Genomic DNA, 107,933 nt, shown 5'->3' on the forward strand with positions numbered 1-107,933 from the left:
AGCGACCACGAGCGACACCTCGTCACTGCGCAGGTCGACGTCGACGACGACATCCATCGCGTTCCACGTCAGGTTGCCGTGGGTCAGCACGGCTCCCTTCGGCATCCCGGTGGTGCCGGAGGTGTACATGATCAGGCAGGGGTCGTCCAGCGACACGTCCTCGTCGATCGCCGTGTCCTCGCCCGCGTCGACGAAGGCGTTCCATTCGTCCTCACCGGGTTCCGTGCCGACCTGCAGCGTGCGGACGCCGGATGCGGCGCTCGCCTCGCCCGCGTGGGCGGCGCGGCCGGTGTCGTGGACGAGCACCGCTGCCCCGCAGTCGCCGGCCAGGGCCGCGATCTCCCGCCCGGCGAGTCGCATGTTCAGCGGAACGAACACCGCGCCCAGCGTCCCCGCGGCGAAGAACGCCTCGAGGAACGCCGGATGGTTGGCGCCCACGTAGGCCACTCGATCCCCGCGACCCACCCCGAGCTTCCGCAAGCCGTTGGCCGCACGCGTGACGCGAGCGGCGAACTCCCGGTAGGTGAGCGTGCGGTCTCCGTGGACGATCGCGGCGCGCCCGGGGTTTCGCCGCGCGCATCGCCGGGGCCAGGAGCCGATGCCGTTGTTGCGCACAGTGCTTCCTATTCCTTCGCCAGCCCGAACAGCCGGGCCGCGTTGTCCTTGAGAATCCTCGGCCGTACCTCGTCCTTGATGTCCAGCGCGGCGAAATCGGTCAGCCACCGGTCGGGAGTGATCAGCGGATAGTCCGAACCGAACAGCACCTTGTCCTTGAGCAGGCTGTTGGCATACCGGACCAGCTGCGGCGGGAAATACTTCGGCGACCACCCGGACAGGTCGATGTAGACATACGGTTTATGCACGGCCACGGCGAGTGCCTCGTCCTGCCACGGAAACGACGGGTGCGCGAGAATGATCCGCAGCTCGGGGAAATCCACGGCGACGTCGTCGATCAGCATCGGGTTGGAGTGCCGCAGGCGAACCCCCGCGCCGCCGGGGATGCCCGCCCCGATGCCCGTCTGTCCGGTGTGGAACAGCGCCGGCACGCCGAGCTCCTCGATCGCCTCGTACAGCGGGTACGCTTGGCGGTCGTTCGGGTCCATGCCCTGCAGGCTCGGATGGAACTTGAAACCCCGCACCCCGTAGTCGCGGACCAGCTTCCGGGCCATCCTGACCCCCGCCGCCCCCCGCCAGGGGTCGACGCTGGCGAACGGGATGAGCACGTCGGGGTGCTTGGCGCACTCCTCGGCGACGACCTCGTTCGGTACGGGAGGGTGGCCGAGCTGGTGTTCCGCGTCGACCGTGAACACGACCGCGGCCATCTTCCGCTCGCGGTAGTACTGCGCGGTTTCCGCAACGGTCGGAGTCCTCGGACCCTTCGTGCCGAAGTGCTTCCCGGAGGCCTCCCGCAGCTCGCGCGGCAGCGAGGTGTGGCCGTCGGGCGAGATGTTGGCGTGGACGTGGACGTCGATCGCGACGAGATCGTCGAGGTTGATTCCCATGCCTCAGCCCTTGTTCGCGGCCGGCAGGGCGGCGCCGAGAGAGGAAGCCCACACGGTGGCGATGGCGTCGGCGGTCCACCCCTTGTCGGCGTAGGCGACGCGCAGCTCGGTGGGATGCGACCACAGCGTCAGCTTGTCTCCGCCGATGCCGATGGCCTGGCCGGTGATTCCGGCCGCTGCGTCCGAGGCCAGGAAGACGATGAGGCCGCCGACATCCTCGGGTACGCCGAATCCCTTGCCCTTGCGCAGTTCCTCGGGAAACGGCGTGCCGTGCTGCTCCCACGCCTCGATGTGCGGCGCGAAGGTGGGAATGGTCTTGGTCATCTCGGTGGCGGCCACCGGGATGACGGCGTTGACGTCGATTCCGGCCTTGGCACACTCCAGCGCCCAGGTACGGACCATGCCGACGATCCCGGCCTTGGCGCCGGAGTAGTTGGTCTGGCCGAAGTTCCCGCGCTGGCCCGCCGGGGAACCGATGGCGATGATCCGGCCACCGTGGCCGGCCTCCTTCATGTGCCGGACCGCGGCGCGGACACAGGTGAACGTGCCTTTGAGGTGGACGTTGACGACCGCGTCGAAGTCCTCGTCGGTCATCTTCCACAGCACCTTGTCGCGCAGGATGCCCGCATTCGTCACGAGCACGTCGAGCCGGCCGAACGCCTCGACGGCCTCGGCGACGAGCCGGTCGGCGACCTCGCCGGAGCCCACGGCGGCGGCGACCGCGTGGGCCTTTCCGCCCAGCGCGCGGATCTCTCCGGCCGCCTGCTCCGCGGTGGCCTCGTCGACGTCGTTCACCACGACGCTCGCGCCCGCCCGCGCCAGCTCCTTCGCGTAGCTCAGCCCGAGCCCGCGACCCGAGCCCGTGACGATCGCGACCTTTCCTGTCAGGTCCATGACTTCGCTGTCCTCTCTTCCCCGGTGACCGGGTGCACGCGATCAGCCCAGTTGGGTTCTGATCTCATTCGCTGCTTGCAGTACTGCCTGGGTGGCGGTGTCCGGATCGGCGGGTTCGCCGAGGTACACCACGCCCACGCTCAAATCGGGGTGCTGCGGATGCCGGATCGGTGCGGCGGCACCCCAGGTGCCGCTCTCGATCTGCCCATGGCTGACCGCCCAGCCCCGCTTGCGGGCGGCGGCCACCTCCGGCAGCTCCGCGGTCGCGGGCGGACGAGCCGAGAGGATTGCGAAGCCGGACGCGCCCCGGGTCAGCGGGCGCCGCGCGCCCGCCTGGTACGAGACGTGGTAGGTCGCTGTCCTCGGCTCGACCACCAGCAACGCGACGGCGTCGTCGCCCTCGGCGGCCGTCAGGTGAGCGGTCGCCCCCGTCCGGTCGGCAAGGCGCTGCAGAACCTTCTGCGCGATCACCCGGACGACCGGCTGCACCAGGCGGGCCAGCTCGAGCGGTCGCGACCCCAGGCGATAGCGGCCGTCGGGGTTCTGCACCACATAGTTGCGGGAGGCGAGGGTGTTGAGCAGCCGGACCACGTTGGTCCTCGGTGTCCCGAGCAACTCCGTCAGCTGTGCGACGGTGACGCCGTCGGGTGCGGCGGCGACGAGGTCGATGACCTCGAGCCCTCGGTCGAGGGTCTGCGACACGGCGCGGCGATCGTGGTTGTCCGGCTTCCCCGGAGCCGCGTCGTCACCGATGCTGCCGCGAGATGTGCGCTGAGGCTTGTCCATGGCCCCATGATCGCGCCCGCTCACCATGTCGTGCCCACCTGTTCAGATCGCCGCGCCGCTGACCGGGCGGCCGAAGCCGTGTTCCCGCGCCGCGTTGATCATCGACGCGTCGAGCAGGTACGAGCGGGTGGCCTCCGGGTCGGCGGCGATGGCCGCGAGCCGAGCGCGGTCGGCGGCGCGTTCCGCTTCGTCGGCCCGCATGAGGAGCTGGGTGTTGTTGTGGCTCATGCGGCGGACGTGTTCGAGGGCGACGGCCCGGCGCGTGTCGGAGTAGGTCGACAGTTCCGTGTCCACGGCCTCCGGGTCGGTCGGCCTGTCCCCGAGCAGCCTACCCAGCCGGACGGCCAGGTCGAAGGAATCCTGCAGTCCGCTGTTGAGGCCGAATCCGCCCATCGGACTGTTGATGTGTGCCGCATCCCCGACCAGCACCACGCGACCGTCGTACAGCCGCTCGGCGACCCGCTGGTGCACGTTGTAGAGCTGATGGCCGAGGATGCCGAGCTCGGTGCCTGCGGCATCGGCGCCGACGACCCCTTCGATCACGCGGCGCAGATTCTCCGGGCTCGTCACCTGTTCCGGATCGGCGTCCTCGCGCACGGGGACCAACACCCGCCACACGTCCGGAATCCTCAGCAACATCACGAATTCCTCGGGATCGGCGATGTAGTTGACGTGGCAGAGGTCCGGCATGTGCCTGCCGAAGTCGAGGTCGGTGCTGATGAGCAGGAATCGCTGCTGGTAGGTCCAGCCGTCGAAACCGATGCCGAGCAGCTTGCGGGTGGTGCTCTTGGCTCCGTCGGCGCCGACCACGAACGCGGCCTCGATGCGTTCGGTACCGGAGGGGCCGCTGACCGTGATGACCGGGTTCGGCCCGCTCTGGTCGATGGCGATGAGCTCGGTGGAGTAGCGCACCTCGGCTCGCCCGCCTGCGCGGATGTAGTCGAGGGCGAGCTCCACGAACTTGTACTGCTCCAGCTGCAGCCGGAACGGGTAGTCGGTGTCGCCGCTCAGGGTCGAGTAGTCGAACTCGGCGACAAGCCCGAGCCGGCGATCGCGGATCTGGTACCGGTCGGCGACGAGACCCGCCTCCACCATCTTCTCGGTCAGCCCGACCGGCGCCAGTTGTTCCAGCGTCGGCGGGTGGAAGGTCGACGCGCGCCACTCGGTGCTCACGTGGTCGTCGCGGTCGAGCACGAGGGTCTTGATCCCCGCGTGGACGAGACAAGCGGCGAGGCCCATCCCGCACGGGCCGGCACCCACGACCACTACGGGGAGTTCGGTATCGGCAAGCAACCAAGTCTCCAATCTGACCGAATAGCGGTCATCTATGACCGCACTTCGGGGATCATGGTCCAGCGGTCGCCGGTAAGTCAAGCCTTGACCTAGCAGTGAGGCGCCCATACTCTTGCGCCAACTTGCTCGTATGCGGTCACAAGTGACCGAATCATCGACTTCAATCGACCTCAAAGTGGAGGCAGGCACATGCCCGGATCTCGTTTCTGGCTCGCGTTGGGCGCCGCGGGCGTCCTCGTTTCATCCGCGTGTGGCGTGAACCAGGCCCCGGCCGGGGACGGTGGTGCGGACTACCCGAACGGCACCGTCACCCTCACCGTTCCGTTCACCGCAGGCGGTCCCACCGACGCGACCGCCCGCGCTTTGGCCGAGTGCCTGGACCGGGAGCTGGGCACGAACGTCGTGGTCGAGAACAAGCCCGGCGCCGCGGGCACGATCGGCACCAGCGAGCTGGTGCAGGCGAAGCCGGACGGCCAGACCCTCGGCATGGTTTCGACGACGTCGGCGGTGGCGGGGCCGATCCTGCAGGACGGCATCGACTACACGCTCGACGACCTGCAGCCGATCGCCTTGCTGGCCGAGGTTCCGAGCGTCATCGCCGTGGGCCCCGACTCGAAGTACCAGACCGCCGAAGCCCTGCTGGCGGCAGCGAAGGCGAAGCCCGGGTCCGTCACGGTCGCCGTGCCCGGCACGACAACGGTGTTCGGCATCGAGTTGCAGCGGCTCGAACGGGAGTACGGCGTCAAACTGGAGACGGTGCCCTTCGAAGGCGGAGGAGACGCTCGCAATGCGGTGCTGGGCGGCAACGTCGACGCCTTGTGGGACGCGGCGTCGAAGGACCTCCTCGACAACATCAGGCAAGGACAGTTCAAGGCCATCGCCACCGGGCACGGCACGCGGCTCGACTACCTCGACGTGCCGACGCTCGCCGAGCTCGGCTTCCCCAAGCTCGTCGACAGCGACACGCCGTTCAGCCTGGCGGCTCCCGCGGGCACACCGGAGCCGGTCGTGAAGACCCTGGAGGACAAGACCCGGGCCTGCCAGGCCACCGACAAGTACCAGGAGGTCGTGGGCGCGCAGTTCGTCCCCGACGAGTTCGTCGGTTCGGCCGCGCTGACGAAGAAGTTCACCGACCTCGCCGACACCTACCGCGCGCTCAAATGACACAGGCAGACAACGCGTTGCAGGAGGCCGGACCCCCTACGGACGACGCCGGAGCTCCCCGGGCGAGCGGCCGGCGGGGCCGGGCCTTCCGCGCAACCGCCTTCGTCGTGCTCATCGCCCTGTCTCTGGCAGCGGCGGTGGAGTCGTGGAATCTCGGCCTCTGGGCCAGCCGGCGTCCAGGGCCTGGGCTGTGGCCGTTCCTGATCTCGGTCACGATGTTCGGGTGCGCCGCCGGAGCCTGGCTGCGGGAACGGAGGTCGGAGGCGGAAGCTCCGCCCGAGACGTCGTGGCGCCGCGAGCTCGTGGCGTTCGGCAGCGTCGTCGCCTACATCATGGGATTTGCCTATCTCGGCCTGGTGATCCCGACGTTGCTGTTGCTCGTGCTGTGGCTGAAGGCCCTGGCGAACGAGCCGTGGCGGCTGGTGCTGCCACTCTCGGTCGCGGGCACGGCGGTCATCTATGTCGTCTTCGACGTCCTGCTGGGAGTCCCGTTCCCGAACGGCGTTCTGGGCGTAGTGGGGATGTGAACAGTGGACTGGAATGCGCTCCTCGAGGGGTTCAGCGTCGCCCTCTCGCCGATCAACCTGGTGTGGGTGCTCGTCGGCGTCGTGGTCGGCACGGTGATCGGCGTGCTGCCGGGCCTCGGGTCGACGGCGACCATCGCGCTGCTGTTGCCGATCACGTACAACATGGAGCCGGAGTCCGCGATCATCATGCTCGCGGGCATCTACTACGGCTCGATGTACGGCGGGACGATCACGTCGGTGCTGCTCCGGCTACCGGGCGAGGCGGCGAGCGTGGTCACCGCGCTGGACGGCTACGAGATGGCCAAGCGCGGGCAAGCGGGCCCGGCACTGGGGATCTCCGCGGTCGGTTCGTTCGTCGGCGGTGTCGTCTCGGTCATCGGGCTGTTCTTCCTCGCCCCGGTGTGCGCCTCGTTCGCGGTGAAGTTCGGCCCGCCCGAGTTCGCGGTGCTCGCGGCCGCGGGTCTGCTGTTGGCGTGCTATCTGGGCAACACGTCGCTGCTCCGGTCGCTCATCTCGGCCTCGCTCGGCCTGCTGCTCGCGACGGTCGGACGCGATCCGATCAGCGGTACGGGCCGGTTCACCTTCGGCGACGTCAACCTCGGCGGCGGGCTCGACCTCGTCGCCGTCGCGATGGGCCTGTTCGGACTCGGTGAGCTGATTTTCAACGTCACGGAGAAGTACAAGGGCCGCATTCTCACCACGAAGATCGGCAGGGTTCTTCCGACGCGGGACCAGCTACGGCGCTCCCGCGGCCCGATCGCCCGCGGTTCGGTGCTCGGTTTCATCCTCGGTGTGTTGCCGGGTGGGGGCGGCGTCGTGTCCTCGATGGCGTCCTACGCCACGGAGAAACGGCTGAGCCGGAATCGGGAGGAGTTCGGCAAGGGTGCCGTCGAGGGGGTCGCCGGGCCGGAGACGGCCAACAACGCGTCGTCCACATCGGCCTTCGTCCCGCTGCTCACGCTCGGAATCCCGTCCAATGTGGTCATGGCGGTGATCTACGGTGCCTTGCTGCTGCAGGGGATCACGCCGGGACCGTCACTGGTCAACGACCACCCCGGGGTGTTCTGGGGCGTCATCGCCTCGATGGTCGTCGGCAACCTGATCCTGCTGGTGCTCAATTTGCCGATGGTGTCGGTGTTCGTGAAGCTGCTGCGCGTTCGCGCCGGGATGCTCGCGTCGTTCGCCCTCGTGGTGACGTGCATCGGTGCCTACAGCATCAGCAACAGCATCTTCGACATGTACGTGCTGCTGGCGTTCGGTCTGCTGGGCTACATCATGCGCCTGGTCGGCCTCGAGCCGGCTCCGTTGGTGCTGGCCTTCGTGCTCAGCCCCATCCTGGAGGGCGCGGTGCGGCAGTCACTGCTGATCTCCGGCGGCAGCCCGGACATCTTCGTCACCCGGCCGATCGCCGGCACGATGGTGGGGCTGATGCTCGTGTTCGCGGTGGTCGCGATCGTCCGCCGTTACCGGAAAAAGGCGCAGCTCGGTTCGGCCGAGCAGGAGCCGATGACGCGCTGAGGCAACTGCCCGCACTGCCCGCACGGCCACAACGTGAGTTCGCCGTCGTGGCCGTGCGCGTGTCTGCGGTCCGGGTCGCCGTGTCTGCCGCTTGCGTCGCCGTGTCTGCTGTCTGCGTCGTCTAGACCGCGAACACCTGCGCGTCGTCGGCGAAGGCTTTGAACTCCAGTGCGTTGCCGGCCGGGTCGCGCAGGAACATGGTCCACTGCTCACCGGGCTGACCCTCGAACCGCACGTACGGCTCGATCACGAACTCGACGGCTGCCGCGCGCAGCCGGTCGGCGAGTTTGTGGAACTCGGGGATCGTGAGGATCAGCCCGAAGTGCGGCACCGGGACGTCGTGGCCGTCGACGGGGTTGTGGATGCCCTGCGGGCGGGCGGGCGCGAGGTGCGTGACGAACTGGTGTCCGTGCAGGTTCCAGTCGACCCACGTGTCGGAGCTGCGTCCCTGCTCCAGGCCGAGCACCTCGCCGTAGAAGTGGCGAGCGGCCGCCAGGTCGTCGACGGGCATGGCCAGGTGGAACCGGGGGATGGGGGAGTCGAGAACAGTCATGATGTCGTCGGCCGCCTTTCCAGGTCGCGTTCTTGTCTCAATGTTAACATTGCGACAAGAAGGGAGTGTGCGCGTGGGCGGACAGCGAGGTGTGGCCCCGGCCCGGCGGCGAGGTCTGGCCGACGAGGTGGCCGATTCGATCCGGGAAGCCATCTTCAACGGGACGTACGCGCCCGGCGCCTCCCTGCGTGAGGTCGAGTTGTCCCAGGCGCTCGAGGTCAGCCGGGGACCCGTGCGTGAGGCACTGCTGCGGCTGGAGCGTGAGGGTCTCGTCCGAACCGCATGGCATCGCGGCGCCACGGTCACCACCCTGTCCGCGGAGGACATCGCCGAGCTCGACAGCCTGCGTGGAGCGTTGGAGCAGCTCGCCGTCCAGCGTGTGGCCGCCCACGCCTCCGATGAGGACATCGCCGCCATCGACGACGCCGCCCGGCGCATGGAGCGCGCCGAGGACGCGCACGCGATGGTGCACTGTGACATCGCCTTCCACGACGCCGTCTACGCCGCCGCCCGGCACCGCCGGCTGCAGGAGGCGTGGCAGGCGATCCGCTCTCAGGTGCATCTGTTCCTGCTCACGCGGATCGCTGTCAGTTCCGAGCACTACGTCGACCATCTCCCGGGCGAGCACCGCGACCTGGCGGCGGCGCTGCGGGCCCGCGACGCCGACGCGGCTCTCGAGCTGTTCGCTACCCACCGCAGGCATGCCTTCGACATCCTGGCCGGCACCGGGGACGGGGACTGACAACCGTCGCCGTGTCGGCCGTCTGTGTCACTGTGTCTGCGATTCGCGTAGCCGTGTCGGCCGCTCCCGTCGCGGCGGGGACCCGTGACCCGCGACGGGGTGACCGTCGACCCGCCCGCGGCCTACCTTCGGTCGGCGACGCCGGCGTCGGCGCCGATGGGCCGGAGGCCGGTCTGTGCGTCGGGTCGGTGATCCGTGGCCAGTCACCGACGAACGCCTTGTCCACATAGGGCATGAGCAGCCGTCACGGTCGACACCTCGCTCGTGTCCTCGGTCCGAGAGCCCGTCCCCGGACGCCGTCGAGGCTGACGAACCGGGTCACGGTGATGTTCATCGTCCACTCTCGACATAGCGGGCGAGCTGCTCGGCCACGGTCGCCCAGCCGTCGGCGAAGCCGAGCTCGGCGTGCTGGTCGCGGGCCGCGGGGGCGCCGTGCCGCGCGACGATGCGGTAGTCGGTGCCGTCCGCGTGATCCCGCAGCGTGACCTCGGCGGTCATCGGCACGGGCGCGGGGGTCGCCGGACGCCACGCGCTGTCGATGGCGTTGGTGAAGACGATCCGCTCGAAGTCGTCCACCACGACGAAACAGGCGTCCAGGTGCGGGGCGAACGTGACACCGTCGTCGCTCATCCGCGTGACGAACGCGCCGCCGGGCCGGACCTCCAGCCGGTCGACCCGGCAGAGCGTCGGTGCGGGCAGCCACCACTGCGCGAGGGATGCCGGGTCGGTCCACGCGTCCCACACGTCCTTGCGTGGCGCGCGGATGATGCGGTGGATGCTGAGGTCGAGTTCGGGATTCATGGCTTCCTCTTTTCGGTACGACGAGTGACGAAACGCTCGAGCCGGTCGGTGGACTCCTCCCAGAGCCGGCGTTGCTCTGCCAGCCAGTCCTCAACGACGGTGAACCGTTCCCGGTCGAGTTCGCACACGCGTACCCGGCCGGATTTCTCCGTGCGGATGAGCCCGCACGACTCGAGCATGCGGACGTGCTTGAGGAACGACGGGAGTGTCATCGCGGCGTTGCCGGCCAGGTCGCCGACGCTCGCCGGTCCGTGCCCGAGCTGCCGGATCACCGCGCGCCTCGTCGGGTCCGCCAGGGCGAGGAACACGTCGTCCAGTTCCGTTGAACACTGTGCCACAGGGCTAAGTATTCACCTCGGTCAATACTTTGCGCAAGGGCTAAGTGTTGGTCGGGTGCTTATGCTGCCGGCCAGGCAACAGAACGTGCCGCTCTGGGTGCCGATCGTGGTCAGCCTTATCGGCGTTGCCGGGATCGTCGCGGGCGGCCATCTGGTCAATGTCTGGCGGGAGGACCGCCGCTGGCGACGGGAGCAGCACCGGGAGTAAGTGCGATGGCAGCGGCGACGGGACGCCGACGCCTGACGCGGTCCCATGAGAGCCTGCTGGACCGGCGAGACCGGCGAGTCGTCGTCTACGGCGAGTACCTGCTGTCCGTCGACGCCATTCTGGACCTGCTGCGGACAAGGAGGATGCCGGCCACGTCGTCGGAGCCGAGCAGCCTGGCGTGCCCGGTGACAGTGTGGTGGTGTTGCGACCGGTCGAGCCCCGGCGTTCCCCAGCACGCTCTTGCGCCCCAACGCGAGTGACGACCTGATCGCGCGTGCGACAGCGAAGGACCAGGAACGCTTAGGACCGATTGAACACCGAGCCGGCGAACCGGGAACGGGAGATCCGTGACCACTACGACAGGATGACCGAGCAGATGCGGCAGGAGCTCGGCGTCCGGGTCTAGCGGGCGGTGGCCGTCGAGAGTGGACTACGCGGCCTGGTGTGGAGGCTATGCAGCTCACCGGCCGGTATCCGGCGCCTGGTCCTACTGTGGACGCCGCGAGCACGGGCGGCCACCGGTTGCAGGAGCCGCGGCTTCGCGATCACCGCGAACCGACGGCGCTCTCGGCGGGGGCCGGGCCGTGGGTGGCCTGCACCTCACGGGCGCGGGCGAGCTGGGCGACGCCGAAACCGGCGAGCAGCGCGCAGCCGAGCGCGACCGCCACTTCGATCGGCGTGGTGGCGAGATGCTCGCCGAGGAAGATCACGCCGATGGCGGTGGCGCTCGCCGGGTTCACCAGGTTCGTCACCGCCAGCGGCGCGGCGAGCCCGTGCCGGTAGGACCGCTGGGTCTGCAGGGTCGCGGCGATCGCGAACGCGGCGATCGCGACGAGCGCGACGATCATGATCGGCCGCAGCAGCACGCTCGGTCCGTGATCGCCGACCGTCACCACCACGGTCTGGCACAACGCCGAGCAGACGGAATACCCGATCCCGCCCGCGACGGCCTCCCACAGACCCGACGCTCCCTGCCGGTTGCCCACCAGCCCGAGGATCGTGCCGATGGCCACGTTGGCGACGACGAGCCCGGCCAGCTCGCCGGAGGTGAGTGTCTCGGTCTCGCCCGAGGTGGTGATGAGGAGCGCGAGGCCGGCGAGCCCGATCACCGTATTGGTCATGCCCAGCCACTCGAGCCGCGTGACCCGGCGCCGCGCGGTGACGGCCGCGAACGGTACGGCGAGGACCAGGGTGAGCACCCCGAGTGGCTGAATGAGCGACAGCGGCCCGAATCCCAGCGACGTGACGTGCAGCGCCGCGCCGAGACCGTTGAGCCCGAGTGCCACCCAGAACCACGGGACCTGCAGCACCCTGACCATCGTGAGGTTGGCGTAACGAGCCTGGATGAGTGCCGCCGTCGCGTACGCGATGGACACCACCACGCACAGTACGACGGCGATGGTGATATCGGTCATGGCGCGCGGTGGCCTGCTCTCTCGGTCCGCCCGACGGCGCGGGGTGGGGTGCCTGCGTCCTCGTTCGGACGTATTTCGGAGACTATCGGTTCGCCTGCCGCGGCAGGCGGAGGTCGTGCTGTGACCGTGGGCTCAGCGGGCTCCCGTTCGCCGACGTTCCCGGCTCCGGCTCGGACGACGCCGCTGCACTCCCTGTGGGGCTCGTCGTAGGCCTCGCGGGCGGCGAAGGCAGGGCCAAAGCTCGTCGCGTCCCGCGACGCGGTGCCGTAGATGCCGTCCTCACCGTTGCTGATGTCGTTGCCGTCAAGGTCGATGTCACGCTCGGCGGCCAGCTTCTTGAGATCAAGCCGGTCGACTCGTTCAGGGGTCGATGACCGCGGTGTAGACCACGTGCTCGTTGTCGTTGTTCGGTCATTCCAGAAGGTCGCCGCGTACACCCGGCCATGTACACGGTTCACCGTGATGTGGCCGAGGTGAGCCGCCCGGCCAGATCCGTCTTCGAAGAGGTCGGTGTGAAGGGGTAGTAGACGTAGCCGCGATGTTGGTCGACGGCCTTTCTCTGCTCGGGGCTGCTGCCCCATGCATCCCCCGTCGAGGCGCCGAGAACTCCCGCGGCGATGGCGATCGATGCGCTGAAGCACACGACCATCAGGGAGCAGTCTCGAGCGTGTTGAGTTCCTCCATCCCTATCTGGACCGAGGGGTCCAGATAGGGATCAAGGCCGTGAGGACACCGCATACGCGGAGCGGACGAAATGTGGATGGACGATTCAGAGCTCGTTTGCTGACCTCGAAAACCGTTTTCCAGCAAGCATCTCGGACTGGTAAGTGCCTCGCGAGTGGGACCGGCTGCCACGCGAAAGCCCGTGGGACGAACGTCCCAGGCAGCTCGCAGATGTCGACTTTGCCGTCTACCCGGGCTGCCGGATGGAGCCGGGCACTCGCGCCACGGTGATCGCAGGACCGGAGGGCTGCCCGCGGGCAGATCGGCCGGGCACTGGGCCTCGCCACGGGACCGCGCATGGACCACAGCCGGCGGACGACGGCCGGTCATAGCGGAGCACAGCCGGAACCCAGCCGGACAGCACAAGATCGGCCGCTCACCACGTCTGCGCTGGCGAGGGGCCGATTCGGCAAGGTAGAGGGGAGTGCCCCCGGAGCGGCTCGTACTGCATTCACACCGGATTCCGGCTTCGTCCAAGGTGTCGGTGACCTGGTCTTTCGTGTCCGCCTTCCGCTCGACTTGGAGCGCCGGACGCAGGGGAGCGGACGATGAATCACGGCCGCATGTTCGAGTCCCCGGCGGCGGGGCGCTACACAGATGGATGGCGGTCTGACCAGGGAGTTTTGACAGGCCGCTTGGTGATCGAGGGCCGTTTCACGGTCGGCGGGCCAGGTGGTGACGGCCGATGAACACGACCGCAGGTATTGAACCCGGCCGTTCGGAACCTGTGACGCTTGGCGGTATGCAACTGGTTGCGGCTGCTCTATCGGCGGGGCTGGGGTTGGCGGTGGCTGGTTATGGGATCGCAGGCTCGTACGAGACGCTTTCTGATCTTGCGGCTCGCAAGGGACTGCCTTTGCCCGGTCTGGTGCCGCTGGGCATCGATGGTGGTCTCGTTGGCGTGGTGGCGCTTGATCTGGTGCTGTCGTGGACAGGGCAGCCTATCGGCTGGCTGCGCCAGCTCGCCCGGGTGCTTACCGTGGGTACGGTTATCGCCAATGCTGTGGCGGGCTGGCCTGATCCGGTTGCGGTGGGGCTGCATGTGGCGGCGCCGGTGATGCTTTTGGGCATGGTAGAGGCGGCTCGGACTGTTCTTCTGCGGCGGATGGGCAGGGCGGACGGGACCGCCCGGGATCCGATTCCGCTGCTGCGCTGGGTGCTGGCGCCGTGGAGGACGTGGCTGCTCTGGCGCCGCATGGTGTTGTGGCAGGTATCCAGCTATCGGGAGGCAGTCGAGGCCGAATGGGCTGTTCGCCGCGCGATCACTTTGCTCCGGCGCCGGTACGGGCGCCGGTGGAAGCGGGAAGCGCCCCCGGATCTGGTGTGGATGCTGCAGAGCGGGACGGCACCGTTGGAAGCGTGCGCGCGTGTTCACCAACTCGTGGCAGAAGCCGAACGGTCTGACCTGATCGGTGACGGTGGTGGCGAGGGCCAGCTGAGTGATCTGCCGGAAGATGGGCCACAGGAGGAGAGGTCGGACGCGCGTGGCCAGGGAGGCGACGACGCAGCGATCGATGAGCAGTTTGAACGCGCAAGGCAACTGGAGAAGGTCAGACAACTCAATGACGAGCACTGGGTTCGGCATGGGCGACCGGTCTCGGCCGAAACGGTCCGGAAGCGTTTGCGGATCGGTTCCACGAGGGCTCGCGCCTTGGCACGGGTCGTCCGCGCGGCAGATCACACCGCGATCCGCGCCGCCGCCCGCTGACTCCAGGAGTATCTGCGTCCCGGTGTGTCGGGTGGCCACCGGGGCCGGGTGGCCAGGCTGGTGGTCTTTATGAGGATTCGTTTCGAAGCGGTCCCGGCGCTTGAGCAGGGCGCTCCGGATGCAGATGAGGTCGCCGCAGGGGGTGCACAACGTCTTGCAGAAGGCAGCTGCCGACGGCGTGGCCAGATTGCGTGACCGAGGTCAACGAGCGGCTCGCTGAAGTTTTCGTAGATCATGGCGGCCACAGTTCCCAGTTGTCACTGCGGCCGCGGCGTACCTGCGCTGTCGGGTACTTGGCTTGGGCTTCCGCCAGCTTGGCCATGACCTCGCTGATAGGCCCGGGTGGGATGACCGCCAGTGGCTTGGCTGTGGGCTGCCGTTTTCGTTTCGGCTTCGGCCGGGCCGGGGTGAAGATCGTGCGGAGCATGGGTGGGAGCATGGCGCGCCACTGCTCGTAGCCGAAGTCGGGCAGCGCGTGCTTCCCGCCCCACTTGTGCTCGATGTTGTAGGCCGTGGACGCCGGGCATCTCTCCCACCAGCCGGGCAACAGCCGCGCCAGGTGCTCGGCCGTGGAGCCGGGCGGTGGGGGCGGATGGAACAGCCGTAATGACAGGTCGTACTCGTGCCACTTCGCGGGCGCCTCGCATTCCGAGCACATGGAGGCTGGGGCTGGTATGGGCATGGCTAGCAGTGCGCTGAATCGTCGCCGATCGTTCTTTGCCCATTCACAAAGGGCGGGGTGCCGCCAGCAGTCCATGTGCGACCGCAGGTTCATCTCGCGCCGTTCCGAGGGCAAGTAGCCGTGGCGGTCGATGATCTGCTCTGGGTCACCGAGTTGGTGCCGTAGGTCATCTGCCGCTGCTTGGCGGTCGGCGATGCGGCGCTCCGCGTCCTCTCGCTGGTCCGGGCTGGCTGGTGCTGCGAGAACGTGAGTGAAGAACGCGGTGCCGGCCTCCGTTCGCAGCAGGTTCAGGCGCAGGTGTTCGCGGTCCTTGTCGTACGACTGGGCCACAAGATCAGCCCGGCGCTTTCTATCCTCCGCCAGGCGTTTGTCAACTTTGTCGAGTTCGGCTTGCCCGAGGGCCTCGGCTTCCTCCTCGGTGTACTCGCGGTCCGGTGCGCCGTTGTCCCATTCGCGGATGATTTGCCATATCCGGTCATGCTCTTGGTCGCGGCGGCCCTCTTCCCGCCAGTTCCATTGACGCGACACGTCGCTGTACAGTCCGGGCAGATCGGCCAGTGCCTGGAGTAGCTCCGCTCCGGTGGACGTGGCCCTGGGACGGCGCGTCCAGGTGACGCCGTTCGGCGCCGTGACCTGAATCTCGACTTCCCGGTTGTGTTTCTCGGTCATTTCCGGGCTTCCCTCGTCTGTGGCCGGCGAGCGTCGGACTGCGCGCTCGTGCGGCGGTGTTCGTGGGCTTGTCCGGTCGGCAAGGACAGACGGAGGCCACGTCATAGATCAGGGTCCGGTTGGGCGCGTCGAGAGTAAAGCGCCCGGATATGGCGAGGCGTTACTGGCTTCTTAAAAAGATCTTCGACACGGACTGCGTACGAGCGTTCAGCCGAGCGCCTGGCGCAGGGTGAACGTGCGTCCGCCGTCGCGGGATGCGTGGATGCCGGTCTCGGTGGCGACGTATACGTCCGAGCTGCCGTTCGTGGCGAGGGCTTGCGGTGCGCCGGGTACCTGGCCCGCCGTGGACCACGAGGTGCCGCCGTCCTTGCTGGTGTGCACCCTGCCATCCGGATCGATGCCGATGAGGGTGTTCTCGGCCGGCCAGTCGAGGAGTAGCAGGAGGGGAGCTTTCGGCATGGTGGTGAAGGTGCGGCCGCCGTCGGTGCTGCGTGCGGGACCCTCTTCGGTGGTTGCCAGCACGGTGTCCGCGTTCGCGGGGTGGACGGTGAAGTCGGCGAGCGCGAGGCGTGCGCGCCGGTCCCAGTTCTGCCGGTCGGCGGTGACCATGAGCTGCTGGGTCTGGCTGTCGTAGCCGTACACCTGGTTGTGCTTGGCTTCGAGGGCGTGGAAGTCGGCTTCCCCGGCAAGCGACAGGGACTCCCATGTCTGGCCCGCATCGGTGCTCTCGATCAGGCCGAGGTGTGGCGGGAGGTCCTCGTCCGGGTCGGGGTGGCCGCTGCCGAGGAAGTGCCGTGGGCCGACGATGGTGAACCCCATCGTGTCCTGCTGCCGGTCGGCGATCAGCTCAGGTTTGCCCTGGTCGGGAAGCCGGAACACGCCGTAGTGGCTCGCGGCGTAGAGGGTGCCGTCGGCGGGGTCGACGCCGAGGCCGTGCACGTGCCCGAGACTGGGTGCCGCGTCGGCCTCGTTATCCGCCGCCTGCTCGCCGGTTTGACCGCACCCGGCGAGCGCGACAGCGGCGATCACGGCCACTGCGCCAATGCGCATCCTGCTGCGCTGCGTCACCGCGCTGTCACTCTCTCGTGCCTCTGCCTCACGGGCCAGTAGAACTGTATCGGTTAGTAGTTCCCGGCGCTGGTGGGGCTACGCAAAGCAGCGCGTATCGAAACGGTGGCGCCGGAGTTGCCCGGCGCCACCGCTCCTTGCTAGGTGGATCGCTCGGTGGCGTTGAACCCGTTTCGGGCGTGTGACCCGTCGCAGAAGGGCTTCTTCGCCGACATCCCGCAGCGGCACAGCAGCGTCGTCCGCCCTGGGCCCAGCTCATAGCTGTTGTTCTCGTGGTCAACGAGACGGATCGGGCCCTTGATCTGATAGGGGCCGTTGTCCACCGTCTTGACCACGATGGGGTCGGAGCTCGGTTCGGTGCTCATGGCTTACTGGGCGACTTCGTAGCCGGCGTCCGCGATCGCCGCCCGGACGAGCTCGCTGTCGATCGGTGCGTCGCTGATCACCGTGACCTCGCCGGTCGCGATGTCGACATCGACGTCGTTGACACCGGCCACGCCAGTCACCGCGGTGGTCACCTTGTTCATGCATCCCGAGCAGGTCATGCCCTTGACGGTGTAGACGCTCGTGCTCATTGACTTCCCTTCGACGATGGAGAATTCTGAATCTAACACTACGGGGGTAGGGTATCAACACCGAGAGCGCTGCCGTACGCTGGCGGCATGTCTAGCTGAGAAGGACGTTGCCCTGGAACGCCGCGAGGATCGGGCCGGCGAGGACGCCGACTGCGACGGAGGCCGCTGCGGCGATGTAGGTGGTCGTCGCCGCCCATGAGCTGGGGCGTTCGGTGGTGCCGGGGCCGGAGCGCATGGCGGGGGCGATCCAGCGGAGGTAGTAGAACACGCTGGCGACGGTGTTGACGGCGGCGAGGACGACCAGCCAGCCGAGGCCGGCGTCGAAGGCGGCGGTGAACACCGTGAGTTTGCCCGCGAACACGCCGGTCGGCGGGGTTCCGACGAGGCCGAGAAGGCAGACGACGAGGCCCAGCGCCAGCCAGGGCCGGTCGCGGCGCAGGCCGCTGTAGTCGGTGAGGGTGCGGGCCCGGGGCAGCGCGCACACCACCGCGAACGCGCCGAGGTTGGTCACGGCATAGGCGGCGAGGTAGAGCAGCAGGCTGGGGAGCGCGAGTGTGCTGCGCCCGGCGGCGGCGACTGCCATGAGCAGGTAGCCGATCTGGCTGATGGTGGAGTAGGCCAGCAGCCGGCGTACGTCGGTCTGGAAGAACGCGGCGAGGTTGCCCAGGGTCATGGTGGCCGCGGCGAGGACGGCGATCAGTAGCGGCCAGTCGAGCGTGGCCGAGCCGAGCGGAGCGGCGACGAGCCGGTAGAGCGCCACGGCCGCGCCGATCTTCGGGATGGTGGTGACGATCGCGCCGACCGGTGGCCGGGCGCCCTGCGTGACGTCCGGGACCCAGAACTGGGCCGGCACCGCGCCTGCCTTGAACAGCAGGCCGGCGAGCACGGCGATGACGCCGACGGCCACGGCGGCCGTCGGGGCGTCCGGTATTCCCCCGGCGAGCGCGGCGTAGCCGGCTCCGCCGCCGACCCCGGACAGCAGCATGATGCCGAACAGCATGGTGACGCCGAGCAGTGCGCCGAGCAGGTAGAACTTCAGGCTGGCCTCGGTGCCGGGGGAGTCCTTGGCGAACGCGGTCAGCGCGTAGAGGGGAACGCTGGCCAGTAGATAGGCGGCGCCGAGCAGGAGCAGGTCGTTCGTTCCGGCGAGCAGCACGGTGCCGAGCGCGCTGAGCAGCAGCAGGACGACGAACTCGGTTTCCCGGCGATGGCCACGGACGTCCGCGGTCAGACCGAGCACGAGCAGAACGGAGACCAGCACGACGACCCTGGTCGCGTGGGTGGCGATGTCGATGGAGTAGCTGCCTTCGAACACCGCCGTGCTCGGCCCCGCCCAACCGAGCACAGTGGACACGAGCCCGGCGAGGCAGGCGAGCGCGGCGAGGGCGTGGACGGGCCACTGGCGCCGGCGCGGCAGGTAGGAGCCGAGCAGCAGGCCGGACACCGCGGCTCCGGCGAGGAAGATCTCGGGGAGGAGCCGGCCGAGCTCCTCGGTCATCGTTCCTTCCATGTCAGCGGCTCACCAGGTCGCCGAGCGTGCGGGCCGCGGGTTCGATGACGTCGAGCAGGAATCGCGGGAACAGGCCGACCACGACGGCGAGCGCCATCAACGGCGCGATCGAGACGGCCTCGGGGGCGGTGAGGTCGGCGGTGCCGCCCGCGGTGCGCGGCGGGCCGAGGAAGATGCGCTGGTATGCGCGGAGGAACAGGGCCGCGCTGAGCAGGATGCCGAGGAAGGCCAGTGCCGTGGCGACGGGCGCCGCGCCGAGGGAACCCGTGAAGATCTGGAACTCGGCGATGAAGCCGGAGAACCCGGGTAGCCCGAGGGAAGCGAAGGCGGCGATCGCGGTCATTCCCGCGAACCGGGGCGCGTTGGCGGCGAGCCCGCCGTAGGAGCCCATGTCGTAGGTGTGGCCCCGTTCGTAGAGCACGCCGGCGAGCAGGAACAGCGCACCGGTGATCAGGCCGTGGCTCACCATCTGTGTGATGGCCCCGGCGACGGCGAGGTCGTGGGCCTGCGTGTTCGAGGTGGCGATGAGCCCGGCCGCGCCGACGGCGAGGATGATGTATCCCATGTGGTTGACGGAGGTGTAGGCGATCATCCGCTTGAAGTCGCGTTGCGCCAGTGCGACCAGCGCGCCGTACAGCACGCTGAGCACGCCCACGACCACGATCACCCAGGCGTAGCGGCGCCAGGTTTCGGGCAGCAGGGGCATCGCGATGCGCACGAACCCGTAGGTGCCCAGCTTCAGCAGGACACCCGCGAGGATCGCCGAGCCCGCTGCCGGGGCCTCGGTGTGGGCCGGTGGGAGCCAGGTGTGGAACGGCACCGTCGGCGTTTTGATCGCCAGGCCCACGACGAGTGCGAGCAGCACCAGCGTTCCGGCGGCGCCCTTTCCCGCCAAGGGGTTCTGTTCGGCGAGCTGTGTGATGTCGAAGGTGTGGGGCTCGGCGGAGAGGTAGAGCCCGATGAACCCGAGCAGCAGCGCGAGCGAGCCGACGAAGGTGTAGAGGAAGAACTTCAGCGCCGCCCTGGCCGCGCCCTGGTGTCCCCAGCCCGCGATGACGAAGTACATGCCCACGATGGACAGATCGAAGAAGACGAAGAACAGGATGAGGTCCAGGGAGACGAACAGGCCCAGGCACACCGTTTCCAGGAAGAGGAACAGCGCGGCGAACGAGCGGATGCGCTGGGTCTGGCGCAGGGAGTAGATCGCGCAGGCCAGGAACAGCACGGCGGTGACCGCCACCAGCGGCAGGCTCAGTCCGTCGACGCCGAGGTGGTAGCCCGAGCTGACACTGGGGATCCACCGGCGGTTCACCTCATAGGCGTAGCCCGGGGTCGCGGGGTCGTAGGCGAGCCACAGGCCGAGCACGAGAGCCAGCTCCACGGCACTGGCGGTGATCCAGGTCCGACGGACCGCGCTGTCGCCGAGCCGTGGGAAGGCCAGCAACCCGGCGGCGACGGCCACGGGCAGGAACACGATGATGCTGAGCACGCCTACCTCACGTTCGATCCGGTGTTCATCCGAGCACGACCAGCAGGACGACGAGCGCGGCGAGGGCCACGACGGCCTGCGCGTAGTAGTGGTGCAGCTGACCGGTCTGGGGGCGCCGCGCCAGCTGTCCCAGGCGACGGAAGCCGCCGGCCACCGCCCTGACCATGCCGTCCAGGGACCACTCGACGCGGGCGTCGATGACCCGCGCCAGCGAGGAACCGGCGGCGACCGTGGCGCGCACGCCGCCGTCGACGACCCGGTCGTCGAACCGGGCCAGCGCGACGGCTGCGGTTCCGGCCGGTGCCGCGACGAGGCTGCGTGCGGCCGACTCAAGGCCGAGCCATCCCGTCCACGGCCCCCGCGCCGGGACGTCGCCGCGACGGCGAACGACCGCGGCGGCCGCCCCCGCGGTGGCCAGGGCGACCACCGCGGACACCAGCAGCTCCCACCACGCCGCGGCCGCGCCTTCGGTCGTGGAGACGATCCCGGCGAAGGCGTCCCAGACGGCGGGGACGGCGAGCACGCCGAGGGCGGCCGCTCCGGCGGCGAGCGGTGGCAGCGCGCCGCTCTGCCACGCGGTGACCCGGCCGGTGCCGGGCCGCTCGCCGTCCCGTGCCGCGCCGGGGTCCGGAGCTGACCAGACGATCGCCACGGCACGGCCGGCGTAGGCGGCGCTGAGCGCGGCCGCGGCCAGGCCTGCCAGGTACAGCGGGGTGGCTTCGTGGAGCGCCGCGGCGAGCACGTGGTCCTTGGCCGCCCAGATCGACAACGGCGGAAACCCGGCCAGCGTCACCGCACCGGCGGTGAAGGTCACGCCGACGACCGGGTACCGCCTGGCGACACCGCGGAGCGCGGACAGCTGTTTCGTGCCCAGCGCGGTCAGCCACGCCCCTGCGGCGAGGAACAGCAGGCTCTTCGTCAGCGCGTGCGCCACGAGCAGCCCGCTGCCCGCTGCGACCCCGCCCGCGCCCGCGGCCAGCACCATGAACCCGACCTGGGCGCAGGTGGAGGCGGCCAGCAGTTGCTTGAGATCGCTCTGCACCACGGCCACGGCGCCAAGCGCCAGCGCGGTCATGGCCCCGGCCCATGCCACCAGCACCCCGGCCCACGGGGTTGCGCCGAGCAGCGGCTCCAGGCGCAGCAACAGGTAGGCGCCCGCGGCGACCATGGTCGCCGAGTGCAGCAGGGCCGACACGGGGCTGGGGCCGTCCATGGCCCGGGACAGCCAGAAGCTGAACGGCAGCTGGGCCGACTTGCCGAGCGCCGCCAGCACGACACCCGCGGCCACCACGTCGCGCCACCCGTCCGGCAGTCCGGCCAGCTCGTCGAGGGCGAGACCATCCACGCCACCGGCCAGTGCCGCTCCCGCCGCCAGGTAGAGGCCGAGGTCGGCGGCGCGGGTGGTCAGGAACGCCACCGTGCCCGAACCGGCCCGCCGGGACTCGCGCCACCAGAACCCGATGAGCGCGTACGAAGCCGCTCCCATCGCCTCCCACGCCATCAGCAGCGCGACCAGGGTCGTGGCGGTGACCGTCACCAGCATCGCGCCGGCGAAGAGCAACATGAACCCGAAGAACCGCGCCCTCGCCTCGTCGCGGCCGAGCTCCCCCGCGGCGAACACCAGCACCGCGAGGAGCACGACAGAGACGGTGACGACCATGACCGCGGACAGGCCATCGACCCGCAGGCCGAACGAGATACCCTCCACATAGGACGCCGACACCGCCGGCCGCTGGACCGCCACGACGACCGACAGCACCAGGGTCAGCACCGTGGCGGCGACGGCGACCGGCGCGGCGGAGGGATCCGCGCGCCTGCCGCACACCAGCAACAGGCTGCCCGCCACCAGCGGCACCCCGGCCAGCGACCACAGCATCATGGGTCAGTCCTTCAGATCCGCGGCCATGTCGGTCATGTCCACGTCTCTGGCCCGGAATACCGCCGTCGTGACGGCGAACCCGGCCGCCATCTCGATAGCCATCGCGGTGATGGCCAGCACGACGACCACCTGCGCGTCAGGGCGATCGGGCGAGGTGAAGTACCAGAACGCCGCGCCGCCCACGATCACCGCGTTGATGATCAGCTCCAGGCCCATCATGATCATCACGATGGACTGCTGGGAGAGCGCCCCGTAGAGGCCGACGCTGAACAGTGCCGCCGCGAGCAGCAGATAGTCCTGCAGGCTCATCCGCCGATACCTCCCCGCACGGGGTCGTCGGGGCGGTCGCGGTCCAGCCGGTCGCCGTAGCGGTCGTAGCGGCCCCGGTGCGTGGCCAGGACGACGGTGGCGACGATCGTGGCGAACAAGGCGAGTCCGAGCACGATCATCATCAGCATCTTCGGCCCCATCAGCGCCTCACCCAGTTGCGTTGTCGGATCCTGAGGGCGCTGCGCGGACGACGTGGGCCAGTCGATCAGGTAGATCCCGGCCGCGAGCACCGCGAACGTGCCGATCGCGATCGCCAGCGAACCCTTCTGGTTGTGCACCATGGTCATCGGCATCAGACCGGCAGGGTTCATCATGTACATCAACATGAAGACCACCATGATGACCATCTCCATGATCATCATGAGGATGACCAGCACCCCGAGATACGTCAGGTCCGCCAGCAGCACTGTGCCGCCCGCGAAGAGGAAGGACGCCAGCAGCGCGAACGTCGCCCTGGCCATCGAGTCCACGCGGAAAACCGCGATGCCGGTGGTCACCGATCCGGCCGCACACAACCAGAACACGATCTCACGCCACATCGGGCACCTCCCTCAGATGACCACAATGGATACGAACAGCGCTTGCAACAGCGTCGCCGGGATCAGCACCATCCAGGAGATCTCTTCGAACCGCTCCATCCGGATCGTCGGCACCCGGCGGCCCGCCCACACCAGCGCCGCCAGCACGAGGGCGGTCTTCACCAGCGTCCACAGCCAGTCCGGCAGCAGTGGCCCCGAGCCGCCGCCGAGGAACAGCGGCACGGCCATCGCTGCCCCGGAGACCAAGAGGACCCATCGACCCGCGACAAACACGAGCCTGTCCACGCCGGACAACTCGGCCAAGACACCCCCGGCGACGTCACCGCTCACGGCGTGGTTGAACGGGCCGGCGAACGCCATCGCCAGCACCGAGAGCAGGTAGACCACGAACGCCACCGGCATCCACACGACGAACCACAGGTCTTGCTGGGCAGCGACGATATCGGCGACCCGTAGCGAACCGGCACCGAGCGCCGCCGTGGTCAGTACGAACATGTGCGGTAGCTCGTACGCCAGGCCTTGTGCGACGAACCGGTACCCGCCTACCAGGCCGAACGCTGAGTTGGCGCCCCACCCGGCTAGCCACACTGCTGCCCACGCGACGATCTCCATCGCGTTGAACCACACGACCCCGACCGACAGATCTCCGACGGCCCACTGCCCCAGGGGAGTGACCAGCGAGGCGAGTACCGCGGCCACCAGCAGCACGACGGCGGCGGCGCGCCACAGCAGCGTGTCGGCGGCTAGCGTGCGCCGACGCTGCTGCACCAGCAGCCTGGCCGCGGAGCGCAGCGGAGCGAGAGCCGCCGACCGCGGTGCGGCCACCCCGGCGGCCCGGGCGGCGAGGGTGGCGTCGAACGCCGCTGCGCCCACGGCGAACAACCCCAGAATCACCGGCAAAAGCAGCGCTCCCCAGGCGGTCGTCTCAACCATGATGAGCCTCGCGCCCGGTGAGCACGGCGGTGTCGAGATCCAGGCTCGCGACGATCAGCCGCGCCGTGGCCAGCTCGCAGCCCGCTAGCACTCGGGGGAGGAGATCGACGGCCCACGGCGTGCCGTCGGCCGCATCCGGGGATGCGGCCGACGCCCTGGGGTCGGCCACCGAGCCGACCCAACGGTAGAGACGGGTCAGCGCATCTCCCGAGAGTGCCCTCGGCGTGGACGGCTCGTCCGGTACCTGCCCGACCCCGGTGAGCAGCCACCGCAGCGTCCGGGACCGGCGCACCTGCCCGGCCCACTTCCGCAGGGGCCTGGCGATCTCGGCTCGCGGTGTCCCAGCCAGTACGTGGTCCCGCAGGCGTCGCGCGACAGCGGCGGCATCCGCCCAGCCCGCGACGGCGAGCAGACCTGCGCTCGCGTCGAACCTCCGGGCCGTCGGACCACGATGCCCGGAGCGCGGCCAGAACGAGTCCCGCCGCGCGTCGCCGACGCCAACCAGCTCGACCGCTGCCCGCTGAATGACATCGCCTTGCAGACTCGCCCGCACGACCAGCCCGGGCGGCCAGAGCGGCAGCACCGGGCCGAGCGGCACGGTCAGCTGGTCGAGTTTGAGCCCGTCCCGATCCTTGGCGCGGTCGGCCATCGGCACGTCACCCGGCAGCCGTATGCCGCCCATGTCATGTCCGTGCTGGCCGTGGTGCTCGTGACCGGAGGACATCGTGTCGTGCGAGTGCTGTCCGGCATGGCCGCCGTGCTCCGGTTCCTGCCCGTCAGCGGCGGGCAGCGTCCCGGCCGCCTGCTTGCGCTGGTGGCCGGCGTCGTGGAGGGCACGGACCGCGACATCGAGCTCCCGTCGCGCGTCCTCCGCCGCGGGCACATCCACCCGCGTTCGCGGTGCCGGGATGAGACCCCATATCCGTTCGACAAAGGGTTCGAGCGCGTGCCCGGAGGCACCCGCGACGACGAGCATGTTCGCCTCGGCCGGACTGAGCGCCGTGGCCCATCCGCGTTCCCTCACATGGCGTTCGACGGCGAGCCGTGCCTCGGTGCCGCCGGGCACGGTGACGACGAGAGCCCGGGGCGGGGTATGGCGCAGCAGCCATGTGCTCAGGTCCACCGCAGCGCCCCTTCCCGCCAGGCATACGTCACACCGGCGAAGAGAATTCCCAGAAAAAGGAACATCTCCACCACCGCGGTCATGCCTTCCTCGGCCACGACGAGCGTCCACGGGTACATGAACACCATCTCCATGTCGAACGCCAGGAAGATCATCGTCAGCGTGTACCAGCGGACGTGATACCGCGACACGGCATGCTCGGCCGGCCCGTGCCCGGACAGGAACGGCCGCGCGTCGCCCAGCGTTCTTCCCAGCCGGACGAGGAAGGCGACACCGTAGAGGCCTGCGATGACGGCGACTACCAGCACGCCCAGGAGAAAGGCATTGCCGACGTTCACCGCGACTTGCACCTCCTGTGCTCGGCTGATCGAGGAACCCCGCTGTCTACTACCCGTGATCGAAGATCGTATGCGTGGCGTGGCGGCCCTGCCACTCGTGTAGTATGCCACTACGAGGTATGGGTAACGCTAACATGGCTGCCTGCCGGCGCGCGCGTTGGCAGCGCCGGCAGCAGTCGATCGTGGTGATGTGGCCACACAACCTGCCGGAGTCACGCCCGTTGCGATCCCACCGCATAGACGCCGAGGCGTTGTGCCGGCTGTTTGACGGGCATCGGCATCGACGACATCAACATCTTCAACGCCCGGCTCAAGGAATGGCAGGACTACAGCTACCACCGCCCGCACGGTGGCTCGACGGCCAGACACACTATGAGACACCTCGCCAGCAGATCCGGGCTGAGGCACCAAGTGCAGGCGATCATCGTCAGCCGCACACCGGGTTCCATCCCGGCGCAACGCTGACGAGCCTCCGCACGCCTCAGTTCACCGCGATCACGGCGAACGGGCCGACGTCGCGGCGCTCGAACCGCGGCGAGTCGAACAGTTTGGGATCGAACTTGACCGGCCTCCCGGCCACCGGGATCTTCTTCGGGAAGGTGTCGTAGCGGATGGTGTAGGTGAGCGTGCCGTCGTCGGCGCGGCGCAGCACGAGCATCGTGGGCGCCTCGAACGGCCCGTCGTGCATCTGTTCCAGCAGGCTCGCCGGGCTGGTGGCGTGGCCCCACGTCTCGATCTCCGCTGAGCGGTCGTCGTAGCGCGCGAGCGGGTTGGCGTAGTGCGGGGTCATCTGGAAGCCCCAGTACGGCCGGAACGACATCAGCTCGATGTTGTCGGAGAGCACGATCTCGTCGGTGGGCTTACCGCCGCCGAGGTCGTCGATCGCGGTGATCAGCCTGCCCGTCCAGGCGCCTTCCTGCGCAGGGTCGCGGTCGCCGGACGGGGTGAACCCGGTCGGATAGTAGTCGGTCTCCGCGCGCTGGATGACCTTCGCGAGAGACGACCGGATGCCGTCCTGCACGAGCGTCACCGAACCGAGCACCGCGAACACCACGGACAGCGCGAGCACGGGACGCTGCCAGTGCGCCCGCCGCGCCCGCAGGTAGCGCAGCAGTTCGAGGGAACCGAAGATACCGGCGACGGCGAGCACGAGCTTGATCGTCGCGAGGAACCGGAACGACAGCAGGGTCGTGTTCATGGCCAGCGCGAGCGTGGACAGCCCGAACCACACGTACACCAGCGCGGTGCAGGTCAGCAGCACGAACGCGATGCGGTCCCTGCGCACCCGCAGCACGGCCCAGACCAGGCCGATCAGGCACAGCACGCCCAGTGCGTTGTCCGGAACGAACGGCATCGGGAAGTAGGCGCTGCCCGAGGGCAGGAACCGCGGGACGGCGTTGTCCTTGCCGAGGCCGCCGTTCAGGATGAATGGCGCCCACACGATCGCCGCCAGCACCGCCGAGATCGCGCCGACGAGCACGAGCCGTAGCAGCAGCCTGCGCACGACGGTGCCCGCGCGCTCCCCCTCCCTGACCGCCAGCACCCCCGCCATGGCGGCGAACAGCACCACGAGCAGCGCGCTGAAGCCCAGGTGCAGCGTGTAGGTGACGGCACACACGCCGAGGTACAGCCCGATCAGCACGAGCGGCCACACCGGGCCCCGGCTCCTGCGGCACAGCACGGTCCACGCGAGGATCGCGATCGGCGGCAGCCAGGCCGTCGTCGGCCACGCGTAAGGCTCCTCGACGCCGGACGAGACCACCCCGACGAGCAGCGTGACCATGGCCGCGAGCAGCGCGAGCCTGCGGCGCACCACGAGGCTCCACAGCACGAACGCGATCGTCGCGGAAAGCGCCGCCCACATGATCGAGTACGGCTTGTAGGTCTCCCAGCCCTGCAAGCCCACGAGGTTCGCGAAGCGCCCGCCGAGCCAGAACCAGCCGCCAGGGTAGTAGGCGGCGATGCCGTGGTAGTTGATGTCGGACAGGGCGGCCGTCGAGGCCATCCGCTCCATGTACTGGAGGCGGAAGGTGTTGTCGAGGGACACGCCGCCCAGGAAGAACCGCGTTGTGTGCAGCGGGATCGCCAGCACGAGCGTGGCGAGCCCTGACAGCAGCGCCCAGGACCCCGCCAGCGTCACCCACAGCGGCCACCTGCTGGCGATGCCGAGTCCCAGCAGGCCGAACGTCACGACGGCGATCACCGCGGTGACGAGCGCCATCATCGCCACCGGAACGTTGGTGCCCGGCAGCAGCGTCGGCATCCGGTTCACGCCGAGCTGGAGGACAAGGCTCAGCACGACGGCGAAGACGCCAGCGATCAGCAGTTCGGCCAACAGGCGGCCGGGCCCGAGCAACGGTGGCAGCGACCGGCCGTGGCGCGGCCCTTGTTCGTCGGTGCTCTCGAAGGGTTGGGCCACGGGAAGGGATTTCGTCATGGCTCCGCAGGGAGTGTCAGAGGGATTAGGAGAACACGAGCGTGATCACCCAAGGGGCGCCGAGGACCTGGAGCACGCGGTCCCGTAGCGCGATCTCCCCGCCGGCTCGCCCTCGTTCCCACTGACGGCGCCGCCCAGCCTGGAGGCCAGCATCGGCGGCACGAGTGCGGGCACGAGGTTGTGACCCGTCAATCTGGAGTAGGGCAGCGCACTGCAAGCGCCATCAACATCGACTCCATGTCTTCCTCCAATGGTGGGCCCGGTCACTTCTACTATCTCTATTCGTAGATGTTAGCACTGTTCGACGTAGCGCCCTTCAGCTGCCATACACCAGGAGGGTATTGGGGGTCCGGTGGGATCAGTCGGGTTTGTTGCACCGCGAGTTGCCGGACACGGCTACCGTGGCTGGGACGGACGCCAGGCGGCCGCGGCGTTCGCCGCTGGCTTGCAGCAAGGGCAGCAGGGTCCGGCAACACGATCGCACCGCAGCCTCGGCAGATACCAGCCAACGGCCGACCCGGGCGTCTCGGCGCGCTCTCCACAGTTCTGTCATGCCGCAGCCCTCTGACAGAGTTCTCGGCGCAGCATGGGCAGTCGCTGGGGCCAGTTCACGGCCACCGCGCCGGTGAGCACGCCGCCGGCGCGATAGCCCACACAGAAACCGCGTGGACCGGCCTCCGGTTCGGACTCGACACCCTTTGGCAACCCGATGACCTGCACCCGGTGCTCGTACACATCGGTCCAGAACACCGGCGGAACGTCGGCCGGAAGGTTCTGGCCCATCAAGGCCGCGGCCGCGCGGTGCGCGTCCGTCGTCGCCCCCGCCCAGTGCTCCCAGCGCACCGCTTCGCCGTCCGCCCACCGGGTCGGTGTCCGCGCGAGGTCGCCGACAGCCACCACGTTCGGCAAGGCCGTGCCGCCCGTGGTCACCGCGCGCTGTGCCGCGTCGGTCAGGACGCCGTCGGTGATGTCCAACCCGGAGCCGTCGAGCCATTCGGTGTTGGGCCTCGCGCCCAGCCCGGTCACCACGGCGTCCGCGATCAGCTTGTCGCCGGTGCCGAGGAGAACGTGCAGGCGTGCCTCTGCCTTCTCGATGGCGACCACCGGGTCACCGAGACGGAGCTCGATGCCGTGCGCGCGATGCTGCTCCCACAGCCACCGCGCGACGTGCGGCCCGAGCGCCGTAGCCAGCGGGCTCGGACTGACGTCGACGACCGTCACGTGCCACTGTCGCGACCGGGCGGCGACGGCGACCTCCGATCCGACAAAACCTGCTCCGACGATCACCACACGCCCTGGCGTTCCGTGCAGCACGGATCGCAGCCACTCCGCGTCCTCGGCTGTGCGCAGCGCCATGCCACGGATCGGGCCCGGCAGGTGCCGCGCCCGGACACCCGTGGCGAGGACGACGGCGTCGAACGCGACCCGCCGATCGTCGTCGAGCTCCACGTACCCGCCCGTCACATCCAAGCCGGTCGCCGTGACACCGAGTTGCCAGCGCACGTCTGCCGTGGTGGGCAACGGGGCGCCCACGCCGTCCGGGTTGCGGAGTGCCTCCTTGGACAGCGGCGGGCGGGCATAGGTATAGCGGGCTTCCGCGCTGACGCCGAGCAGGTCGCCGCTGAACCCACGGCTGCGAAGTGCCTCCGCGGTCCGCAAGCCCGCGAAACCACCGCCGACGATCACAGTCCGCTCGCTCGCGCGAATCATGCCTGGCCATCCTCGAGGGCCTGGATGGCTCGCACGGGGCACTCCTGGGCGGCGCGGACCACGTTGTCCCGCTCGGCGTCGTCAGGCTCGGCGACGAACTGTGTGTAACCGTTGTCGTCGATCCAGAAGATCTCCGGAGCGGTCAACGCGCACAGGCCGTGTCCCTCGCACTTGTCGAAGTCGATGGTGACTCGCATCGCTAATCCTCTCATTGACTGCCTTACCCCCCTACGGTATACATGGCGATGTCGGCGGGTCCAGACGCTCCACCTTTGAATACGGGTAAGGGGTAAAGTGGGCTCATCGACGCAGGTAAGGAGATAACAATGCGGGGATACACCGGTGACAAGGATGGCTACCTCAAGCGGCTGCGCCGTATCGAGGGGCAGATCCGGGGCTTGCAGCGGATGGTCGAGAGCGATGAGTACTGCATCGACATCCTGACGCAGATCGCAGCGGCGACCAAGGCGCTGCAGGCGGTGTCCCTGGGGCTGATGGACGAACACCTCAAGCACTGTGTGGCCGAGGCGATCGCCGAGGGCGGCGAGGCAGCGGACGCGAAGGTGCGCGAGGCCAGCGACGCCATCGCCCGGCTCGTCCGTTCTTGACGCAGGAAGGGAAGACAGATGGCTCAGCAGACCTACACCGTGACCGGCATGACGTGCGAGCACTGCGTGCGTTCGGTGAGCGAGGAGGTCGGCGCCATTGACGGGGTGACCGACGTGGCCGTCGACCTGCCCACGGGCGAGGTCGTCGTGACCAGCGACAAGGAGCTGGGCATGGACGACGTGCGCGCCGCCGTCGAAGAGGCCGGATACCAGCTGACCGCCTGACGCGGGCAGCGCAGCAGACAGGGCAGACAGGATTGTCATGAACACTGCAGGGAAGCTCTCCGCCTACGGTGTCGCCCTCGCCCTCGTCGCCGGTGGCGCGTGGGCGATCGGCACCGCTGTCGGTCCCCTCACCAGCGAAGCTGGTACGCACGGCACGGAGGACGCCGGGCACGGGGACAGCAACAGCGGCACCGTCGCGGAGAGCGCGCAACCCGACCAGCCCGGCGGGCTGGCGTCGTCCAGGGGCGGCTATACCCTCACGCCCACCAGCACGACGCTGACCCCCGGGGAGACCGAAGAATTCTCCTTCCGCATCCTCGGAGCTGACGGCGAGCCGGTGACCCGGTTCGACGTCGAGCGGTCCAAGCGCATGCACTTGATCGTCGTCCGCCGCGACGGCGCCGGTTACCAGCACGTGCACCCCGAGATGGGTGCCGGCGGCAGGTGGAGGGTCCCGCTCGTCCTCGAACGGCCGGGCAGTTACCGGGCGTTCGCAGACTTCGACCCGGGCGGCGGCGAGCCGACGACCCTCGGCGTCGACCTGGCCGTACCGGGCGAATTCCTGCCGGCCACCTACGAGCCGTCGCGGGTGTCAACCGTGGACGGCTACCAGGTGCGCCTCGACGGCGACCTGGTGCCCGGCCAGACCTCAGAGCTGACCCTCACGGTCGGCAAGGACGGCCGCGCGGTCACCGACCTGCAGCCCTACCTCGGTGCCTACGGGCATGTGGTCGCGCTGCGCCAGGGAGATCTGGCCTACCTGCACGTGCACCCCGATGGAGCACCGGGTGACGGCAGGACGCGGCCAGGACCTGAGGTCACGTTCTTCGTCGAGGTCCCTTCGGCCGGTACCTACCGGCTGTTCCTGGATTTCCAGCACGAGGGCAAGGTCCGCACCGCCGAGTTCACCGCCGCGGCCGAAGGAGCAGCACGATGACGTCCGACGTGAGGGAATCGCGGCCCGCGGCCGGGCGGGAGATCGAGCTGGCGATCAGCGGCATGACGTGCGCCTCCTGCGCGATGCGGATCGAGCGGAAGCTGAACAAGCTCGACGGGGTCACGGCCACGGTCAACTACGCCACCGAGAAGGCCAAGGTCACCTACGGCGACGGGGTAGAGCCGGAGCAGCTTGTCAACCAGGTGGAGGCCGCGGGCTACTCCGCCGTCCTGCCACGGCCGGCGACGGCCACAGCAGAGGCGGAGGCGGACTCCGGCGAGGAGGACTCCACGCGTCCTCTGCGGCAGCGGCTGATCGGGTCGCTCGTGCTGTCGGTGCCGGTGGTCCTGCTGGCGATGGTCCCGGCGCTGCAGTTCACCTACTGGCAGTGGATCTCGCTCACCCTCGCCGCGCCGGTCGTCGTGTGGGCGGGCTGGCCGTTCCACAGGGCGGCGTGGGCCAATCTGCGTCACGGTGCGGCGACGATGGACACCCTCATCTCGATGGGCACGCTCGCGGCGTTCTTGTGGTCGCTGTACGCGCTGCTGTTCGGCAGCGCGGGCGAGCCGGGTATGACTCATCCGTTCGAGCTGACCATCCAGCGCATGAGCGGCGACGCCAACATCTACCTCGAAGTGGCCGCCGCGGTGACCACGTTCATCCTGGCCGGGCGGTATTTCGAGGCCCGCTCGAAGCGGCGCGCGGGCGCGGCGCTTCGAGCGCTGCTGGAGCTGGGCGCCAAGGACGTCGCGGTGCTGCGGGGCGGCAGCGAGGAGCGCATCCCCACCGGCCAACTGGCGGTCGGTGACCGGTTCGTCGTCCGGCCGGGGGAGAAGATCGCCACCGACGGGGTCATCGAGGAGGGCAGCTCGGCGGTCGACGCGAGCATGCTCACCGGCGAGTCCGTGCCGGTCGAGGTCGCCCCCGGCGACAGCGTCGTCGGGGCCACCGTGAACTCGGGCGGCCGCCTGGTCGTGCGCGCTACCCGGATCGGGTCGGACACGCAGCTGGCGCAAATGGCGAAACTGGTCGAGCAGGCGCAGACGGGCAAGGCGGCCGTGCAGCGGCTGGCCGACCGGATCTCGGCGGTGTTTGTGCCGATCGTGATCGCGCTGGCCGTGGGCACGCTGGCGTTCTGGCTGGGCGCGGGTGGCGCGGTGTCCGCGGCCTTCACGGCGGCCGTGGCGGTGCTGATCATCGCCTGCCCGTGCGCGCTGGGCTTGGCCACACCCACGGCGCTGCTGGTGGGCACCGGCAGGGGAGCGCAGCTGGGCATCCTGATCAAGGGGCCTGAGGTGCTGGAGTCTACCCGCCGCATCGACACGATCGTGCTGGACAAGACCGGCACCGTCACGACCGGCAAGATGGCGCTGGTCGACGTGCACGTCGCCGACGGCGTCGGTCAGGAGGAGGCGCTGCGGCTGGCCGGTGCCCTGGAGAACGCCTCCGAGCACCCGATCGCGCAGGCGATCGCCCGCGGTGCCGAGGAGCGCGTGGGCTCGCTGCCTGCCGTCGACGACTTCACCAACATCGAGGGCCTCGGCGTGCAGGGCGTCGTCGACGGCCGGGCCGTGCTCGTCGGGCGCACGGCCCTGCTCGAGGAATGGAGCCAGCACCTGCCGCCTGCGCTCGCGGAGGCCAAGGCCGCCGCGGAGAGGCAAGGCAAGACCGCCGTGGCCGTCGGGTGGGACGGGCGGGCCCGCGCCGTACTGGTGGTGGCCGACACGGTGAAATCCACCTCGGCGGAGGCCATCGGGCAGCTGCGCGGGCTCGGGCTCACGCCGGTGTTGCTGACCGGGGACAACGAGGCCGTCGCCAAGGCGGTCGCCGCCGAGGTGGGCATCGAGCAGGTGATCGCCGAGGTGCTGCCCAAGGACAAAGTGGACGTCGTCAAGCGCCTGCAGGGCGAGGGCAAGGTCGTGGCCATGGTCGGCGACGGCATCAACGACGCCGCCGCGCTCGCGCAGGCCGACCTCGGCCTTGCGATGGGCACCGGTACCGACGTCGCCATCGAGGCCAGCGACCTCACACTGGTGCGTGGCGATCTCCGGGTGGCCGCGGACGCCATCAGGCTGGCCCGCCGCACCCTGGGCACCATCAAGGGCAACCTGTTCTGGGCCTTCGCCTACAACGTGGCCGCCCTGCCCCTGGCCGCCGCCGGCCTGCTCAACCCGATGATCGCCGGCGCGGCCATGGCGTTCAGCTCGGTGTTCGTCGTCAGCAACAGCCTCCGCCTCCGGAGGTTCCGCAGCACGACGACAGACGCCACGTCTCCCGAGCGCGACAGCAACGGTGCCGTCGCCGTGAAGGAGCCTGTGGCAGCGCGGTGAGTTCCCGGCAGATGTGCCCGCCGGCCGACCGCCGGCGGGCACATCCGCATTCGCACCGGGGTCGTACAGCGACCGCGAACACATCTACGATAGTCCTTAGTAGGAAATCGGCTGCCAGGAAAATACCCCTACGGTGAAGATGTTGAACAGCCTGTTGTCCGAGTAGGTCTGCGCACGTACGGATACGTCGCCAACATAGCCGGGGTGGAAACCGTGGCAGACCGAATGGACTTCCGCCAGGCAGTCATCGTCTGGGCTCTCGTCATCGCACTGGCGGCGCTTAGCGCGACAGCCACTGGGAACAGCGGGCGGTCGACGTCTTCGCTGGTCACCGGTCGTGAGTGTTTAGCAGGGTTAGAACCCGGCTCTTCACTCACGACCTCATCGCGACGGTTGTCGCAGCGCGTGTGCAACCAGGCCAATGTGCTTGTAACGCCGACACGGCGTGGCCCGACTACCTACTATCACACATAGTGCTATTCACTATAGTAGGTCCTGACGGAGGTAGATGTGCCACGCTCTGGTGTCAGACGCTCCGACCGAGCGGCGCTCTCGCCCCGTGCGCAGGCCGTTGCCGCCCAGTACTGCGATGCCGCCGACGCCGCAGGTTATGCGGCCGCATACGACGGATGGGGACCTTCTGCCCGCTACTTCCAGTCCCGGCTCCACGCCGTACAGGAGGTGCTCCGCGCCTGCCCGGGCGGCGACCTCCTCGACGCGGGCTGTGGCCCGGGCATGTTCGTTCGCCAGGTGTTGGGTACCCGCCCCGGCGACTTCCGCATCACCGCGTGTGACCAGTCGCAGGCCATGGTGGACGCTGCTGCTGCCACCATCAAGGACGCGGGCGATGCCGAGCTCGCCGTGGCGCGCATCGAGGACCTGCCGTTTCCCGATGGGAGATTCGACGTCGCCCTCGCCATGGGAGTACTGGAGTACACGGACGCGTCTTGCGCGCTGCGCGAGCTGGCCCGCGTCGTTCGCCCTGGCGGTCTCGTCATCGTGACGATGCTCAACCCGCTGAGCCCGTACCGGCTTTTCGAATGGGTGGTCTACTGGCCGATGGTCCGCTTGCTCGGCCGAGTGGAGCGGCTACTGGGTGTTCCGATGGGCCGTCGGCACGGAGCGCGGCGGTCCGGAATCCGTGCGATTCCACAGGCTCGGTTGCGTCGGCTGATGCACGACGCGGGGCTGTGGACTCAGGAGGTGGTCAATTACGACCTCACGCCACTGCTGCCCCCGCTTGACAAGGTTCTGCGGCGGTGGACCCGGCAGTGGCGAGACCGGCCCGAAAAGACGGTCAGCCGCGGAGCTCGCGGGTGGATGGGGACCGCCTACCTCGTGGCCGCTCGACGGGCTCCTGGCTGACCAGGTCCCCTATCCTTCAGTCGCGGCACCGTCGGCACACTCACCAGCCCTGACCTTCGGTGGCAAGCGCCTCATCGATAGTCCTCACGATGTTCAACCGCATATCGAGCTCAGCCGCTTCGATGGGTCTGCAGACCGCACGGCTGGGCGCGACGACGTGCAGGGAACAGCCACGACTCTCACACTGCTCGTGGAGGCGCACCAGCAAGTTCAGCCCGGCCGCGCCGAAGAAAGTCACGTGGGTGAGATCAACGACGACCGGCCCACCGGCATGTGAACAATCGATGCCGAGCCGGTGGTCAAGCTCGTCGATATTGTGCGAGTCCACTTCACCCGTTACCCGCTCGACAGTCACAGTGCCAACCTGCGTGTCATGCAGGTGGAGTGTCTCGACGCCCACGCATTCTCTCCTCTTGGCGGTCGCGCACCCACGGCTGAAAGACGAACGGTGTACCGAGCGAGAGAACCGAACACAATACCAACTATTGTTGATCGTAGTCAACAGCGCTTTTCGTGATCAGGCCCGTTGTGCCCAGCGTGAGGCCTGCATGACCACTCGACCAACGGGCGTGGATACACGGCTGCTTTCAACGCGCCTTGATGGCAATAGGGAGGGTAGTAGCGGTGGCCGTGCTGAGTGCCGCGATTGTCAGTGTGCCCACGGACGTAATCGACACGCATTACTGTAAAACCTGTGCGGCGACCGCTTCCGGGGTTGCGGCCACGCCGAGGACAACGCCGTGGCCACGGTTCGCCACCCCACGCAGTGCTTGCGCTGCAACGCCCGACCGGACAACCCCGCACGAGCATCCCGGCGGATCGCCGCGTACAGCTCAACCTTCGACGTAGACGGCATCGGTGCTCCCTCAGCCTGAGCACACCGATCCTCCCACCGCAACCACCACGTGACGTCACTATTCGCCGACATCCACCCGGCGACCACCGACGTGCTGTCGCCATTGACGAACAATCGACGTCGCTTCACACCGTCACAGCCACTGGAGTATGTACCATCCTCGGGGACGACGAAGCCGACGGAACACGAAAGATGCACGAAGCTACGACGAGCCGAGCATGCTTCGCCTTCCGGCACTGTTCACGCGGCACCTGCTCAGCTCTGCTCGTCGTCGCAACAGCCATCCTGGTCGTTCACCTGCTGGGCGCGCACGCTGGTAAGCGCGCAGCCCGTGCTGCGGGCATGTCGGCACCGCCGTCCACACAGGCCGTAGCCGCCGCGATGCCGGGTCACCATGCAGACGATGCGCCGTGCGCGCTGGATGACGGCATCTCTGAAGCCGCGATGCCGCACAGCCAGCACTCCCTGAAGCATGGGTCGTGCGGCTACCTCTGCTCACGTCAGGGTGGCCATGGCGTTGCGTCGCATCTCGTGGGGTCATCGGGTGTCGCCCCGCGTGCTCGCCCCGCGTCGATCACCGCTGCCACCGCCTGTCCGGTCGGGGAGCGCGCGCCGCCCGATCCCGTACGGGAGCTCCAGGTCATCCGGATCTGATCCACCGCATCGGCTCGCGCCAACGCGAGCCGACGACGCATGTCCGCGCATGACCTCTCCGGACGGGTACAACGCTCGTGCGGAGTTCGAGCACAAGGGAAATTCAGCTATGCAACTCAAGACCGACACCCGGCTGGCAACGATCATCGCCGCTCTCGCCTCGGTCGGAGCCGGCTCGATCCACCTCGCCGTCACCCCCGATCACTGGCGGGAGTGGGCGCCGTCCGGGCTGTTCTTCATCGGCATCGCACTCTTCCAGCTCCTCTGGGCCGGCCTCGTCCTGCGGTTCCCGCGCTCCGCCTGGATCACCGTGGGGATCGCGGCGAACCTCGCCTCGATGATGCTGTGGGGGGCCAGTCGCCTGTGGGGTATCCCCATGGGGCCGAACGCCGGAGTCCCGGAGGAGGTCGGCATCCCCGGGGTGCTGACGACTCTGTTGGAGGCCGTGGTCGTCGGCAGCGCCACGTGGTCTCTGCGTGCTCGGAAACGGGCGACGGTGTTTTCCACCAGGAGCTACCGCTTGGCGCTCGGCGGAGCCGCCGTCTTCGTCGTGGCGCTGATGGCGCCCGGCGTTGTCACCGGACTCGATCACGAGCATGATGGCCCAGAGCATGGAGGCGCCGGCCACGAGCACGACTCCACCACGACGCCGCCGAACGAGCCCGCTCCCGCGACCCCGACGCCGAATGCACCGCCGTCGACCACGTCTCATGGATCTCCAGGGCACTCCCACGGATCGTGAGGCCCGACCTGGCCAGCGGCGGGAGAGCTATGCCGGCTTGAGAAGCCGACCGGGCTGATCCGGCGGGGTGAAGGCGGCGAGCAGCGTCGCACTGATCACCCCGTCGGCATCCCTCGCGCGCACGGCGCGGACGCGGTCCACGCGCGACAGGAAGTGCCCGTAGAACGTGAGGCTGGTCAGGCAAGCGGCTGGCGCAGAGTGAAGGTCCGCCCGCCATCGTCGGATGCGTGAATGCCGGTCTCGGTGGCGACGTAGATCTCGGAGGGGCCGTTCGTGGCGAGAGCCTGCGGCGCGCCGGAGACTCGGCCGCGTGCGGTCCATGACTGCCCGCCGTTGTCGCTGGTGTGAACCGCGCCGTTCGGATCGACGCCGACCAGGGTGTTCTCAGCTGGCCAGTCGAGCAGCAGCAGGACGGGAGCGCCAGGCATGGCCGTGAATGTTCGTCCGCCGTCGGTGCTTCGCGCTGGCCCGTCCTGTGTCGTGGCCAGCAGCACGTTCGCGTCCGCAGGATGAACAGTGAAGTCGGCGAGGGCGAGGCTTGCGCGTCGATCCCAGTCTCGCCGGTTGGCGGTGACCATCAGCCGCTGAGTCTGGCTGTCGTAGCCGTACACCAAGTCGTGCTTGGCCTCGAGGGCGTGGAAGTCGGCTTCACCCTCGAGGGAGAGGGAGCGCCACGTTTGCCCTGCGTCGGTGCTCTCGATGAGGCCGAGGTGGTCGGGCAGGTTCTCGTTCGGGCCGGGGTGGCCGCTGCCGAGGAAATGCCGTGGGCCGACGATCGTGAAGCCCATCGTGTCCTGCTGCCGATCCGCGACCCGCTCCGGTCCGCCATTCTCGGGAAGGCGGAATACGCCGTGGTGGGTCGCGGCATACAGCGTGCCGTCGGCGGGATCGACGCCGAGGCCGTGCACGTGCGCCAGCCCGGGTTCCGCGTCGGTTTGCGTGTCGGCGGCCGGCTGCTCGGCTTGCCCGCAGGCCGCGAGGGTGGCAGCGCCGATCACCACGAGAATGGCGCTGCGGAGCGTCTGGCGCGTCCTGACTCGGCGTGACCCCCTGCCGGCCCTTCGACTCACAGCCGCTGCTCCTCTCTCGTGGTATGCCGATCGCGCTGGCAACGATATGTGATAGTAGTTTTCCCTCGGTGAGCGGGTGCACGGCCGCGAGTACGCGTGGCTGGATGATCAATGGGGGCAGTGGGCGGGATGGCGATCGAGAGCGGCAGCGCCGGTGCCAAGCCGACCGGCTCGGCCGAGCATGAGGATGCTGGCGACGGTGGGCAGGCGGGCGTGCCAACCGCTGCGTCGGAGCCGACGCAGCGGTCACCTCACGAATCCGGTCCCAAGTGGTGGCGACGGAAAGGTGTACTGGCGGCTCTGGCAACGGTAGGCGTTCTCAGTGCGCTCTATGGCCTCGACCTGCTGCTCTCCCAAGGTGAGATGCCTCGCGGCGTGGCCGTGTCAGGCGTGGACATCGGAGGGCTGAATCGCGCTGAGGCTGAACAGCGCCTGCGTGAGGTGATCGAGCCTCGGCTGCGCCGGCCCCTGCCCGTCGCCGTGGGTGAAGTGCGCTCAACCATCGATCCGGGGTCCGCGAAGATCGTCGCGGACTGGGCAGCAACGCTGAACCGTGCCGGTGACCAGCCGCTCAACCCATGGACACGGCTTGCGTCGCTGTTCACGACGCGTTCGTTCGATGTTGTTGTCTCCGGCGACGAGCGGCGCATCGCCGCGGAGCTGGAGGTGGTGCGCCGCCAGGTGGAGCGCGAGCCGGTCGAGGGATCGATTCGGTTCGAGGGGACGACTCCGGTGCCGGTCGACCCGGTGGCTGGGAAGCGGCTCGACATCAGGCAGGCCACCGAGGCTGTGCTGCGTGGCTGGGCCTTCCGCCGGGAGGTCAGCCTTGAGGTCGAGGCGGTTCCGGTGAAGGCGACCGCTGCTGGGGTGCGGGCCGCGCTGGAGCGGCTTGCTCGGCCGGCCGTGTCCGGACCGATCACCGTGAAGGGCGAGGTCGCGACGGCCACGGTGGATCCGGCGACGATCGCCGAGGCACTTACCTTCAATGCTGTTGCCGACGGGGGCCTGGCGCCCGACCTCGATCCGGTCGTCTTGCGGGAAGCCGTGGGGCATGATCTGGCCGGGACGGAACGGTCAAGCCGGGACGCGCGGATGACGTTCCCCCGTGGGGCACCGACAGTCGAGCCCGGGATCGCGGGGCGTCGGATCGACTGGGGCGCGACGGCCGCCGAGTTGCTGCCCGTGTTGACCCGACCGGCTAACCGTGTCGTCGTCGTACGTTATGAGGACGTGCCGCCGCGGCTGACCGCCGAGCAGGTGAACCAGTTGGGGATCACCGAGGTCATCGGCGAGTTCACCACGGAGGGATTTGCGACCGACTCGGGGGTCAACATCCGAAGGGTCGCGGAGGAAGTGAACGGCGCCATCGTCGGCCCGGGTGAGACGTTCAGCCTCAACGGCTACACCGGTCCTCGAGGCGAAGAGCAAGGGTATGTCGAAGCCGGAGTCATCGAGGACGGCGTTCCCGCGCGAGCGGTCGGCGGCGGTATCTCGCAGTTCGCGACGACCTTGTACAACGCCGCGTACTTCGCGGCAATGACCGATGTCGAGCACAAGGAGCACAGCTTTTACATCAGCCGCTACCCAGCCGCGCGGGAGGCCACGGTCTTCCAGAATCCGGACGGCAGCAGCGTGATCGACCTGAAGTTCAGTAACGACAGCGACACCGGTGTCGCCATCCAAACCATCTGGACCCCGTCCTCCATCACCGTGAAGCTCTGGGGTACCAAGCGCTACCGCGTGGAATCGATCAGCGGTCCCCGATACGACTATGCGAGCCCGCCAACTATCACCAAAGGACCTGAGGAGCCATGCACGCCGGTCGCGGGCGTCTCCGGCTTCACCACCTCCGATATCAGGATCATTCGGGACCTGAATGGCAACGAACTGCGCCGCACTACGCGGACGGTTACCTACAACCCCGAACCGAACATCGTGTGCTCATGACAACTAGTGCATGAAGAGACGAGTTGGCCGGTGTTCTGGCGCCTCCCGCGAGTCGGACGCTGCGAATTGGCGTGGCTGCTCGCGCTCGCGGCCCTGGCTGCCTGCTGTTCCGCCGGGTTCGATCAACCGGGGAAGGGTGCGCTGACCTGCGAGACCAACTCTCGTCGACGCCCGTGGCAGACCTCACGTATCTACTATTCGAGATAGTGATAACGTTCGCGCAACGAAGCAGGCCCGCTTAGCAACCCCGACCCCGACCCGGAGAGGCAACGCGTGCCCCGACACCACATGCCCCGGCCAGCCGGCCATGAGCACAACTCGATACGCGTCCCCCCAAGCAGTCGCACCGTCCCCACGCGACGCCCGGTTGCCGCGACCCGCCGCGGGCCCACCCCGAACCTGCGGGCGGTCGCTGTCCTCCTGGGCGTCGCCGCCGGAGCCGGAAGCGCGGCGCTCCAACTCCTGACAGGTCCGCCGCCAACCCAGCACGAACCCCGTATCAACCTTCTCGCCGCCGACCTGGACAGTGACGCCAATACGGGCACAGGAGGTCCCACTGCAAGTCCCGGACCTCTGCTGCTTCCGACACCTAGTCGGTCTGCGCGGGACGAGGTCAGGCAACTGGAGATGGCCGAGCAGGCCAGGAAAGACCGTATCGCGCGAGAGGAGGCGGAACGGCAGCGACGGGCGCGGGAGGCCGCGGAGGAGAAGGCGCGGCATCGCGTCGTCGCGCCCGTCCAGGGCACGATCACCTCTAACTACGGGCCGCGCTGGGGTACCACTCACTACGGTCTGGACATCGCGAACGAGATCGGCACGCCGATCGTCGCGCCCATGCGCGGCGTGGTGCTGGATGCTGGCCCTGCCAGTGGTTTCGGACTGTGGGTGCGCATCCAGCACAAGGACGGCACCATCACCGTCTATGGCCACATCAACTCCTACGCGGTGAGCGTCGGCCAGGAGGTCGAGGCCGGTGAGGTGATCGCCGAGGTCGGCAACACGGGTTACTCGACCGGTCCGCATCTGCACTTCGAGGTCTGGGATCCGTCGGGCCTGAAGGTGAACCCGCTCGCCTGGCTGCAGGAACGCGGCGCCAACATCGGCTAGGTCGTGTCCTGCAATTCATCGTAGCCAGAGGATGATGGCGGCGATGGTGAGTTCTGCCTGGTAGTAGGCGGCGCGTTTGGCGTAGCGGGTGGCTAGGTCGCGGAACTGTTTGAGCCGGTTGAAGCAGCGTTCGACGACGTTGCGCTGCTTGTACAACTCGGCGTCGAAGGCGGGCGGGCGTCCGCCCCGTGAGCCGTGCGCGGCGCGGCGGGCGATTTGGTCGTCGCGTTCGGGGCTGACGAACCGGATCCGGCGTTGTCGCAGGGCGTGGCGGGTCGAGGGGTGCGAATAGGCCTTGTCCGCGATCACCACCTCGGGACGGCGGCGTGGGCGGCCAGGCCCGGTGCGAGCGACACGGATCCCGTCCAGCAGCGGCACCAATTGTGGATTGTCACCAGCCTGCCCCGGGGTGAGCACAACCCGCATGGGCAGCCCGCGTCCCTCGACCACGAGGTGGATCTTGGTGCTCAATCCGCCGCGGGAACGTCCGAGTCCTTCGCCGTCGACCGCGATCGCCTCGATGGCGGGCGTGCAGCCCCCTTTTTCCGGGCTCCCGCAGCATGCTGGTGAGCCCGGACCACCGAGGAATCGACACTGATCACCCACTCCACGTCCCCGACAGCGTCGTCTTTGACGATCACCTCGTCCAGAATCCGCTGCCAGGTACCGTCCTTGGTCCACAACCGCAGCCGCTCATGGGCGGTCTTCCACGGCCCATACCGTTCGGGCAGATCACGCCAGGGCGCGCCGGTCCGAAGCTTCCACAGAATCGCATTGATCACCTGCCGGTGATCCCGCCACCGCCGCCCCGGCCCCGACACCGCCGGCAGCAGCGGCTCAATCCGCGCCCAGGCCCGATCCGTCAACTCACCCCGACCAACCACGGACAAGATCAAACCCCATCCGCAGCTAGATCATTTACAGGACACGCCCTAGTCATACGTCTTCCAATACACCCCGCAAGGGTATCGATCACGGATCGGTCTCAGGCTTTGTCAATATACCCCAGCGGGGTAACTTACTGGGCAATCATCCGAGGAGAGAGGTGGTTGCCATGACGAGCGTCGGCACAACTGATCGTGCGTTGACGGGACTGCCGTCCAGCGCGGTGTGGGCCGTGGTCGGTGGCGGCCTATCAGGCCTGGTGGCGACCTACTGGGATGACGGCTGGCACACCGAGATCGGCAGGGACGATGCGCTGATCCCGCCCCACATCCTGCTGTACGCCTCGATCGGCGTGGTCGGTCTCGTGCTGGCCGGGTGGGTACTCGTGGCGCTGTGGGGTACCCGCTCGCTCCGGGCCACGCTCGCGACCCCGGGGCTCGCGCTCGCGGTGGCGGCTGGTGTGGTCACCGCCGGTGCGGCGCCCGCCGACACGGCATGGCACGCGGCGTTCGGCAGGGACTCCGTGCTGTGGTCGCCGCCCCACTTGTTGTCGGTCATCGGTACGGCGGTGCTGGTGGTCGCGGTGCTGCTCAACGCTGGCCGTACGGGCTCCCGGGTGTCGCGGATCGGGCTCGCGGTGGTGCTGCTCGGCGCGACCGAGATCGTCGTCCTGGAGTACGAGACCGACGTGCCGCAGTTCTCGCAGGCGCTGTACCTCCCGGTGCTGCTCGCTGTCGGCCTGGGCAGCTCCTGGATCATCCGCACGCTCGTGGTGGACCGCGCGGCCGTGACGCCGACCGTGCTCAGTTGCCTGGCGTTGCGGCTCCTGATCCTGGCTCCGTTCGCCATCACGGGCTGGACCACGCCGGATGTCCCGATCGCCTTGCTGGGCCTGCTGGTGCTGGACGCCCCCGCGCGGTGGGGCCGGGCGCGCTGGCCGGCGGCCGGCCTCGCCGTGACCGCGCTGCAGCTGGTGGCGTCGGCGAGCGGCATCAGCTCGGTTCCGGTGCAACCCACGTTGCTGGCGAGCGCGATCGTCGTGCCGGGACTCGCCGCGACCCTGCTCGCGGTGTCACGTCGATCTCTCGACGAACTGGTGCGGTGCTCGGTCTGCTCACGGCCACATCGTTGCTGGCAGTGCCGCACGCCCGCGCGCACGATCCTGGGCAGGGCGCGGAGGTCGCGACCGCGCAGGTCAACGCGGACGGCGACGGGTCCGGCACGATTGCGGTGCGGGTCACCGAGTTCGAGGGCACGCCCGGTCGCGAGTGGACTGCTGGGAGGCTCGTCGCCCGGCGCGCGGGGGAGGTCGTGACCGCTCCGCTGATGGACCGCTCCGGTGTGTTCGCGGGATCGATTGTCTTACCGTCGCGTGGTTTGTGGTTCGTCTACGCCGAACTGCGGACCGGCGACACGGTTGCGGAGACGTGGCTGCCGGTGCGGCAGGACGAAGCGTCCGACATCGTCGCCCGGCGCTCCGTCTACTTGCCCGCTGGCACCGGTGACCGGCGCGCCGGTGAGTATCTCGCGGGCGCGGGGCTCCTCGCCGTCGGTGTAACACTGGTCGGCTGGGCGGTTATCGCGGTCCGGCATCGCCAGGCAGCCGTGCACCAGGTACTATGAGAAATCGTAGATCGCGAACGATGGCATGGAGCGAGGTCTGGTGCGGATGGGACGGCTGCGGATTCCTGCGCCTACCACGACAACAGGCTGGACGCTCGTGTTCCTCGGTGTCGCGGTGGTGGTTGTGAGCTGGGTCCTCGAGTGGATGTCTGCTCGTCACCTGCCCGGTGGGCATGGCCCGTTCTACGCGCTACTCGCGGCTGTCGTGGTGCTCGGTGGCTGTGGCCTGATCACGTCGAGGCCGGCATGACTCAGGCGAGGTTCCTGGACCCGCAAGCCGCCGCCGACGCAGTCCCCGTGCCTACACGGGCCTGGCGATGGCGGCGGGGGCTGCTCGCCGCTGCGCTGAGTGCCGCGATCGTCGGCGTGCCCACCGACGTCATCGACACGGTCTGGTTCACCCGGATGACTCCCGTCCGTTGGTGGGAGTATCCAGCCCTGATCCTGACGGTCGTGTTGACCGGCTTGTGGTTCGCGATTGTCCGCCAGGCGGCCGACGAGCGCGGCCGAACCGGCGTGCTCGGCTCGTCGTTGCTGTCGGCGTTCGCGGTTGGCTGCCCGCTGTGTAACAAGATCGTTCTGGGCTTGCTCGGCGTGTCCGGCGCGTTGGGAGTATGGGCGCCGATCCAGCCCGCCCTGGCAGGTGTCTCCGTGGCCGCGCTCGGCGCGGCTGTGCTGCTGCGCTGGCGTCGGCGGGCCTGTACGCCCGAAGGCTGCGCCCCCACGGCGCCCGCACCGAAGCGACCCCAATAGCGGCGTGCTCACATTGCAGCGGATCCGGCTGTACGGGTAGCCCGCCGCCCTGGCCATCCCAGCGACCTCGGTCGTGAGCAGGCATCTGTCCGCTCACAGCGAGCCCGCCGATACGAGCGGCGAGGTTGACCGCGCGTCCGAAGTAGTCGTGGTCCAGGTGGACGGCTGGGCCGTGCAGCACCGGGAAGTCCGGCTCGACACGACATGCGCCGATGAGCCGCTCAACGCTGTCGAGCGCAGCACGATCGGGGCGCCGACCAGCATCACGGCGTCGGTCACCGGCCACCCCGCATCAGAGCGATCATACTAACTGCGATAGTAACCGAGCGCAATCGTCCGACCGCAGGCCCGGCCTCGGCCGGGCTGTTGCGCTCGCGTTACGCCTCTATATGCCTTCCGTTCACCCATTGACTCATACCCAACGGGGGCATAGTGTTCACTCGCTCGAGTGACGTAGTTAGCCATTGACCACAACTCGCCACTGACCAGGTGCGGGTCCGCGGATGGGGCATCGACACCGTCGTGGACGTGGCGTGAACACGGCGAAGGCCGGCTCGGCGTTGCCGCGGGCCACTTCGTCCAGCGGCTTTCACCGCAGATGGAGGCGTCATGGGAATGTCACGAATCCGGCGGCCATTCAAGGTCGCGTTCTCGCTACTCGCCGTCGTTGTCAGCGGCGCACTCGTGGGCTGCTCTGGCGGGAGCTCCGGCGATGTGCTGCAGCAGGTGCGCGACAACGGCACGTTACGTGTGGCGCTCACGCAGGCGAATCCGCCGTGGAACTTCCTCGACGACGCGGGCAAGCCCGTCGGCTACGACGTCGATGTCGCGCGCGAGGTGGCCCGCCGGATCGGTGTCGACAACGTCGAATTCGTCGCGTCGAACTTCCAGAGCTTCATCGAGGGCGTGCGGGCCGGACGCTTCGACATCGTCATCTCCGGCCAGACGGTGACCGACGAACGGAAACAGCAGGTCGACTTCTCGACTCCCTACCAGGTAAACGGTGTCTCGATCTTCACGGCGTCGTCCAACAACTCGATCAACTCGCTCGAAGACCTGCGAGGAAAGGTCATAGCCGTCTCGGCCGGAACCACGCAGGAGAAGTTCGCCAGCGAGGAAATCCCGGGCGCGCAGGTCAAGACATATCAGAACGCCACGTTGGGCCTGACCGACCTCGGCCGTGGCAACGCGGACGCCATGCTGGTCTCCCGCTTCCAGGGTAGTTACCTGGCCAAGCAGAACGGACTCCACGTCAAACCGGTCGGGAAACTGCTGGAGAGCGAGGTCAACGCCATGTCGTTCCGGAAGGGCTCGACCGAGTTCAAGAAGGAAATCGACAAGGCGATCAGCGACATGATCGACGACGGCACCCTGACCAAGATCTCCCGGAAGTGGCTGGGCGGCCTGGACATGGTGGCAGAGCTCAAGGCGCTGCCGCCGGAACAGAGCTAGGAGCATCCCATGGACATGCTGGCTGACTCGTTCCCCATGCTGCTCAGGGGGCTGGGCATTACTTTGCTGCTCGGTGTCGTGTCCTTTGTGCTGGGTTCTGGTCTCGGTGCGCTCGTTGCCCTGGCGCGTATCTCCGCCTTCCGGGTGCTCAGGGGAGCCGCGATCATGTTCGTCTCGGTGTTCCGTGGGACTCCGCTGCTCATTCAAATAATGATCATCTACTTTGGTTTGCCGCAGCTCGGGGTGCAACTCGAGCCAGTTCCGTCAGCGATCCTGGCGTTGAGCCTGTTCGCCGCGGCCTACCTGAGTGAGAACTTCCGGGGCGGCATTCTCGGAGTAGACAAAGGACAATGGGAGGCTGCCTCATCCATTGGCATGCCGTACTGGCGCACGTTCCGCAGGATCATCTTCCCGCAGGCGATCAGGATCGCCACCCCGGCCGTCGGTGGCCGCTTCATCGCGCTGATGAAGGACACCTCGCTCGCCTCGGTGGTCACCGTCGTGGAGCTCACTCGCGTCGCGGAGAGCATCGGCAATGCGAACTTCCGCTACATGGAAGCGTTCCTGATGATCGGAGCCCTGTACTGGCTCATCAACACGCTGCTCTCGGTCGGGCAGGGGATGCTCGAGCGGCGACTCGGAAAGGCGTACGCATGACAAAGCCACCGATCGAACTCACCGGCATCCGCAAGGCCTTCGGTGCACTGGAGGTCCTGCGCGGCGTCGATCTCTCCGTCGAGCGAGGCGAGGTCGTCGTGCTCATGGGCCCTTCCGGGTCAGGTAAGACGACACTTGTGCGGTGCATGAACCTGCTTGAGGAACCAGACTCCGGGCACGTGCGCATCTGCGACTGCGCCTTCTCCTGCGGCACCCGCAGCGACCGGCGCGGCCGGGCCCGGCTGATGCAGCGCGCCCGGCAGCAGACCGGCATGGTGTTCCAGCAGTTCAACCTCTTCCCCCACATGACCGCACTGGGCAACGTGATCGAGGGACCTCGCCAGGTGCGCAACCTGCCGATGGCGGAAGCCGTCGCGCTCGGCGAGCGGCTACTGGATCGGGTCGGGCTGGTAGACAAGCGCGATGTGCATCCCTCGCGGCTTTCTGGTGGGCAGAAGCAGCGGGTGGCGATCGCTCGCGCGCTGGCCATGGAACCGGAGGTCGTGCTCTTCGACGAACCGACCTCCGCCCTGGACCCGGAGCTACACGCGGAGGTGCTGGAGGTCATCCAGGAGCTCGCCGGAGACGGCATGACGATGGTGATCGTGACCCACGAGACCCACTTCGCCCGGGAGGTCGCCGACCGGATCGTGTTCATGGACGGCGGGGTGGTCGTCGAGGAAGCGACAGCCGAGGCGTTCTTCACCCGCCCGTCGAAGGAGCGGGTGCGCACATTCCTGCGGCTCGTCGATCACTCCGGGGCTTTGGTCGACGCTCCGGCACCGCGCGTGGGGGAGGAGGCAGTATGACGGCGTCGGCGATCGACACCTTCGATGTGGAGACCGCGAGGCGGGAAACACCGGGCTGCGACAACGTCGTGCACTTCAACAACGCGGGCGCCTCCCTGATGCCCACGCCCGTGCTCGACAGCACCATCGCGCACCTGAAGCTGGAGGCTCGGATCGGGGGCTACGAGGCGGCCGCGGAGGCGACCGAGACCATCGAGGCGGTCTACACTGCTGCCGCACGCCTGCTCGGCTGCGCGGCCGGTGAGATCGCCGTGGTGGACAGCGCCACCCGCGCCTGGGATATGGCGTTCTACTCGATTCCGTTCCGGAGCGGCGACCGGATCCTGACCAGCGAGGCCGAGTACGGCAGCAACTTCATCGCCTACCTTCAGCTCGCCGCCCGCCACGACCTCGAGGTCGAGGTGGTCCCCAACGACGAATCCGGACAGATCTCGGTGCCACGGCTGTGCGATCTGATCGACGAGCGGGTGCGGCTGATCTCCTTGACCCACGTGCCGACCAACTGCGGCCTGGTCAACCCCGCCGTCGAGGTCGGCAAGATCGCGCGGGAGGCCGGGGTGCTCTACTTGCTCGACGCCTGCCAGTCGGCGGGGCAGATGCCGCTGGACGTCGCCGAGATCGGCTGCGACCTGCTCTCACTCACGGGACGCAAATACCTGCGCGGCCCGCGGGGCACCGGTCTGCTCTATGTCCGCCACGACCTGCTCGACGAACTCTCGCCACCGATGCTGGACCTGCACGCCGCCACCTGGATCGCCCGCGACGAGTACCGGATGCGGCCGGACGCCCGCCGGTTCGAATCGTGGGAGTACAACTATGCGGCCAAGATCGGTCTCGGAACGGCCATCGACTATGCCCTGGGCTGGGGCCTGGACAGCATCCGCGGGCGGGTGTACGCGTTGGCCGACCAGCTCCGAAGCCGCTTGGCCGAACTACCCGGGGTCACCCTCCGCGATGTTGGCGCAGAGCGCTGCGGGATCGTGGCCTTCACGGTAGACGGGGTCGCGCCGGCCGAGGTCAAGGAACGCCTCGCCGCCCGGGGGATCAACGTGAGCGTGTCGCGCGCCCCGTCGACGAGAGTCGACATGGAAAACCGCGGAATAGACGAACTCGTACGCGCCTCTGTGCACTACTACAACACCGAGCAGGAGATCGAGTCACTCTGCGACGCGCTCGTGAGTGTTTAGCAAGTTCGGGTGCGGGTGTCCCGCAGGGCACTGAGAACCCCGCTCGCCACTCACGACCCTTGCCGACATTTACGAGAAGCCGCTCGACTGGTAAACGCCTGCCAAAGCTACTATGTGAAATAGTAGTGTGTTCTGGCCGTGGCGTCGGAAAGGTTGAGCGGGTGACTGTGCAGGTTGATCCCGAGGGCGCGACTCGATCGGGCCGCCCTTCGCAGCGACCCCGCTCGGTTCGCGTGGTGAGGGCCGCAACGTGGCTTCGGCTGCTTGCAGCGGTTGCTGGCGGTGCTGTGCTCTATGTGGCCTCGCCGCCTCGGCCGCTGTGGTGGCTCGCGCCGGTCGCGTTCACGTTGCTGGTGCTGGCCGTCTACGGCCGCCTGGGGCGGCGCGGTTTCGGCTACGGCGTTGCGTTCGGCGTAGCGTACCTGTTGCCTCTGCTGCGGTGGCTTTATGACTTCCTTGGGGTTGCCTTCGGGGTCTGGCCGTGGTTGGGCTTGGTGGTGCTGGAGGCCTTGTTCTTCGGCTTGATGGGAGTCGGCATGGCGCGGGTCAGCCGGCTGCCGATGGCCCCGGTGTGGATGGCCGCGGTCGTCGTGGCTGCTGAGGCGGTGCGCTCGCGGGTCCCGTACGGCGGATTCCCGTGGGGACGTGTCGCGTTTACCCAGCCCGAGGGTGTCTTCCTGCCGCTGGCGGCGGTGGGTGGAGCGGTTCTGGTGGGCTTCGCTGTCGCGCTTACCGGCTGCGGGCTCGCCGTCCTGGCGCTGCGGATCCGGCAGGCGCCGCGTCGGTGGATCGCACATGCCGTGGTCGCCGTGCTGCCGCTTGTAGCTGGCTGGGTGATGGTGTCGTTGATCGAGACAGATGCGGAAGTGGGGACCGCGACTGTGGCGGTGGTTCAGGGCAACGCGCCGGACGCCGGCATCGCCCTCCTGGGCCAGAGCGCGACCGTGCGAGCCAATCACATCGCTCAGGCTGACCGACTCGTCGACGACGTCCGTGCCGGTCGGGTTCCCGCCCCCGACCTGGTGATCCTGCCCGAATCGTCGAATGTGTTCGAGGCCGGGCGCGACGATCCGGACTTGGACCGCATTGCGCGTGAGCTCGGCGTGCCGGTCGCCGTGGGTGGGACCGCTTACGGCGCGGACGGTCGCGCCAGTAACCGGATGATCCTGTGGAGCCCACAGCGTGGCGCTACCGAGGAGTACGCCAAGCAGCAGTTGGTGCCGTTCTCCGAATTCGTCCCGCTCCGTGCCGTGGCCGCGGCGGTGACTCCGTTCACCGACGATCCGGCGGGCGACATGGTGTCCGGTGACCGACCCGGAGTCTTCGACATGGGATCGGCTCGGGTGGGATTTGCGATCTGTTACGAGGTCGCCTACGACTACGTGCTCACCGAGGCGACCCGGGCGGGGGCGCAGCTGCTGGTCGTGCCCACCAACAACGCGTGGTTCGGGCGCACCGAGATGACCTATCAGCAACTGGCGATGGCGAGGCTGCGGGCGGTGGAGCACGGCCGGGCGGTCGTCGTCGCCTCCACCAGCGGCGTCAGCGCGATCGTGCAACCAGACGGGCGTGTTACCCGCAGCACTGGCCAGTTCACGGCGGAGTCGATGGTCGAGCGGGTCCCGCTGCGGTTGAGCACCACGGTGGCCACCAGGTTCGGCAGTGTCCCTGAGTGGGTTGTCGTGAGCTTCGCGGTTGTGGCCGTGGCAGTGGCGTTCCGGCGGCAGGTGGTCACCAGCCATTCACCGGGCAAGTAACCACGGTGACGGCGAGGAGCAGGACAGCGCTGGTGAGGAACGGCAATACCGTGGCCGCCATTCCCGCCATGCCGCAGGACAGGGCCGTGCGCAGGCCACCGGCGGGCTGAGCGGCATGCTTCAGGCGAGCGAGCCGCAGGTCGACGGCGTCCCGCGCCATCGCCAGCGCGACGTCTGGTGTTCCCGGACCAGCTACGCCCAGCAAGGCCGAGCGGACGGCCGGCGCGCCGCAGGCGCGGACCGCCGAGACGTCTGCGGCCAGCTCCACGAGCTCACGCAGGGCGGTGTTCGCCTGCCGGAACAGCGGCACAAACGGCAACGTCCGACGCAGGATGCCCGCGATCAGGATCAGGAGATGGTGGCGGCCGCGCAGGTGGGCCCGCTCGTGTGCCAGCACCGCGGCGACGCTCTCGGCCGGGAGATGCCGGTGCAGTCCTTCCGTGGCGACCACGACGTCGGGGCGGCCGGCGAGGCTGAACGCCAAGGGGCGATCGTGCGCCAGCCACAGCGTGGTCGGGGAGTTGTCATCGGTGCGGGCGGCCAGGCGGAGCACGGCGAGCCGCTCGCGGCTCGCCCGGCGCGCCTCCCGAAACTCGGTGATGGCGACGACGGCAAACCGTGTGACGAGCCCCGCGAGCAAGGCAACGCTGACAACGCCGATGAGCTCCTCGATCTTGGGCGATGAGCCGTGTTGCAGTGCCGCCCAGCACCGGCTGAGCGCCCAGGTCAGCGGGCTCGCCCCCGCGTGGTCTGGTGCCAGGAGCAGCACGACACCGCTGATCCCGGCGAGCGCCACGCCCGACATGGCCAGCAGCCACGCGACGATCAACGGCCGCGGATCCCGGCGGCGGAGATCCGCACGACCCAGTTGGCGTGGAACGAGCCACCCTGCCGTGAGTGCCCCGAGGAGCAGCGACACCGCCACGATCACTGGCGGCGGACCTTCTTGGCCAGCGCGGTTCGGAGGATTTCCGTTTCCCGGGCTGAGGCCGAGTTGGCGAAGTGCAGAAGCGCGGCTCGCGGGTTGCCGGAGGCGTCCAGTGCCTCACGCAGGGCCCGAACGGCGGCCTCTTCGCGGGTGAACGCCGGGCGGTAGCGGTAGGCCTTGCCGTCCCGATCGCGGTGGGCCCATCCCTTGCGGTGCAGGTTGTCCAGTACGGTCATGACCGTGGTGTAAGCAAGCTTTCTGCCAGAGCTGAGATTCTCGAGAACCTGGCGCACCTTCACCGGTTCGTCCGCGCGCCAGAGCACTTCCATGACCGCGCCTTCGAGATCGCCGAGCCCGAACATGCCACCTCACCGCCAGACTGCCGCCCTACACCTACTGTCGATAGTAGGTGGAGCCTCCTGTCAGGCAAAACTACTAGCTGCTATAGTAGCAGCGAGGTTTCGGGCGATTGGGCCCGTGCCTCACCGTCGGCGGTTTCGCCTTGCCTGTGCCGCCCGGCGGACGGGGTGCGGGGAGACTGAGTCCTTCCGCACCCCACCATCCGCCCACGGGGCAGGCGAAGGAGAGGTTGATGTCGGCGTCCGCAGCTGTGCTGGCGGCCATCCCGAGCCCGCCCCAGGGCGTGTGGCGGATCAACGAGTTCTCCGTCCGAGCCTACGCGCTGTGCATCGTCGCCGGGATCGCGGTCGCGATCTGGTGGGGCAACCGGCGCTTCGTCCAGCGCGGCGGCGAGCCCGGGACAGTCACGGACGTCGCTGTCTTCGCCGTGCCGTTCGGGATTGTCGGAGGCCGGCTGTATCACGTCGCGACCGACTGGTGGCGCTACTTCGGGCCGGACAAGAACCCGTGGGAAGCGCTGAAGATCTGGGAGGGCGGCCTCGGTATCTGGGGCGCGATCGCGCTCGGTGCGGTGGGCGCCTGGATCGGCTGCCGTCGCAGGGGTATCCCGCTGCCGGCGTTCGCCGACGCGGTGGCCCCGGGTATCGTCCTCGCGCAGGCCATCGGCCGCGTCGGCAACTACTTCAACCAGGAGGTCTACGGCACGCCCACATCCGTGCCGTGGGGGCTTGAGATTTATCGCCGCATTGACCCGGCAACGGGGCAGGAGGACCCGATCGGCGGCGTCGCGGTGGGTGACACGCCGATCGCGGTGGTCCATCCGACGTTCCTCTACGAGTTGCTGTGGGGCGTGCTCGTCGCGTTTGTCGTGGTGTGGGCTGATCGACGGTTCCGGCTGGGGCACGGCCGCGTTTTCGCGATCTATGTGGCCGGCTATACCTTCGGCCGGTTTTGGATCGAGCTGTTGCGTGACGACGAGGCGACCCAGGTGTTCGGCCTGCGGATCAACACGATCGTCTCCGCGGTGGTGTTCGCGGGGGCGGTGGCGTACTTCGTGGCGGCGAAACGGCGCGGTCTTCGGGAAGATCTGCAGGCGCTTCGCGCCACGAGTGTGGGACCGGTCAGTCGCCAGGCTGCAGCCGGGTCGACTCCTGAGTGACGAGCCAGCGGCCGTCCGGCTGACGGGCGAGCACGACAAACGTCGTTCGCCGGTCGATAGCCGGCGCCGACCATTGGGCCTCGTAGGCGATTCGCTGTCTTGCCTGGTCCGAGCCGACCACCCGAAGTCGGTCGACGGTGGCGGTGGTTGCCTGACCCGCGGGCGGCGGATCGACGACGACCAGGCCACGCGGGTTGGCCGGGTTGTCCGGAGCGAGGTAGGGCAGTACGCGCCGGTTGGTTCGGCCGCGATCGGTGCCGCGCAGGGAATGCGCGGCCACGAGGTACGCGCGAGCCACCTCAGCCGGACGGCGAAAGTCGAGTCCCAATGGGACGCTGCTGACGGAGTCTCCCGGTCGTTCGGGAGGCGGAGAGGCGGCCGACCGCGCCTCCGGGCCGATCGGCTGCTCGGCCGGTGACGCCGTCGACGATGGGGGCGTCTCTCCTGGCGGCGCATCGGCGTTCGACGCCGCCAGCCAGATCACGCCGAGCGCGCCTGCCAATGCAGCCGCCGTGGCGATCCTCCGCGCATCCCACACCACGGCTATTCCCTGAAACTGACGTGAATATGGTCATAGTGGCCGCCGGTCGGGTCGGCCACGTCGTAGACACCACCGCCGGTGTAGGGCTCACCCCACCCGCCCTGGTCGCCGGTGCTCGGATCCCAGTATCGCCCCTGCCAGATCACGTACTTCACGCGCAGGGCTTCCGCATTGACGCGGAGCCAGGCCGCCATCCGCCAGCCGGCTCTCAACGGTTCGCCGGCCGGGAAGATGCCCGCCCGATCCGGAAAGATGTCGCAGCCCTTGCCTTGGGGGTGGTCGCTGGTCGGATTCCACGGGCGCGGCGCGAAACATCCGGCCGAACGAACCTCCGAGCCGAAAGCCCGTTGCACCTCGCTGATCCCGTTGGCGGTCGCGGCCGTGACACAGCCTGCCGTTGTCGGATCCGGAACCGTGCATCCCGTTGGCCCGCCGGTGTATGCGTTCGCGGACGCGAGCTGGCCGACGTCGATGCCCGGGGGCAGCATCCCCGGCGGGCCGGTTTCGCCTGGTGTCGCCGACCAGTCGCGTTCGTAGCGGCGAATGTTGTCGAGATACCGGCGGACAAGCGACGCGCATCGCGCGTCACAGCCGGCTTCGCCGGCTTGGGGAATCCCGGTGCGGCTGCCGGTGACCCGGCTGCACCCGGCGATGTGGCAGACGCTCACGGCGTCCATCGGGGCGACGGACTTGCCCGTCTCCTTGAGGTGCGGCGTGATCGCCCGCAGGTTGCCGCACAGGAAGTCGATGCCGAGTGTCAAGTGTGTGCTGGGGTCGCTGATATCGGCGGTGGGAGGGGGTGGTGTACTGGTCCACGGCCGGCCGCCCAGGGCAATCCAGTTGGCCTGATTGATCTGCAGCAGTCCTGCCGCGCCGCCGTTGACGTCCTCGCTCCACGCCCGCGGGTCCCAGCCAGACTCGGCCTGAACTTCGGCCAGGACTCTGAGCACGCTCAATTCAGGACATGTCTCGCTGATCCGCGTGGCCACCAGCGGTAGCATGCTCTGCGCCAGTGGCGGCAGTTTGGCCGTCGCCACTCCCGCTCGCGCGGGAGCGGGTTGTTCGCCGGCCGATCGCGCCGCGGTGACCATCGCGACGAAGACGACCGGGACCACCATCACGACGGCGCCGAGCAGGCCAAGCAGCAGCACGACATGCCGCGCACGCATCGACCCTCCCGTACCGTTCGCGGGTGGCGTACCCGGCATATGCAAGCTGCCCGCGGCGACCGTACGGTCGGAGCGCTCCGCCCGGAGGCTCGGCTGCCGCGCCGTGTTCACCCGAATACTAGATGTAGTAGTAGGTGGGTGGCAACCGTCCGGCCGCAGGTACCGGCCGTCCCGCCCGGGACTCCCGAGCTCATCGACGACTCGAGATTTAAGGCGATTCGAGCCCGGTGTTCGTCGGGGCGGCCCAGCGCTGTTCGATGCGTGCGAATCGCCACACGGCCAGGGCGATGAGCCAGGTGACCACGAAGACCGCCACGACGATGTAGCCGACGCTGTCGAGGCCGATCCCGGCGATCCAGGCGAGCGGGCCCGACGTGATGTCGAGCTTGGTCGCGAGCAGTCCCAACAACTCGATCAAGCCGATCACGAGAGCGACACCGACGGAGAGGGCCGTCACCGTGAGGTTGTAGAAGACCTTACGGATCGGCCGGAGGAACGCCCACCGGTAAGCGGCGGACATGAACACGCCGTCGGCGGCGTCGAACAGGCTCATGCCGGCGGCGAACAGCACCGGCAGCGTAAGGATGGCGTACCAGGGCAGGGTGAACGCGGCGGCGCCGGCTGCGAGCACGAGCAATGAGACCTCGGTCGCGGTGTCGAAGCCAAGCCCGAACAACAGTCCGACTGGGTACATGTGCCAGGGTTTGCGGACCACCCGCATGACGCGGCCGAGAATGCGGGCCAGGAAACCGCGCTCGTCCAGCCGCCGTTCCAGCTCGTCCTCGTCGAGCTCCCCCGTGCGCATGCGCCGGAATATCCGGGTGATTCCGATCAACGCGCCCAGGTTGAGCAGCCCGATGAAGATGAGGAAGGTTCCCGAGACGAGGGTGCCGATCAGCCCGGCGACCTGCTGGAGTTGTGACGCGTCGTTGCCGACCTGGCTGGTGAGGCTGCGCATGCCCAGGGCCACGAGCACGCACAACCCGAACACAATGGTCGAATGGCCGAGGGAGAACCAGAACCCCACCGAGCGGGCGCGCGTTCCCTCCCCGACGAGCTTGCGGGTCGTGTTGTCGATCGCCGCGATGTGGTCGGCGTCGAACGCATGGCGCACTCCGAGCAGATATGCCGTCACGCCGAGGCCGATACCGAATGATCCAGCGATGCCGAGGTTGTAGTTGTGGGGCGCGACGACCAGCACCAACAGACCCCAGCCCACGACATGGAGGAACAGGACGAAGGCGGCCATCCCGGCAGCCGAGACCCAGTCACCGCGGTCCCAGCGGCGGGCCAGGGCAGGAACGGCTGGCGCGATGACGTCTCCCATGCGCACGATGATGCACGCTGCCGGTTCGTATGAACAGATGCGCAGGTATCGTTGCCGTCCAGTCTTATCTGGTGAGCCGGTCGAGCAGGAGGGAACCTTCCCGCCGCCCGATCGTCAGCGCGTCGTACCCGTCCAGAAGCCGCGTCCGCAGCACCGCATCGTGCTCTTCGAGCTCCTCAGCAACGAGGAGTCGGCGTCGTTGTTGCCGCCAGCTCCAGCCTTTCGAATTGTACGTGGACGGTTGCGAAACGTGACGGCTTGGGCCTGTCAGGAGCACGACAGCGGTGACTCTCCAACGCGCGCTTGACCGCGTACGCCCTAGGCATGACCATATGAGGGAGTATTCGCGTATTTTCTCGAAAGGAGGCCCAATGCGCGCCAGATTCCTCGGCAAAGATCCGCAATCGCAGATCGGCAACTCTCCTACGCTGTTCGCCACCGACCGCACCGACCGTAAGACCTATATCGCTCAGGGCTGGGTGGTGTCCGACTCGGAGGTCTTAGCCGACGTCGGTCCCATCCCAGAGGGTGAGGCGATCATTGAGATACCGGAGGACGTTCTCAAGTTCTACGAGCGCGACCACCGGGAGGGAGACCGCTGAGCCACTTCATCGAGCCCGGGCCGGAGTTCGCCGAACTCTTCCAGACCTTCGAGCACACCGCGTTCCGCTTGGAGGTTCGTGACCGGTACGACGCACCGTACGAGAACGAGTCGCTGCGCAAGTTCCTCGCTGCGGAGCCGGATGACCTGCCCTGGATGCAGGACTGGTTAGCCATGATCCGCGATGCCACCGCCGCTGGTCGGCGCTTTGCCCGCGTGCGGGTCGTCAGCATGCCGCTCACCGACTACAGTCGCTTCGGCGTGTGGTGCGCGCAGTTCACCAATGGAGCTGGTGAGGACATTCGCTACCTCACCCGCGACCGCGCTCAGGCCGCAGGCTTGCCAGATCACGACTACTGGTTGTTCGACTCCCGCACCTTGGCGCGGATGCACTTCGACGACGGCGACCGCTTCCTTGGCGCAGAGATCATCGAGGACGCGGCCGAGATCGTGCAGCACAACTACTGGCGTGACGCTGCATGGCACGGCGCAGTACGACGGGACGACTTTGCCACGGAACACCACCTCGGGCGTCGGTAACATCCACGAGGCGCGCACCGCCCTCGGCAGCCGACTCCGCGAACTGCGCGCCGCGGCCGGACTGACCGGCCAGCAACTCGCGGAGGCGTTGGGCTGGCCACCGTCGAAGGTGTCCAAGCTCGAGAACGGCCGGCAAACGCCGAGTGACGATGACATCCGCGGCTGGACACGCGTCACCGGCTCAGACCAAACCGACGCACTGCTGGCGTCGCTGCACACCTTGGAAGTGCAGCACGCCGAGTGGCAGCGTGTGCTCCGTACCGGCCTGCGGCCACGGCAGAACCAACTGGCCGAGCTCGACCAGAAGACGCGCTTCTTCCGGGTGTTTGAGGCCACGGTCATCCCCGGGCTGCTGCAAACAGCAGGCTATGCCCAGGCGCGGTTCATGGAGGGCGCCCGGTCGCTCGACGTGCCTAACGATGTCCACGAAGCCGTACAGGGGCGCATCCGGCGGCAGGAGATTCTGTACCGCCCCGACAAGCGTTTCCACTTTGTGCTGACTGAGGCGGCCTTGCGGCTCCGCCTGTGCGCACCCGACATCATGTTGGGGCAGCTTGACCGGCTGGTCTCCTTTGCCTCGCTGCCCAACGTCAAGCTCGGCATCATCGGGTTCGAGACGCAGTACGTGCGGTCGCCGTGGCACGGCTTCTGGCTCTACGATAACGACCGGGTGTTGGTCGAAACTTTCTCGGCCGAGCTGAATCTGGCCCAACCGCAGGAGATCGAGCTGTACGGCAAAGCCTTTGAGCAACTTGCCGCCGTCGCCAGCTACGGCCGGGCAGCGCGGGCGATCATCACGCGCGTCATCGACGACGTGGCGCCAGAAGTGCCAGAAGATGGCTCGTAGTTTCCGCTGACGCCGCTGTTGCCAGCCGCGCAGGAAAGACCGGGAAATCTTCTGGAAAGGCCCACGTCAGCCGCTTACGCTCCCGTGGCGTGAACGCTCACCCCACCAGGCTTCTTGCGCGTCCCGCGCTCAGCTGGACGGCGTTGGATCGCACGCAGTACCGACTGACCTTGCATGGTAGCGCCTGGATACTCCAGGCGACGCCGGAACGGAAGCACCCCTGGCTGTTGGCTGGCGCTGACGGCGTGAAGCAGGAGATCGGCCCGGCTGACGTCAAAGCCGCGCAAGCCATGTCGGAATTCTGGTTAGACGTCGGCGCCATGTGCGCGGCAGTTGAGCCGGACACATCGAGCTATACCGACCTACGTAACACTGCCACGGATCCGCCAGCGCTGGTCATCCGCAACTGGACGCAGGCCTGATCCGCCAAACCGTCCCGCCGCAGGCATGCGGTCGTATGCCGAATGTCCAGCCCAGGCTAGAAAGTCGAGTAGATGAAGCAGCAGCGCAACGGCAAGAAGCCAGATGTCGGGACTAATTCCAGAATCCCGTCCGTCAGGGAGTTTCGAGGCGAGCGCACGCGGACGAGTTGGGTGCTCAAACGGTTGGAGTCGGCTAGCAAGGCCTGCGAGCTGGCTATGTCCCAGGCGCGGGCGATCCTCGATTTCAACGGCCCGGAGGTCATCGAGCTGGCAGCGGATGACAAGCACGAGCTGAGGTCTCGACTCGAAAGCGTGCAGCGATCCGTGCGGGTCGCCCAGCGAGTAGCTCAGGCCCACATGTTCGCGCTGGAGCAGGAGATGCAGCGTTTGGGGTACGAAACCAAGGGTAGGCGGTCATGAGCACGTCCAAACCCGGCGTGGATTACACGCCGCCGCCCGAGCACTCGGACTTGTACACGCCGCTGAGCCGGGAGCAGCTCGACATAATTCAGGCCGTACTCATCAACGAGGACGACGCCTTACATGCCTCGGTGCTCATTGCGGCCGCCAGTTACCCGGAGGTTGTGCATTCTCCAGCCGACAACACCGAGGAAGACCTGACAGGTGTGGCGACGATTCGGGCGCTGCGTCAGCCTGCCCACATTCATCTCGACGCCGCGTTGTGGCGGATCAACCGAGCCGTTAACAGCGAAACGGAGCCGTGCTACCAGCGGCAACTGGCTGGCCATGAGGATGGAACCGCGGCCTTGCGAGCCATCGGCCTCCACCTGCTGGAAGTAGGTTTCGCCGTGGCAGAAGAGGGCGACGTCGACTGCACTGACGTTGAAGCCGCCATCTCGAAGGCTTACGGCTTACCTAGCCACGCGCCGTGCGTCGAGCACGGCGGCCAGCACTGCGAATCATGTGAGGTGCCGTGGCCGTGCACGCATGTTCGGCCAGCACCGTGACCCCAAGCCCGTTGTACGGCCAGAGTGAACCCGGCCTCGTCAGCCGACAGATGCGGCTGTCCGACGCCATCCAGAAGCAGACCAACAGCTTGATCGACCGGATAGATGCCAGTGCCGATGACACCGAAGCCCGGGCGTGGCTGGTTGACCTTGGCCGGGAGCTGGTGGAGCAAGGTTGCGGCCTGCTGGATTATGCAGGCCTGGACGTCTCGGGGGTGTTCGCGGCGGTCGACGGGTTGCTGGAGGCACACTCCAGCGACGGCGCGCAGGAAACACGGCCAGATGAGTGAGACCTGCTGTGCAGGTAGCCACGCAACTGCATGGCGGTCCTTCACCGTCAGGCGTCGATGATCGGGCAGACCCGGACGTCCTGCTCGGGTGAGGCATCAGCCGTTGTCGCGGCTTGTCGCGTCGCGGCGAGACTCGCGCAAGGCCAGCAGTTCGGTGACGGCCTTGTCGATCTCGGCGATGCGGGCATCGAGCATGCCTCGTACCTGTGTGCACGGGGTTGCGCCGACGCGGCGCAGGGCGAGGATGGCGCGGATGTCGTCCAGCGCCAGATCCAGGGCTCGGGCGCGGCGGATGAAGGTGAGGGTATCTACGTCTTCCTGGTTGTACAGGCGGTAGCCCGCAGGGGTGCGGAGGGCGGGCGGCAGCAAGCCGCGGTGCTCGTAGAGCCGCACCGCCTTGCGGGTAAGCCCGGCCGCCTGCGCGGCCTGTCCCACGGTCATCGTCCCGGCCATCCCGCTGCCTTCGGCTTTGACCTTCACCCTGGGGGAACGTTCTAGCGTCTCCAGGATACGCGGTGAGAAGGGACGGAGGCGCTGATCGGGTGAGCCGCAGCGAGGGGTTTCGCCAGGTGTTCTCCCGGCCCCACTTCCGCAGGCTGTGGGTGGCACGCACCGCGTCTGCGTGGGGCGACGCCTTCGCCACCGTGGCACTGAGCCTGCTGGTGCTGGAGCGCACCGGCTCGGGGCTGGGGGTGGCCGGGGTGGTGGCCGCCGAGATCGTGCCGGTGCTGGCGCTGGGCCCGTTCGCCGGGGTGCTGGTCGATCGCCTCTCGCCGGTGCGCGTCATGGTGGCCGCGGACCTGGCTCGAATGTTGCTGGCAGCCCTGTTGCCACTGATATCCGGCTCCGTCCCGGGAATCTACGGTGTGGCGTTCGCGATGTCGGCGGCGTCGGCGTTCTTCAACCCTGCCGCCGGCGCGGTTTTGCCTGCCCAGGTGGAGGAGAAGGAGCTCATCGCGGCGAACTCCGGGATCTGGACCGCCGCCGTCGTCGTCTCGCAGATCGTGCTCGCCCCAGCAGCCGGTGCGGTGGTGACGGTCGTCGGCTACGGCCCGGCGTTCTGGATCAACGCCGCGAGCTTCGCCGCCTCTGCCGCCGTCCTCGTCCGCCTACGCTTGCCGCGCCCGGCGGACAGGACGGCTCGCGCCGGCTGGTGGCACGAGGCCCGCGAGGGAGTCCGCGTGCTGGCCGGTCACCGGGTGCTGCGGGCTCTGGCTGCGGGGCAGGGGCTGGCCGCGCTGTCGGCAGGGGCGACCAGCGCTCTGCTGGTCGTGCTTGTCCGCGAGCGGCTGCAGCTGGGACCGTCTGGGTACGGCATCGCGCTGGCCTGCATCGGGATGGGCGCCGCTGCCGGCCCGCTGCTGCTGACCCGCCTGGTGTCCGATCCGCGCCGCCCCGCCTGGGTCGTCGGCCCCTACCTGCCGCGAGCCGCCGTCGATGCGGTGCTCGCCGCCGTGCGAGTCCCGGCCGTCGCGTTGGGCAGTCTGGTCGGGTACGGCGTGGGGACCTCCACCGGCGCGGTCACCTTCAACTCCCTGTTGCAGGCGGAGACCCGCCCGCGGTACGTGGGCGGGTCTTCGCCGCCTTCGACCTGATCTGGCAACTCGGACGCCTGGCCTCCCTGGCTCTTGGCGGCTGGCTGGCGGATGCAGCGGGCATCGTGGCCGTCTATGCGGCCGGTGCCGTCTTGCTGGTCGCCGCCGCGGTCATTGGCCGTGCTGGACTCACCCGTCATTCCACGTAGGCCGAGGGCTCCGGGACCTGTGTACGCCGGACCTTGTCAGAAATCGACGAATACCTGATGTGCCTGATCTGGTGCACCTGCCGCGACCGACTGTACCACCGGAATACTAGTCTGCTTAGTACGTAGACTCGCGATGACGTGAAACCACTGGAGCGCCGACGTTGTACATCCCGCAGGGCATTCTGTATCTGCCAACTCTCGCGCTGTGGATCACCTTGGTCGGCGCGATGATCAACCGAGAAGGCCCGGTCGTCATCGTCCCGGTCGGCCTAGGCGCCGCTACAGGTGTGGCGATGGCAGTCATGAACCTGCCCTGGTTGCTCGTGCCGGTGGTCGTTCTCTGGGTGGCTGGTCTCGTCGTCATGATTCGAAACCAGCGCACGACTGCGCGCTGAGTTCCTGTCATTGGAAAGCAGGGCATGAGTTCACTTCACCGCGCCGACGCACAGATGGTGATCCATTGGGGTACGGTGTTCTTGAAAACGGTTTCCATTAACGGCTGACCGTGCCTCTACCCTTCGGGAGCACAAGCGATGACTTCTAGCCGCATGCCGCGCCTGTTCGCCTTGCCCGCCGCGACGGCGCTCGTCCTCGGCCTGACCGGTTGTGGCAGTGGTGACGCTGGGCGTGACACAAGTGGTGGTGCCGCGGGCGGCACCGACGCAAAGATCAATGTCGTCGCGTCCACGATCGTCTGGGGCAGCGTGCTGGCCGCAGTCGGCGGCGACCAGGTATCCGTGACGTCGATCATCAAGGACCCGGTGGCCGACCCGCACTCCTACGAGACCACTCCGGCTGATGCCCTTGCCGCGGAGGCGGCCCAGCTCACTCTTGCCAACGGCGGTGGCTACGACGACTTCTTCGGCAAGCTGGCCGACCAGGCGCCCAACGCGCGCAAGCTTGTCGCCTACGACATCGGTGCGACCGGGGACGAAAACGAGCACGTCTGGTACAGTTTCGCCGTCGTCGAGAAGGTGGCCGACGAGATCGCCGCCCAGCTCGGTCAGCTAAAGCCTGGCGCCGCGCAGACCTTCACTGCCAACGCGAACACGTTCAAGGCCAAAGTGGACAAGCTGGAGAGCAAGGCCGCGCAGATCGGCACCGCCCGCTCCGGTCTCAAGGTAATCGCCACCGAGCCGATCGCACACTACCTGCTCAAGACCGCGAAGGTCGCCGACGCGACGCCGTCCGAATTCTCCGAGGCGATCGAGGAGGAGACCGACGTGCCGCCGGCCGCCCTGGCCGAGGTGAAGGACCTGATCTCGGGCGAGCAGGTCACGGCCGTGGTGAACAATGTGCAGACGGTTACCCCGGTGACCAGCCAGGTGGTGGATGACGCCAAGAAGGTGGGCCTGCCCGTGGTTGACGTGACCGAGACGCTGCCGACCGGGGTCACCGACTACATTTCGTGGATGACCGGCGAAGTCGACGCCTTGGCGAACGCCCTGAAGTCTTAAGCCCGCTGTAAAAGTCTCCGGCCCGAGCCTCGCGCTCGGTCCGCGCACCGTGTGGTCCGGGCTCGACCTGCGGAGCGAGCCCGCGATCCACGAACACCGCGTTGATGCCGCCGACCGGCAATTGTTGGTGGCGTACGGCACGGCGGCTGGCACGGTCGCGGCCGGCGACGACGCCCGGATCACCGGCGCCGCGCAGAAGGCGGCCAACGGTTCGGTCCAAGGGCACAGTGATCGTCTCCGGCGGCGGCTCACGCACCTCCTGAGGTCAGCAGGGGCGCGATCAGCTCGCGCAGTGGCGTGATCAGCGCCGGATAGTCGCCGAATTTCGTGGCCCGGTGCAGCAGCCGCGCCGCGACCCACAACAGCGCCCGCCTGCCATCGTCGGTGTCGAGCACCGCGCCGAAGGTCTGCCAGACGCGACGCGCCACCCCTGGGACCAGCAGGCTGTAGCAGTACAGCGAGGCCGCGTCGGTGCCTACTGGACCACGCCCCCAGAACTCCCAATCGAGGATGCCGAGCTGGGGTTCCAGTAGGTTGTTCCAATGCAGGTCGCTGTGGATCGTTTCCCACCGGCCAATGCGCAAGTCCACGCCGAGGGTGTCGCGCACGCGTCGCGTGTCGGTGCCGCGCGCCGCGTAACGCGAGGTTGGTACCTGACGCAGACGGTCAAGCGCGGCGCGCAGGGACTCCCACCAGACCTCTGGGAGGTCCAGCGGGGCGTGGAGCACGTCAGTGGGCGAGCACGGACGCCCAGGTAGGACGGTCATGACGTCTGCGCGGACGCGTCGGTGCTGGTCAGGTACCTCCCAGTCGGTGGTGTCGAGCACGCGCGGCTTCGGTACCCCGTCGATGATGTTGGCGTCGAGGCTGCCGGTCCAGAACTCGCCGCCGTCACCCAGCCACCGGGCTTGCTCCGAACCCACCCGCAACCAGCAAGGACCGCCAGTGCCACGCGCGGCGACCCCGATGGACCGCAAACGCCACCCGAACGTCGGTTGCCCGACGATGGCCAGCCCGAAATGGGCGGCGGCGCGGTCGAGGTTGTTACGCATCCACGCGCGAAACACCTCGTCGGAGCGCTCGACATCGGCGGTCATGAGGTGACATGCCGCAGGTAGAACGCGGGCTCGGCGAGGAAACGCCGCCACTGCGCGGTCAGGTCCAGGTCGTCCCACTTCGCACGCCGCGTCCCGTGGTCGCCGATCTCGATGATGTCGGCACCGGGCGTCGCGGCCAGCAGCGGTGAATGGGTGGCGCAAATGACCTGCGCGCCCGAGTGCCCGAGGTCGTGCATGAGCGCCACGAGCTGGAGACACGACGTGAACGACAGCGCCGCCTCGGGCTCGTCCATGAGATACAGGCCGCCGCCTTGGAACATTTCGGCGAACACGGTCAGGAAACCCTCGCCGTGGCTCATCTCGCTGGTGTCGGCCTCCCAATAACCCTTCATCCCGGATACGGTATTCATGAGCCCAAACGCGGTTTCGGCACGCAGAAAGAACCCCTTCCGCTTGGTCCGTGGGCCTGACCGCATCCGGGCACCATCGGGTGTGGTTTCGAGCTGCAAGACCTCGCCGAGGGGCGTGCGCGGCCGGTCGTTGCCGTACTTGCGACCGGCGCGCCCGCCGTGGGCGTCGAGCTTGAACGCCTCCGCGATGGCTTCCACCAGCGTCGATTTCCCAGAGCCGTTCTCGCCGACCAGCATCGTCACGGGCGCGGTGAACTCGAGCCCATTGTGGGCTAGTTCGGCCACGCACGGCACCGTGTAGGGCCACGACGCGCACGCGGCGGGTCGCAGCCCCTCGGGGATGAACGCGCGTCGGACGAGCATCCGCCTCTTTCTCCTTTGTTTGCTGGTCAGCCGTAGTCCGGTGCGCAGGCCCCGACCGGTCGGCAGTTGCCTGCCGGTCGGCACGCCGGGCTGCACGAGGGTCCACACTGAGGGTCGCACACGTTCGGCACGCACATCGTCGCCAGCCGTTCGGCGAACGCGGCGCGCAGCTCCTCGCCGACGCGCGTCGCTTCCTCGCTGGTCAGCGCGGCGGCGAGACCGGTCTCGCGCACGTTGCCGATCGGAAGCCAGCGCGAGAACACGCACGGCCACACGGTGCCGTCCGCTGCCACGGCAGCCGAGCCGTGACCGCACTGTCCGCACAGTTGATCGACCGTGCCCGGCTGCCCGTGGCCGCCGCGCCCCACGTGCCGGACCCGATCGCGCCCGATCTCCGGCACACCAAGGTCCACCAGCTCGGCTTCCGCCTGGTCCACGCGCTGATCGTCGGCGAGATCGATCAGTCCGGCGCGTAGCGGGATGCCACGGTCCAGCGCCTTCGCGATGTTGGCACGCGTACGCGCGTGCGAGGGACGGCCGGTGATCGTTGCGTGCTCGCCGGGGTCGTCGGAGTAGTAGGAGGTCGCGAGGCTGACGCCGGGGCAGGAGAACACGTGCCACAGGTCGTCGGTGACGTGCACGAGGTTGGTGAACACCTCGACCCGCAGGTCCCGGGCAAGCGCGTGGTGCACCAGCTCGTGCAGCGCCGGGTGCAATGTGGGCTCGCCGCCGATGAACTGCACGGAGGTCACGCCCAGCTCGGCGGCTTGATCGAGCACGTTCCGCCAGTCCTCGGCCGTCATGGTGCCGTGGGTGCCCGACGGGGAGCTGCCCGCGTAGCAGTGGGTGCATTCGAGCTGGCAGCGGCCGGTGATCTCCAACCACAGGAACGTCAGCGGCGGATACTCGCGCATGGCGATCGGAGCCGGCATGTCACCCGTTAGTGTCATGTGGGTGTTCCTTCCCTCGTGATGGCGCCTCGCCGGTCGGCGGACGTGGCCCGGCCGGGAGGAGTGAACCATCCGCTTGCCGGGTTGCTGCGGGACGTGCGTGGCGGCGGCACGCGTCGCGGTATCCGTTTCGGTAGGGCTGGTCGGGTGGACTCCCGTCGCTGCTCGGGTACCGGCGGCGGGGTGTCGCGTGTGGGTTCGCCGGGCCAGGGCCAGCACGCCGGGCAGCGTGTCGCCGCCGGTGTGGGCGCGGCGGGCACGCACGCGGCGCCGCAGTCGGCGAGTCCGAAGGTGCGCCCAGCGCCGTGGAGCCGGTGCGTGTTGTCCGCCGTGACCCGGTGCACGAGGTGCCCAGACCACAAGCCCGGCCACGTGGCGGCGACGTCCAGCTCGGCGTCGTGGCGGGGCTCGTCGGTCACGACAAGGATTGACCCGGCAGCCACAGTTCACCTCGCGCGCGTGCCCGGCGGGGTGAACCACGCTGATCGTCGTCGGGCAGGCTCAGCAGCTCGGCCACCACGGTGGCGACACTGCCGCGGCGGACCCACAGTGGGTGCGCGCCGCGCTGTTGGTACTCGTCGGCGCGGTAGCGCTCGCCGACGGCGGTCCGCCGGTCGTAGGTGCGGTAGGTGTCCACGACCGCGCGACGTGGCCGTAACGCGTAGATCATGGCGATGTCGTCGGTGTCGGTGGTGAGCGCGGCGGCGACGTCAAGCACGTCGAGTGGTGCGCCGTCGTGGCAGACGTAGATGAACCGGTAGCCGGCGCCGATGCTGGCGAACATCGCCACAAGGTGTGGTTGGTCCTCTCGTGAGATCACGTCGGTCAACGCGGCGGGCGTCGCTGTCATGGGTTCCCCTGGTGCTGCGCGTGTTATCTGGGCGGGTGGAACGCGACGCGCCCGACATGCCGTCGGGCGCGCCGCTGCTGGAGCGATTGGGCGGGCAGCGCAACGGGACAGGGGGTTGGTGCGCGGCCCGCCCGATGCGCCCCCTGCCGCTGGCGGGACGCGCCGCTTGCGGGGGCGGCGGTCGTAGAGGGCAGCGCCAGCTCGGGGTTAGGCAGGGGGCAAGCCGGGGTGGTGGTAGCTCGCGTGCCTCACCTCGCTCACTGTTTTGTGCTGGTGCCGGTAAGTCTCGGCCGCACACGAGCATGAGCCAAGACGGGCAGCGCATATGCCTCTATGTGCATATGTGGTGAACGCATATTTGCAGGTCGTGATGCCTTTCCCGTTCGCGTAGACTTTCGCTCAACCGTGAGCGGGAGACCCCACGACATGCAGCAGCACGACCCCTTCGGCCCGCCGGACCTGCCGGACCTGCCGGAGGAGTTTTGGGACCATCCGGAGATCGCGCAGGCCGCGCGCGACCGGCACATCGGCCGGTTGCTGCGCGCCTACCGCACACTCCAGACGCCCAAGATCACGCAGTTGCAGTTAGCCGAATGGCTAGGAATCGACCAGACCAACCTCTCCCGGCATGAACGCGCGAGCCGGCCCACGGTCCGATTGGACAAGCTCGAACAGTGGGCGCGCATTCTCGGCGTCCCTCGACGCCTGCTGTGGTTCGACCTTGCGCCATATGCGGACAACGCAAGCGAACCAGCCGCTACGGCACCTACGCTCGCCGCGACAGCCCCGGCAAGTGGAGAGGACGACGTGCACCGACGACAGTTCCTCCGCGCTATCGGCGCGGCAGCGCTGGGCGCGCCTTTTGTGGGTCGCGCCGCCAGCGAAGCGCCCGACACCATCGCCGAAGTCCGTCACATGACGGCCGCCTTCCGCGCCTCGGACAACCGTTTCGGGGGTAGCCATAGCCGCAGCACACTGGCCGCGTACTTCGATCGTGTGGTTAAGCCGTTGCTGACCACGCGGGCGGACCCGAGACTGCTGGCCGCCGCCGCCGAGATGCAGCACGTGGCCGGGTGGATGGCCTACGACATCGGACAACCCGGAACCGGACGTCAGCACTTGCGCGAGGCGTGGAAGTTGTGCCAGCGAGCCGGGGATGCCGCGCTCGGTGCCGAGATGTTCGCGGGGATGTCGCACCAGGCCGCGTTTTTCGACGATGCGGAGACGGCCGTTGATCTCGCCCTGGCCGCCGGTCAAGCCGCCGCAGGGATCAACCTGCCGGTGCTTACCGCCGAGATCAACATTCTGGAGGCACATGGCCACGCCATGAAGGACGAGAAAACCGACTGCCTCAACGCATTGCGGCAGGGCGAGCGGGCGTTCGAGCGGACACGCGGTGAGACACCGAAGTGGCTGGCCTACTTCGACAGTGCGTACATGGCCGCGAAAACCGCGCACGTGTACCGCGATCTCGGCGTGCCCACCGCGGCGGAGACATACGCGCGGCGATCACTGGAAATGACCGACGGCTACGAACGCGGCCGACTGTTCAACACGGCGCTACTGGCGTCAACGCTGGCCGACCAGCGCCGTGTCGAGGAAGCCTGCGTCGAAGGTGGACGTGCCGTGGCGATGATCCACCAGGTTCGCTCCGTCCGCGCCACCGCGTATCTCTCAGATCTCGCGCGACGGCTCGCGCCGTTCAACACCGGCGACGTGCGTGACCTGTACCAACAGATGCACGACGTTGGGGTGGCCACGCCGCGGATGTAGCGCGCTCACCTCGGCGGGAACGCCAGCACGTGCATGAGGCCGACCTGCGACGACGCACCCACGATCTCACCGGCCGCCATGCGGTCCCGCACGGAGGCCAGGGAAATCCAGTCGATCTTCTCGGCCTCGTTGATATCGGTGGGGTCGCCGACGTACTCGGCCCCGAGCGAGACGAACAACAGGTTCTCGGCGTCGGCGGAGCCCACCATGGGTTGAGTGGACACGAGCGGGCGCACGTCGCGTGGCCGCCAGCCGGTCTCCTCCTCGACTTCCCGCGCGGCCGTCGCGGCGGGTTCCTCGTTGGGGTCAACGTAGCCGCCTGGCAGTTCCCACACCCACCGGTCGAGAATCCAGCGGTGACGCCACATCATGAGCACGTTCTCGCCGGCGTCATCGAGCACGACCATCATGGCCGCCTTGGGCATACGCAGGACGTACTGCTCGAAATGCACCCCATCCGGCAGCTCGACGGAGGCGATCGACAAATGAAGTTTCCGCGTGTCATCGACCAGTCGTTCGCCGTGGATCGTCCAGCGTGTTAGCGCTTCACCCATGTGTGGCACGGTACCGGTTCGCTTCGCGGGTCTTGTGAACGCTGAGCTCACTGTGGGCCAACGGTCCGCGACGCGGGGTGCCATGATCACGAGGGTCGCTTCCAGGGCTTGGACGGTCCGTAGGCCCGCCACGCGCGCGCACCGTCGCCCGGTTGACTTCCTGTCCTCGCTCATCGCCGTGTCATGCCGTTGGCGTGCTTCGGTGTGCTTGGCCCGGCTGCGGTACAAGTGCACGAGCCCGCCGTGGTTGCCGACGACCCCCGGCCGGCAGCGGGAGAGGTTTCGTGATCATCAGCGAACCCACCGGCATGCTGGAGACGAGCCGCTCGGGCGCAGCTATCGCACCGGCGCCCCGCGCTGCTGACGCCGCTGCTCCTGCTGCCGACGCCACCCGTACCGGGTCAGGCCCCGCGGCTTGTACACCGAGAGGATCAGGACGAGGAGCAGCACCACCGAGCCGCCGATCGAATGCAGCAGCGTCCCGGGCAGCTCGCGCGGATCGGCCTCGGACGCCGCGGCCTGCGCAAGGGATCTCACGGTGGAGGTCTCTATCAGCAAGATTGTCGCGGCAAAGACGGTGAGCAGGAGTTTGACCAGGACCCAGTAGTGCCGGAACAGACCCCATGGGGTGCCGAGTGCGTTGACGATCCCGACGAGCACCGAAGCGAGGGCCAGCGGGACGATGACGTAGGTGACCATCACGCCCATGGCGAGATATGCGGCGCGCACCGTCTGCAAGTCTTGGCCGACCGTGGCGGTGATGTCGAGAGCAAGGTAAGGCGCAACTGCGCCGAGCCAGCCGACTGACGTGGTGATATGCGTGGTGAGCACGAACTTGCGCAGGCGGGGCGACATCGTCATCCGTGGCCACCGGATGGCATCTGCACCGCGGTGACGCTGGCTGGCGGTTTGTCGCCTGCGCCGAGGTGGCGACCTGGGCCGTGATCGCCACCGAGACCGGCGAACTTCACGATGACGACCAGCAGGACCAGGATGCCGACAACGATCGCGGACACCTTCACCCAGCGCGGCACTCTGGGCGGCGTACCAGAGGTCGAGGGACGGTCGGATCCGACGTCGGTGTCATCGCCGGTGGCGGGATCAGGCGGCACGCTCGCCATGGAGGCCTCCTTAGCGGATCGGGTTGCGCCAGTTTATCGAGACACTGTGTCGATGGCGAACACGGTGTCACCAGAGCGTCGTCGCGTATACTGTGAGGGTGCCGAGGCTCTGGAATGAGACGATCGAGACGCACCGCCACGCGGTGCGCGAGGCGATCCTGGACACCACCGCAGAACTGGTGAGCGAGCACGGGCTGCTGTCGGTGACGATGTCGCAGATTGCCGAGAAAACCGGCATCGGGCGGGCGACGCTGTACAAGTACTTCCCGGACGTCGAAGCCATCCTGCTCGCCTGGCATGAGCGGCAAATCGCGGGCCACCTCCAGCAGTTGGCCGAACTCCGAGACCAGGACGGTCCTCCTGGTGAGCGGCTGCAAGCCGTGCTGGAGGCCTATGCGCGCATCTCCCACGATCGCTTCTCCCACGACCACGCGGGTCTCGAACTCGCGGCGGTGCTGCACAAGGGCGCTCACGTTGCCCAGGCGGAGCAGCATGTTCATGACTTGTTCAAGGAGTTGCTGACCCAAGTCGCAGAGACAGGTGACCTGCGGGACGACGTTGCGCCCGACGAACTCGCCACGTACTGCCTGCACGCTCTCGGCGCGGCCAGGAGCCTGCACTCCGAGTCGGCGGTCCGCCGGCTCGTTACGGTGACCATCGCCGGGCTACGCCCAGCGAATTGACTGCACGTCGATAACAATCGGTGACCAATCGTTCGGCTGTCTGAGCGGAATCGTGGCGGCTGAATAGGTGGTCAGCGGCGAGGGGCGTCGAGACCCGGGCACCTTCTGGCCACAGTGGTAGCCGTGAGGTGACGGCGTGCATGAGAATCACCCTGTACCTGCTGCGCGAGGGTGTGGCACTGGACAAGACGGTGTTGCGTCGGCGCGACCTGTTCCGGGAGGTACCGCTCCAGCCGCCGGAGACAGCCGATTTGGCGTGGCGGTTGTTCGTCCGGACGCCACCGGAGCGCGAGGCGCGCTGGGTGAACTATGTCCGCCCGATCTTCGCCGATGTGGAAGCTGAGTCCGAGATCCGGATCTCGAGCAAGAGTTCGGGGGCTGTGCTACTGGTGCACGTCCACGAACGCGTTTTCGCGATCACGTTCGGTACCGGCTTCCACGCCCTCGATCTGGGGACGGTCGAGCTCGACTTCGGCCTGCGGGTAGCCGCGAACTGCGTCGATCCGGACAAGATCACGATGGCGGACGCTCGTGGGTTGGGCAAGGGGCGCCGTAACGCCACCAGTCGTCTACCGGTACCCAACGAGGTGTTCGCGCTCGGCTTGCTCACCGACGAGGAGTGGATCCGCAAGTTCGGCGGGGATGTCAAACTCACCGGATTCGCCAAGAGCGCGCGGGGCGCCGACTCACTCCAGCTGAGCATCGACGACTTCGACCTCACCAAGCTCGGGCCGAAGCTGCGCCAGGTTCTCGACCTTTACCAGTCCACCGGTTATCGCGAGCACTTTCCGTTTCTGGATTACTTCCGGCGCGAAACCGACAAAGCACTCATCGAGCACCTGGATCGGCTGGCCGGCGAGGCGGTGTGCTGGCGCGATCGCGATGTCGGTTTCGCGATGCCTGATGAGTTCGACCTGCTGGCCGACGCCTACCGGCTGTCACGGCGCCGAGAGCAAGCCTGGTTGACCGAGCTGCGCACCGAGGACGTCTACGACGCCATTGAGCAAGTCAAAGGATGGAACAAGCCGCTGACATCGGTCAAAGTGGAGCCTTTCGACCGCTCCGAACATGTGGTGGGTGACCGTAAGCCGCTCCGGTCATATGCCGTGGTCAGTGTTCCGTATCAGGTCGGTGACGAGACTCGCCACTACACTTTGACGGCCGGGGCATGGTTTCGGATCGACCAGGAGTACGTCGAGCTCGTCGATCGTTACTTGCGTGACTTTGTGGATCTCTGGCCGGAGGATCAGCGCCTGCCGGCCTGGGACGACTCCTACCTCAAGGCACACGTCGAGGGCCGCTACGGGGAGGAGCGCTACAATCGGTGGGTCGCGCGGGAACGCCGGTATGTCTTGCTGGACCGCGATCTCTACCGAGGCCGTGCTGGCGAGCGGGTCGAAATTTGCGACCTGCTCACGAAGGACAAGCAATTGATCTGCGTCAAGCGCATGGACGGCTCGGACAAGATGAGCCACCTCTTCCAGCAAGGATCCGTTTCTGCCCGCATGCTCATGACCAACCAGACCTACCGCGACAAACTGATGGACAGGCTTCGTCAGCTCGATCCAACTGCCACGTTCGGCGAAGCCTCACAGTGGACGGTGGTCTTCGCCATCGCCACGAGCAAACCCGGCGATCTCAAGGACATCATGTACTTCTTTTCGCGGGCAGCCCTGAAAATGCATGCCGAGGCCATCAAGAGCTGCGGCTTCAAGGTCTCGCTAGCCAAGATCGACAAGCTACCGGGGTAGCGTCGGAGGACGCCGGCGCTGGCCGCGCTGACCCCGTCGTAGCCCGAGGCTGCTCGCTACTCGACATAGGACACGACGGTCATCATCCCGGCCTCGCCGTGATAGATGTTGTGGCAGTGGGTCAGCCACTGGCCGGGGTTGTCGGCGTTGAAGTCGACATCGAGCGCAGTGCCGGGCATGACGATCGCCGTGTCCTTGCGGGCACCGCGCCCGTCCTTCCCGAGTACCTGGAAGGTGTGGCCGTGCAGGTGCATGGGGTGGAACATCTCCGACTTGTTCTCGAACCGCAGGCGTACTCGCTGGCCAGATTGAATCGGTAGGCCGTCGGCCGGGTCGTAGGCGTTGCCGTTGATCGTCCAGTCGTATTTGGCGCCGGGGCCTTCGAGTACGAGGGTGTGGGTGACGTCCGGTGCGTTGTCGCGGAGTGTGACCTGGTCGGTGGCTTTGAGATCGTTCACCGTGAGCACAGGCAGCGTAGAGAGCTGCGAAGCGGCGGCGTCGCCGGCCGCCGGATCGCCGGGGCGACCGCTCTGGATCAGGACCTGCGCGTAGAGGTCACGCCCTTCGGCCAAGGCCAGGACGGGGACGGTGGAGTTCGGAACGGTAATGATCGCGTCGAGCCTTTCGCCCATGCCGAGGAGTGCGACGTCGGCCTGTTGAGACACGACCGGGAAGCCGTCGGTGTGTGTGACAGTCATGGGGACGCCGGGAACGCCAACCCGAAATGCGGTGTCGGCCGCGGCGTTGATCAGGCGCAGCCGGATCCGCTGACCCGGCCTGGCCCGGAAGACGCGCGGGGCGGTGGAGATGCGGCCGTTGGCGAGGACGTACTGGTAGGTGACGTCGCCGGCGTCGCCGCCGAGCAGCTTGGACTGCGGCATCCCGCCCATACCCGGCATGTCGCCGTGGTCCATGCCGGGCATGGAGGAGTCGCCGGGCTCGCCCATCACCATGCCGTTCTTCTTTAACTCGGCCAGCACCGTGTCCGGATCGCGGCCGTCGATGCCGTCCAGCCAGTCGTCGAGCACAATGACCAGTTCGGTGTCGTAGTCGGCGCCGTCGGCCGGGTCCTCGACGATGAGCGGGGCGTACAGGCCGCGGTCAAGCTGCGTGCCGACGTGGGGGTGGAACCAGTAGGTGCCGGCGTCCGGCACCGCGAAGTCGTAGGTGAATGAAGTCCCGGGCTTGATCTCGGACTGGGTGAGCACGGGCACGCCGTCCATGTCGTTGCGCAACGCGAGGCCGTGCCAATGAATGGTTGTCGGCTGGGGCAGCTTGTTCGACAGTTGTGCGTTCAAGACATCGCCACGCCTGACACGGATCTCCTTGCCGGGCAGCTCGCCGCCGTAGGTCCAGGTCTTTACCTGGATGCCGCCGAGATCGATGTCAGTTACCCCGGCTTCGAGCGACACGGACGTCGACCGGCGGCTCGTGGCGCGGCGGTTCCGTTCCGCGGCCGCGATCGACGGTGCCTTCGGCCCGATCCTGGTGGGTGCGGGCGGACTGGCGTTTCTGGATGTGCAGGCGGCCAGGCCGGCGGCGGTCGTCACGCCCGCTCCCAGGATCAAGAAGCCACGGCGGCTGATGCGGCGATGCGGTGCGGTCATGTGTCCCTCGTGCGGATCGGTAGTGGACCGGTTGCGATGATCGTTCCCGAGCGTTACCTAGCACGCTCGGTCGTGCTGCCAGAATCGACCGATGTGGTGAGCGCCTTGGAGGGCGTCGGTGTGGCTTCGGGGTGCGGTAGCGGCTTGCCCGTGAACGTGATGTGCCCCTCGTCCCGGATGCGTTCGACCATGTGCGGGTAGTGCAGCTCGAACGCGGGACGCTCCGAGCGGATGCGGGGCAGTTCGGTGAAGTTGTGCCGCGGCGGCGGGCAGCTCGTGGCCCACTCCAGCGAGTTGCCGTAGCCCCACGGGTCGTCGACGGTGACCCGCTCGCCGTAGCGGTAGCTCTTGAACACGTTCCAGATGAACGGCAGCGTCGAGGCGCCGAGGATGTAGGCGCCGATCGTGGAGATCGTGTTCAGCGTGGTGAACCCATCGCTTTGGAGGTAGTCGGCATAGCGGCGTGGCATGCCCTCAGCACCAAGCCAGTGCTGGACAAGGAACGTCGTATGGAAGCCGATGAACGTCGTCCAGAAGTGCAGCTTGCCCAGCTTCTCGTCCATCATCCGGCCGGTGATCTTGGGGAACCAGAAGTAGATCCCGGCGAACGTGGCGAACACGATCGTGCCGTAGAGCACGTAGTGGAAGTGCGCCACCACGAAGTACGAATCGGACACCTGGAAGTCGATCGCCGGGGCCGCGAGCAGCACACCCGACAGGCCGCCGAAGAGGAAGGTGACGATGAAGCCGATCGAGAACAGCATCGGCGACTCGAAGGTCAGCTGTCCCTTCCACATGGTGCCGATCCAGTTGAAGAACTTCACACCGGTGGGCACGGCGATCAGGAAGGTCATGAACGAGAAGAACGGCAGCAGCACCGCGCCGGTGGCGTACATGTGGTGCGCCCACACGGACACCGAGAGCGCCGCGATGGCGAGCGTGGCCCAGATGAGGCCCTTGTAACCGAACACCGGTTTGCGGCTGAACACGGGGAAGATTTCGGACACGATGCCGAAGAACGGCAGCGCGACGATGTAGACCTCGGGGTGGCCGAAGAACCAGAACAGGTGCTGCCACAGGATCACGCCGCCGTTGGCCGGATCGAACACATGGGCGCCGAGACGGCGGTCGGCGAGCAGGCCGAACAGGGCGGCGGTGAGGATCGGGAACGCGATGAGGATGAGGATGCTCGTGACCAGGATGTTCCAGGTGAAGATGGGCATCCGCCACATGGTCATTCCTGGCGCGCGCAGGCATACGACGGTGGTGATCATGTTGACGGCACCGAGGATCGTGCCGAGGCCGGACACCAGCAGGCCGGTGATCCACAGGTCCGCGCCCACGCCGGGGGAGTAGATCGCGTTCGACAGTGGCGTGTAGGCGAACCAGCCGAAGTCGGCCGCGCCGCCCGGGGTGAGGAACCCACCGACGGCGGTCAGGCCGCCGAAGAGATACAGCCAGTAGCTGAGCGCGTTCAGCCGCGGAAAGGCGACATCCGGTGAGCCGATCTGCAGGGGCAGGATGAAGTTCGCGAATCCGAACAGCACCGGTGTCGCGTAGAGCAGCAGCATGATCGTGCCGTGCATGGTGAACAGCTGGTTGTACTGCTCCTGCGACAAGAACTGAAGCCCGGGGCGAGCCAGCTCGGTGCGGATGAACATGGCCATCGCCCCGCCCACCATGAAGAAGGCGAACGACGTGACCAGGTACATGATGCCGATCTGCTTGTGATCCGTTGTGCGGAACAACCGCAGCAGGTACGAACCCTTCGGCGCCTCACGCACCGGCGACGGGCGCACAGCAACAGGTGCCGGTGTCACAACCATGCTCGAACTCCATCCCTGGCGGCTCAGCCGCACCCAAAACTACTAGAAGTGATAGTAGAGGACTGGTTCGTGTGCCGATCGACACGGGGCTCGTGTAGCACCGCTGCGACTACTATATACTGTAGTAGTTTGTTCGGTGCCAAAGGTTGTGCCGATCACTCGGTCAGATGCACCCTTTTGCTCGCCGTTTCTCCTACGATGCTGTAGTAGTCGGAGGAGATCGGCGGGAGGCGTCGTGGGCACGTTGGAGGGCGAGGTTCTCGAGGTGTTGTGGGCGAGCGCTGGCCCACGGAGCGTGCGCGACGTGCTGGGCCGACTGAACGCGGCGAGGTCCCGACCGCTGGCTTATACGACCGTGATGACCGTTCTCGCGCGACTGGCCGACAAGGGCGCGGTGCGGCGGCATCGAGTTGGCCGGGGGTACGCCTACCAGGCGATCGGGCGCGACCCGGCTTCCCTCGCGGTGCGCCGGGTCCTCGATGAACACGGAGAGGCGGCGGTCGCGCATTTCCTCGCGGAGGCGGAGGCCGATGACGATCTCCGGGAACGGCTGCGCCGGATCATGGAGCGAGGTGCCTGATGCCTGCCCGTGGTGGTGCTTTCTGGGTCCTGATCGGCGTCGGCGCAATTCTGCGAGCCAGCGCAACGATCGGCTCCTGTGCGGTCGCCACGGCTATTGTCCACACCCTGTGGACAGACGGGGCCGGGCGGCTCGTCGCGACGTGGTACCTGGTGCTTCCGGCGTTCGCGCTGGTTGTCCTGAATGGCATAGGGCTGCTCGGCGAGCTCAAGTTGTGCGGCGTCGCGGTGCGGGTGAACCGACGGCTGCGGCGCTCAGCGTTGCCGGCGCCCGCGAGGGTGCGGTCCGTCGGCCAACGGCTGGGTTTGATTACGACGGTGGAGCGTGCCCCGGACGATCACGTGTTCGCGCTGACCTACGGGTTGTGGCGACCGCGCATCGTGCTCAGTGATGGGCTGCTCGCGCGTTGTTCGGACGACGAACTGGCGGCTGTACTGGAACACGAGGCCGAGCACGTGCGGGCACGTGACCCCCTGCGCATCTTGCTCAGCCGTTTCGCCGTTCTCCGATCGCCCTTCATGCCGGCGCTTGCCCACCTCGCACAGCGTGCCCGGTGCGACGCCGAGCTGGCAGCCGATCGGCGCGCCGCATGCCGCGTCGGTCCGGCGGTGCTGGCCCGAGCTCTGCTGGTTGCGAGTGCACCACCGCCTCCGTTGGCCGGCGGCGTGGCGGCGGGATTCGGCGATCGAGACATCTTCGAAGCCAGGGTTCAGCAGTTGGAGGGTGTCCGGCCGGTCTGGGGACGACCGACACGCCGCGCGGTCGCGATCAGCGCAGGGGGAGTGCTGCTCATCAGCTGGTTCGTCGTGGCGGCGTCTCTCACCGCATCCCTTCTCCATCCTTACTGCGGCTAGATACTACAGAAATGTAGTAGATTGACTGTATGACGACTTCTGAGCATCTGGACAGCAAGGCGGCCCAGCGGTTGGCCCGCTACTACGACAGGTTCAACGCCCCAGCCGAGCGCCGCTGGGCCGGCGCCCGGCGAGCCGCGATGGTCGGGCCGCTGACCGGCAGGGTCCTGGAGGTCGGAGCCGGGACAGGGGCCAATCTCGGGCATTACCGCGGCGTTCGCGAAGTCCTCGCCGCAGAGCCATCCGCGGCCATGCGCGAACGCCTGCGCGACGCGGCGGCGAAAGCACAGGTGCCCGTGGAGATCGTGGACGCCACTGCGGAGCGACTGCCGTTCGACGACGCCAGCTTCGACGCCGTCGTGTGTGGTCTGGTGCTGTGCAGCGTCGCCGACCTCGACCAGGCCCTGGCCGAGATCCGACGAGTGCTCAAGCCCACGGGCCGGCTCGTGTTCTTCGAGCATGTCCGTTCCGACGGGCTACTCGGTTGGGTTCAAGACCGGATCGAGCCGGCGTGGACGCGCATCGCCGCGGGCTGCCGACCGAACCGCGACATCGTCGAGGCCATTCGTGCGGCCGACTTCGATCTCCGCGAGCTCGACATCTTCCGCCCGTGGCCGCGAGTTCCGCTCGTCGCCCCGTACGTGCAGGGCGTTGCCACTCCTCCCAACTCGCAGTACGCGAGGGAGAGCAGCTGGATGTTCGGTCAGCCGACACCGCGGAAACCGAGCTGAATCCAAACCTCGGCTGTGGTCATTCCGGCCCCTGGCTCGGCGCCGAGGCAGGGCCGTGTGGGCCGGCAGCGATCGGGACCTCCGCGACTTGCTGACGCGTGTCCGAATTGAACACCAGCGCCATGCCGCGGTCGTGATCGGCGATGACCATCCAGCGTCCGGCCAGGGCCAGGTGGTGAGGCATGCCCGCGATCGACACCTCGGCCCTGACAACCCGTGAGACGGCATCGACCACGGCGACTCGCCGCGTCGGCTGCGTGATCCAGACCAGACCGTTGCAGTCGAACGCCAGGTGATGGGCCTGCTCGCCCACTGTGATGCGCCCCACCGGGGCACCGCTTGGATCGAATACACCGAGCCAGCCATCCCAGCCGGTGACCCACAGACGTCGGTCGCCGGCGAACAGGAGGTCGTGGGGACGAAGCCGCGTTGGCACATAGCGCACGACTAGGTCGTGTCCTGCAATTCATCGTAGCCAGAGGATGATGGCGGCGATGGTGAGTTCTGCCTGGTAGTAGGCGGCGCGTTTGGCGTAGCGGGTGGCTAGGTCGCGGAACTGTTTGAGCCGGTTGAAGCAGCGTTCGACGACGTTGCGCTGCTTGTACAACTCGGCGTCGAAGGCGGGCGGGCGTCCGCCCCGTGAGCCGTGCGCGGCGCGGCGGGCGATTTGGTCGTCGCGTTCGGGGCTGACGAACCGGATCCGGCGTTGTCGCAGGGCGTGGCGGGTCGAGGGGTGCGAATAGGCCTTGTCCGCGATCACCACCTCGGGACGGCGGCGTGGGCGGCCAGGCCCGGTGCGAGCGACACGGATCCCGTCCAGCAGCGGCACCAATTGTGGATTGTCACCAGCCTGCCCCGGGGTGAGCACAACCCGCATGGGCAGCCCGCGTCCCTCGACCACGAGGTGGATCTTGGTGCTCAATCCGCCGCGGGAACGTCCGAGTCCTTCGCCGTCGACCGCGATCGCCTCGATGGCGGGCGTGCAGCCCCCTTTTTCCGGGCTCCCGCAGCATGCTGGTGAGCCCGGACCACCGAGGAATCGACACTGATCACCCACTCCACGTCCCCGACAGCGTCGTCTTTGACGATCACCTCGTCCAGAATCCGCTGCCAGGTACCGTCCTTGGTCCACAACCGCAGCCGCTCATGGGCGGTCTTCCACGGCCCATACCGTTCGGGCAGATCACGCCAGGGCGCGCCGGTCCGAAGCTTCCACAGAATCGCATTGATCACCTGCCGGTGATCCCGCCACCGCCGCCCCGGCCCCGACACCGCCGGCAGCAGCGGCTCAATCCGCGCCCAGGCCCGATCCGTCAACTCACCCCGACCAACCACGGACAAGATCAAACCCCATCCGCAGCTAGATCATTTACAGGACACGCCCTAGTCGAGCCCGCACGTCGACAGCGGCCAGCTCGGCGCTGTCGTCAAGGGTTACCCAGGCGCGAACCTGCCGTCGGACGTGACCGCGACGTCATGCGGGTTGGCAGCCAACCTCACGCTGCCCTGCGCGTTGCCCCGACGATCGACGAGCTGCGGCCGGCCGAGGCCTTCGTTCGTCAGCACGAAGCCTTGCCCGACGGCTTTGACGTCGTGCGGGCGACCGCCGAAGTCGATCTCCGCTGTCCTTTCGCCGTACACGAGCGCGAGCCGCCCGGCGGTGGGCAGCGTCGCGGCCGTCACGCCGGTCCGGCCCACAGTCACGTTATGGGCTGGCGTCGAAGTGGTGACAAACTGCACTGCTCGAGGCTTGGGTTCCAACTCGACCTCGGTCAGCGAACGGCCGTCGTCGCTCGACAACCACACGGTGGGCGCGCTGGCTGTCAGCACGCCGGACGGGGCCGGTGCATCCGGTGCGGGGGTCGCGCGGCTTGGAGTCGCCTGTTCAGTGGGCTGCGGTGAGCTGCCCGAGCACGCGCTTATCATCAGCGCGCTCGCGATCAGGAGAGTGCAACGACGCGACCGCATCGAGGAGAATGCTACGCCGCACCGGCAGGAAATCACCTGTGATCATGCTGTAGCTACTATTGCCGATAGGATGAGTCGTGGGCCCCGTGCCGGTCGTGGCAAGTTGGTGAGCGGGTCAGCCCGCGCGGCGGCGAGCGGCGCGCTGGTCTGGGTTTCCGGCCAGCCGAACTGGCCGGAACTGTTCGCCTCGCATTTTCCGGTCATGTCAGGACTGGTGTGCGGTTGAGCTGCGGTTCCGTGTCCTGAACATGTTCGGACGCTGGTTAGTCATCGTCTGACGCCGCCTCGATCTTGTCGAGTAGACGCATGAGGAGGTCGGCGAGCAGTACGACTTCTGCGGCTTCCGTGGAGTCGGTGTAGTCGACCCGGCGGTGGCTTGCCGGGTTCTTGAACAACCCGATGGCTCCTTTGAAGAGGTCCATGAGCGCGACCGACTCGCCAGGGTCGATGTCTGGTCGCCAAAGTGGTCCCGCCTCCGAGGTGCGGTCGAGATCGTCCTTGGGCGGCAGCCGGAAAGCCGCTTGCATGAGCTTTGTGCCGACGAGGCTGTCAGAGAGTTCGGTCAGGGCGCGCGTTCGTATCTCGACTTCCTTCATCGCCATGAATGCCGCGGCTTCGAAGTCGCCGCGAAGAAACTGCGGTCGGGCTTTCGCTTCGAGTTCTGGGACCAGTTGAAGGTCGAGGCGGTGAACGGCGCGGAGCCATGGGAGGCCGCGTTCGAGTGCTTCGTGTCCTTGGCGGCTGATGACGAAGGAAGCCGGCGACGATTGTTCGGGATTCCAGACGACGAGCCCGCGGTTGAGCAGCCAGGCCCAGGCTTCGGACAGGACTCGGAGAGCTTGCTTGTTCCCGGGGTAGGCGCGTTGGCGTGCCGAGTTGAGCCAGTTCTGCCAGTTCCACTCGTTGCTGTCGCGAGCGTCCTTCAGCACGCGCAGCGCGAGGTCGTCGAGCGGCAATGACATGACGTCATCGGCTTCAAGGACCCAAGGTGTGGGCCTCATAGTGCCTCCGTAGATCAAAGTGCCGTGCTTGATGATCAGTCGCGGCGGGCAGCCTCGGTGTTTCGGCCGGGCGCCTGTTTTCAAGAGCTGCATCTCGAGTTGCGCGACTCGGCCGTCCTGGGCTCGACTGTTGGATTGGGCGCGGATATCCCCTGCAAAGTCGGCAAGACGGCACGGCACCTGAGATCACAGATGGCGGGCGACCATCGCGAACGCGGCAACTGGCGTGCCGACCATGCCGTAGTACACGATGGCGAGTGAGATCGGCCCGCCGGTCCGCGTGCGCCTTCTGCGCGCCCGCGGTGAGGCGAGGGGAACCTGCGCTCGCCTTACCGGGGTCGCCGACCTGGCGGCGACCGCGGTCAGTAGCTGTACGGCGTCGCGTGCCCCATGCCGCACTTCTCGGTGATCTGCGAATCTTCACCGACAGCGGACCGTGTCATCGCATACCGCGCGACGGTGCAACTCCATGGTGCGCCTCACAGTCTGTGCAACCACCTAGCAATACATGGTGACCATCATATGCACACTTTGATTTGACAGAGACACTATGTATCGTAAAATGCCGGCATCGGACCGGCGAGGAGGCATTGCTGTGAGCGAACGTGGTGTCGATCTGATGGCGAAAGCGAGTCGGCAGCTTGAGGAGGTGACCGCGTTCTTCGGCCGGCTGGACGCCGCGGATCTGAGCAGACCCTGCGCCGACGAGGGCGGCGACAGCGCCGGAGAAACGGTCGGCGCGGTGACCGTGCATATGGCTGAGGGCTACCACCATCTCGGTCGGTTTCTGCAGGCCAGCGGTTACGTCCCAGCGGTTCCGGCTGCGGAGAACAGGCACGAGCACGGCCACGGGCTACCCCGACCGATCCGCCGGATTTTCCTAGCCTGCTGGAGCGCCTGGCTGGCGGAAAGGTCCCGATCGGTCCGCTGGCGGACTTGACCGATGAAGACCGCGCGACCTATGTGGACAGCGTGCGCTCCGTGCTGGTTCCGGGCGGCCGCTATTTCATGTTGTGCTTCAGCGACCAGCAGCCAGGCGACCAGGGGCCGCGGCGGGTGAGACACGACGAGATCACGACGTCCTTCGCTCAAGGTTGGCGGATCGACTCGATCGAACCCACGACGCTGGACAGCCCTACCGACCCGGACGGCTCAAGGCATGGCTCGCCGCCCTCACTCGGACCTGAGGCTGTTCGCCTGACGGGCAAGTCCAGAAGGGAGAACGCATGCTGACCGCTGAAGCTCACATCCGGACAGCACACCCCAGCCGATATCTCGTCCAGCTCTGCCGGCACGCCGACAACATCAGCCATAGGCTCCGGCATCTCCACGCCGGGGCGGTGCAGGCGCGCCCTGAGGTGCTGAGCGTCGAATGGTCCGAGACGCGGGGGGTGCTCACGTTGAACTGGGGGCGGTGCACCATGCAGGCTGGCTCGGGCATGCTGGCGCTGCGCGTCGAAGTCCCCAACGAGGAAAACCTGCAACAGGTCCAAGACATCATCGCCGGAAACCTCGAACGGTTCGGCAGGCGCGACCACCTGGCGGTGACCTGGCGACCAGTAGCGCGGGCGTGAATGGCTTGGCCGTGTTTGAAGCCTGCTCTCACCGCACGACCCTGGCTAGCCGCCCGGCGAGCAGCTGATCAGGGCGATTCCCAGCAGCAGGGTGGATCCGGTGAGGAATGGCAGGGTCGCTGCCGTCATGCCCATGATCCCGCAGGAGATCGACCTGCGTAGTTTGCCCGGCGGGAGGGATCCGTGTCGCAGCCGAGCGAGCCGCAGGTCCACGGCCTCCTGGGCCATGGCCAGCGACGTACTCGGCGCGCCGTGGCTGGACACGTTCAGCAGCGCGGTGCGCACCGCGGCGGGCCCGCAGCTGCGCACGGCCTCGGCGTCGGCGGCCAATTCGACCAGCTCGCGGACCGCCCGCGGAGCCTGCCGGAACAGCGGCACGAACGGCAACGCCGCGCGCAAGGCATCCGCGGTGGCGACCAGGAGGTGGTGCCTGCCGGCGAGGTGCGCGTGTTCGTGCGTGAGAACAGCTGTGACCGCGTGGTCGTCCAGGTGCTTGGTGAGGCCCTCGGTCGCCACGACGATGCCGGGACGGCCGGCCATGCTGAACGCGAGCGGGTGGTCGTGCGGGAGCCACAGGGTGTCCGGCGGGCCGGTCTCCGTCCGGGCGGCCAGCCGCAGGACGGAGAGATTCTCCTGACGTTTGCGGGCTCGCTGCCGGGCGCCGCGGATGGAGACGATCACCAGCCGGATCGCGAAGGCGCCCAGCAGCGCTCCGCCGAGCAGGCCGGCGAACTCCTCGACCCGGGGTGGCGAGCCGTGCTGGAGCGCGGCCCAGCACCGATCGATCAGGGCGAGCAGGGGGGCGCTTGCACCGTGGCCCGGCGTCAGTAACAGCAGTACACCGGCCGCGGCAGTGAGCACGACACCGGCCATCGAGATCAGCCACGCCACGATCAGCAGCAGCGGGTCGCGGCGGCGCAGGTCCATCCGCCGTAGGACACCGGGGACAAACCAGCCTGCGGCGAGCGCGCCGGCGAGCAACGCGACGGCGATCGTCATCGGCGCCGGACCCGCTTCTTGCGCAGCGCGCTGCGGAGCAGGTCGGTTTCCTCGTCGGATCCCGATGCGATGAAGTGCATCAGCACCGCCTCGGGGTTACCCGAGGAGTCCAGCACGTCACGCAGGGCCTGCGCGGCGGCTTCCTCGCGGCTGAACGAAGGTTCGTAGTAGTAGGCCTTACCGTGGAGTTCCCGCTTGACCCACTCCTTGCGGTGCAGGTTGTCCAGTACGGTCATCACCGTGGTGTAGGCCAGCTGCCTGCCGGTGTCGAGCTGCTCCAGCACATCGCGGACCTTGATCGGTTCCTCCGCGTCCCAGAGCACGTCCATCACCGCGGCTTCGAGTTCGCCGAGACCGTGCATGGCACCTCCTTACGAAGCAACATCGTACGCGAGGTGCCGCTGTGCGGGGAGCAGGCCAGGGGCTGCTCCCCGCACAGGGCTCACTGCTCAGCTCATTACTGGCCGAGCATCGCCTGCATCTCGCTGATCTCCGCCTCCTGAGCGTCGATGATCTGCTGCGCCAGTGCCTTGGCCTCGGCGTTGCTGCCGTTCTTCAGCTCCGCCTCGGCCATGTCGACGGCACCCTGATGGTGCTTGATCATCATTTCCATCCACAGCCGATCGAAGTCGGCACCCGAGGCCTGCTCGAGCTGCCGCATCTCCTCGTCGCTCATGCCGCCTTCCATGCCCTCCATGCCGGGCATATCCATGCCGGGCATGCTCGACATGGTCGGCGTTGCCGGTGCGCCCCACTCCTTCAGCAGATTGGTCATCTGCTGAATCTCGGGATCCTGCGCGCCCTGGATGCGGGTGGCGAGGTCCTTGACCTTCGGGTCGGTGGCGCTGTCGACGGCCATCTTGGCCATGTCCACCGCCTGCTGGTGGTGCGGGATCATCATCTGCGCGAAGGCGATGTCGGCGTCGTTGTGGCCGGCCTGCTCCGCGCTCGTAGCCGGGGCCGAGGTTCCGCTCTGGCCCATGTCCATGCCCGACATGTCGTCATCGTTGCCGCCGCAGCCGACGACGAGCGCGAGGATCGCCGCGGCGCTCGCGCCGATCAGTGTCTTCTTCATGAATGCTTCAACCTTCTGTCTGTCTGGGGACTGTTCAACGTCAGGACTTCCCTGCGTGCCTTGGGGCAACGCTGGGTGACCATCTAGGTCGTGTCCTGCAATTCATCGTAGCCAGAGGATGATGGCGGCGATGGTGAGTTCTGCCTGGTAGTAGGCGGCGCGTTTGGCGTAGCGGGTGGCTAGGTCGCGGAACTGTTTGAGCCGGTTGAAGCAGCGTTCGACGACGTTGCGCTGCTTGTACAACTCGGCGTCGAAGGCGGGCGGGCGTCCGCCCCGTGAGCCGTGCGCGGCGCGGCGGGCGATTTGGTCGTCGCGTTCGGGGCTGACGAACCGGATCCGGCGTTGTCGCAGGGCGTGGCGGGTCGAGGGGTGCGAATAGGCCTTGTCCGCGATCACCACCTCGGGACGGCGGCGTGGGCGGCCAGGCCCGGTGCGAGCGACACGGATCCCGTCCAGCAGCGGCACCAATTGTGGATTGTCACCAGCCTGCCCCGGGGTGAGCACAACCCGCATGGGCAGCCCGCGTCCCTCGACCACGAGGTGGATCTTGGTGCTCAATCCGCCGCGGGAACGTCCGAGTCCTTCGCCGTCGACCGCGATCGCCTCGATGGCGGGCGTGCAGCCCCCTTTTTCCGGGCTCCCGCAGCATGCTGGTGAGCCCGGACCACCGAGGAATCGACACTGATCACCCACTCCACGTCCCCGACAGCGTCGTCTTTGACGATCACCTCGTCCAGAATCCGCTGCCAGGTACCGTCCTTGGTCCACAACCGCAGCCGCTCATGGGCGGTCTTCCACGGCCCATACCGTTCGGGCAGATCACGCCAGGGCGCGCCGGTCCGAAGCTTCCACAGAATCGCATTGATCACCTGCCGGTGATCCCGCCACCGCCGCCCCGGCCCCGACACCGCCGGCAGCAGCGGCTCAATCCGCGCCCAGGCCCGATCCGTCAACTCACCCCGACCAACCACGGACAAGATCAAACCCCATCCGCAGCTAGATCATTTACAGGACACGCCCTAGATGCGCAGGATGCAGACAGAGGTGAGCAAGGACCGTCCGGCTCGCGGTGGTGATCTGTTCCCGGGGTGTGTGGATGAGCGCGCGCCGATCCGGCGAACATGTGTTCGAGTCCTGAATGTGGCGACGAGCCATGAGGCGAGCAGTACGAGCCCGGTGGCGGCGAGCAGCACCGCGAGGCAGAGGTGCATCAAGTCGTGGCCGGCTCCCGGTGCCGGATCGCCAGCTGAGGGAGCCTCAAGCATTCCACTCACGCTGCTCGGTGCCTCGGACATCGCGGCGGCGGGGGAGTCGTCGGCCATCGCCGCGTGAGCCGTGAGGAAGGGTATGTGATGCATGCCGAGCACAGCGAGGGCAAGCACGCACAGCAAGAGCACCTGCTGTCCTCGACGGGTGCTCGCTCGCATAGCGTTCACGGTAACGACTCCTCCGTAGGCTCCGGGCATCGGGAGCCGATCACCTGTTGCTCAGTGGCCGCAGGTGACACGCTAACCGTGCTGTCGCAGTTCACGTGGCCGAACGAATTGCTGCGAGCCTGCCGGCATTCCGGTACCGCTCCCTCGTTACCTGGTCGTCCGGTGACTGGGTTGCGGCGTTCCAGGTCGCCAGCGTCCCGATTGGTGCCATGCGGCGGTCCTTCTTCTCGGCGATCGTGAACCCGGCTTCGCGAACGAGTGCTGGATCTGGCCGAACAGGTTCGGTCTACGGTCGAACGAGCCCCGCGCGGGATCGGCTTCCTCGTGGGCGTCCTGGTGCAGCTCCATCTCGGTGTCGGCTCGCCTGGTCTACGAGTCGCCACGGGATCGGCTGTAAGGGCAGGTGAGCGGGTCATGGACCGGGTGAGCCAAGCGGAATCCGAACGCGGGAACGAACGCGTGGCTCTTGCGCTGTACTGCTCATCGTGGGAAGGCACTCGTATCGATGGTGACGCCATCGCGGACCGTCAAGACTACACCAAATATACTATCGTTGGTAGTAGATTTGGTGTAGCTGTGGCGTGGTCCACACGGGATCTCGCGGCCTTGTGGCTGGTGCTTCGCCTGCCTACGCTGACTGAGCCGCAGTGCTGGGAAGCCGGTGTGAGTCCGGCACGGTCCTCGCCACTGTGACCGGGATGCGCACGTCCACGACGTTTCGAGTCAGCCACTGGACCTGAGAGTCAGGTCTGGGAAGGCGGGCGTTCGTGAGGACCCGGAAGTCAGGAGACCGACTGCGGTGGTTCTGGTCCGGTTCCACGAGGTATGGAAGGAAGGCGTCGATGGCGACCCCTGTACCTGCTTTACGCTCCGTGCGCACGGTTCCGTTGTGGGCATGGTTGCTGGCATTGTCCTCGCTCCTGGTGCTCTACGTGATTCTGCAGGAGAACGGCATGCTGCTCGGGCAGGCAGCTGAATTCGTCCACGAGTTCGTTCACGATGGACGGCACGCGCTGGGCGTGCCGTGTCACTGAGGAGCGGCGAGATGGCTTCGTATGGCATGAAACAGATCGTTGCGCGTGGTGCGCTCGCCGGACTGCTGGCGGGCGTCGTGGCCGCTCTGGTGTCCGTGCTTATCGTCGAGAGGCCGATGCGGGCGGCGCTCGTTATCGAGGACGCTCGTCCTGCGGCCCCCGGCGCACGTGGCGGGGACTTGTTCAGCCGTCCGACCCAGGTCGTGGGCGGGATGGTGGCCGCAGTGGTCGTGGCGGTCCTGATCGGGATCGTGTTCGCCGTGGTCTACCGGTGGGTCGCTGAGCGTGTCCACCGGCAGAGTGCCTTCGCTCGCAGCCTGCACCTCGCCGCCGTGGGTTTCGCGGCGATCGTGTTGCTGCCGATGGTGAAGTACCCGGGGAACCCGCCCGGCGTCGGCGATCCCGACACCGTCGACCAGCGCACGAATATGTACCTCTCGTTGATCGCTGCGGGGCTCGTGCTGGCGGTACTCGCCCACTGGGCATACCGTGCGCTTGCGAAACGCAACTGGCCTGGCCCTATGCGCGGTGTCGTCGCCGCAGGTGGCGCGATTGTTCTCGCCGGTGTGGCCTTGGCGGTGTGGCCGGCGAACCCGGACCCGATCCCGCCGGATGTCCCAGCGGCGCTGCTCTGGCAATGGCGACTGGCGTCGCTGTTCGAGCTGGCGGCGCTGTGGGCGGCGCTCGGCGTCGGCTTCGGCCTGCTCGTCGACTCCTCTGCGCGTCGCTGGGCAGCGGGACAGCGCGCGGCGGTCGCACCCACCTGACCTGCACCGGTGAAGCCACTCGCGTGACCTTGCCCACCAAACTACTATTCAACCTAGTGGAAGTGAGCAAGGTCACGCGAGTGGAGTCCGGTCATGGCTATCCGACCCGGCCGCATCGCCGTACGACGCGCTTCTGTCCGTTCGGTGCCCAAGGGTTCCCGGCTGCTGTCCTTGCTACGGACTACCGATCACAAGCAGATCGGCATCCTCTACCTCGCCACGTCGTTCGGGTTCTTCCTGGTCGGTGGTGCGCTCGCGCTGCTCATGCGTGGCGAACTCGCTCGGCCGGGCCTGCAGTTCCTGTCGCAGGAGCAGTACAACCAGCTGTTCACCATGCACGGCACGATCATGCTGCTGCTCTACGCGACGCCGAATCTGTTCGCGTTCGCCAACCTGGTGATGCCGTTACAGATCGGGTCGCCGGATATGGCGTTTCCCCGGCTGAATGCCTTGTCGTACTGGCTGTTCCTGTTCGGCGGGCTGATCGTGCTCAGCTCATTGCTCACCCCGGGCGGTGGCGCCGACTTCGGCTGGACGGCCTACACGCCGCTCGCGCGCGCGGAATACTCGCCTGGCATCGGCGGCGACCTGTGGATCTTCGGACTCATTGTGTCCGGGCTCGGCACCATCCTCGGTGCCGTCAACGTGATCACGACGATCGTGTGCCTCCGGTGCCCGGGCATGACGATGTGGCGGATGCCGATTTTCACCTGGAACCTCCTGTTCACGAGTGTGCTGATCTTGGCGGCCTTCCCGATTCTGACCGCGGCATTGTTCGCGCTCGCCGCTGACCGGCGTCTCGGGGCGCACGCGTTCGATCCGGCCAATGGGGGTGTGATTTTGTGGCAGCATCTGTTCTGGTTCTTCGGTCATCCCGAGGTCTACATCGTGGCGCTGCCGTTCTTCGGCATCATCACCGAGATCATCCCGGTGTTCTCCCGCAAGCCGCTGTTCGGCTACCGCCTCATGGTGTTCGCGACGATGGGCATCACGGCGTTGTCCTTCGCGGTGTGGGCGCATCACATGTTCGCCACCGGTGCCGTCCTGCTGCCGTTCTTCTCGTTCCTTACGTTCGCGATCGCGGTGCCGACCGGGATCAAGTTCTTCAACTGGATCGGGACGATGTGGAAGGGCACGCTGACCTTCGAGACACCGATGCTGTTCTCGGTCGGCTTCCTGGTGACCTTCCTGCTCGGTGGCTTGACCGGCGTGCTGCTGGCCGCGCCACCGTTGGATTTCCAGATCACCGACAGCTACTTCGTGGTGGCGCATTTCCATTACGTGCTGTTCGGCACCATCGTGTTCGCCACGTTCGCGGGCGTCTACTTCTGGTTCCCGAAGATCACCGGGCGGATGCTCGACGAGCCGCTGGGCAAGCTGCATTTCTGGCTCACGTTCATCGGCTTCCACCTGACATTCCTGGTGCAGCACTGGCTGGGCGCTGAAGGCATGCCGCGTCGCTACGCCGACTACCTGCCCTCCGACGGGTTCACAATGCTGAACACGATCTCGACCATCGGAGCATTCGTGCTGGGCCTTTCGATGCTGCCGTTCCTGTGGAACGTGGTGCGCAGCTACCGCTACGGCGACGTCGTCGAGGTGGATGACCCGTGGGGCTACGGCAACTCGCTGGAGTGGGCGACGTCCTGCCCGCCGCCCCGGCACAACTTCACCGAGCTACCGCGGATTCGTTCCGAGCGGCCCGCGTTCGAACTGCACTATCCCCACATGATCGAACGGCTGCACGGAGAAGGGCACATCACCTTCACCGGCAAGGTCAAACCGCACGGCACCAATCGGCAGCCGCTGTCGGTGCAGGCCTCGGAGGCGACGAAGGGTGACACCGGCTGACCGGCTCTCATACCACGAACAGGCCCGTGAGATACATGGCGAGCAGACCGGCCGTGATGCCACTGGCGGTGGCCGGAGCGAGTATCTTGCCTGCCTTGTCCCGAAGCGATGGTGCGATTTGGACGACGACCTGGGCGATCGCGCCCACTCCGATCCCGATCAGGAACGCGGAGAGCTCCGCGTTGTTCACCGCGGCCCCGAGGAGCGCTCCGGCGATGGCGGGCGCGCCGGCGAGGATTCCGAGGCCCAGCAGCTGGAGGACCGTGGGCCGTCGTTGTCGGGTCAATGGTGACACGATCGCGAGGCCCTCGGTGGTGTTCTGGATGGTGAAGCCGATGACCAGCGCCGCGCCGAGGGCGAGTTCGCCGACGGCGTAGGCGGCACCGATAGCGAGTCCCTCGCCCAGATTGTGCAGCCCGATCCCGGTCGAGATCAGGAGAGCGAGTCGTAATCCGCCTGGTTCCTGTGCGTGCTGCTGGCGGTCTCTCAGCCGATGATCGACGGCGCTGAGCGAGAGGTAGGCCACGACGGCGCCGAGTACCACGAGCGCCGGGCCGCCGAAGGCGCCGCCATTGCTTTCGGCGAGCTCGACGCCTTCGAGAGTGGCATCAACGGCCAGGAAGACCAGCAAACCGACGGTCACCCCGAGCAGCACCCGCGTGCCCCGTTGGCCGAGGCGCCGCAACGTCGGCAGGAACAACATGCCCAGCACCACGGGGATGATCCCGACGTACGTGCCGAGCAGCGTCATTACGGCGAAGAAGCCGCCGCTCGCGCGTGGCGTGTTCACCGCGGCCGGGATCTCGTGCTCGATCACGACACCGGTCGCGGTGAGCAGCGAGACCAGGTAGGGCTGGCCGTCCTGCCAGGGATAGTCCAGGCGCAGGGTGACAGCCTCCAGGCGCTCGATCGGTTGTTCGCCGCCGGTGAGGTCGACGTAGGCGTCGTTGACGAAGGCCTGGGCGACCTGGACGGGGTCGGGGCCGGTGTTGCGCACGGTGAGCGCGATGACGCCGCGAGTCAGGTCGGTGCGTTCCACGGCGAGCTGCTCGATCGGTGGACCTTGCCGTTCGGGCAGTGTGCGACCGCCGAGCATGGCCAATGCGACGAGGACGATCGCGACGATGGCGAGGGTCGCGATCGTGGGAACCCACGACCGCAGCGTGGCGATTCGCACGTTGCTCATTCGGTGACCTCGAAGAACCCCATCCAGCCGAGTTCGGCGAACTCGCTCTTGTGCGCGTGGAACATGTACTTGCCGGGATGGGGAAACCGCACCTCGCAGATGCCCCGCTGGCCTTGCGCCTGCATGATCGTGTCGGTGTACTCGGCCGGCTCCAGGCTCGTACCGGTCGGGTAGTAGTGGAAGAAGTTGCCGTGCAGGTGGAAGCTGTTGATCGGGTCGTACTCCAGCGTGTTCACCAGGTAGATCCGGACCAACTCACCTCGCGTGACCCGGATGGGCTCGTGCATATAGTGGAACGGGATGCCGTTGACGGCGTAGAGCTGGTTGCCTTCGGCGTCGAAGGTGGTGTTGTAGCCGTGCATCACCATGACCAGCTCGTCGGCGGGCGGACGGCCTGGCTTCGGGTCGACGATGAACGTGCCGTATAGGCCGCGGGCGATGTGTTCGGCCAGCGGCCCGACGTGGCAGTGGTACAGGTGCAGCCCGAACGGCTGGGCGTCAAACTCGTAGACCTCGCTCTGGCCGGGTTCGATGACGCCGGGACCGACCTCGGGAACGCCGTCCATATCCGCCGGGTGGATACCGTGGAAATGCATGGTGTGCGGGTGGGCGGAGCCGTTTGTGAACCTCACCCGCAGCAGATCGCCCTCGGTGCAGCGCAGTGTCGGGCCTGGGACGCGCGAGTTGAACGTCCACGCGGGGAATCGCACGCCTGGGGCGACCTCGATGTCCTCGTCGGCGGCGAAGACCTCCCACTCGCGCAGCACCCGGCCGCCTGGCAGCCGGGACACGCGGCCGTAGTCGAAGTCGCGGAGGATCTCGGTCGGGTTGAAGCCGTTGGCCTGGTGGTCGACGGCGCTGTTCATGCGGAAGGTCGGCCCGTTCACGCCGCCGCCGTGCCCACTGGCAGAACCGTCAGGCCGTGTGGCTTTCGGCTCTGGCGCGACCGCCAACGCGCTCTGGACCCCGGCAGCTGCCCCCGCTGTGCCCGCGAGCATCCCGCCGAGAAGAAACCGCCGCCGCGACGTGGCGCGCATCAGTTACGCCCGCCGTGCGACACCAGCTGCTCCACTGAGCTTCCCTTCGCTCTACAGAACATCAGGATTCGTGACGACTAACTTACTTATGTGCTTTGGCGAAAACAAGAGGTTGTCTGTAGGGGTCTCGCTGTGTAGGAGTCAGTGAAGCTACGCCCGCTCCGTACTTCTACTATGACGGTTAGTATGTCTGGCTGTTGGACTAAAGGCGTGAGTGGAGTTGGGGTAGGCAATGACGAGTGGTCGTAAGGCGAGGGCCAGCCGGAGAGGGTCCACGGTGGTGGCGTACAAGCCGAAGCCGTGGGGCACCATCGCGGCGGCAGTCGCGATTCTCGCGCTGGCTGGGGTCGTGTTCGGTTATGCCATGGTCAAGCTGTCGGCCAAGAACGACCGGGTGGAAGCGCTCGCTGCCTGGACGCCGTCGGAGGACAACCGGGATCCCTCCACAAAGATTGCCGGGGTGGTCACGAAGGACTATCCGAGCCGCGACCACATCAAGGCCACCCAGCGCGTGGCCTACGACCTGAATCCGGCGTTCGGGGGCGCCCATGACGGCGCGTGGGCGGAATGCAGGGGAACGGTGTATTCGACGCCCGTGCGTACCGAGAACCTGGTGCACTCGCTGGAGCACGGCGCCGTGTGGGTTGCCTACAACCCGGACGACGTGTATGGCGACGCCCTGGACCTCCTGAAGCAGCAGGTGTCTGGGCGGCAGTACACACTGCTGTCGCCCCATCCCGGCCTGGAAGAGGCGGTCTCGCTCCAGGCGTGGGGCCGCCAGCTGAAGGTTGGCGGCGTCGGCGACGCCCGCATCGAGCAGTTCATTCAGGCGCTCGCCGGCAATCGCTACACCGCTCCAGAACCGGGGGCCACCTGCCAGGCTGCGCCTGGCCAGTTCGACGTCGACAATCCGCCGGCCTTCGACCCGGCCCCGCCTGGACCCGATGCTGTGCCGGTGAACGGGTGAGCTACCGCCAGCGCAACGTCATCAGTAGCCCCGTGACACCGAATACGAAGGCGACAACGAAGTTCCAGTTGCCGAGCTCGAACATGAACTCGATTTCGTCGCCGGCGATGTAGAACACGGCCATCCAGCCGAGCCCGAGCAGCATCAGGCCGAACATGACCCCCTTGTAGATAGGGTGGGATGGCCCGGCTGCGCGCGGTTTGGCAGGCGTGCGGCGATTCGGCGGCGGGGTGTAGGCGGTCTTCTTGCGGGTCCTCGACTTGGGCATGCTTACTCTCCTCGTGTGTCTCGTGGTGTTGCCGATCCGAGGATGTGAGGGCGACTTTGTGGCGGTGGGCGAGTGAGCCACCGGCCAGCGCCGCGGCGAGCACGTTGGCCACACCGACGGATGACAACGCGATCAGCGCACCGGAGACTGGTTGGCTGATGCCCTCACCAGCTCGCAACACGTAGTTGCTGCCGTACACCAGGATCGCGGTCATGACTAGACCGAAGTGGACCATCGCCACCGACTGCGCCTTCGTGTTCGCGGGAATAGGGAGGGTATCGATGAGCCCGGCGATGCCCGCGATGATCGCGCCGGCCAGCCCGATGCCGATCAACCAGTACGCGCCCCTCGCCAGGAAACCGGGCTCGGCCGCGAACCGGGATGCGATGTCGAACACGAGGCTGGCCACCCAGCAGCCGATCGGCACGGTGACCAGGAGGGGATGCAAGGGGAGCCGTGACCGGGCCGTCATGGGGCTTTCTCCAGCATGCGGTCGATTGTGGCCTGCACCTCGTCCGCGCTACGGAACACCAGGGGGTCGGTGATGCGCTCGACCGAGCCGTCAGGCCGCACGAGGTAGTTGACGGGCAGCACCGGCGGAACCCGCAGGACGCGTAGCACGTTCTCCTCGCCGTCGTAGAGGGAGGGATAGGTCACGCCGAGTTCCGCCATGAATTCGAGGCCGGCCGAGGCCTGCTCCTTCACGTTGACACCGAGGACGGGTATCGAGCCGGGGCGTTCGGCGTAGCCGGCGAGGACGGGCATCTCCTCGCGGCAGGGCACGCACCAGGAGGCCCAGAAGTTCAGCAGCGCCGGCTTCCCCGCTAGCGCCGCGCCGAGGTCGACCATGCCCGGTGTGCCCAGGCACGGGGCGCTGATGCCGGCCAGCGGACCTCGTGGCGCGGGCGCGGCAGGAGAGGGGCTCGGGCAGGGCCGCATGGCTGCGCGCTCCCGCAGTGGGGCGAGCGCGGCGTCTTCCTCCGGTGGCCCGGCTGCGGGTAACGAGGCGAGGGTGTTCAAGTCGACGGGCCCGCCATCCGTGTCCTCGGTGCCGCCTCTCGGCCAGAGCGCGACGATGCCCGCCACGGCCAGGATCACCACAACGATGGTCCATCGTCCGGCACTCGTCATCCGCCACCTCCAAGTCTACTAGTTATGATAGTAGATCTAGATCGGTGGCCAGCCGAGGCGGGCGTAGAAGGCAAGTATGTTGCTCATCAGTGCGGTCCAGCCTCCGGTGAGGACGGCGATTCCCATCGCGACGAGCAGAAGCCCGCCGACGATCTCGATCCGGCGTGCGTGGCGGCGCAGCCAGCCGAAGCCGGTGCCGCCCCGGGTGAGTCCGGAGGCGAGCAGCAAGAACGGCAGGCCGAGGCCGAGCGAGTAGGCGAGCAGGAGCAGTGCGCCGCGGCTGACGGTGGCGGTGCTCGCGGCGGTGGCCAGAATCGAGGCGAGTACGGGTCCCACGCAGGGGGTCCAGCCGAACGCGAACGCCGCGCCCAGCGGCAGAGCGCCGCCCGGGCCGCGGCCGAACCGCGTGAGGTCGAACCGAAGTTGGCGATGCAACAGCGGGATCTTGATCAGGCCGGTCGTCACTAGGCCCATGACGATGATCAATGTCCCGCCGACGATGTTGATCGTGCGCAGGTTGCTCGCGAGCAGGAAACCCAGTGCTGACGAGGTCGCGCCGAGCGTCGTGAACACCGCGGAGAACCCTGCGACGAACAGCAGCGCACCCATCAGTGCCTTCCGGCGCTCCCGCGTGGGTAGCGGCTCGTCGGCGACTGCAGGCCGAGCGAGCCCGGAGACGTAGGACACGTAACCGGGCAACAGCGGCAGTGTGCAGGGCGAGGTGAACGAGACGAGCCCGGCGACCAGCGCCAGCGACACCAGTGCGAAGAGCTCCACGCGCCTCGACCTCCATCTCTGGCGGCGCCCCCCTTGCGGGGCGGTCGGCCTCAACCCGTAATCTACGACCATAGATAGTAATCAGCTTGCGCGTCAGCGCCCGTCCGGAGTCAGGCCATGCCGAGCACAGTGTCCGAAAATGACGGCATCGTGACGTTGGTGGATGTCGCGGTCGACGTCGAGCGCGTCCCTGTGTTGCGCGGACTGGATCTGACGGTCGCGGCGGGGGAGTCCATCGGCGTCGTGGGGGCGAACGGCTCGGGTAAGAGCACGCTGTTGCGGGTGCTGGCGACGTTGCTGCCGCCGGTGGGTGGGCACGGCCGGGTTCTGGGCGCCGAGCTGGGCACGGACGAGTGTTTCGCGGTGCGCCCGGGCATCGCGCTGGTCGGGCACGCGCCGGCCCTGTATCCGCGGCTGACGCTGGGGGAGAACCTGCGCTTTCTGGCCAGGCTGACGGGGCGCCGCGAGCGGGCCGTCGATGAGGCTCTCGAGGCTGTTGGGCTGGCGCGGGCGGCCGACCGGCGGGCCGAGGTGTGCTCGCAGGGGATGCTGCGACGCGCGGAGTTGGCCCGGGTCCTGCTCAGCCAGCCCCGGTTGTTGCTGCTGGACGAGGCACACGCGGGCCTGGACAAGGCGTCGATCAGCCTGGTCGAAGCCGTCGTGGAGCGAGTCCGTGACGGTGCTGGCGCTAGCGTAGTCGTCTCGCACGACCAGCCAAGGCTCCGCGGCGTGGCGGATCGGTTGATCGAGATCAGCAGTGGACAGGCTCTCCCCGTGGGCGAGGAGGTGCCGGCATGACGCATGCGCTGTCTGCGGCACCCGGCCCGGTCCGGCAATGTGTGGAGCTGGCGCGCAAAGACCTGCGGCTGGAGCTGCGCGCGGGTGAGGCGTTGTTGGTCACGGCCCCCTTCGGGGCGGTGGCGTTGCTGCTCGTGCCGCTGGCGGTCGGCAGCGACGTTCCCTTGCTGCGACAGGTCGGGCCAGGCCTGTACTGGGTTGTCGTGCTGCTGTTCGGTGTGCTGGTGACGCTGCGGCAGAGCGCGGTGGACGGCCCGGCTCAGCTCGCGGTGCTGCGGTTGTGCGGCGTGCACCCCGCGGTCCGGCTGGCCGGCCGGGCGGTGGCGAACGCGGTGCTGTTGGTGGTGTTTGAACTGCTGCTCGCGCCGGTCGTTGTGGCACTCTACGATCCGGAGCTCTCGGGCTGGCCCTGGCTGCTCCTCCTGCTTCCGCTCGTCGCCGTCGGCCTGGCAGTGCTCGGCGCCCTGGCCAGCGCGCTCGCTCACGGGCTCGCCGGGCGGACCACTCTCGGGTCGTTGCTCGTGGTCCCTGTGGCGGCGCCACTCGTGCTGGGCGCGACGCAGACGCTGGACGCCGCACGCTATGGCCGCCAGCCGTGGGCATGGTTGCTCCTCGTGCTGACGGTCGACCTGCTGGTCGCGGTGGCGATGGGACTGGCCGCACGGCAATTGGAGGAGTCGGCATGAGCAGGATCTTGTTCGGCCGTCGGCTGACCACTGCGGTCTCCGTGGTGCTGTCGACCGGGCTGGTTGCGGCCATGCTTGCCCCACCCGATCGGGTTCAGGGCAACCTGCAGCGCCTGATGTACATCCACGTCCCGGCGGCATGGCTTGCTTACCTGAGTTTCGCGGTTACGTTGGGCAGCAGCATCGCATGGTTGTGGCGGCGCCAGGCGCGCTACGACCGGGCCGCCGCGGCCAGCGCCGAGGTGGGCGTCTTCTTCACCGGCCTGGCTATCGCGCTCGGGTCCATCTGGGGCAAGCCGACCTGGGGCGTGTGGTGGACGTGGGACCCGCGGGTGGTCACCACCGCGGTGATGTTCTTCGTCTACCTGGGCTATCTCGCGTTGCGGCGCGCCACGCTCGATCCCACTGCGCGTGCTCGCCGCTCAGCGGTGTTCGGGGTGGTGGCGTTCGTGCAGGTGCCGATCGTGCACATGTCGGTGGTGTGGTGGCGGGCGCTGCACCAGCCGCCGACGGTGCTCAAGCCCGGCGATCCGAGTATCGACCACGTGATGCTCGCGACGCTGCTGCTCAACGTGCTGGCCTTCACGCTGCTGTACCTACTCCTGGTACGCGCCCGGATGAGGCTGGCGGTCGTCGAAGAGGAGCTGGAGCAGGCGCCGCTCGGTGAGGGGCAGGAGCTGGCCGGGAGCGCCGTGTTGGCTCCCCGTCTGGAGAGGTCGTGACATCGATGTCCCAATGGTCGTGGGTTCTGCTCGGGTACGGCGTCGCCTTCGTGGCGATCGCCGGGTATGTGGCGACGCTGGTCCGCCGGTGGGTGCGGGCACGGCGCCGGGCGGGGGAACGGCCGTGAAGCGATACCGGCTGCTGGCCTTCTCGGGTGTCGGCGTGGTGGCGATCCTGGCCGGGCTGCTGTTCTTCGGCAACCTCAACGACAACCTCGTGTATTACCTGACACCGCAAGAGGCACTTGACGAGCGAGCAGACTTCCCCGACGGCAGGCGCTTCCAGCTTGGCGGCTTCGTGGAGAAGGACACCGTGGTCCGCACGCCAGAGGGGCTGCGCTTCGTGGTCGCCTCCGGTGCCGAGCCCGGCAGCCCCTCGGTCACGGTGGAACACCACGGTGCACCGGCGCAGCTGTTCCAGGCGGGGATCGGTGTGGTGCTGGAGGGTTCCTGGCAGGGCCGCGAGTTCGTGTCCGACACGATGAAGGTCAAGCACGACGAGAACTACCAGCCACCGGACTCCGGAGGCGATACCCCATGACCGTGCTCACCCCGGCTGCCGGGTGGGTGGGCATCCTGCTCGGCCTTGCCGGTTCGTTCGTGCTTGCGGTGTTCGGTTTCCGCGCGCAGCGCCGACCGGGCGCCGTGCGCCGCAGCCAGCTGCGCTTCGCCGTGGGGTGCATGGTGGGCGGCGCGGTGCTGGCGATGGCCGCGCTGGAAGTCGCGCTGCTCACCGACAACTTCGCGGTGTCCTATGTGGCCGAGACACATTCCCGCGCCACACCACTGTTTTTCGCCATTACCAGCGCGTGGTCGGCGCTGGGCGGCAGTATTGTGCTGTGGGCGCTGGTGCTCGCGGGCTACACGGCGGCGGTGTTGCGGCAGGTGCGTAGCACCGACGACCGGCTCGGCACGGGCGCGCTCGCCGTGCTGGGCGTGGTGAGCATCTTCTTCTTCGGGCTGGTATCCACTGTGGCCAACCCGTTCAAGATCCTGCCCAATCCGCCCGCCGACGGGCCGGGCCCGAACCCGATCTTGGCCGACCACGTCATGGTCGCCTTCCACCCACCGCTGCTGTACCTCGGGTTCGTCGGGTTCACCGTGCCGTTCGCCTTCGCGATGTCCGCGCTGCTGCTGCGCAAGGGCGGGGTGGAGTGGCTGCGGCGGACCCGGCGCGCCAACCTGGTGGCGTGGAGCTTCCTCACCGCCGGCCTCGTGCTTGGCGCGTGGTGGTCGTATGAGGTGCTCGGCTGGGGCGGCTACTGGGCGTGGGACCCGGTGGAGAACGCCGCGCTGATCCCGTGGCTGGTGGCCACCGCCTTCATCCACTCGGCCGTGGTGCAGGTCAAGCGGGGCATGCTGCAGGCGTGGAACTTCGTGCTCGTCATTGCCACGTTCGCGCTGACCATCCTCGGCACGTTCCTCACCCGCTCGGGCGTAGTCGCCTCGGTGCACTCGTTCACCGAATCCGGGGTGGGCCCGGCCTTCCTGGGTTTCCTCGTCCTCGTGCTCGTGGGCGGCTTCACGTTGTTCGCGCTGCGCGGTGAACGTGTGGCCTCCCTGTCCCGCCCGGAGTCGCTGGCCAGCCGCGAGGGCGTGTTCCTGGTCAACAACCTGCTGCTGACGCTGTTCGCGTTCGTCGTACTCAGCGGCACTCTCTACCCGATCGTCGTGGAGGCCTTCACCGGCGACCAGGTCTCGGTGGGCCGGCCGTTCTTCGACCGGATGGCGGTGCCGCTGTCGTTCGCGCTGCTGCTGGCGATGGGCGTGGGTCCGTTCACCCCGTACCGGCACGCCTCGCTGGGCGTCTTGTGGGCCCGGCTGAGGGTCCCGTTGCTCCTGGCGAGCGCCGCCGCGTCCGCCGTGGTGCTGCTGGGTGGCATCTCCTCACCCGGAGTCGTCGCGGTGACTGGCATCGCCGTGGCCGTCGTCGCGGCCGGCGTGCGGCAGCTCATCGTGACCGCGCCGAAGCCACGCCGCAACGGTGTGCCGCGCGTGCTGCGCGGGCAGCGTGCCTACTGGGGCGGGCAGCTCGCCCACCTCGGCGTGGCCGTGGTCGCCGTGGTCATCGCCGTCTCCGGTGCGCTCGCCACGCGAGCAACGGTGACCGTCGACCGTGGACAGTCGGTGGAGTTCGCCGGGTACACGCTCACCTTCGAACGCAGCGAGGAGCACACACAGCCGGACCGGCTGATCCGCGACGCGCACATCGTCTTCCGCGCCGACGGCGAGGTCGCCTGGACCGCGGAACCTCGGCTGAACAGGTTCAACAACCAAACCCAGGCGGTGGGCCAGCCCGCGGTGTGGAGCGGCCCGACCCGGGACATCTACGTCGCCCTCGCGCAACTCGGTGATGATCAGGTGTCGCTCAACCTCTATCGCTACCCGCTGATGGCCTGGCTGTGGGTCGGTGGCGCCCTGGCCGCGGCCGGCGGGTTCTGGGCACTGAGCGGACGGACCCGTCGTACCGCAACCGAGAACACCGCAGAGCCGGTGATGGCGGATGCGTAGGCGCAGACTGTTCCAAGCCGGGCTCGCGCTGGCCATCGTCGCGCTGCTCGCGGTGGCAGTCGTCGGTCTGCTCACCGCTCGCCCCGGGACGCCGGATCGCGCCTATGAGCTCGAGCAGCGGCTGCGCTGTCCGGTGTGTAAGAGCGTGTCGATTGCGGAGTCCCCGTCGGAGACCGCGGAAGCCATGCGCGCCGTGGTGGCAGACCAGGTCGCCGCCGGCCGCAGTGATCAGGAGATCATCGACTACTTCCGCGCCCGCTACGGCGACTGGGTGCTGCTCGACCCGCCCGCGAGCGGATCGACCCTCGCCCTGTGGCTGTTGCCGGTCGCCGCAGTCGTGGTCGGCGGTGCCGTGCTGGTCCTGCTGCGCCGGCGCCCGGCTCAGGATGAGGCGCTCACCAGCGAGGAGCGTGACCAGGTGAGACGGGCCGTGGAGCAAGCGCGATCCCGTGTCGATGATGAGGTCACGCCATGAACACCGTTCGAGAGCTGCTTGAACAGCGGCGTGACCAAGCCCTGCGGGACATCGTCGACCTCGAACGGCAGGTCGCCGACAACGAGATCCCCGAGGAAGCCGCCGAGAAGCTGCGTCGCCGCTACGAGGCGGCCGCCGCGCACGCGATCGACGCCCTGGAAACGGCCCCGTCCATCGAGGAGCAGGAACCTTCGCGCACGCCTCGGCGGTCCCGGGCCCGGATCGTCGCCTACGTCGCCGCGGCTGCCGTGGCGGTGTTCGCCGCCGTGGTGCTTCCCCAGTACGTGGCGACCCGGCCCGACGGCGGGTTCGTCACGGGCAACGAGGTGGCCCAGTCACCGACCGGCAACGCGTCGGCGAGCCCGGCACCGGCGCCGCGCGACCTGTCGACCGTCAGCGAGGCAGAGATGGAAGCGGTGGTGAAGGCCAACCCAACCGTTGTCGGCATGCGACTCGCCCTGGCCAACCGCTACCTGGAGAAAGGCAACTACGACAAGGCCGCCGAGCACTACGGTGTGGCGCTCAAGCAGGACCCGGGCAACCCCGAGGTGCAGGCCGGTGCCGGCTGGCTGCTGTTCAAAATGGGCCAGATCGACGCGGCGCTGCGATTCGTCGACCAGGCACTGGCCATCGCCCCGACCATGCAGGATGCGCTGTGGTTCAAGGCGAACATCCTCCTCGAGGGACGCAAGGACCCGACCGGTGCACTCGCCGTGCTGCGCCCGCTCGCCCAGCGCGGCGACCTCGACGCAGACCTTCGCCGGCAGGTGCGGCAGCTGATCAGGGTCGCCGAACAGGCAGGCGACCAATGACCACCCACGACAATGCCGCGCCAGGTCGTTCTCGCCAGTGGCGGCGTGTGCGCTGGATCGCCCTCGCGGTTGTGGTCGTCGCGGTCGGCGTCGGCGCGATCTTCGGCAGCCGCCTGGGCAAAGACCCCACCCTGGTCGACAGCCCACTCATCGGCAAGCCAGCTCCGACCGCGACCCTGCCGAACCTGGAAGGGAACGGGGCCGTGTCACTGGCCGACTTGCGCGGCCGGATCGTCGTCGTGAACTTCTGGGCCTCCTGGTGCGTGGCCTGCCGAGAAGAGCACCCAGCGCTGGTGTCGGCGGCGAACAACTACCGCGCCGCGGGCGTCGTCTTCGTCGGCGTCAACTACCAGGACCAGCGCGGCGCCGCGATCGGCTTCCTCGACGAAATGGGCCGCGGAGATCCGTCCGCCTACCGCTACGTGACCGACCCCGGCTCCAAGCTGGCCCTGGACTTCGGCGTGTTCGGTGTGCCGGAGACCTTCTTCATCGACCGCGACGGAACCGTCGTCGGAAAGATCGCCGGACCGTCCAGCTACCAGCTGCTCTCCACTTCCCTTGACGAGATCCTCGCCGGCCGCACGCCACGTTCGCGGACGGAGGGCTCCGTCCAACCCGCACCTGGGAGGTGAGGTCAGGTCACCGGTCGTGAGTGAGGAACCGGGTTCTAACCCGGCTAAGCACTCACGATGCTTCGCAGGCGGGGGCGCCTCCGCAGGAACCTACTAGCAGCGATAGTAAGATTCCGCGGTTGGCAGGCATCGCCTGACGTCCGAGAGGAGCTCCCGTGCTGCGTGATGAGGAAGCGGAGACGCAGGTGCTCACCGGCCTCGACTTCACGCCCCATTCGGGCACGCTGCCGATCACGGCACCGAAACCGTCGGCACCACCGGACGGTCCTGTGCGCAAGACCGTGCGTACCTTCGGTGAACTGCTGGTCACCGCGGGCATCGTCGTGCTGCTTTTCGTCGTGTACGAGGTGTACGTGACCGACTGGGTTTCCGCGGGAAAGCAGCGCGAGGCCAGCGCGGAGCTCGACGACCGCTGGTCTAATGGCCGGCATGTCCGCACCGCGCCGATCGATGGCAAGGCGTTCGCGCGGATCTACATTCCGTCCTTCGGCGCGGACTACCAGTTCACGATCCAGGAAGGCGTCGACGCCGCAACCTTGGAGATCGGCCCTGGCCACTACAAGGACACGGCGTTACCTGGCGAGCCAGGCAACTTCGCGGTCGCGGGCCATAGGGTGGGCAAGGGTGCCCCATTCAACGACCTGGACCTGCTGAACTCGTGCGACGCGATCGTCATCGAGACCGCCGAGCGGTTCTTCGTCTACCGCGTGCTGCCGATGAAGGAGGAGATGGGCAGCTGGAAAGACGACAAGGGACGAGAGCCCCAGTGCGCCAAGGTCTCGACGTTGCGTGACCCCTCGGTCGCTGATGGCGGCCCGTACGGCGCGACATTCGGGCGCGTCATCGTCACACCGGACCGGCGTGATGCCGTGGCGCCGGTGCCGTACGAGCCAAGAGCCGCGCTGCCCGCGGCATCGCAGGCATCCCTGCTCACGCTGACAACCTGCCACCCGAAATTCTCCGCCCGCCTGCGGATGATCATCCACGCGGTGCTGACGAACGAGCTCCGGAAGGAACCGGGCGCCGGGTACACGGACCTGCTGCGCAGGATCGGGGAGGCCTGATGTACGCGTGGATTTGGCGGCACCTACCGGGCCCGGTGACCGCGAGGGTGGCGATCGCGACGCTACTCGTCACGGGTGTGATCGCGCTGCTGATGTTGTGGGTCTTCCCGTGGCTGGAGCCGATGTTGCCCTTCAACGAGGTCGCGGTCGACGGCGGCTGACCGTTCGCCTCAACGGCGGGTCAGCCGATGACCGACCCGCACAGGGCAAGGCCCGCTGTGGTGAATAGTCCGGTGAGTACCGGGCCGGCGAGCAGCAGCGCCGCGACGGCCGTCAGCAGCAGGCGGGTGCGCCATCGCCGGACTGCGCCGGGCGGTGCGGCAAGTCGCTCGACCCGTGCCAGCACGCCGACGCCGGTCGCGCCCAACGCCCCAGCTGGCAGGCGGCCGGCATTCGACAACACGAGCAAGGCGCCGAGCACCGTGCGAGCGCCGTGGGAACGCACAGCGACGTCGTCGGCGCACATCTCCAACAGCTGAGCGACCTGCTGCGCCCCGGCGGTGAACAGCTCGATTCTGGGCAGGGTCACGGCCAGTCCCCGGGTGACTGCCACGAGTAGATGGTGCCGGCCGGCCAGGTGCGCCCGCTCGTGAGACAGAACCGCGTTGAGTTGGCGATCATCGAGCGCGCCCAGCGCGGCGCTGGTGACCACGATGGCGTGCGGGCGGCCCGCGACGCAGTACGCGAGGGGCTCCGGCGCGTCGAGGACCAGCACGTCCTGACCAGGCATGCGGTGCCCGACGATGCGTGCCATCCGCGCGTGCTGGTGGGTGAGTGTCCGCGCGCTGAGCAGCGCTCGGGCGAGCTTGCCGGCGAGCACCGCAAGGGCAGCTGCGGCGGCGATGGCGAGACCGAGCAGACCGAACTGGACCAGGAGGCCGTGACGCCCGAGGGCGACATCCCGTAGCGCGGCGAAGCACGAGCTGAGGAGGTGGCCGGGGCGATTCCAGTCGTTCACGAGTTCGACGGCCAGGAACCCAGCGGCGGTGACCCATGACAGCACGACGCTGGCGATCGTGATGAGCCAGACCGCCACGCCAAGACGGGGCGTCACTCCGGCGCGGGTCAGGCGGGCAAGCAGACGTGGCCCGAACACCGCGACGGTGAAGCCGTACAGCACCAGGCAGACCGCGACGCTCATGGCCGTTCCTCGCCGTCGTCTGCGTCCGATGCACCGAATTCACGCACGTGGCCCTCCCTGGCCTGTTGGGTCCGTCTCGGGGTACGCGCCGCGGCGACGAGGCGCGCCATCAACTACGCTACTACGGCGATTAGTAAGTTCAGGATGATACGAAACGGCGTTGTGGAATTTTCGTGAATGACCTCACCGATTTTGTCATCTCCGGCCCGATCCTTCTCGCCGCCCTGGTCGCGGTGGCCGCCGGGGCGGTGTCGTTCGCCTCGCCCTGCTGTGTTCCGTTGGTGCCAGGGTACTTGGCCTATCTGGCGGGCTTGACAGGTGCGGACGCGCCCCCTGTCGATGCGAACGACGCCAGAGCGCGAGCAGGGCGGTGGCGGGTCGCCGGAGCCGCCCTGCTGTTCGTGCTCGGGTTCACCGTCGTCTTCGTTGCCGCCGTGGTCACGGTGCTGGGCGCGGCCGACTTCCTGTTGGGTAACGAAGCGCTGCTGCAGCGCATCGGCGGGGTGATCACGATCGGCATGGGCCTGGTGTTCCTCGGGCTGGTGCCGACGCTGCAGCGCGACGTGCGACTACACCGCCTGCCGCGCGGCGGCGTCGCCAGCGCCCCGGTCATGGGCGCCGTGTACGGCCTCGGCTGGACGCCCTGCTTGGGCCCGACGCTGACCGGTGTCATCGCTCTGGCCAGCGGTACGCAGGTGGGCTCGACCACAGCCAGGGGAATCCTCCTAGTACTGGCCTACTGCCTGGGGCTCGGACTGCCGTTCATTCTGCTCGCGGTCGGCGCGCAATGGGCGGTTCGCACGGCGGGGTGGTTGCGGCGGCATAAGCGAGCGGTCCAGGTCACTGGCGGCGTCATGCTGGTGGCCGTGGGGCTGCTACTGGTGACTGGGCTGTGGGGCGAACTGGTGGCCTGGCTGCGTGGCCCCATCGCAGGGTTCACCACACCGATCTGATGGTGACAGTCCGGTGGTCGGCCTGATCCGGGCAGGTGAGCCGGGGCCGTGTGGCGTCTCAGCGGGAGGGATGCCACACTTACTAATACTAGTCAACTTAGTAGTTTAGGATTTCTTTCTATGTTGTTGCGCAAGGGCGTTGCGGTCATGGTGGCAAGTGGCGCCGCGGTGGTGGCGATGGCCACGCCGGCGGCAGCGGGGAGCAAGGTCGAAGCACAGCGAGGCAGCGACCGGGGCATGGCACGGATATGCGAGATGATGATGCAGGACTTTCACGGCATGGAACGGATGCGCGAGACGATGATGCGCAACCCGGCCATGGCGCGGATGTGCGAGATGATGATGCGGCAGGATCCCGCGATGGCCGAGATGTGCAAGTCGATGATGGGTGACACCACGTCACAGGCATGATGTCGTTGCCGGGAAGGCAGTTCAGCCTTCCCGGCACCACCGGCCTCTTCGGCGCGCTTGTCACCCGAGCACGCTAGTTGGCTTGACTACGTGCCTTGCGGGCGCTTGGTGCGACGTTTGCCCAGAGGTCACTCGGAGGATCTATCCCAGCCGTGTCGAATCGCGATCGGCTCTGACGAATTTCGCCGCCGGCGGGATTGCCGACCGCGTGCCGTGCAGCGGGCACCGTTCGACTTGTGCGCGGGCTACTTACAGTGCGAGCCCACCAGGATTCCGCGGCTAGGGCCGGTTCTGGTACCGGTCTCGGGCACGCAGGCTGTGCACCTCGGCCCGCAGCCGGGCGACTTCGTTTTGCTGGTCGGGGTTCTCGGTGCCGCTGTCTTTCCGGCCACGCATCATGAACCACATCATGAGGCCCATGCCGATCGGGCAGGCGAGCAATGCGAGCAGGTAGAGCGAATCCATGGGGACTCCCGGCGTGATCAGGTAGTTCTGGCTGTGCGGTCAAGGGTCTTGCGCAGCTTGCGCTCGGACAGTCGCCCGTGCGCGAAGGGGCGGCCCTCCAACAGGACGCCAGGGGCGAACAACACCCCGGCTCCGTCGGCCAGCCGTCGGCCTTCGGTGGTACGCAGGTCGACCTCAATGACCTCGAGAGGGTGATCGCGCGCGACGCGTGCGAGCACATCTTTGGCGTGCTCGCACAAGTGACAGTCGGGCTGGGTGAGCAGGGTGACGGTGGTGCTCATGGCTTGCTCCGCCCCGCGGTGAGGTCGGCCAGCAGCGCCTCGGTTGGCAGGAACATCGTGTACTTCGGGGCACCGCCGTAGTCGGCACGCCACCGGATCGTGCCGTCTGGGCCGACCAGGAGGAAGCTGTGCCCGTCGCGGTCCTCGCCCATCATCCCGTACTTGTTCGCCTCGTAAGCACGGGACACGGCGAGGTCCGGGTCGGACAGTACCGGCGTGGTGATGCCCTCGTCCTGGGTCTTGCGGGCGATCAGGTCGACGGGATCGGTCGTGATGGACACGATCGTGTCGACACCGGCGGCCTTGACCTTCTCGGCGTTGCGCTCCAGGTCGGTGATCTGGTCCCAGCACGGCTGGCACATCAGGCCTTCCTGGAAGTACACCAGGACATTCTTGCCCCGATAATCCTCGAGGCTGATGGTTCCGCCCAAGCTCGACGCGAGCTCGAAGCCGGGGGCCCGCTCACCCGGGCCGGGATTGCCGACGGCGAAGGGATACTGGCTGCTGCCTTGCGTCGCCGAGGTCGTGCCGTCTGAGGCACTTGGCTCGGACGACGACTTGTATACGAGGAACAGCGTGACCAGCCCGGCGACGACCAGGAGGACGATGGCCCCGGCTCGGATGGCGTCCCTGCGTCGAGCCGGATCAGGACGCCGGGTGGGCCGCACCGGCGTCCGCGAGGGCGCGCGCCCCCGGCCGCGTCGGGTGTCGGTGCTACGACTCATCGATAGTGACCTCCGTGGTGTGGGGCTTCGGCGACTCGGCTGGAGTGCAGCACGAGGAGGACTCGGATTTCGGCTTCGTTCGGCGGGCGCGGCGCAGCAGCACCACGACGGCGGCGAGCAGGATCGCGGCGAATGCCCATCCCGGTAGCCAGGACAGCCGGTCGGTCACCCAGGATGCGGCGTGCTGGATGTCGGCGGACAGCCGGACCTGCCAGCCGCTGGACGGCATCGTGGTGCCGGTGAAGGCGAGGACGATCGTCAGGGCGCCCATCACGACCAGCAGGCCGCCGGACAGCGCGTAGCCGAGCGGAAGCTCGCGATGCAACGGCCCCCAGCGCAGTCGTACCCGCCGCCCGTCCAACCAGCCGCGGGGTTTCTTCGCGGCGCGGCGGTCCCACAGGAAGGCCAGCAGCATCAACGGGGCGACCATGCCGGCCACGTAGGTTCCGGCGACGGCCAACGCAGCGGGAAACGAGGCGGTGGCGCCCCCGAGTATGACGACGCCGGCGAGCACCGGTGCGCAGCACGAGCTCGCGGCTCCGGAGAAGACCCCGAGCCCGTAGACCGATCCAACGCCCTTACCGGCCGGGGTGCCACCTCCGGGCATCGGCAACCGCGGCCGCCAGCCGAGGAGGACCGCAAGACCACCCAGAATCATGGCGCTGCCACCGATGGTGAACACGAGGGTGTGTTGCCCGACGATCGCGACCGCGAGCGCGCTGGCGCCCAGCCCGATCGGCACGATCACCGTGGCCACGCCCAGTGCGAACACCGCTGTCGCGGCGATCGTGCCTCCCCGTCGGCGGAACACCGAGGACAGGTATGCCGGCAGCATCACCGATACGCAACACGGCGCGAGCAGGGCGACTACACCACCGGTGAAGGCCGCGAGCAGCGTGGTGCCCAACAGGAGTTCCCGCATCGACCGCCCGTTCCCTCATCGCTACTAAGGGGTCCTAACATAATGACCTTGGGTGTGGTTTGATGCCGTGTCTTGTTGGTCTTCGGTGAGAGGTGGGCTGGGTGGGGCAGCGGCGTCCGTGGGAGGTCGACGACGGTCTGTGGGAACGGATCGAGCCGTTGTTGCCGCAGGTGGAGCGTCGGTTTCGACATCCGGGGCGTAAGCGGTTGGACGACCGCAAGGCGTTGTGCGGGATCATGTTCGTGCTCTATACCGCGATTCCGTGGGAGTTCCTGCCGCAGGAGCTGGGCTATGGGTCGGGCATGACGTGCTGGCGCCGGCTGCGGGACTGGACCGAGGCCGGGGTATGGCAGCGGCTGCACGAGGTACTGCTGGCGGAGTT

At 67.8% G+C, this 107,933-nt stretch carries 126 protein-coding genes, 2 pseudogenes and 1 riboswitch (2 of these 129 only partly in view); of the genes and pseudogenes, 64 read left to right on the top strand and 64 right to left on the bottom strand.

Annotation, left to right across the window (positions count from 1 at the left end):
• The 5 genes in view from ACFSZT_RS15065 to ACFSZT_RS15085 are tightly spaced (at most 42 nt apart) and all read right to left on the bottom strand, a layout consistent with a single transcriptional unit that may run on beyond the window.
• Positions 1–615, bottom strand: the start of a protein-coding gene (locus ACFSZT_RS15065; RefSeq protein ID WP_377391771.1) for an acyl-CoA synthetase. 939 nt of this gene lie to the left of the window's left edge; the window shows 615 of its 1,554 coding nt (coding positions 1–615); the start codon lies at positions 613–615; the stop codon falls past the left edge of the window.
• 8 nt (positions 616–623) lie between these two features.
• Positions 624–1,502, bottom strand: a complete 879-nt coding sequence (locus tag ACFSZT_RS15070) for an amidohydrolase family protein (protein WP_377391769.1) — start codon at positions 1,500–1,502, stop codon at positions 624–626.
• A 3-nt stretch (positions 1,503–1,505) separates the two neighbouring features.
• Positions 1,506–2,396 carry an SDR family NAD(P)-dependent oxidoreductase gene (locus ACFSZT_RS15075; RefSeq protein ID WP_377391766.1) on the bottom strand — a complete coding sequence of 297 codons (891 nt, stop codon included), beginning with the start codon at positions 2,394–2,396 and terminating at the stop codon, positions 1,506–1,508.
• A 42-nt stretch (positions 2,397–2,438) separates the two neighbouring features.
• Positions 2,439–3,182, bottom strand: coding sequence for an IclR family transcriptional regulator (locus ACFSZT_RS15080; protein ID WP_377391763.1), 744 nt, complete (start codon positions 3,180–3,182; stop codon positions 2,439–2,441).
• A 42-nt stretch (positions 3,183–3,224) separates the two neighbouring features.
• Complete coding sequence (locus ACFSZT_RS15085) at positions 3,225–4,475, bottom strand: FAD-dependent oxidoreductase (RefSeq protein ID WP_377391760.1); 1,251 nt, start codon at positions 4,473–4,475, stop codon at positions 3,225–3,227.
• A gap of 189 nt (positions 4,476–4,664) precedes the next feature.
• Here ACFSZT_RS15085 and ACFSZT_RS15090 point away from each other — a divergent pair, with 189 nt between their 5' ends.
• Genes ACFSZT_RS15090 through ACFSZT_RS15100 form a run of 3 tightly spaced genes read left to right on the top strand, consistent with a single transcriptional unit; the run spans position 4,665 to position 7,684 of the window.
• The gene (locus ACFSZT_RS15090) at positions 4,665–5,639 is read left to right on the top strand and encodes a tripartite tricarboxylate transporter substrate binding protein (RefSeq protein ID WP_377478276.1); all 975 of its coding nucleotides are present in this window, start codon (positions 4,665–4,667) and stop codon (positions 5,637–5,639) included.
• Positions 5,636–6,166 carry a tripartite tricarboxylate transporter TctB family protein gene (locus ACFSZT_RS15095; RefSeq protein WP_377391754.1) on the top strand — a complete coding sequence of 177 codons (531 nt, stop codon included), beginning with the start codon at positions 5,636–5,638 and terminating at the stop codon, positions 6,164–6,166. The genes ACFSZT_RS15090 and ACFSZT_RS15095 overlap by 4 nt, the downstream gene beginning before the upstream one ends.
• Before the next feature lie 3 nt (positions 6,167–6,169).
• Positions 6,170–7,684, top strand: coding sequence for a tripartite tricarboxylate transporter permease (locus ACFSZT_RS15100; protein ID WP_377391751.1), 1,515 nt, complete (start codon positions 6,170–6,172; stop codon positions 7,682–7,684).
• Positions 7,685–7,805: 121 nt separating this feature from the next.
• Here ACFSZT_RS15100 and ACFSZT_RS15105 read toward each other — a convergent pair whose 3' ends face one another.
• Entirely contained in the window at positions 7,806–8,237 is a 432-nt protein-coding gene (locus ACFSZT_RS15105; protein ID WP_377391748.1) for a VOC family protein, read from the bottom strand.
• Between the two features lie 73 nt (positions 8,238–8,310).
• Between ACFSZT_RS15105 and ACFSZT_RS15110 the strand changes: the two genes are divergently transcribed.
• A complete protein-coding gene (locus tag ACFSZT_RS15110) occupies positions 8,311–8,979 on the top strand; it encodes a GntR family transcriptional regulator (protein ID WP_377391745.1) in 669 nt (222 codons plus the stop codon).
• Between the two features lie 330 nt (positions 8,980–9,309).
• Here the strand turns inward: ACFSZT_RS15110 and ACFSZT_RS15115 are convergent, their stop codons facing one another.
• Both ACFSZT_RS15115 and ACFSZT_RS15120 read right to left on the bottom strand, forming a co-directional pair.
• Positions 9,310–9,780 (bottom strand): SRPBCC domain-containing protein, encoded by a 471-nt coding sequence (locus tag ACFSZT_RS15115; RefSeq protein ID WP_377391742.1) that lies wholly within the window; start codon positions 9,778–9,780, stop codon positions 9,310–9,312.
• Positions 9,777–10,118 (bottom strand): ArsR/SmtB family transcription factor, encoded by a 342-nt coding sequence (locus ACFSZT_RS15120; RefSeq protein ID WP_377391739.1) that lies wholly within the window; start codon positions 10,116–10,118, stop codon positions 9,777–9,779. The genes ACFSZT_RS15115 and ACFSZT_RS15120 overlap by 4 nt, the downstream gene beginning before the upstream one ends.
• 55 nt (positions 10,119–10,173) lie before the next feature.
• Between ACFSZT_RS15120 and ACFSZT_RS15125 the strand changes: the two genes are divergently transcribed.
• Positions 10,174–10,326 carry a hypothetical protein gene (locus ACFSZT_RS15125; protein WP_377391737.1) on the top strand — a complete coding sequence of 51 codons (153 nt, stop codon included), beginning with the start codon at positions 10,174–10,176 and terminating at the stop codon, positions 10,324–10,326.
• A 5-nt stretch (positions 10,327–10,331) separates the two neighbouring features.
• A complete protein-coding gene (locus ACFSZT_RS15130; protein WP_377391735.1) occupies positions 10,332–10,586 on the top strand; it encodes a hypothetical protein in 255 nt (84 codons plus the stop codon).
• A gap of 285 nt (positions 10,587–10,871) precedes the next feature.
• Here ACFSZT_RS15130 and ACFSZT_RS15135 read toward each other — a convergent pair whose 3' ends face one another.
• Positions 10,872–11,741, bottom strand: a complete 870-nt coding sequence (locus ACFSZT_RS15135) for a hypothetical protein (RefSeq protein WP_377391732.1) — start codon at positions 11,739–11,741, stop codon at positions 10,872–10,874.
• Positions 11,738–12,178 carry a hypothetical protein gene (locus ACFSZT_RS15140; RefSeq protein ID WP_377391730.1) on the bottom strand — a complete coding sequence of 147 codons (441 nt, stop codon included), beginning with the start codon at positions 12,176–12,178 and terminating at the stop codon, positions 11,738–11,740. Before ACFSZT_RS15140 ends, ACFSZT_RS15135 begins: the two co-directional genes overlap by 4 nt.
• A 971-nt stretch (positions 12,179–13,149) precedes the next feature.
• Here ACFSZT_RS15140 and ACFSZT_RS15145 point away from each other — a divergent pair.
• A complete protein-coding gene (locus ACFSZT_RS15145) occupies positions 13,150–14,172 on the top strand; it encodes a DUF2637 domain-containing protein (protein ID WP_377391727.1) in 1,023 nt (340 codons plus the stop codon).
• A gap of 232 nt (positions 14,173–14,404) precedes the next feature.
• Here the strand turns inward: ACFSZT_RS15145 and ACFSZT_RS15150 are convergent, their stop codons facing one another.
• The 12 genes from ACFSZT_RS15150 to ACFSZT_RS15205 form a co-directional block, all read right to left on the bottom strand.
• Positions 14,405–15,523: a hypothetical protein gene (locus tag ACFSZT_RS15150; protein ID WP_377391724.1), complete on the bottom strand. Its 1,119-nt coding sequence runs from the start codon at positions 15,521–15,523 to the stop codon at positions 14,405–14,407.
• 207 nt (positions 15,524–15,730) lie between these two features.
• A complete protein-coding gene (locus ACFSZT_RS15155; RefSeq protein ID WP_377391721.1) occupies positions 15,731–16,573 on the bottom strand; it encodes a F510_1955 family glycosylhydrolase in 843 nt (280 codons plus the stop codon).
• 158 nt (positions 16,574–16,731) lie between these two features.
• Complete coding sequence (locus tag ACFSZT_RS15160; RefSeq protein WP_377391718.1) at positions 16,732–16,956, bottom strand: CDGSH iron-sulfur domain-containing protein; 225 nt, start codon at positions 16,954–16,956, stop codon at positions 16,732–16,734.
• A gap of 3 nt (positions 16,957–16,959) precedes the next feature.
• Complete coding sequence (locus ACFSZT_RS15165; RefSeq protein ID WP_377391716.1) at positions 16,960–17,166, bottom strand: heavy-metal-associated domain-containing protein; 207 nt, start codon at positions 17,164–17,166, stop codon at positions 16,960–16,962.
• 91 nt (positions 17,167–17,257) lie between these two features.
• Positions 17,258–18,664, bottom strand: a complete 1,407-nt coding sequence (locus tag ACFSZT_RS15170) for an NADH-quinone oxidoreductase subunit N (protein WP_377391713.1) — start codon at positions 18,662–18,664, stop codon at positions 17,258–17,260.
• Positions 18,665–18,677: 13 nt separating this feature from the next.
• Complete coding sequence (locus ACFSZT_RS15175) at positions 18,678–20,165, bottom strand: complex I subunit 4 family protein (RefSeq protein ID WP_377391710.1); 1,488 nt, start codon at positions 20,163–20,165, stop codon at positions 18,678–18,680.
• A gap of 25 nt (positions 20,166–20,190) precedes the next feature.
• Positions 20,191–22,044: a proton-conducting transporter transmembrane domain-containing protein gene (locus tag ACFSZT_RS15180; RefSeq protein WP_377391707.1), complete on the bottom strand. Its 1,854-nt coding sequence runs from the start codon at positions 22,042–22,044 to the stop codon at positions 20,191–20,193.
• 3 nt (positions 22,045–22,047) lie between these two features.
• The gene (gene nuoK, locus ACFSZT_RS15185) at positions 22,048–22,353 is read right to left on the bottom strand and encodes an NADH-quinone oxidoreductase subunit NuoK (protein ID WP_377391704.1); all 306 of its coding nucleotides are present in this window, start codon (positions 22,351–22,353) and stop codon (positions 22,048–22,050) included.
• Entirely contained in the window at positions 22,350–22,913 is a 564-nt protein-coding gene (locus tag ACFSZT_RS15190) for an NADH-quinone oxidoreductase subunit J (protein WP_377391701.1), read from the bottom strand. The genes nuoK and ACFSZT_RS15190 overlap by 4 nt, the downstream gene beginning before the upstream one ends.
• 12 nt (positions 22,914–22,925) lie before the next feature.
• Positions 22,926–23,846, bottom strand: coding sequence for a complex I subunit 1 family protein (locus ACFSZT_RS15195; RefSeq protein ID WP_377391698.1), 921 nt, complete (start codon positions 23,844–23,846; stop codon positions 22,926–22,928).
• Positions 23,839–24,969: a hypothetical protein gene (locus ACFSZT_RS15200; protein WP_377391696.1), complete on the bottom strand. Its 1,131-nt coding sequence runs from the start codon at positions 24,967–24,969 to the stop codon at positions 23,839–23,841. Before ACFSZT_RS15200 ends, ACFSZT_RS15195 begins: the two co-directional genes overlap by 8 nt.
• Complete coding sequence (locus tag ACFSZT_RS15205) at positions 24,960–25,307, bottom strand: NADH-quinone oxidoreductase subunit A (RefSeq protein WP_377391693.1); 348 nt, start codon at positions 25,305–25,307, stop codon at positions 24,960–24,962. Before ACFSZT_RS15205 ends, ACFSZT_RS15200 begins: the two co-directional genes overlap by 10 nt.
• Positions 25,308–25,571: 264 nt before the next feature.
• Here ACFSZT_RS15205 and ACFSZT_RS15210 point away from each other — a divergent pair, with 264 nt between their 5' ends.
• Positions 25,572–25,772 carry a hypothetical protein gene (locus tag ACFSZT_RS15210; RefSeq protein WP_377391690.1) on the top strand — a complete coding sequence of 67 codons (201 nt, stop codon included), beginning with the start codon at positions 25,572–25,574 and terminating at the stop codon, positions 25,770–25,772.
• Between the two features lie 16 nt (positions 25,773–25,788).
• On the opposite strand, the gene ACFSZT_RS15215 is transcribed toward ACFSZT_RS15210, so the two are convergent.
• The 4 genes and pseudogenes from ACFSZT_RS15215 to ACFSZT_RS15230 all read right to left on the bottom strand — a co-directional run bounded on the left by ACFSZT_RS15215 (position 25,789) and on the right by ACFSZT_RS15230 (position 29,651).
• On the bottom strand, positions 25,789–27,744 hold the full coding sequence (locus tag ACFSZT_RS15215) for an arabinofuranosyltransferase (RefSeq protein WP_377391687.1): 1,956 nt from the start codon (positions 27,742–27,744) through the stop codon (positions 25,789–25,791).
• Between the two features lie 135 nt (positions 27,745–27,879).
• Positions 27,880–27,957 (bottom strand): annotated as a pseudogene (locus ACFSZT_RS15220) (phosphatase PAP2 family protein); the annotation flags it as partial.
• Between the two features lie 336 nt (positions 27,958–28,293).
• A complete protein-coding gene (locus ACFSZT_RS15225) occupies positions 28,294–29,454 on the bottom strand; it encodes an NAD(P)/FAD-dependent oxidoreductase (RefSeq protein WP_377391684.1) in 1,161 nt (386 codons plus the stop codon).
• On the bottom strand, positions 29,451–29,651 hold the full coding sequence (locus ACFSZT_RS15230) for a ferredoxin (RefSeq protein WP_377391681.1): 201 nt from the start codon (positions 29,649–29,651) through the stop codon (positions 29,451–29,453). Before ACFSZT_RS15230 ends, ACFSZT_RS15225 begins: the two co-directional genes overlap by 4 nt.
• A 129-nt stretch (positions 29,652–29,780) precedes the next feature.
• On the opposite strand from ACFSZT_RS15230, the gene ACFSZT_RS15235 reads away from it, so the two are divergent.
• The 5 genes from ACFSZT_RS15235 (at position 29,781) to ACFSZT_RS15255 (ending at position 34,919) form a co-directional block, all read left to right on the top strand.
• Positions 29,781–30,062, top strand: a complete 282-nt coding sequence (locus ACFSZT_RS15235) for a metal-sensitive transcriptional regulator (RefSeq protein WP_377391678.1) — start codon at positions 29,781–29,783, stop codon at positions 30,060–30,062.
• A gap of 18 nt (positions 30,063–30,080) precedes the next feature.
• The gene (locus tag ACFSZT_RS15240; RefSeq protein ID WP_377391675.1) at positions 30,081–30,287 is read left to right on the top strand and encodes a heavy-metal-associated domain-containing protein; all 207 of its coding nucleotides are present in this window, start codon (positions 30,081–30,083) and stop codon (positions 30,285–30,287) included.
• 37 nt (positions 30,288–30,324) lie between these two features.
• Positions 30,325–31,224 (top strand): hypothetical protein, encoded by a 900-nt coding sequence (locus ACFSZT_RS15245; protein WP_377391672.1) that lies wholly within the window; start codon positions 30,325–30,327, stop codon positions 31,222–31,224.
• Positions 31,221–33,554: a heavy metal translocating P-type ATPase gene (locus ACFSZT_RS15250; protein ID WP_377391669.1), complete on the top strand. Its 2,334-nt coding sequence runs from the start codon at positions 31,221–31,223 to the stop codon at positions 33,552–33,554. The genes ACFSZT_RS15245 and ACFSZT_RS15250 overlap by 4 nt, the downstream gene beginning before the upstream one ends.
• 510 nt (positions 33,555–34,064) lie before the next feature.
• The gene (locus tag ACFSZT_RS15255; protein WP_377391666.1) at positions 34,065–34,919 is read left to right on the top strand and encodes a class I SAM-dependent methyltransferase; all 855 of its coding nucleotides are present in this window, start codon (positions 34,065–34,067) and stop codon (positions 34,917–34,919) included.
• Between the two features lie 40 nt (positions 34,920–34,959).
• On the opposite strand, the gene ACFSZT_RS15260 is transcribed toward ACFSZT_RS15255, so the two are convergent.
• Both ACFSZT_RS15260 and ACFSZT_RS15265 read right to left on the bottom strand, forming a co-directional pair.
• A complete protein-coding gene (locus ACFSZT_RS15260; protein WP_377391664.1) occupies positions 34,960–35,319 on the bottom strand; it encodes an STAS domain-containing protein in 360 nt (119 codons plus the stop codon).
• Between the two features lie 711 nt (positions 35,320–36,030).
• Positions 36,031–36,237 (bottom strand): hypothetical protein, encoded by a 207-nt coding sequence (locus ACFSZT_RS15265; protein WP_377391661.1) that lies wholly within the window; start codon positions 36,235–36,237, stop codon positions 36,031–36,033.
• A gap of 301 nt (positions 36,238–36,538) precedes the next feature.
• Here ACFSZT_RS15265 and ACFSZT_RS15270 point away from each other — a divergent pair, with 301 nt between their 5' ends.
• The gene (locus tag ACFSZT_RS15270; RefSeq protein ID WP_377391659.1) at positions 36,539–37,171 is read left to right on the top strand and encodes a hypothetical protein; all 633 of its coding nucleotides are present in this window, start codon (positions 36,539–36,541) and stop codon (positions 37,169–37,171) included.
• Between the two features lie 176 nt (positions 37,172–37,347).
• Here ACFSZT_RS15270 and ACFSZT_RS15275 read toward each other — a convergent pair whose 3' ends face one another.
• A complete protein-coding gene (locus tag ACFSZT_RS15275; protein WP_377391656.1) occupies positions 37,348–38,172 on the bottom strand; it encodes a F510_1955 family glycosylhydrolase in 825 nt (274 codons plus the stop codon).
• Between the two features lie 198 nt (positions 38,173–38,370).
• On the opposite strand from ACFSZT_RS15275, the gene ACFSZT_RS15280 reads away from it, so the two are divergent.
• Positions 38,371–40,188, top strand: a complete 1,818-nt coding sequence (locus ACFSZT_RS15280; RefSeq protein ID WP_377391653.1) for a VanW family protein — start codon at positions 38,371–38,373, stop codon at positions 40,186–40,188.
• Between the two features lie 627 nt (positions 40,189–40,815).
• On the top strand, positions 40,816–41,295 hold the full coding sequence (locus ACFSZT_RS15285; protein ID WP_377391650.1) for a M23 family metallopeptidase: 480 nt from the start codon (positions 40,816–40,818) through the stop codon (positions 41,293–41,295).
• A gap of 15 nt (positions 41,296–41,310) precedes the next feature.
• On the opposite strand, the gene ACFSZT_RS15290 is transcribed toward ACFSZT_RS15285, so the two are convergent.
• Positions 41,311–42,179 (bottom strand): IS5 family transposase gene (locus ACFSZT_RS15290; RefSeq protein WP_377478175.1). Its coding sequence is split into 2 segments (ribosomal slippage): positions 41,311–41,811 and positions 41,814–42,179, totalling 867 coding nucleotides; the frame shifts between segments, so codons are not numbered across the junction.
• 170 nt (positions 42,180–42,349) lie between these two features.
• Here ACFSZT_RS15290 and ACFSZT_RS15295 point away from each other — a divergent pair.
• From ACFSZT_RS15295 to lnt, 8 genes are all read left to right on the top strand, one after another.
• A complete protein-coding gene (locus ACFSZT_RS15295) occupies positions 42,350–43,495 on the top strand; it encodes a hypothetical protein (RefSeq protein ID WP_377390241.1) in 1,146 nt (381 codons plus the stop codon).
• Complete coding sequence (locus tag ACFSZT_RS15300) at positions 43,492–43,803, top strand: hypothetical protein (protein ID WP_377390239.1); 312 nt, start codon at positions 43,492–43,494, stop codon at positions 43,801–43,803. The genes ACFSZT_RS15295 and ACFSZT_RS15300 overlap by 4 nt, the downstream gene beginning before the upstream one ends.
• Positions 43,804–44,169: 366 nt before the next feature.
• Complete coding sequence (locus tag ACFSZT_RS15305) at positions 44,170–44,556, top strand: hypothetical protein (RefSeq protein ID WP_377478278.1); 387 nt, start codon at positions 44,170–44,172, stop codon at positions 44,554–44,556.
• 609 nt (positions 44,557–45,165) lie between these two features.
• Positions 45,166–46,008: an ABC transporter substrate-binding protein gene (locus ACFSZT_RS15310; RefSeq protein WP_245992620.1), complete on the top strand. Its 843-nt coding sequence runs from the start codon at positions 45,166–45,168 to the stop codon at positions 46,006–46,008.
• A gap of 9 nt (positions 46,009–46,017) precedes the next feature.
• Entirely contained in the window at positions 46,018–46,665 is a 648-nt protein-coding gene (locus ACFSZT_RS15315) for an amino acid ABC transporter permease (protein WP_112282287.1), read from the top strand.
• Entirely contained in the window at positions 46,662–47,474 is an 813-nt protein-coding gene (locus ACFSZT_RS15320) for an amino acid ABC transporter ATP-binding protein (RefSeq protein WP_112282288.1), read from the top strand. The genes ACFSZT_RS15315 and ACFSZT_RS15320 overlap by 4 nt, the downstream gene beginning before the upstream one ends.
• Positions 47,471–48,661, top strand: a complete 1,191-nt coding sequence (locus tag ACFSZT_RS15325; protein ID WP_112282289.1) for an aminotransferase class V-fold PLP-dependent enzyme — start codon at positions 47,471–47,473, stop codon at positions 48,659–48,661. The genes ACFSZT_RS15320 and ACFSZT_RS15325 overlap by 4 nt, the downstream gene beginning before the upstream one ends.
• Before the next feature lie 161 nt (positions 48,662–48,822).
• A complete protein-coding gene (gene lnt, locus ACFSZT_RS15330; RefSeq protein ID WP_245992622.1) occupies positions 48,823–50,418 on the top strand; it encodes an apolipoprotein N-acyltransferase in 1,596 nt (531 codons plus the stop codon).
• Here lnt and ACFSZT_RS15335 read toward each other — a convergent pair.
• Together ACFSZT_RS15335 and ACFSZT_RS15340 are read right to left on the bottom strand one after the other, a co-directional pair.
• Positions 50,393–51,349 carry a M56 family metallopeptidase gene (locus ACFSZT_RS15335; RefSeq protein WP_112282290.1) on the bottom strand — a complete coding sequence of 319 codons (957 nt, stop codon included), beginning with the start codon at positions 51,347–51,349 and terminating at the stop codon, positions 50,393–50,395. The two genes, lnt and ACFSZT_RS15335, sit on opposite strands and share 26 nt — an antisense overlap.
• Entirely contained in the window at positions 51,346–51,708 is a 363-nt protein-coding gene (locus ACFSZT_RS15340) for a BlaI/MecI/CopY family transcriptional regulator (protein ID WP_112282291.1), read from the bottom strand. Before ACFSZT_RS15340 ends, ACFSZT_RS15335 begins: the two co-directional genes overlap by 4 nt.
• Before the next feature lie 230 nt (positions 51,709–51,938).
• Here ACFSZT_RS15340 and lgt point away from each other — a divergent pair, with 230 nt between their 5' ends.
• Complete coding sequence (gene lgt, locus ACFSZT_RS15345; protein ID WP_112282292.1) at positions 51,939–52,865, top strand: prolipoprotein diacylglyceryl transferase; 927 nt, start codon at positions 51,939–51,941, stop codon at positions 52,863–52,865.
• Here lgt and ACFSZT_RS15350 read toward each other — a convergent pair.
• The 3 genes from ACFSZT_RS15350 to ACFSZT_RS15360 all read right to left on the bottom strand — a co-directional run bounded on the left by ACFSZT_RS15350 (position 52,828) and on the right by ACFSZT_RS15360 (position 55,902).
• A complete protein-coding gene (locus tag ACFSZT_RS15350) occupies positions 52,828–53,406 on the bottom strand; it encodes a hypothetical protein (protein ID WP_146771041.1) in 579 nt (192 codons plus the stop codon). The two genes, lgt and ACFSZT_RS15350, sit on opposite strands and share 38 nt — an antisense overlap.
• Positions 53,407–53,408: 2 nt before the next feature.
• Positions 53,409–54,575 (bottom strand): transglycosylase SLT domain-containing protein, encoded by a 1,167-nt coding sequence (locus ACFSZT_RS15355; protein ID WP_377390232.1) that lies wholly within the window; start codon positions 54,573–54,575, stop codon positions 53,409–53,411.
• A 208-nt stretch (positions 54,576–54,783) separates the two neighbouring features.
• Positions 54,784–55,902: a HoxN/HupN/NixA family nickel/cobalt transporter gene (locus tag ACFSZT_RS15360; protein WP_377390231.1), complete on the bottom strand. Its 1,119-nt coding sequence runs from the start codon at positions 55,900–55,902 to the stop codon at positions 54,784–54,786.
• A gap of 371 nt (positions 55,903–56,273) precedes the next feature.
• Here ACFSZT_RS15360 and ACFSZT_RS15365 point away from each other — a divergent pair, with 371 nt between their 5' ends.
• The 7 genes from ACFSZT_RS15365 (at position 56,274) to ACFSZT_RS15395 (ending at position 59,570) form a co-directional block, all read left to right on the top strand.
• Positions 56,274–56,504, top strand: coding sequence for a hypothetical protein (locus ACFSZT_RS15365; RefSeq protein WP_377390229.1), 231 nt, complete (start codon positions 56,274–56,276; stop codon positions 56,502–56,504).
• A 68-nt stretch (positions 56,505–56,572) separates the two neighbouring features.
• Positions 56,573–57,043: a DUF6879 family protein gene (locus ACFSZT_RS15370; RefSeq protein ID WP_377390227.1), complete on the top strand. Its 471-nt coding sequence runs from the start codon at positions 56,573–56,575 to the stop codon at positions 57,041–57,043.
• On the top strand, positions 56,973–57,890 hold the full coding sequence (locus ACFSZT_RS15375; RefSeq protein WP_377390225.1) for a helix-turn-helix domain-containing protein: 918 nt from the start codon (positions 56,973–56,975) through the stop codon (positions 57,888–57,890). The genes ACFSZT_RS15370 and ACFSZT_RS15375 overlap by 71 nt, the downstream gene beginning before the upstream one ends.
• A gap of 89 nt (positions 57,891–57,979) precedes the next feature.
• Positions 57,980–58,312, top strand: coding sequence for a hypothetical protein (locus tag ACFSZT_RS15380; RefSeq protein ID WP_377390223.1), 333 nt, complete (start codon positions 57,980–57,982; stop codon positions 58,310–58,312).
• A 72-nt stretch (positions 58,313–58,384) separates the two neighbouring features.
• Complete coding sequence (locus ACFSZT_RS15385; RefSeq protein ID WP_377390221.1) at positions 58,385–58,732, top strand: hypothetical protein; 348 nt, start codon at positions 58,385–58,387, stop codon at positions 58,730–58,732.
• On the top strand, positions 58,729–59,280 hold the full coding sequence (locus tag ACFSZT_RS15390) for a hypothetical protein (RefSeq protein WP_377390219.1): 552 nt from the start codon (positions 58,729–58,731) through the stop codon (positions 59,278–59,280). Before ACFSZT_RS15385 ends, ACFSZT_RS15390 begins: the two co-directional genes overlap by 4 nt.
• Positions 59,247–59,570 (top strand): hypothetical protein, encoded by a 324-nt coding sequence (locus tag ACFSZT_RS15395; protein WP_377390217.1) that lies wholly within the window; start codon positions 59,247–59,249, stop codon positions 59,568–59,570. Before ACFSZT_RS15390 ends, ACFSZT_RS15395 begins: the two co-directional genes overlap by 34 nt.
• Positions 59,571–59,666: 96 nt before the next feature.
• Here the strand turns inward: ACFSZT_RS15395 and ACFSZT_RS15400 are convergent, their stop codons facing one another.
• Complete coding sequence (locus tag ACFSZT_RS15400; RefSeq protein WP_377390215.1) at positions 59,667–60,050, bottom strand: MerR family transcriptional regulator; 384 nt, start codon at positions 60,048–60,050, stop codon at positions 59,667–59,669.
• 62 nt (positions 60,051–60,112) lie between these two features.
• Here ACFSZT_RS15400 and ACFSZT_RS15405 point away from each other — a divergent pair, with 62 nt between their 5' ends.
• The 3 genes from ACFSZT_RS15405 to ACFSZT_RS15415 all read left to right on the top strand — a co-directional run bounded on the left by ACFSZT_RS15405 (position 60,113) and on the right by ACFSZT_RS15415 (position 62,771).
• Positions 60,113–61,165 (top strand): MFS transporter, encoded by a 1,053-nt coding sequence (locus tag ACFSZT_RS15405; RefSeq protein ID WP_377390213.1) that lies wholly within the window; start codon positions 60,113–60,115, stop codon positions 61,163–61,165.
• Between the two features lie 310 nt (positions 61,166–61,475).
• Complete coding sequence (locus ACFSZT_RS15410; protein WP_377390211.1) at positions 61,476–61,709, top strand: hypothetical protein; 234 nt, start codon at positions 61,476–61,478, stop codon at positions 61,707–61,709.
• 138 nt (positions 61,710–61,847) lie between these two features.
• Positions 61,848–62,771 (top strand): metal ABC transporter solute-binding protein, Zn/Mn family, encoded by a 924-nt coding sequence (locus ACFSZT_RS15415; protein WP_377390209.1) that lies wholly within the window; start codon positions 61,848–61,850, stop codon positions 62,769–62,771.
• Positions 62,772–63,019: 248 nt separating this feature from the next.
• On the opposite strand, the gene ACFSZT_RS15420 is transcribed toward ACFSZT_RS15415, so the two are convergent.
• The 4 genes from ACFSZT_RS15420 to ACFSZT_RS15435 form a co-directional block, all read right to left on the bottom strand.
• Positions 63,020–63,868, bottom strand: a complete 849-nt coding sequence (locus tag ACFSZT_RS15420; protein ID WP_377390207.1) for an aminoglycoside phosphotransferase — start codon at positions 63,866–63,868, stop codon at positions 63,020–63,022.
• Positions 63,865–64,602 (bottom strand): AAA family ATPase, encoded by a 738-nt coding sequence (locus ACFSZT_RS15425; RefSeq protein WP_377390205.1) that lies wholly within the window; start codon positions 64,600–64,602, stop codon positions 63,865–63,867. Before ACFSZT_RS15425 ends, ACFSZT_RS15420 begins: the two co-directional genes overlap by 4 nt.
• A 26-nt stretch (positions 64,603–64,628) precedes the next feature.
• On the bottom strand, positions 64,629–65,552 hold the full coding sequence (locus tag ACFSZT_RS15430; protein ID WP_377390203.1) for a radical SAM protein: 924 nt from the start codon (positions 65,550–65,552) through the stop codon (positions 64,629–64,631).
• Between the two features lie 415 nt (positions 65,553–65,967).
• Positions 65,968–66,402 carry a hypothetical protein gene (locus ACFSZT_RS15435; RefSeq protein WP_377390201.1) on the bottom strand — a complete coding sequence of 145 codons (435 nt, stop codon included), beginning with the start codon at positions 66,400–66,402 and terminating at the stop codon, positions 65,968–65,970.
• Between the two features lie 426 nt (positions 66,403–66,828).
• On the opposite strand from ACFSZT_RS15435, the gene ACFSZT_RS15440 reads away from it, so the two are divergent.
• The gene (locus ACFSZT_RS15440) at positions 66,829–68,175 is read left to right on the top strand and encodes a helix-turn-helix domain-containing protein (protein WP_377390199.1); all 1,347 of its coding nucleotides are present in this window, start codon (positions 66,829–66,831) and stop codon (positions 68,173–68,175) included.
• A gap of 5 nt (positions 68,176–68,180) precedes the next feature.
• Here ACFSZT_RS15440 and ACFSZT_RS15445 read toward each other — a convergent pair whose 3' ends face one another.
• From ACFSZT_RS15445 to ACFSZT_RS15455, 3 genes are all read right to left on the bottom strand, one after another.
• Positions 68,181–68,729, bottom strand: a complete 549-nt coding sequence (locus ACFSZT_RS15445) for an NUDIX domain-containing protein (protein ID WP_377390197.1) — start codon at positions 68,727–68,729, stop codon at positions 68,181–68,183.
• 336 nt (positions 68,730–69,065) lie between these two features.
• Positions 69,066–69,590 carry a DUF2269 domain-containing protein gene (locus ACFSZT_RS15450; protein ID WP_377390195.1) on the bottom strand — a complete coding sequence of 175 codons (525 nt, stop codon included), beginning with the start codon at positions 69,588–69,590 and terminating at the stop codon, positions 69,066–69,068.
• Positions 69,587–69,850 (bottom strand): hypothetical protein, encoded by a 264-nt coding sequence (locus ACFSZT_RS15455; protein WP_377390193.1) that lies wholly within the window; start codon positions 69,848–69,850, stop codon positions 69,587–69,589. The genes ACFSZT_RS15450 and ACFSZT_RS15455 overlap by 4 nt, the downstream gene beginning before the upstream one ends.
• Before the next feature lie 98 nt (positions 69,851–69,948).
• Here ACFSZT_RS15455 and ACFSZT_RS15460 point away from each other — a divergent pair, with 98 nt between their 5' ends.
• Together ACFSZT_RS15460 and ACFSZT_RS15465 are read left to right on the top strand one after the other, a co-directional pair.
• Entirely contained in the window at positions 69,949–70,533 is a 585-nt protein-coding gene (locus ACFSZT_RS15460; RefSeq protein WP_377390191.1) for a TetR/AcrR family transcriptional regulator, read from the top strand.
• A 140-nt stretch (positions 70,534–70,673) separates the two neighbouring features.
• A complete protein-coding gene (locus ACFSZT_RS15465) occupies positions 70,674–72,284 on the top strand; it encodes a DUF6119 family protein (protein ID WP_377390189.1) in 1,611 nt (536 codons plus the stop codon).
• A 56-nt stretch (positions 72,285–72,340) separates the two neighbouring features.
• Here ACFSZT_RS15465 and ACFSZT_RS15470 read toward each other — a convergent pair whose 3' ends face one another.
• Both ACFSZT_RS15470 and ctaD (ACFSZT_RS15475) read right to left on the bottom strand, forming a co-directional pair.
• The gene (locus ACFSZT_RS15470) at positions 72,341–73,891 is read right to left on the bottom strand and encodes a multicopper oxidase family protein (protein ID WP_377390187.1); all 1,551 of its coding nucleotides are present in this window, start codon (positions 73,889–73,891) and stop codon (positions 72,341–72,343) included.
• A 53-nt stretch (positions 73,892–73,944) separates the two neighbouring features.
• Positions 73,945–75,717, bottom strand: a complete 1,773-nt coding sequence (gene ctaD, locus ACFSZT_RS15475) for an aa3-type cytochrome oxidase subunit I (protein WP_377390185.1) — start codon at positions 75,715–75,717, stop codon at positions 73,945–73,947.
• 235 nt (positions 75,718–75,952) lie between these two features.
• Here ctaD (ACFSZT_RS15475) and ACFSZT_RS15480 point away from each other — a divergent pair, with 235 nt between their 5' ends.
• The 3 genes from ACFSZT_RS15480 to ACFSZT_RS15490 are packed head-to-tail and all read left to right on the top strand — an operon-like array spanning position 75,953 to position 77,882.
• Entirely contained in the window at positions 75,953–76,297 is a 345-nt protein-coding gene (locus tag ACFSZT_RS15480; protein WP_377390183.1) for a BlaI/MecI/CopY family transcriptional regulator, read from the top strand.
• Positions 76,297–77,151, top strand: coding sequence for a M56 family metallopeptidase (locus ACFSZT_RS15485; RefSeq protein ID WP_377390181.1), 855 nt, complete (start codon positions 76,297–76,299; stop codon positions 77,149–77,151). Before ACFSZT_RS15480 ends, ACFSZT_RS15485 begins: the two co-directional genes overlap by 1 nt.
• 29 nt (positions 77,152–77,180) lie before the next feature.
• Positions 77,181–77,882, top strand: coding sequence for a class I SAM-dependent methyltransferase (locus ACFSZT_RS15490; RefSeq protein ID WP_377390179.1), 702 nt, complete (start codon positions 77,181–77,183; stop codon positions 77,880–77,882).
• Between the two features lie 19 nt (positions 77,883–77,901).
• Here ACFSZT_RS15490 and ACFSZT_RS15495 read toward each other — a convergent pair whose 3' ends face one another.
• The 3 genes from ACFSZT_RS15495 to ACFSZT_RS15505 all read right to left on the bottom strand — a co-directional run bounded on the left by ACFSZT_RS15495 (position 77,902) and on the right by ACFSZT_RS15505 (position 79,622).
• Positions 77,902–78,195: a YncE family protein gene (locus tag ACFSZT_RS15495; protein ID WP_377478280.1), complete on the bottom strand. Its 294-nt coding sequence runs from the start codon at positions 78,193–78,195 to the stop codon at positions 77,902–77,904.
• A gap of 153 nt (positions 78,196–78,348) precedes the next feature.
• Positions 78,349–79,217, bottom strand: a protein-coding gene (locus ACFSZT_RS15500; protein WP_377478175.1) for an IS5 family transposase whose coding sequence is annotated in 2 segments (ribosomal slippage) — positions 78,349–78,849 and positions 78,852–79,217 — 867 coding nt in all. Because the reading frame shifts where the segments join, the coding sequence is not laid out codon by codon here.
• 99 nt (positions 79,218–79,316) lie between these two features.
• Positions 79,317–79,622, bottom strand: coding sequence for a hypothetical protein (locus ACFSZT_RS15505; protein WP_377392575.1), 306 nt, complete (start codon positions 79,620–79,622; stop codon positions 79,317–79,319).
• 10 nt (positions 79,623–79,632) lie between these two features.
• Here ACFSZT_RS15505 and ACFSZT_RS15510 point away from each other — a divergent pair, with 10 nt between their 5' ends.
• On the top strand, positions 79,633–80,076 hold the full coding sequence (locus ACFSZT_RS15510) for a hypothetical protein (protein ID WP_377392573.1): 444 nt from the start codon (positions 79,633–79,635) through the stop codon (positions 80,074–80,076).
• 37 nt (positions 80,077–80,113) lie between these two features.
• On the opposite strand, the gene ACFSZT_RS15515 is transcribed toward ACFSZT_RS15510, so the two are convergent.
• A complete protein-coding gene (locus ACFSZT_RS15515; protein ID WP_377392570.1) occupies positions 80,114–80,851 on the bottom strand; it encodes a TIGR02391 family protein in 738 nt (245 codons plus the stop codon).
• Positions 80,852–80,875: 24 nt separating this feature from the next.
• Here ACFSZT_RS15515 and ACFSZT_RS15520 point away from each other — a divergent pair, with 24 nt between their 5' ends.
• From ACFSZT_RS15520 to ACFSZT_RS15535, 4 genes are all read left to right on the top strand, one after another.
• Positions 80,876–81,112 carry a hypothetical protein gene (locus ACFSZT_RS15520; RefSeq protein ID WP_377392568.1) on the top strand — a complete coding sequence of 79 codons (237 nt, stop codon included), beginning with the start codon at positions 80,876–80,878 and terminating at the stop codon, positions 81,110–81,112.
• Positions 81,113–81,446: 334 nt separating this feature from the next.
• Positions 81,447–81,791, top strand: a complete 345-nt coding sequence (locus ACFSZT_RS15525) for a hypothetical protein (RefSeq protein ID WP_377392565.1) — start codon at positions 81,447–81,449, stop codon at positions 81,789–81,791.
• A complete protein-coding gene (locus tag ACFSZT_RS15530) occupies positions 81,788–82,084 on the top strand; it encodes a hypothetical protein (RefSeq protein WP_377392562.1) in 297 nt (98 codons plus the stop codon). Before ACFSZT_RS15525 ends, ACFSZT_RS15530 begins: the two co-directional genes overlap by 4 nt.
• Complete coding sequence (locus ACFSZT_RS15535; protein ID WP_377392559.1) at positions 82,078–82,425, top strand: DUF2218 domain-containing protein; 348 nt, start codon at positions 82,078–82,080, stop codon at positions 82,423–82,425. The genes ACFSZT_RS15530 and ACFSZT_RS15535 overlap by 7 nt, the downstream gene beginning before the upstream one ends.
• Positions 82,426–82,470: 45 nt before the next feature.
• On the opposite strand, the gene ACFSZT_RS15540 is transcribed toward ACFSZT_RS15535, so the two are convergent.
• The 4 genes from ACFSZT_RS15540 to ACFSZT_RS15555 form a co-directional block, all read right to left on the bottom strand.
• Positions 82,471–83,424 carry a M56 family metallopeptidase gene (locus ACFSZT_RS15540; protein WP_377392556.1) on the bottom strand — a complete coding sequence of 318 codons (954 nt, stop codon included), beginning with the start codon at positions 83,422–83,424 and terminating at the stop codon, positions 82,471–82,473.
• Entirely contained in the window at positions 83,421–83,786 is a 366-nt protein-coding gene (locus ACFSZT_RS15545) for a BlaI/MecI/CopY family transcriptional regulator (protein WP_377392553.1), read from the bottom strand. The genes ACFSZT_RS15540 and ACFSZT_RS15545 overlap by 4 nt, the downstream gene beginning before the upstream one ends.
• A 95-nt stretch (positions 83,787–83,881) precedes the next feature.
• A complete protein-coding gene (locus tag ACFSZT_RS15550) occupies positions 83,882–84,499 on the bottom strand; it encodes a DUF305 domain-containing protein (RefSeq protein ID WP_377392549.1) in 618 nt (205 codons plus the stop codon).
• Between the two features lie 102 nt (positions 84,500–84,601).
• Positions 84,602–85,470, bottom strand: a protein-coding gene (locus tag ACFSZT_RS15555; protein WP_377478175.1) for an IS5 family transposase whose coding sequence is annotated in 2 segments (ribosomal slippage) — positions 84,602–85,102 and positions 85,105–85,470 — 867 coding nt in all. Because the reading frame shifts where the segments join, the coding sequence is not laid out codon by codon here.
• Between the two features lie 1,093 nt (positions 85,471–86,563).
• A riboswitch (cobalamin riboswitch) is annotated at positions 86,564–86,748 on the top strand.
• Between the two features lie 59 nt (positions 86,749–86,807).
• Here ACFSZT_RS15555 and ACFSZT_RS15560 point away from each other — a divergent pair.
• The 3 genes from ACFSZT_RS15560 (at position 86,808) to ctaD (ACFSZT_RS15570) (ending at position 89,587) form a co-directional block, all read left to right on the top strand.
• A complete protein-coding gene (locus ACFSZT_RS15560) occupies positions 86,808–86,969 on the top strand; it encodes a CbtB domain-containing protein (protein ID WP_377393662.1) in 162 nt (53 codons plus the stop codon).
• Between the two features lie 26 nt (positions 86,970–86,995).
• Positions 86,996–87,736, top strand: a complete 741-nt coding sequence (locus ACFSZT_RS15565) for a CbtA family protein (RefSeq protein WP_377393659.1) — start codon at positions 86,996–86,998, stop codon at positions 87,734–87,736.
• Positions 87,737–87,829: 93 nt separating this feature from the next.
• Positions 87,830–89,587, top strand: coding sequence for an aa3-type cytochrome oxidase subunit I (gene ctaD, locus ACFSZT_RS15570; RefSeq protein ID WP_377393657.1), 1,758 nt, complete (start codon positions 87,830–87,832; stop codon positions 89,585–89,587).
• 7 nt (positions 89,588–89,594) lie between these two features.
• On the opposite strand, the gene ACFSZT_RS15575 is transcribed toward ctaD (ACFSZT_RS15570), so the two are convergent.
• Together ACFSZT_RS15575 and ACFSZT_RS15580 are read right to left on the bottom strand one after the other, a co-directional pair.
• Complete coding sequence (locus ACFSZT_RS15575; protein WP_377393654.1) at positions 89,595–90,773, bottom strand: ZIP family metal transporter; 1,179 nt, start codon at positions 90,771–90,773, stop codon at positions 89,595–89,597.
• Positions 90,770–91,660 carry a multicopper oxidase domain-containing protein gene (locus ACFSZT_RS15580; RefSeq protein WP_377393651.1) on the bottom strand — a complete coding sequence of 297 codons (891 nt, stop codon included), beginning with the start codon at positions 91,658–91,660 and terminating at the stop codon, positions 90,770–90,772. Before ACFSZT_RS15580 ends, ACFSZT_RS15575 begins: the two co-directional genes overlap by 4 nt.
• 430 nt (positions 91,661–92,090) lie before the next feature.
• On the opposite strand from ACFSZT_RS15580, the gene ACFSZT_RS15585 reads away from it, so the two are divergent.
• Positions 92,091–92,777: a DUF3105 domain-containing protein gene (locus ACFSZT_RS15585; RefSeq protein WP_377478282.1), complete on the top strand. Its 687-nt coding sequence runs from the start codon at positions 92,091–92,093 to the stop codon at positions 92,775–92,777.
• Between the two features lies 1 nt (position 92,778).
• Here the strand turns inward: ACFSZT_RS15585 and crgA are convergent, their stop codons facing one another.
• From crgA to ACFSZT_RS15605, 4 genes and pseudogenes are all read right to left on the bottom strand, one after another.
• Positions 92,779–93,045, bottom strand: coding sequence for a cell division protein CrgA (crgA, locus tag ACFSZT_RS15590; RefSeq protein WP_377393646.1), 267 nt, complete (start codon positions 93,043–93,045; stop codon positions 92,779–92,781).
• A 58-nt stretch (positions 93,046–93,103) separates the two neighbouring features.
• Positions 93,104–93,517, bottom strand: a pseudogene (locus tag ACFSZT_RS15595) (DUF2231 domain-containing protein); the annotation flags it as partial.
• On the bottom strand, positions 93,514–94,176 hold the full coding sequence (locus ACFSZT_RS15600; protein ID WP_377393643.1) for a TlpA family protein disulfide reductase: 663 nt from the start codon (positions 94,174–94,176) through the stop codon (positions 93,514–93,516). The gene ACFSZT_RS15600 and the pseudogene ACFSZT_RS15595, both read right to left, overlap by 4 nt.
• A 36-nt stretch (positions 94,177–94,212) precedes the next feature.
• Entirely contained in the window at positions 94,213–94,953 is a 741-nt protein-coding gene (locus ACFSZT_RS15605; RefSeq protein WP_377393640.1) for a cytochrome c biogenesis CcdA family protein, read from the bottom strand.
• Between the two features lie 150 nt (positions 94,954–95,103).
• On the opposite strand from ACFSZT_RS15605, the gene ACFSZT_RS15610 reads away from it, so the two are divergent.
• The 11 genes from ACFSZT_RS15610 to ACFSZT_RS15660 all read left to right on the top strand — a co-directional run bounded on the left by ACFSZT_RS15610 (position 95,104) and on the right by ACFSZT_RS15660 (position 102,814).
• Positions 95,104–95,751, top strand: a complete 648-nt coding sequence (locus tag ACFSZT_RS15610) for an ABC transporter ATP-binding protein (protein WP_377478284.1) — start codon at positions 95,104–95,106, stop codon at positions 95,749–95,751.
• Positions 95,748–96,437 (top strand): heme exporter protein CcmB, encoded by a 690-nt coding sequence (locus ACFSZT_RS15615; protein ID WP_377393634.1) that lies wholly within the window; start codon positions 95,748–95,750, stop codon positions 96,435–96,437. Before ACFSZT_RS15610 ends, ACFSZT_RS15615 begins: the two co-directional genes overlap by 4 nt.
• The gene (gene ccsA, locus ACFSZT_RS15620; RefSeq protein ID WP_377393631.1) at positions 96,434–97,159 is read left to right on the top strand and encodes a cytochrome c biogenesis protein CcsA; all 726 of its coding nucleotides are present in this window, start codon (positions 96,434–96,436) and stop codon (positions 97,157–97,159) included. Before ACFSZT_RS15615 ends, ccsA begins: the two co-directional genes overlap by 4 nt.
• Entirely contained in the window at positions 97,156–97,287 is a 132-nt protein-coding gene (locus tag ACFSZT_RS15625) for a hypothetical protein (protein ID WP_377393628.1), read from the top strand. Before ccsA ends, ACFSZT_RS15625 begins: the two co-directional genes overlap by 4 nt.
• Positions 97,284–97,700: a cytochrome c maturation protein CcmE gene (locus tag ACFSZT_RS15630; RefSeq protein ID WP_377393625.1), complete on the top strand. Its 417-nt coding sequence runs from the start codon at positions 97,284–97,286 to the stop codon at positions 97,698–97,700. Before ACFSZT_RS15625 ends, ACFSZT_RS15630 begins: the two co-directional genes overlap by 4 nt.
• Positions 97,697–99,670: a heme lyase CcmF/NrfE family subunit gene (locus ACFSZT_RS15635; protein WP_377393622.1), complete on the top strand. Its 1,974-nt coding sequence runs from the start codon at positions 97,697–97,699 to the stop codon at positions 99,668–99,670. Before ACFSZT_RS15630 ends, ACFSZT_RS15635 begins: the two co-directional genes overlap by 4 nt.
• Positions 99,663–100,145 carry a cytochrome c-type biogenesis protein gene (locus tag ACFSZT_RS15640; protein ID WP_377393619.1) on the top strand — a complete coding sequence of 161 codons (483 nt, stop codon included), beginning with the start codon at positions 99,663–99,665 and terminating at the stop codon, positions 100,143–100,145. The genes ACFSZT_RS15635 and ACFSZT_RS15640 overlap by 8 nt, the downstream gene beginning before the upstream one ends.
• Positions 100,142–100,957, top strand: a complete 816-nt coding sequence (locus tag ACFSZT_RS15645) for a tetratricopeptide repeat protein (protein WP_377393617.1) — start codon at positions 100,142–100,144, stop codon at positions 100,955–100,957. Before ACFSZT_RS15640 ends, ACFSZT_RS15645 begins: the two co-directional genes overlap by 4 nt.
• Positions 100,954–101,589: a TlpA family protein disulfide reductase gene (locus ACFSZT_RS15650; RefSeq protein ID WP_377393614.1), complete on the top strand. Its 636-nt coding sequence runs from the start codon at positions 100,954–100,956 to the stop codon at positions 101,587–101,589. The genes ACFSZT_RS15645 and ACFSZT_RS15650 overlap by 4 nt, the downstream gene beginning before the upstream one ends.
• Positions 101,590–101,813: 224 nt before the next feature.
• Positions 101,814–102,653, top strand: a complete 840-nt coding sequence (locus ACFSZT_RS15655) for a class E sortase (RefSeq protein ID WP_377393665.1) — start codon at positions 101,814–101,816, stop codon at positions 102,651–102,653.
• Complete coding sequence (locus ACFSZT_RS15660) at positions 102,653–102,814, top strand: hypothetical protein (protein WP_377393611.1); 162 nt, start codon at positions 102,653–102,655, stop codon at positions 102,812–102,814. The genes ACFSZT_RS15655 and ACFSZT_RS15660 overlap by 1 nt, the downstream gene beginning before the upstream one ends.
• 20 nt (positions 102,815–102,834) lie before the next feature.
• Here ACFSZT_RS15660 and ACFSZT_RS15665 read toward each other — a convergent pair whose 3' ends face one another.
• Positions 102,835–103,794 (bottom strand): M56 family metallopeptidase, encoded by a 960-nt coding sequence (locus ACFSZT_RS15665; RefSeq protein WP_377393608.1) that lies wholly within the window; start codon positions 103,792–103,794, stop codon positions 102,835–102,837.
• Positions 103,795–103,967: 173 nt separating this feature from the next.
• On the opposite strand from ACFSZT_RS15665, the gene ACFSZT_RS15670 reads away from it, so the two are divergent.
• Complete coding sequence (locus ACFSZT_RS15670) at positions 103,968–104,747, top strand: cytochrome c biogenesis CcdA family protein (protein WP_377393605.1); 780 nt, start codon at positions 103,968–103,970, stop codon at positions 104,745–104,747.
• A 120-nt stretch (positions 104,748–104,867) separates the two neighbouring features.
• A complete protein-coding gene (locus ACFSZT_RS15675; protein ID WP_377393602.1) occupies positions 104,868–105,158 on the top strand; it encodes a hypothetical protein in 291 nt (96 codons plus the stop codon).
• Positions 105,159–105,437: 279 nt separating this feature from the next.
• Here the strand turns inward: ACFSZT_RS15675 and ACFSZT_RS15680 are convergent, their stop codons facing one another.
• The 4 genes from ACFSZT_RS15680 to ACFSZT_RS15695 are packed head-to-tail and all read right to left on the bottom strand — an operon-like array spanning position 105,438 to position 107,551.
• Complete coding sequence (locus ACFSZT_RS15680) at positions 105,438–105,623, bottom strand: hypothetical protein (RefSeq protein ID WP_377393599.1); 186 nt, start codon at positions 105,621–105,623, stop codon at positions 105,438–105,440.
• Positions 105,624–105,640: 17 nt separating this feature from the next.
• Positions 105,641–105,904 (bottom strand): glutaredoxin family protein, encoded by a 264-nt coding sequence (locus ACFSZT_RS15685; protein ID WP_377393596.1) that lies wholly within the window; start codon positions 105,902–105,904, stop codon positions 105,641–105,643.
• Positions 105,901–106,629 (bottom strand): peroxiredoxin family protein, encoded by a 729-nt coding sequence (locus tag ACFSZT_RS15690; protein WP_377393593.1) that lies wholly within the window; start codon positions 106,627–106,629, stop codon positions 105,901–105,903. The genes ACFSZT_RS15685 and ACFSZT_RS15690 overlap by 4 nt, the downstream gene beginning before the upstream one ends.
• The gene (locus ACFSZT_RS15695; RefSeq protein WP_377393590.1) at positions 106,619–107,551 is read right to left on the bottom strand and encodes a cytochrome c biogenesis CcdA family protein; all 933 of its coding nucleotides are present in this window, start codon (positions 107,549–107,551) and stop codon (positions 106,619–106,621) included. The genes ACFSZT_RS15690 and ACFSZT_RS15695 overlap by 11 nt, the downstream gene beginning before the upstream one ends.
• 101 nt (positions 107,552–107,652) lie before the next feature.
• On the opposite strand from ACFSZT_RS15695, the gene ACFSZT_RS15700 reads away from it, so the two are divergent.
• Positions 107,653–107,933, top strand: a protein-coding gene (locus tag ACFSZT_RS15700) for an IS5 family transposase (protein ID WP_377478172.1); it runs 540 nt beyond the window's last position. Within the gene, positions 107,653–107,933 belong to an annotated coding region that runs on past the window's edge; the region does not span the whole gene.

This window comes from Prauserella oleivorans, from assembly GCF_042685745.1.
Classification (GTDB): domain Bacteria; phylum Actinomycetota; class Actinomycetes; order Mycobacteriales; family Pseudonocardiaceae; genus Prauserella_A; species Prauserella_A oleivorans.

Bases quoted from the DNA above. Each gene is read 5' to 3' on its own strand.
- ACFSZT_RS15070 (WP_377391769.1), bottom strand. From the start codon at position 1,502: ATGGGAATCAACCTCGACGATCTCGTCGCGATCGACGTCCACGTCCAC.
- ACFSZT_RS15075 (WP_377391766.1), bottom strand. From the start codon at position 2,396: ATGGACCTGACAGGAAAGGTCGCGATCGTCACGGGCTCGGGTCGCGGG.
- ACFSZT_RS15080 (WP_377391763.1), bottom strand. From the start codon at position 3,182: ATGGACAAGCCTCAGCGCACATCTCGCGGCAGCATCGGTGACGACGCG.
- ACFSZT_RS15090 (WP_377478276.1), top strand. From the start codon at position 4,665: ATGCCCGGATCTCGTTTCTGGCTCGCGTTGGGCGCCGCGGGCGTCCTC.
- ACFSZT_RS15095 (WP_377391754.1), top strand. From the start codon at position 5,636: ATGACACAGGCAGACAACGCGTTGCAGGAGGCCGGACCCCCTACGGAC.
- ACFSZT_RS15105 (WP_377391748.1), bottom strand. From the start codon at position 8,237: ATGACTGTTCTCGACTCCCCCATCCCCCGGTTCCACCTGGCCATGCCC.
- ACFSZT_RS15115 (WP_377391742.1), bottom strand. From the start codon at position 9,780: ATGAATCCCGAACTCGACCTCAGCATCCACCGCATCATCCGCGCGCCA.
- ACFSZT_RS15130 (WP_377391735.1), top strand. From the start codon at position 10,332: ATGGCAGCGGCGACGGGACGCCGACGCCTGACGCGGTCCCATGAGAGC.
- ACFSZT_RS15135 (WP_377391732.1), bottom strand. From the start codon at position 11,741: ATGACCGATATCACCATCGCCGTCGTACTGTGCGTGGTGGTGTCCATC.
- ACFSZT_RS15145 (WP_377391727.1), top strand. From the start codon at position 13,150: ATGAACACGACCGCAGGTATTGAACCCGGCCGTTCGGAACCTGTGACG.
- ACFSZT_RS15150 (WP_377391724.1), bottom strand. From the start codon at position 15,523: ATGACCGAGAAACACAACCGGGAAGTCGAGATTCAGGTCACGGCGCCG.
- ACFSZT_RS15155 (WP_377391721.1), bottom strand. From the start codon at position 16,573: ATGCGCATTGGCGCAGTGGCCGTGATCGCCGCTGTCGCGCTCGCCGGG.
- ACFSZT_RS15160 (WP_377391718.1), bottom strand. From the start codon at position 16,956: ATGAGCACCGAACCGAGCTCCGACCCCATCGTGGTCAAGACGGTGGAC.
- ACFSZT_RS15165 (WP_377391716.1), bottom strand. From the start codon at position 17,166: ATGAGCACGAGCGTCTACACCGTCAAGGGCATGACCTGCTCGGGATGC.
- ACFSZT_RS15170 (WP_377391713.1), bottom strand. From the start codon at position 18,664: ATGACCGAGGAGCTCGGCCGGCTCCTCCCCGAGATCTTCCTCGCCGGA.
- ACFSZT_RS15180 (WP_377391707.1), bottom strand. From the start codon at position 22,044: ATGATGCTGTGGTCGCTGGCCGGGGTGCCGCTGGTGGCGGGCAGCCTG.
- nuoK (WP_377391704.1), bottom strand. From the start codon at position 22,353: ATGAGCCTGCAGGACTATCTGCTGCTCGCGGCGGCACTGTTCAGCGTC.
- ACFSZT_RS15190 (WP_377391701.1), bottom strand. From the start codon at position 22,913: ATGTGGCGTGAGATCGTGTTCTGGTTGTGTGCGGCCGGATCGGTGACC.
- ACFSZT_RS15195 (WP_377391698.1), bottom strand. From the start codon at position 23,846: ATGGTTGAGACGACCGCCTGGGGAGCGCTGCTTTTGCCGGTGATTCTG.
- ACFSZT_RS15215 (WP_377391687.1), bottom strand. From the start codon at position 27,744: ATGACGAAATCCCTTCCCGTGGCCCAACCCTTCGAGAGCACCGACGAA.
- ACFSZT_RS15225 (WP_377391684.1), bottom strand. From the start codon at position 29,454: ATGATTCGCGCGAGCGAGCGGACTGTGATCGTCGGCGGTGGTTTCGCG.
- ACFSZT_RS15230 (WP_377391681.1), bottom strand. From the start codon at position 29,651: ATGCGAGTCACCATCGACTTCGACAAGTGCGAGGGACACGGCCTGTGC.
- ACFSZT_RS15235 (WP_377391678.1), top strand. From the start codon at position 29,781: ATGCGGGGATACACCGGTGACAAGGATGGCTACCTCAAGCGGCTGCGC.
- ACFSZT_RS15240 (WP_377391675.1), top strand. From the start codon at position 30,081: ATGGCTCAGCAGACCTACACCGTGACCGGCATGACGTGCGAGCACTGC.
- ACFSZT_RS15245 (WP_377391672.1), top strand. From the start codon at position 30,325: ATGAACACTGCAGGGAAGCTCTCCGCCTACGGTGTCGCCCTCGCCCTC.
- ACFSZT_RS15250 (WP_377391669.1), top strand. From the start codon at position 31,221: ATGACGTCCGACGTGAGGGAATCGCGGCCCGCGGCCGGGCGGGAGATC.
- ACFSZT_RS15270 (WP_377391659.1), top strand. From the start codon at position 36,539: ATGCAACTCAAGACCGACACCCGGCTGGCAACGATCATCGCCGCTCTC.
- ACFSZT_RS15280 (WP_377391653.1), top strand. From the start codon at position 38,371: ATGGCGATCGAGAGCGGCAGCGCCGGTGCCAAGCCGACCGGCTCGGCC.
- ACFSZT_RS15285 (WP_377391650.1), top strand. From the start codon at position 40,816: ATGGCCGAGCAGGCCAGGAAAGACCGTATCGCGCGAGAGGAGGCGGAA.
- ACFSZT_RS15295 (WP_377390241.1), top strand. From the start codon at position 42,350: ATGACGAGCGTCGGCACAACTGATCGTGCGTTGACGGGACTGCCGTCC.
- ACFSZT_RS15310 (WP_245992620.1), top strand. From the start codon at position 45,166: ATGGGAATGTCACGAATCCGGCGGCCATTCAAGGTCGCGTTCTCGCTA.
- ACFSZT_RS15315 (WP_112282287.1), top strand. From the start codon at position 46,018: ATGGACATGCTGGCTGACTCGTTCCCCATGCTGCTCAGGGGGCTGGGC.
- ACFSZT_RS15320 (WP_112282288.1), top strand. From the start codon at position 46,662: ATGACAAAGCCACCGATCGAACTCACCGGCATCCGCAAGGCCTTCGGT.
- ACFSZT_RS15325 (WP_112282289.1), top strand. From the start codon at position 47,471: ATGACGGCGTCGGCGATCGACACCTTCGATGTGGAGACCGCGAGGCGG.
- ACFSZT_RS15340 (WP_112282291.1), bottom strand. From the start codon at position 51,708: ATGTTCGGGCTCGGCGATCTCGAAGGCGCGGTCATGGAAGTGCTCTGG.
- lgt (WP_112282292.1), top strand. From the start codon at position 51,939: ATGTCGGCGTCCGCAGCTGTGCTGGCGGCCATCCCGAGCCCGCCCCAG.
- ACFSZT_RS15355 (WP_377390232.1), bottom strand. From the start codon at position 54,575: ATGCGTGCGCGGCATGTCGTGCTGCTGCTTGGCCTGCTCGGCGCCGTC.
- ACFSZT_RS15360 (WP_377390231.1), bottom strand. From the start codon at position 55,902: ATGGGAGACGTCATCGCGCCAGCCGTTCCTGCCCTGGCCCGCCGCTGG.
- ACFSZT_RS15365 (WP_377390229.1), top strand. From the start codon at position 56,274: ATGCGCGCCAGATTCCTCGGCAAAGATCCGCAATCGCAGATCGGCAAC.
- ACFSZT_RS15385 (WP_377390221.1), top strand. From the start codon at position 58,385: ATGAAGCAGCAGCGCAACGGCAAGAAGCCAGATGTCGGGACTAATTCC.
- ACFSZT_RS15390 (WP_377390219.1), top strand. From the start codon at position 58,729: ATGAGCACGTCCAAACCCGGCGTGGATTACACGCCGCCGCCCGAGCAC.
- ACFSZT_RS15415 (WP_377390209.1), top strand. From the start codon at position 61,848: ATGACTTCTAGCCGCATGCCGCGCCTGTTCGCCTTGCCCGCCGCGACG.
- ACFSZT_RS15420 (WP_377390207.1), bottom strand. From the start codon at position 63,868: ATGACCGCCGATGTCGAGCGCTCCGACGAGGTGTTTCGCGCGTGGATG.
- ACFSZT_RS15425 (WP_377390205.1), bottom strand. From the start codon at position 64,602: ATGCTCGTCCGACGCGCGTTCATCCCCGAGGGGCTGCGACCCGCCGCG.
- ACFSZT_RS15430 (WP_377390203.1), bottom strand. From the start codon at position 65,552: ATGACACTAACGGGTGACATGCCGGCTCCGATCGCCATGCGCGAGTAT.
- ACFSZT_RS15435 (WP_377390201.1), bottom strand. From the start codon at position 66,402: ATGACAGCGACGCCCGCCGCGTTGACCGACGTGATCTCACGAGAGGAC.
- ACFSZT_RS15440 (WP_377390199.1), top strand. From the start codon at position 66,829: ATGCAGCAGCACGACCCCTTCGGCCCGCCGGACCTGCCGGACCTGCCG.
- ACFSZT_RS15445 (WP_377390197.1), bottom strand. From the start codon at position 68,729: ATGGGTGAAGCGCTAACACGCTGGACGATCCACGGCGAACGACTGGTC.
- ACFSZT_RS15450 (WP_377390195.1), bottom strand. From the start codon at position 69,590: ATGACGATGTCGCCCCGCCTGCGCAAGTTCGTGCTCACCACGCATATC.
- ACFSZT_RS15455 (WP_377390193.1), bottom strand. From the start codon at position 69,850: ATGGCGAGCGTGCCGCCTGATCCCGCCACCGGCGATGACACCGACGTC.
- ACFSZT_RS15465 (WP_377390189.1), top strand. From the start codon at position 70,674: ATGAGAATCACCCTGTACCTGCTGCGCGAGGGTGTGGCACTGGACAAG.
- ACFSZT_RS15470 (WP_377390187.1), bottom strand. From the start codon at position 73,891: ATGACCGCACCGCATCGCCGCATCAGCCGCCGTGGCTTCTTGATCCTG.
- ctaD (WP_377390185.1), bottom strand. From the start codon at position 75,717: ATGGTTGTGACACCGGCACCTGTTGCTGTGCGCCCGTCGCCGGTGCGT.
- ACFSZT_RS15485 (WP_377390181.1), top strand. From the start codon at position 76,297: ATGCCTGCCCGTGGTGGTGCTTTCTGGGTCCTGATCGGCGTCGGCGCA.
- ACFSZT_RS15490 (WP_377390179.1), top strand. From the start codon at position 77,181: ATGACGACTTCTGAGCATCTGGACAGCAAGGCGGCCCAGCGGTTGGCC.
- ACFSZT_RS15515 (WP_377392570.1), bottom strand. From the start codon at position 80,851: ATGAGGCCCACACCTTGGGTCCTTGAAGCCGATGACGTCATGTCATTG.
- ACFSZT_RS15535 (WP_377392559.1), top strand. From the start codon at position 82,078: ATGCTGACCGCTGAAGCTCACATCCGGACAGCACACCCCAGCCGATAT.
- ACFSZT_RS15540 (WP_377392556.1), bottom strand. From the start codon at position 83,424: ATGACGATCGCCGTCGCGTTGCTCGCCGGCGCGCTCGCCGCAGGCTGG.
- ACFSZT_RS15545 (WP_377392553.1), bottom strand. From the start codon at position 83,786: ATGCACGGTCTCGGCGAACTCGAAGCCGCGGTGATGGACGTGCTCTGG.
- ACFSZT_RS15550 (WP_377392549.1), bottom strand. From the start codon at position 84,499: ATGAAGAAGACACTGATCGGCGCGAGCGCCGCGGCGATCCTCGCGCTC.
- ACFSZT_RS15565 (WP_377393659.1), top strand. From the start codon at position 86,996: ATGAAACAGATCGTTGCGCGTGGTGCGCTCGCCGGACTGCTGGCGGGC.
- ctaD (WP_377393657.1), top strand. From the start codon at position 87,830: ATGGCTATCCGACCCGGCCGCATCGCCGTACGACGCGCTTCTGTCCGT.
- ACFSZT_RS15575 (WP_377393654.1), bottom strand. From the start codon at position 90,773: ATGAGCAACGTGCGAATCGCCACGCTGCGGTCGTGGGTTCCCACGATC.
- crgA (WP_377393646.1), bottom strand. From the start codon at position 93,045: ATGCCCAAGTCGAGGACCCGCAAGAAGACCGCCTACACCCCGCCGCCG.
- ACFSZT_RS15600 (WP_377393643.1), bottom strand. From the start codon at position 94,176: ATGACGAGTGCCGGACGATGGACCATCGTTGTGGTGATCCTGGCCGTG.
- ACFSZT_RS15615 (WP_377393634.1), top strand. From the start codon at position 95,748: ATGACGCATGCGCTGTCTGCGGCACCCGGCCCGGTCCGGCAATGTGTG.
- ccsA (WP_377393631.1), top strand. From the start codon at position 96,434: ATGAGCAGGATCTTGTTCGGCCGTCGGCTGACCACTGCGGTCTCCGTG.
- ACFSZT_RS15635 (WP_377393622.1), top strand. From the start codon at position 97,697: ATGACCGTGCTCACCCCGGCTGCCGGGTGGGTGGGCATCCTGCTCGGC.
- ACFSZT_RS15640 (WP_377393619.1), top strand. From the start codon at position 99,663: ATGCGTAGGCGCAGACTGTTCCAAGCCGGGCTCGCGCTGGCCATCGTC.
- ACFSZT_RS15645 (WP_377393617.1), top strand. From the start codon at position 100,142: ATGAACACCGTTCGAGAGCTGCTTGAACAGCGGCGTGACCAAGCCCTG.
- ACFSZT_RS15650 (WP_377393614.1), top strand. From the start codon at position 100,954: ATGACCACCCACGACAATGCCGCGCCAGGTCGTTCTCGCCAGTGGCGG.
- ACFSZT_RS15660 (WP_377393611.1), top strand. From the start codon at position 102,653: ATGTACGCGTGGATTTGGCGGCACCTACCGGGCCCGGTGACCGCGAGG.
- ACFSZT_RS15665 (WP_377393608.1), bottom strand. From the start codon at position 103,794: ATGAGCGTCGCGGTCTGCCTGGTGCTGTACGGCTTCACCGTCGCGGTG.
- ACFSZT_RS15675 (WP_377393602.1), top strand. From the start codon at position 104,868: ATGTTGTTGCGCAAGGGCGTTGCGGTCATGGTGGCAAGTGGCGCCGCG.
- ACFSZT_RS15680 (WP_377393599.1), bottom strand. From the start codon at position 105,623: ATGGATTCGCTCTACCTGCTCGCATTGCTCGCCTGCCCGATCGGCATG.
- ACFSZT_RS15685 (WP_377393596.1), bottom strand. From the start codon at position 105,904: ATGAGCACCACCGTCACCCTGCTCACCCAGCCCGACTGTCACTTGTGC.
- ACFSZT_RS15690 (WP_377393593.1), bottom strand. From the start codon at position 106,629: ATGAGTCGTAGCACCGACACCCGACGCGGCCGGGGGCGCGCGCCCTCG.
- ACFSZT_RS15695 (WP_377393590.1), bottom strand. From the start codon at position 107,551: ATGCGGGAACTCCTGTTGGGCACCACGCTGCTCGCGGCCTTCACCGGT.